This is a genomic window from Maribacter aurantiacus, assembly GCF_005780245.1.
In the GTDB taxonomy this organism is placed as follows: domain Bacteria; phylum Bacteroidota; class Bacteroidia; order Flavobacteriales; family Flavobacteriaceae; genus Maribacter; species Maribacter flavus.
This window is the reverse complement of sequence record NZ_VBUK01000012.1, coordinates 1-115,343: the sequence shown is the minus strand read 5'-3', so window position 1 is coordinate 115,343 and position 115,343 is coordinate 1. Positions and strand designations below refer to the sequence as shown.

General features: G+C 42.7%; 77 protein-coding genes and 1 tRNA gene (1 of these 78 running past the window's edge). 46 read left to right on the top strand and 32 right to left on the bottom strand.

The genetic code is table 11. The features are described from left to right. From FEK29_RS16105 to FEK29_RS16095, 3 genes are all read left to right on the top strand, one after another. Positions 1-1,872, top strand: the final stretch of a protein-coding gene (locus tag FEK29_RS16105; protein WP_138259467.1) for a polyketide synthase. Its footprint begins 4,887 nt before the window's first position; 1,872 of the gene's 6,759 nt are visible here — the last part of the coding sequence; its start codon lies beyond the left edge, outside the window; it ends in the stop codon at positions 1,870-1,872. 62 nt (positions 1,873-1,934) lie between these two features. Further along, positions 1,935-5,903 (top strand): non-ribosomal peptide synthetase, encoded by a 3,969-nt coding sequence (locus FEK29_RS16100; RefSeq protein WP_138259466.1) that lies wholly within the window; start codon positions 1,935-1,937, stop codon positions 5,901-5,903. Then, positions 5,896-6,648 carry a 4'-phosphopantetheinyl transferase family protein gene (locus tag FEK29_RS16095; RefSeq protein WP_138259465.1) on the top strand — a complete coding sequence of 251 codons (753 nt, stop codon included), beginning with the start codon at positions 5,896-5,898 and terminating at the stop codon, positions 6,646-6,648. Before FEK29_RS16100 ends, FEK29_RS16095 begins: the two co-directional genes overlap by 8 nt. A gap of 51 nt (positions 6,649-6,699) precedes the next feature. On the opposite strand, the gene FEK29_RS16090 is transcribed toward FEK29_RS16095, so the two are convergent. Next, positions 6,700-7,506: a glycosyltransferase family 32 protein gene (locus FEK29_RS16090; RefSeq protein WP_317129190.1), complete on the bottom strand. Its 807-nt coding sequence runs from the start codon at positions 7,504-7,506 to the stop codon at positions 6,700-6,702. A gap of 212 nt (positions 7,507-7,718) precedes the next feature. Next, positions 7,719-13,958, bottom strand: coding sequence for a PKD domain-containing protein (locus FEK29_RS16085; protein WP_138259463.1), 6,240 nt, complete (start codon positions 13,956-13,958; stop codon positions 7,719-7,721). A gap of 210 nt (positions 13,959-14,168) precedes the next feature. Here FEK29_RS16085 and FEK29_RS17835 point away from each other — a divergent pair. From FEK29_RS17835 to FEK29_RS16070, 4 genes are all read left to right on the top strand, one after another. Further along, positions 14,169-14,259, top strand: a tRNA-Lys gene (locus FEK29_RS17835). A 151-nt stretch (positions 14,260-14,410) separates the two neighbouring features. After that, a complete protein-coding gene (locus tag FEK29_RS16080) occupies positions 14,411-15,967 on the top strand; it encodes an FAD/NAD(P)-binding protein (RefSeq protein WP_138259462.1) in 1,557 nt (518 codons plus the stop codon). Positions 15,968-16,061: 94 nt separating this feature from the next. Beyond that, complete coding sequence (locus FEK29_RS16075) at positions 16,062-19,166, top strand: PQQ-dependent sugar dehydrogenase (protein WP_138259461.1); 3,105 nt, start codon at positions 16,062-16,064, stop codon at positions 19,164-19,166. Beyond that, positions 19,163-19,849: a hypothetical protein gene (locus FEK29_RS16070; RefSeq protein ID WP_138259460.1), complete on the top strand. Its 687-nt coding sequence runs from the start codon at positions 19,163-19,165 to the stop codon at positions 19,847-19,849. The genes FEK29_RS16075 and FEK29_RS16070 overlap by 4 nt, the downstream gene beginning before the upstream one ends. Before the next feature lie 215 nt (positions 19,850-20,064). On the opposite strand, the gene FEK29_RS16065 is transcribed toward FEK29_RS16070, so the two are convergent. The 9 genes from FEK29_RS16065 to FEK29_RS16025 form a co-directional block, all read right to left on the bottom strand. Then, positions 20,065-21,249 carry an OmpA family protein gene (locus tag FEK29_RS16065; RefSeq protein ID WP_138259459.1) on the bottom strand — a complete coding sequence of 395 codons (1,185 nt, stop codon included), beginning with the start codon at positions 21,247-21,249 and terminating at the stop codon, positions 20,065-20,067. Between the two features lie 122 nt (positions 21,250-21,371). Continuing rightward, entirely contained in the window at positions 21,372-21,743 is a 372-nt protein-coding gene (locus FEK29_RS16060) for a hypothetical protein (protein WP_138259458.1), read from the bottom strand. 61 nt (positions 21,744-21,804) lie between these two features. Then, positions 21,805-22,944: an N-acetyl-alpha-D-glucosaminyl L-malate synthase BshA gene (bshA, locus tag FEK29_RS16055; RefSeq protein WP_138259457.1), complete on the bottom strand. Its 1,140-nt coding sequence runs from the start codon at positions 22,942-22,944 to the stop codon at positions 21,805-21,807. Between the two features lie 196 nt (positions 22,945-23,140). Beyond that, the gene (locus tag FEK29_RS16050; protein ID WP_138259456.1) at positions 23,141-26,050 is read right to left on the bottom strand and encodes a glycoside hydrolase family 3 N-terminal domain-containing protein; all 2,910 of its coding nucleotides are present in this window, start codon (positions 26,048-26,050) and stop codon (positions 23,141-23,143) included. Positions 26,051-26,145: 95 nt separating this feature from the next. Next, complete coding sequence (locus tag FEK29_RS16045) at positions 26,146-26,628, bottom strand: ABC transporter ATPase (RefSeq protein WP_138259455.1); 483 nt, start codon at positions 26,626-26,628, stop codon at positions 26,146-26,148. A gap of 32 nt (positions 26,629-26,660) precedes the next feature. After that, a complete protein-coding gene (locus tag FEK29_RS16040) occupies positions 26,661-27,452 on the bottom strand; it encodes a (Fe-S)-binding protein (protein ID WP_138259454.1) in 792 nt (263 codons plus the stop codon). A 10-nt stretch (positions 27,453-27,462) separates the two neighbouring features. Beyond that, positions 27,463-28,788 carry a 4Fe-4S dicluster domain-containing protein gene (locus tag FEK29_RS16035; RefSeq protein ID WP_138259453.1) on the bottom strand — a complete coding sequence of 442 codons (1,326 nt, stop codon included), beginning with the start codon at positions 28,786-28,788 and terminating at the stop codon, positions 27,463-27,465. A 4-nt stretch (positions 28,789-28,792) separates the two neighbouring features. Then, positions 28,793-29,755: an MlaD family protein gene (locus tag FEK29_RS16030; protein ID WP_138259452.1), complete on the bottom strand. Its 963-nt coding sequence runs from the start codon at positions 29,753-29,755 to the stop codon at positions 28,793-28,795. A gap of 55 nt (positions 29,756-29,810) precedes the next feature. Then, positions 29,811-31,070, bottom strand: a complete 1,260-nt coding sequence (locus FEK29_RS16025; protein WP_138259451.1) for an N-acetylmuramoyl-L-alanine amidase family protein — start codon at positions 31,068-31,070, stop codon at positions 29,811-29,813. Positions 31,071-31,214: 144 nt separating this feature from the next. Between FEK29_RS16025 and FEK29_RS16020 the strand changes: the two genes are divergently transcribed. Both FEK29_RS16020 and FEK29_RS16015 read left to right on the top strand, forming a co-directional pair. Continuing rightward, complete coding sequence (locus FEK29_RS16020; RefSeq protein ID WP_138259450.1) at positions 31,215-33,947, top strand: putative LPS assembly protein LptD; 2,733 nt, start codon at positions 31,215-31,217, stop codon at positions 33,945-33,947. 15 nt (positions 33,948-33,962) lie between these two features. Next, positions 33,963-34,346: a RidA family protein gene (locus tag FEK29_RS16015; protein ID WP_138259449.1), complete on the top strand. Its 384-nt coding sequence runs from the start codon at positions 33,963-33,965 to the stop codon at positions 34,344-34,346. Between the two features lies 1 nt (position 34,347). Here FEK29_RS16015 and FEK29_RS16010 read toward each other — a convergent pair whose 3' ends face one another. The 4 genes from FEK29_RS16010 to FEK29_RS15995 all read right to left on the bottom strand — a co-directional run bounded on the left by FEK29_RS16010 (position 34,348) and on the right by FEK29_RS15995 (position 41,895). Further along, the gene (locus tag FEK29_RS16010) at positions 34,348-35,199 is read right to left on the bottom strand and encodes an N-acetylglucosamine kinase (RefSeq protein ID WP_138259448.1); all 852 of its coding nucleotides are present in this window, start codon (positions 35,197-35,199) and stop codon (positions 34,348-34,350) included. A gap of 82 nt (positions 35,200-35,281) precedes the next feature. After that, positions 35,282-36,283, bottom strand: coding sequence for a type I glyceraldehyde-3-phosphate dehydrogenase (gap, locus tag FEK29_RS16005; RefSeq protein WP_138259447.1), 1,002 nt, complete (start codon positions 36,281-36,283; stop codon positions 35,282-35,284). Between the two features lie 27 nt (positions 36,284-36,310). Next, positions 36,311-37,297: a 6-phosphofructokinase gene (gene pfkA, locus FEK29_RS16000; protein WP_138259446.1), complete on the bottom strand. Its 987-nt coding sequence runs from the start codon at positions 37,295-37,297 to the stop codon at positions 36,311-36,313. 173 nt (positions 37,298-37,470) lie between these two features. After that, entirely contained in the window at positions 37,471-41,895 is a 4,425-nt protein-coding gene (locus FEK29_RS15995) for a translocation/assembly module TamB domain-containing protein (RefSeq protein WP_317129189.1), read from the bottom strand. A 93-nt stretch (positions 41,896-41,988) separates the two neighbouring features. On the opposite strand from FEK29_RS15995, the gene tsaD reads away from it, so the two are divergent. From tsaD to FEK29_RS15950, 9 genes are all read left to right on the top strand, one after another. Further along, positions 41,989-43,017: a tRNA (adenosine(37)-N6)-threonylcarbamoyltransferase complex transferase subunit TsaD gene (gene tsaD, locus FEK29_RS15990; protein ID WP_138259445.1), complete on the top strand. Its 1,029-nt coding sequence runs from the start codon at positions 41,989-41,991 to the stop codon at positions 43,015-43,017. Positions 43,018-43,020: 3 nt separating this feature from the next. Next, positions 43,021-43,728, top strand: coding sequence for a 16S rRNA (uracil(1498)-N(3))-methyltransferase (locus tag FEK29_RS15985; RefSeq protein ID WP_138259444.1), 708 nt, complete (start codon positions 43,021-43,023; stop codon positions 43,726-43,728). Between the two features lie 64 nt (positions 43,729-43,792). After that, positions 43,793-44,440 carry a DUF4159 domain-containing protein gene (locus FEK29_RS15980; RefSeq protein ID WP_138259443.1) on the top strand — a complete coding sequence of 216 codons (648 nt, stop codon included), beginning with the start codon at positions 43,793-43,795 and terminating at the stop codon, positions 44,438-44,440. A 3-nt stretch (positions 44,441-44,443) separates the two neighbouring features. Then, positions 44,444-45,544 carry an AI-2E family transporter gene (locus FEK29_RS15975; RefSeq protein WP_138259442.1) on the top strand — a complete coding sequence of 367 codons (1,101 nt, stop codon included), beginning with the start codon at positions 44,444-44,446 and terminating at the stop codon, positions 45,542-45,544. Between the two features lie 401 nt (positions 45,545-45,945). Then, positions 45,946-46,746 (top strand): THUMP-like domain-containing protein, encoded by an 801-nt coding sequence (locus FEK29_RS15970; protein ID WP_317129188.1) that lies wholly within the window; start codon positions 45,946-45,948, stop codon positions 46,744-46,746. A gap of 377 nt (positions 46,747-47,123) precedes the next feature. Then, positions 47,124-50,432 (top strand): SusC/RagA family TonB-linked outer membrane protein, encoded by a 3,309-nt coding sequence (locus FEK29_RS15965; RefSeq protein WP_138259441.1) that lies wholly within the window; start codon positions 47,124-47,126, stop codon positions 50,430-50,432. Between the two features lie 74 nt (positions 50,433-50,506). Further along, entirely contained in the window at positions 50,507-52,252 is a 1,746-nt protein-coding gene (locus FEK29_RS15960; protein ID WP_205123424.1) for a RagB/SusD family nutrient uptake outer membrane protein, read from the top strand. A gap of 211 nt (positions 52,253-52,463) precedes the next feature. Then, the gene (locus tag FEK29_RS15955; protein WP_138259439.1) at positions 52,464-55,781 is read left to right on the top strand and encodes a VCBS repeat-containing protein; all 3,318 of its coding nucleotides are present in this window, start codon (positions 52,464-52,466) and stop codon (positions 55,779-55,781) included. Positions 55,782-55,909: 128 nt separating this feature from the next. Next, positions 55,910-57,406 carry an FG-GAP repeat domain-containing protein gene (locus FEK29_RS15950; RefSeq protein WP_161595368.1) on the top strand — a complete coding sequence of 499 codons (1,497 nt, stop codon included), beginning with the start codon at positions 55,910-55,912 and terminating at the stop codon, positions 57,404-57,406. 31 nt (positions 57,407-57,437) lie between these two features. Here the strand turns inward: FEK29_RS15950 and FEK29_RS15945 are convergent, their stop codons facing one another. The 3 genes from FEK29_RS15945 to FEK29_RS15935 all read right to left on the bottom strand — a co-directional run bounded on the left by FEK29_RS15945 (position 57,438) and on the right by FEK29_RS15935 (position 68,431). After that, positions 57,438-58,910 carry a sulfatase family protein gene (locus FEK29_RS15945; RefSeq protein ID WP_138259437.1) on the bottom strand — a complete coding sequence of 491 codons (1,473 nt, stop codon included), beginning with the start codon at positions 58,908-58,910 and terminating at the stop codon, positions 57,438-57,440. 28 nt (positions 58,911-58,938) lie between these two features. After that, complete coding sequence (locus tag FEK29_RS15940) at positions 58,939-59,658, bottom strand: carboxylesterase family protein (RefSeq protein ID WP_138259436.1); 720 nt, start codon at positions 59,656-59,658, stop codon at positions 58,939-58,941. A 175-nt stretch (positions 59,659-59,833) separates the two neighbouring features. Next, positions 59,834-68,431: a T9SS type B sorting domain-containing protein gene (locus FEK29_RS15935; protein WP_138259435.1), complete on the bottom strand. Its 8,598-nt coding sequence runs from the start codon at positions 68,429-68,431 to the stop codon at positions 59,834-59,836. Positions 68,432-68,569: 138 nt separating this feature from the next. Between FEK29_RS15935 and FEK29_RS15930 the strand changes: the two genes are divergently transcribed. Then, positions 68,570-69,691, top strand: coding sequence for a PQQ-dependent sugar dehydrogenase (locus tag FEK29_RS15930; RefSeq protein ID WP_138259434.1), 1,122 nt, complete (start codon positions 68,570-68,572; stop codon positions 69,689-69,691). Between the two features lie 107 nt (positions 69,692-69,798). On the opposite strand, the gene murQ is transcribed toward FEK29_RS15930, so the two are convergent. Beyond that, complete coding sequence (gene murQ, locus FEK29_RS15925; RefSeq protein ID WP_138259433.1) at positions 69,799-70,608, bottom strand: N-acetylmuramic acid 6-phosphate etherase; 810 nt, start codon at positions 70,606-70,608, stop codon at positions 69,799-69,801. Positions 70,609-70,615: 7 nt separating this feature from the next. Next, positions 70,616-71,365 (bottom strand): DeoR/GlpR family DNA-binding transcription regulator, encoded by a 750-nt coding sequence (locus FEK29_RS15920; RefSeq protein WP_138259432.1) that lies wholly within the window; start codon positions 71,363-71,365, stop codon positions 70,616-70,618. A gap of 196 nt (positions 71,366-71,561) precedes the next feature. Here FEK29_RS15920 and nagB point away from each other — a divergent pair, with 196 nt between their 5' ends. The 8 genes from nagB (at position 71,562) to acs (ending at position 83,024) form a co-directional block, all read left to right on the top strand. Continuing rightward, positions 71,562-73,487 (top strand): glucosamine-6-phosphate deaminase, encoded by a 1,926-nt coding sequence (gene nagB, locus FEK29_RS15915; RefSeq protein WP_138259431.1) that lies wholly within the window; start codon positions 71,562-71,564, stop codon positions 73,485-73,487. Between the two features lie 48 nt (positions 73,488-73,535). Next, positions 73,536-75,068 carry a glycoside hydrolase family 10 protein gene (locus FEK29_RS15910; RefSeq protein WP_138259430.1) on the top strand — a complete coding sequence of 511 codons (1,533 nt, stop codon included), beginning with the start codon at positions 73,536-73,538 and terminating at the stop codon, positions 75,066-75,068. Next, positions 75,052-76,317: an MFS transporter gene (locus FEK29_RS15905; RefSeq protein ID WP_138259429.1), complete on the top strand. Its 1,266-nt coding sequence runs from the start codon at positions 75,052-75,054 to the stop codon at positions 76,315-76,317. Before FEK29_RS15910 ends, FEK29_RS15905 begins: the two co-directional genes overlap by 17 nt. A 1-nt stretch (position 76,318) precedes the next feature. After that, positions 76,319-77,881: a glycoside hydrolase family 3 protein gene (locus FEK29_RS15900; RefSeq protein ID WP_138259428.1), complete on the top strand. Its 1,563-nt coding sequence runs from the start codon at positions 76,319-76,321 to the stop codon at positions 77,879-77,881. A gap of 7 nt (positions 77,882-77,888) precedes the next feature. Further along, the gene (locus tag FEK29_RS15895) at positions 77,889-78,965 is read left to right on the top strand and encodes an anhydro-N-acetylmuramic acid kinase (RefSeq protein ID WP_138259427.1); all 1,077 of its coding nucleotides are present in this window, start codon (positions 77,889-77,891) and stop codon (positions 78,963-78,965) included. Positions 78,966-79,009: 44 nt separating this feature from the next. Continuing rightward, positions 79,010-79,270, top strand: coding sequence for a DUF4212 domain-containing protein (locus FEK29_RS15890; protein WP_138259426.1), 261 nt, complete (start codon positions 79,010-79,012; stop codon positions 79,268-79,270). 67 nt (positions 79,271-79,337) lie between these two features. Continuing rightward, positions 79,338-81,032 (top strand): sodium:solute symporter family protein, encoded by a 1,695-nt coding sequence (locus FEK29_RS15885; RefSeq protein WP_138259425.1) that lies wholly within the window; start codon positions 79,338-79,340, stop codon positions 81,030-81,032. Between the two features lie 84 nt (positions 81,033-81,116). Further along, positions 81,117-83,024 (top strand): acetate--CoA ligase, encoded by a 1,908-nt coding sequence (gene acs, locus FEK29_RS15880; protein ID WP_138259424.1) that lies wholly within the window; start codon positions 81,117-81,119, stop codon positions 83,022-83,024. A 173-nt stretch (positions 83,025-83,197) separates the two neighbouring features. Here the strand turns inward: acs and FEK29_RS15875 are convergent, their stop codons facing one another. Beyond that, positions 83,198-84,418: a multidrug effflux MFS transporter gene (locus tag FEK29_RS15875; protein ID WP_138259423.1), complete on the bottom strand. Its 1,221-nt coding sequence runs from the start codon at positions 84,416-84,418 to the stop codon at positions 83,198-83,200. 262 nt (positions 84,419-84,680) lie between these two features. On the opposite strand from FEK29_RS15875, the gene udk reads away from it, so the two are divergent. The 9 genes from udk to FEK29_RS15830 all read left to right on the top strand — a co-directional run bounded on the left by udk (position 84,681) and on the right by FEK29_RS15830 (position 91,558). Then, complete coding sequence (gene udk / locus FEK29_RS15870) at positions 84,681-85,295, top strand: uridine kinase (protein ID WP_138259422.1); 615 nt, start codon at positions 84,681-84,683, stop codon at positions 85,293-85,295. Beyond that, positions 85,295-85,630: an FtsB family cell division protein gene (locus FEK29_RS15865; RefSeq protein ID WP_138259421.1), complete on the top strand. Its 336-nt coding sequence runs from the start codon at positions 85,295-85,297 to the stop codon at positions 85,628-85,630. The genes udk and FEK29_RS15865 overlap by 1 nt, the downstream gene beginning before the upstream one ends. 172 nt (positions 85,631-85,802) lie before the next feature. Then, positions 85,803-86,576 carry a ParA family protein gene (locus tag FEK29_RS15860; protein ID WP_138259420.1) on the top strand — a complete coding sequence of 258 codons (774 nt, stop codon included), beginning with the start codon at positions 85,803-85,805 and terminating at the stop codon, positions 86,574-86,576. A gap of 1 nt (position 86,577) precedes the next feature. Continuing rightward, the gene (locus FEK29_RS15855; RefSeq protein ID WP_138259419.1) at positions 86,578-87,477 is read left to right on the top strand and encodes a ParB/RepB/Spo0J family partition protein; all 900 of its coding nucleotides are present in this window, start codon (positions 86,578-86,580) and stop codon (positions 87,475-87,477) included. Further along, complete coding sequence (locus tag FEK29_RS15850) at positions 87,470-88,105, top strand: DUF5683 domain-containing protein (RefSeq protein ID WP_240042769.1); 636 nt, start codon at positions 87,470-87,472, stop codon at positions 88,103-88,105. The genes FEK29_RS15855 and FEK29_RS15850 overlap by 8 nt, the downstream gene beginning before the upstream one ends. A 2-nt stretch (positions 88,106-88,107) precedes the next feature. Continuing rightward, positions 88,108-88,809 (top strand): 4-hydroxy-tetrahydrodipicolinate reductase, encoded by a 702-nt coding sequence (dapB, locus tag FEK29_RS15845; protein WP_138259418.1) that lies wholly within the window; start codon positions 88,108-88,110, stop codon positions 88,807-88,809. A 96-nt stretch (positions 88,810-88,905) separates the two neighbouring features. Then, a complete protein-coding gene (lepB, locus tag FEK29_RS15840) occupies positions 88,906-90,606 on the top strand; it encodes a signal peptidase I (RefSeq protein ID WP_138259417.1) in 1,701 nt (566 codons plus the stop codon). Positions 90,607-90,618: 12 nt separating this feature from the next. Next, positions 90,619-91,245, top strand: coding sequence for a WbqC family protein (locus FEK29_RS15835; protein ID WP_138259416.1), 627 nt, complete (start codon positions 90,619-90,621; stop codon positions 91,243-91,245). Continuing rightward, positions 91,238-91,558 carry a DUF6122 family protein gene (locus FEK29_RS15830; RefSeq protein ID WP_138259415.1) on the top strand — a complete coding sequence of 107 codons (321 nt, stop codon included), beginning with the start codon at positions 91,238-91,240 and terminating at the stop codon, positions 91,556-91,558. Before FEK29_RS15835 ends, FEK29_RS15830 begins: the two co-directional genes overlap by 8 nt. Here FEK29_RS15830 and FEK29_RS15825 read toward each other — a convergent pair. From FEK29_RS15825 to FEK29_RS15795, 7 genes are all read right to left on the bottom strand, one after another. Then, positions 91,535-92,551 (bottom strand): endonuclease/exonuclease/phosphatase family protein, encoded by a 1,017-nt coding sequence (locus FEK29_RS15825; RefSeq protein WP_138259414.1) that lies wholly within the window; start codon positions 92,549-92,551, stop codon positions 91,535-91,537. The genes FEK29_RS15830 and FEK29_RS15825 overlap by 24 nt on opposite strands. A gap of 14 nt (positions 92,552-92,565) precedes the next feature. Continuing rightward, the gene (locus FEK29_RS15820) at positions 92,566-93,441 is read right to left on the bottom strand and encodes a rhomboid family intramembrane serine protease (RefSeq protein ID WP_138259413.1); all 876 of its coding nucleotides are present in this window, start codon (positions 93,439-93,441) and stop codon (positions 92,566-92,568) included. Beyond that, positions 93,441-94,187: a rhomboid family intramembrane serine protease gene (locus FEK29_RS15815; protein WP_138259412.1), complete on the bottom strand. Its 747-nt coding sequence runs from the start codon at positions 94,185-94,187 to the stop codon at positions 93,441-93,443. Before FEK29_RS15815 ends, FEK29_RS15820 begins: the two co-directional genes overlap by 1 nt. Beyond that, on the bottom strand, positions 94,188-96,032 hold the full coding sequence (gene mutL / locus FEK29_RS15810) for a DNA mismatch repair endonuclease MutL (RefSeq protein WP_138259411.1): 1,845 nt from the start codon (positions 96,030-96,032) through the stop codon (positions 94,188-94,190). Continuing rightward, on the bottom strand, positions 96,032-96,331 hold the full coding sequence (locus FEK29_RS15805; RefSeq protein ID WP_138259410.1) for a riboflavin synthase subunit beta: 300 nt from the start codon (positions 96,329-96,331) through the stop codon (positions 96,032-96,034). The genes mutL and FEK29_RS15805 overlap by 1 nt, the downstream gene beginning before the upstream one ends. A 276-nt stretch (positions 96,332-96,607) precedes the next feature. Next, a complete protein-coding gene (ribH, locus tag FEK29_RS15800; RefSeq protein WP_138259409.1) occupies positions 96,608-97,090 on the bottom strand; it encodes a 6,7-dimethyl-8-ribityllumazine synthase in 483 nt (160 codons plus the stop codon). Then, complete coding sequence (locus tag FEK29_RS15795; protein ID WP_138259408.1) at positions 97,090-97,857, bottom strand: tetratricopeptide repeat protein; 768 nt, start codon at positions 97,855-97,857, stop codon at positions 97,090-97,092. Before FEK29_RS15795 ends, ribH begins: the two co-directional genes overlap by 1 nt. A gap of 122 nt (positions 97,858-97,979) precedes the next feature. Here FEK29_RS15795 and recF point away from each other — a divergent pair, with 122 nt between their 5' ends. Genes recF through FEK29_RS15780 form a run of 3 tightly spaced genes read left to right on the top strand, consistent with a single transcriptional unit; the run spans position 97,980 to position 99,775 of the window. Next, the gene (recF, locus tag FEK29_RS15790; RefSeq protein WP_138259407.1) at positions 97,980-99,059 is read left to right on the top strand and encodes a DNA replication/repair protein RecF; all 1,080 of its coding nucleotides are present in this window, start codon (positions 97,980-97,982) and stop codon (positions 99,057-99,059) included. Between the two features lie 3 nt (positions 99,060-99,062). After that, entirely contained in the window at positions 99,063-99,476 is a 414-nt protein-coding gene (locus FEK29_RS15785; RefSeq protein ID WP_138259406.1) for a lipocalin-like domain-containing protein, read from the top strand. Positions 99,477-99,478: 2 nt separating this feature from the next. Continuing rightward, positions 99,479-99,775 (top strand): DUF721 domain-containing protein, encoded by a 297-nt coding sequence (locus FEK29_RS15780; protein ID WP_138259405.1) that lies wholly within the window; start codon positions 99,479-99,481, stop codon positions 99,773-99,775. Positions 99,776-100,046: 271 nt separating this feature from the next. Here FEK29_RS15780 and FEK29_RS15775 read toward each other — a convergent pair whose 3' ends face one another. Then, positions 100,047-100,466 carry a nucleoside-diphosphate kinase gene (locus FEK29_RS15775; RefSeq protein ID WP_138259404.1) on the bottom strand — a complete coding sequence of 140 codons (420 nt, stop codon included), beginning with the start codon at positions 100,464-100,466 and terminating at the stop codon, positions 100,047-100,049. Between the two features lie 136 nt (positions 100,467-100,602). On the opposite strand from FEK29_RS15775, the gene FEK29_RS15770 reads away from it, so the two are divergent. The 3 genes from FEK29_RS15770 to FEK29_RS15760 are packed head-to-tail and all read left to right on the top strand — an operon-like array spanning position 100,603 to position 103,315. Further along, positions 100,603-101,619: a DHH family phosphoesterase gene (locus tag FEK29_RS15770; RefSeq protein ID WP_138259470.1), complete on the top strand. Its 1,017-nt coding sequence runs from the start codon at positions 100,603-100,605 to the stop codon at positions 101,617-101,619. Then, positions 101,616-102,167, top strand: a complete 552-nt coding sequence (gldI, locus tag FEK29_RS15765; RefSeq protein ID WP_138259403.1) for a gliding motility-associated peptidyl-prolyl isomerase GldI — start codon at positions 101,616-101,618, stop codon at positions 102,165-102,167. The genes FEK29_RS15770 and gldI overlap by 4 nt, the downstream gene beginning before the upstream one ends. Before the next feature lie 8 nt (positions 102,168-102,175). Then, positions 102,176-103,315 (top strand): peptidylprolyl isomerase, encoded by a 1,140-nt coding sequence (locus tag FEK29_RS15760; RefSeq protein ID WP_394347775.1) that lies wholly within the window; start codon positions 102,176-102,178, stop codon positions 103,313-103,315. A gap of 58 nt (positions 103,316-103,373) precedes the next feature. Here the strand turns inward: FEK29_RS15760 and FEK29_RS15755 are convergent, their stop codons facing one another. Then, a complete protein-coding gene (locus tag FEK29_RS15755; RefSeq protein WP_138259401.1) occupies positions 103,374-104,837 on the bottom strand; it encodes an aminoacyl-histidine dipeptidase in 1,464 nt (487 codons plus the stop codon). A 66-nt stretch (positions 104,838-104,903) separates the two neighbouring features. On the opposite strand from FEK29_RS15755, the gene FEK29_RS15750 reads away from it, so the two are divergent. The 4 genes from FEK29_RS15750 to FEK29_RS15735 all read left to right on the top strand — a co-directional run bounded on the left by FEK29_RS15750 (position 104,904) and on the right by FEK29_RS15735 (position 113,327). Beyond that, complete coding sequence (locus FEK29_RS15750; protein ID WP_317129186.1) at positions 104,904-105,965, top strand: DUF3810 domain-containing protein; 1,062 nt, start codon at positions 104,904-104,906, stop codon at positions 105,963-105,965. A gap of 213 nt (positions 105,966-106,178) precedes the next feature. Continuing rightward, a complete protein-coding gene (locus FEK29_RS15745) occupies positions 106,179-109,133 on the top strand; it encodes an amidohydrolase family protein (RefSeq protein WP_138259399.1) in 2,955 nt (984 codons plus the stop codon). A 176-nt stretch (positions 109,134-109,309) separates the two neighbouring features. Continuing rightward, positions 109,310-110,602 carry an amidohydrolase family protein gene (locus tag FEK29_RS15740; RefSeq protein WP_138259398.1) on the top strand — a complete coding sequence of 431 codons (1,293 nt, stop codon included), beginning with the start codon at positions 109,310-109,312 and terminating at the stop codon, positions 110,600-110,602. A 328-nt stretch (positions 110,603-110,930) separates the two neighbouring features. Beyond that, positions 110,931-113,327 carry a penicillin acylase family protein gene (locus FEK29_RS15735; RefSeq protein WP_138259397.1) on the top strand — a complete coding sequence of 799 codons (2,397 nt, stop codon included), beginning with the start codon at positions 110,931-110,933 and terminating at the stop codon, positions 113,325-113,327. A 108-nt stretch (positions 113,328-113,435) separates the two neighbouring features. Here the strand turns inward: FEK29_RS15735 and FEK29_RS15730 are convergent, their stop codons facing one another. Next, entirely contained in the window at positions 113,436-113,843 is a 408-nt protein-coding gene (locus FEK29_RS15730) for a hypothetical protein (protein WP_138259396.1), read from the bottom strand. A gap of 124 nt (positions 113,844-113,967) precedes the next feature. Further along, the gene (locus FEK29_RS15725) at positions 113,968-115,158 is read right to left on the bottom strand and encodes a molybdopterin molybdotransferase MoeA (RefSeq protein WP_138259395.1); all 1,191 of its coding nucleotides are present in this window, start codon (positions 115,156-115,158) and stop codon (positions 113,968-113,970) included. Positions 115,159-115,343: the final 185 nt, after the last annotated feature.

The following is a 115,343-nucleotide window of genomic DNA, read 5'->3' as shown; positions in this document are numbered from 1 at the left end:
TCAAATGTTCCAACATATACACCGCCTGCCATTAATCAAAATTACTCGACTGGAAACACCAACAATTCGGCCCTTGGATTAATTGCACAACAACTTCAATTATTAGGCCAGCAAATTGACCTTATCCAAAATAACGGGCAAGTACCAATTTCCAATGTGACGGATTCACATAAAATGCAGGCACCAATGGCTGCCAAATCTACTAGTTCCAATAAAAAAGAGAATATTTCCGCTCCTGGGAATACTAATAGTAATGAAGACGACCTTACAGAAGAGGAAAAAAAGGAATTGAAGAAACCTTTTGGAGCATCCCCCCGTATAGAAAAGCAATCTGCGGGAGTGAACATGGAGCAGGAAATTTATTTAAAGAAATTAACCGAACGCTATAATAAAAAAACGGCTTCCAGTAAGGCATATGCCCAACAACATCGACCCTATATGTCCGATCCAAGGGTAGTTACTGGATTTAAACCAACTACCAAGGAGATGGTATATCCATTAGTAGTTGAAAAGTCATCCGGTAATAGATTATGGGACATAGATGGCAACCAATATATAGATGCCCTAAATGGTTTTGGATCTTGTATGTTTGGACACCAACCAGACTTCATTAAAAAGGTACTACATGAACAAATTGAATTGGGATATGAGGTGGGTCCACAACATCCACTAGCAGGTGAGGTTTGCGAACTTCTCTGTGAATTTACTGGTCAGGATAGGGCCGCCCTCTGTAATACTGGGTCGGAAGCAGTTCTTGGCGCAATTAGAATCGCTAGAACGGTAACTGGACGATCATTGATTGTATCGTTTAGCGGGGCCTACCATGGTATTAATGATGAGGCCTTGGTTAGAGGTTCCAAAAAACTGAAAACGTTTCCGGCAGCTGCAGGTATACTAGCTGATTCCGTACAAAATGTATTGGTTTTGGAATACGGTACTCCCGAAAGCCTTCAAATCATCAAAGAAAGGGCTCACGAATTGGCAGCCGTAGTAGTGGAACCCGTGCAAAGTAGAAGACCGGAATTCAGACCTGTTGAATTTCTTAAGGAAGTTAGAAAGATTACTGAGCAATCTGAATCCGTACTTATTTTTGACGAAGTGATCACGGGATTCAGAATGCACCCAGGAGGTGCCCAAGCCCTGTTCGGAATAAAGGCGGATCTTGGAACCTATGGAAAAGTTATAGGGGGTGGTATTTCTATTGGAGCTATCATAGGGAAAAGAAAATACATGGATGCCCTTGACGGAGGTCATTGGCAATATGGGGACAACTCCTATCCGGAGATTGGGGTAACATACTTCGCTGGTACATTTGTTCGACATCCTTTAGCACTTGCTGCTGCTAAGGCCTCCCTACTTCATATGAAAGAAAAAGGCAATACACTTCAAGAAGGGCTCAATAAAATGACCGAAAGTTTTGTCAAAGAAGTTAACCAAGAATTCGAAAAACGGTCCCTACCTATTGAAATTATGTATTTCGGGTCTTTATGGCGACTTAAGTTTTTGGAAGACATACCCTACTCCGACCTTCTATTTGTTTTAATGAGGGAAAAAGGTATTCATATTTGGGATGGCTTTCCTTGTTTTATGACCAGTGCCTTTGTAAAGGAAGATATCCAAAAAATTAAGGATGCCTTTGTTGAAAGTGTGGACGAATTAATCTCTATTGGAATATTTAGAGGTATTGAGCCTAAAGAAAAGAACGTTATGCAAGAGAATGTAAATTCGGTGAACATCGATAAAACAGACATTCAATCCCTTAATACTCCACCCGTACAGGGAGCTAAACTAGGTCTTGATGATTCTGGGAATCCGGCTTGGTTTGTACCTGATGCAAAAAAGGAAGGGGCCTTTGTTAAAATTGATTTTTAAGAATTGAAAAATTACAAAAACAACTATTGAATTCCCTTTAATTTCTCATTAACCAATCAGGAATGCAAAATACCGTTGATTACAATCCTTTTAAGGGTCCTGCTATACAAAGAGTAATTCCAATGATTCAGGCCCAAGCAGAGATTTGGATTGCTTGCAAGCTTGGCGGTGACGATGCCAATAGGGCCTATAATGAATCAGTTTCATTATTAATCGAAGGGTCACTCGACACAAATGCCCTGCATCAGGCCATTGAAAAAATGACCGAAAGGCACGAGGCACTTAGAGCCACTTTTAGTCCGGACGGTCGTTTTATGACGGTTTTCGAATCGATTAAAATAGAGATTACCGAAAAGGATTTTTCCAATCTTGACCCCGAAGAAAGACAAAAGAGAATTAAGGATTACCTGACCGCCGATGCCCAACATGTATTTGATTTAATTAAAGGTCCATTACTAAAAATTGGTTTGTTAAAACTCTCCGATAATCAACATCAATTAGTTATAACGGGTCATCATATTGTATGTGATGGATGGTCCATGGGAATTATTTTAGAAGAGTTGAGCGCCCAATACAATGCCATTAAAAATGGAACTTTAGCGCAAATATCCGAACCTGCAACCTTTAGTTCTTATGCGGAAGAGGAACAAAAGTTCTTGAGGAGTGGAAAATTCGAGGAAACGGAAAGATATTGGCTTGAGCAATATAAAGGTAATGTCCCCACGGTTACTATGCCAACGGATTATCCTAGACCTCAAATAAGAACCTATACAAGTAATCGATTAGATTTCCCTATACCAAGTGATTTGGTAAGCAAACTGAAACAAGTTGGGATTAAGTCAGGGGCCAGTTTAGTGGTTACCTTAATGGCAAGTTTCGAGGTTTTTCTTAATCGACTTACGGGACAGAATGACTTGGTATTGGGATTACCAGCCGCTGGTCAATCACTTCACAATAATACCCATCTCATTGGCCACTGCGTGAATTTGTTGCCTTTGCGCACGAACATTGATAAGAATACACCTTTCAATGAATATCTAAAAGCTAGAAAAAATAAGATTTTTGATGCCTACGAACATCAACAGTTCAGTTTTGGACAGCTACTTCAAAAACTGGCTATTGCCCGGGACCCATCAAGGGTTCCATTGGTACCTGTTGCCTTTAACATCGATATGGGAATGGACAGTGCGGTTAAATTTGATGGTTTAACCCATGAATTGAAAAGTAATCCTAGAGCTTTTGAGGCATTTGAACTTTTTTTAAATGCTACGGGGTCCGAAGGTGCCCTTATCCTGGAATGGTCCTACAATAATTCGCTTTTCAGTGCATCTAGTATTGAAGAAATGATGATTTCGTTTACGGAAGTCCTAGAGAGTATTGTTGATAACCCAACAAATCCCATAGGTGATATTATCAAGACTGATGTTTCTGCCTATGCGGAATTGAACAATACCCAAGCAACTTATCCCAAAATAGCCTTACCGGATCTTTTTTCAATAAAGGCCGAAAAAGTTGCTTTAAAAACCGCCGTTACCTTTCAAGGTGAGCATATCACATATGGTGAATTAAACAATCAAATTCATCAAATGGCAAATTACCTTAAGGACCAAGGTGTTAAAAAAGGAGATTTTGTAGGGGTGGCGCTACAAAGATCCATAGAAATGGTTTCATTTCTTTTTGCCATTATGAAATGTGGAGCAGCTTATGTACCCTTAGACCCAAACTACCCTTCCAAGAGATTGGAATATATGCTGGAAGACTCCGAAGCTACATTTCTCATTACCTCAAAAAGTTTTACAGCATCCCCTTCGTCCAATTCAAAAATTCTTTATAGCGAGGACATTTTACCTAAATTACCTTCGATGGAGGTATCTTGGTCAGGCGAGCCTATAGATGTTAATGGTTTGGCCTATTTATTATATACTTCTGGCTCTACGGGAAAACCTAAAGGAGTTCAGGTTACCCATAAAAACTTGGTCAATCTATTACAAAGTGTTTTAAATGAACCTGGTATTCAAGAATCGGACATATTTCTATCCATAACAACTATTTCCTTTGATATTGCCGGTGCGGAACTGTATGCCCCCTTACTTGCAGGAGCACAATTGTTATTGGCCGATGATGCTGCTGTAAAGGATACTCGATTATTGTTAGACATTCTCAAAAAAGAAAAGGTGAGCATGATGCAGGCAACACCGGCAACCTGGCAAATGTTGCTGGATGCTGGATGGAAAGAACCTTTACCTATTAGAGCTATTTCCACGGGTGAAGCCCTGCCAATTTCATTGTTCAAGAAAATAATCGATAAAGTTGACGAACTTTGGAATTTATACGGTCCAACGGAGACCACCATCTGGTCGACGGTGAAAAAACTGAACCAGACGGACGAATTTGTTACTATTGGCCGTCCATTGGCCAATACACAGTGCTATTTAATCGATGAACGTGGTTCTTTGGTAGAACCTGGTAAGGTAGGGGAACTATGTATTGCAGGAGATGGTGTTTCTAATGGATATTTAAAACGTCCTGAGCTCACTGCTGAAAAATTTAATGAAAATCCCTTTAATCACCATTTAGGTCCAATTCTTTACAAAACTGGGGATTTGGCAAAAATTACAGTAGATGGGGATTTACAATGTTTGGGTCGGATAGACCAACAAGTAAAAATAAGAGGACATCGCATAGAACTAGGTGAAATTGAAGACGCTTTGGATTCTATAGATGGAATTGATGCCTCGGTGGTACTTCTCAACTACGATAGATTAATTGCCTATATTATAAGCCCTGAAACCCTAAAAAATCAAACTTCTCAATGGAAAGATATTCTTAGGACCCAATTGCCCCTCTACATGGTCCCTCAGGAATATATCTTTCTAAATGAATTTCCTAAAACCCTTAATGGCAAAATTGATAGAAAGGCCCTACAGGGATTGGAAAATAAAATAGAAAATGATTTTACCCATACACGACCAAACACGAAATCCGAAGAAATCATTGCTAAAATATGGGAAGAATGCCTAAATATAGACAACCTTGACGTTAATAGTGATTTTTTTGAATTGGGCGGTCACTCACTTGTGGCAGTTCGCGTAATGACAAAAATAGAGGATTCCACTGGAAACAGATTGCCTCTTGTAGCCCTCTTAAAACATCCGACGGTTAAAAAATTGGCAGCTTACATGGACAAAGAGTTCATAACGTGGGATTGCTTGGTGCCCCTTAAACCTGAAGGTACCAAACCACCTTTGTATATAGTTCATGGCGCTCATCATAATGTATTGATATTCAATGAACTTGCCCAGGCATTGGGGAAAGACCAACCCGTTTATGGACTTCAAGCCCGAGGATTGGACGGTGTTGAGGAGCCTCATGATTCCATGCATGATATGGCAAGAGACTATCTTAAGGAAATCATGGTAACGAATCCAAATGGTCCTTTTTGCTTGGCAGGTTTTTCGCTAGGTGGAACGATAGCCTTTGAAATGGCGAGACAGTTAAGGGAACAGGGTAAACAGGTTAAAATCGTTGCAGAATTTGATACCTATGTATTTCCTGATTATTATTTTGAAAGTCCTATAAAGAAAAAAATGGTAAGAACAGGATATACTTTGCTCAAGATTGGTCATGTTCTCATTAATATGGTGAGAAGCAAAAAGAATTTTAAATGGCGAATAGGATTGTTTAAGCAACATTTCAAGGGAATCTTTCTAAGGCTGAAATATGGCAAGGAAAAACAACATGAAATGCAGCACCACCGTTCCTTGAAAATGGAAAAAAATCACATCAATGCGACAGATACCTATACAATTAAACCTCAGGACATCGTAATTGATCTATTCAAAGCTGAAGAAGAAATTAACCTAGTACACGATAAAAAGTACTTGGGATGGAAGAACATTGCTACAAAAGGAGTAAGAAGGCATATGGTTCTTGGAAACCACATCGATATGTTCGATAAGGAAAAAGTACACATATTTGCTGAAAAATTGCAACATGCCTTGGATAACTATAATGTAGATAGTTTTGAATAATCTGTACTGTGGTAGCATTAAGATAAATTCAACTATAGTTGAACCTAAAAACTCCAATCTGAATTATACATTGGGTTTTAAGATTTTTAAAATCCCTATAGCGGACTATGTAGATGTTATTACACATCTTATTGACAACTTGAATACTGATGAAAAACTTCGATCTGAACAATATCATTTTGAAGCTGACCGAAATAGGTTCATTATTTCCAGGTCTTTTCTAAGAATACTACTGGCAGAAGAAATCGGTGTAAATGCACTAGAGATCAAAATTGAAAAAGATTCTTTTGAAAAACCCTTTCTACCCTCCCATCCTAACACCTATTTTAATGTTTCACATTCAGGGGATTTCGCATTAATTATCCTAGGGAGTAAAATGGTTGGAATCGATGTTGAAAAAATGGTCCTTAACCAAGACTTTTCAGATATCATTCCTAGCGTTTTTTGTACAAAGGAAATAAACGAATTACAAGACAGTTTAGATAAAACAAGAACATTTTACAAATTTTGGACACGGAAAGAAGCTATTTTAAAGGCCATTGGCAAAGGGATAAGCGAGGAATTAATAAGGCTCTGCGTTACGGATGCTTACCATAATATTCAGGAGGATATCCTGCCCAAAACTACAAAGCTCTTTACGCTTAGTTTTGAAGTTGACGAAAAACACATTGGTGCATTGTGCTGTGAAGGCGATTACCATAAATCAGCTGGTCCAATATATTTTAGTCCATTGCCTGAATTTTAATTTCGGGTATTCTTCAGATTTTCTGAATTTGAATTCCCGTGAAGTTTAAAATCATTTCGTGTCCAATTTTGACTCGACTTTCTTAAAAAATTTCAACATACCCCCTATCAGAGGATTTGAAATAATTCTAGAAGTTGTTTTTGAACCTATAAGAAGCTTCAATTTTCTTCTAAATTTTGAAAATCCAGGAAGCCATGAACTGTTAAAGTGATGTATGGCGTAGGTATTCTTAGAACTATGAATGGTACCAGTTTCAACATCCTTCGGACTAAAATATTCACAGGGAAATAAGAAAAACTTGCTTTCATCTTTTATAAGCTCTTCCACCCCTTTAATTTGGACAGGGCTCATTTCCACCAATTCCTTTTCCTTTTGTAGTTGTTTTTTTAGGATTGACGGTAATATGGTAATATCATATTTTCCATCTTCTTTCACAAAAGACCTACCATCATAATGCTTCAAACATAATTTCAACCAATCCGAATTTCTTTCAGCACCGAAAACGGCTGCTTCAATGATATTAGCGTGTTCCAATCCTGCAAAATAAGGTAGATGCAAAAGATCGTCAAACTTTTTTAATACCTGTACATCCGTATCCAAATAAATACCACCATATTTTTGAACGGCATAAAGTCTCACAATATCTGAGGCAAAGGCATATTTCTTCTTTTCAAATGCTTCTTTGGCAAAAGGCCATTGGTTCAAATCAAAACGGTTGGTGTCCCATAACATGAATTCATAATCTGGTAACATGGCTTTCCATGATGCTAAATTCCTTTTTATGTCTTGAGGAAACTCTTCTCCACTTAACCAACAGTAATGTATAATTTTAGGTATCATTCTGGATGTAAAATTGATGCTATTAAATAATATCGAAAATACCTCTTATTAGGTTTAAAAGGTAATTAAAACGTTCAAAATTGGATTAATCAAGATGAGCATCTTTAATTAAGTCATTTACTCCTAATATCCTATACGTGTCATAATAAACAAACTGAGGACTACATTGTAAAAAAATAAAAAGGCCACATTATTAAAATGTGGCCTTCTAATCCAAGATACTTACAATCTTAGTTAATAATCAATCTTTTGGAAACAGGTTCATTATTTGCGAACATTACGGTTACCACATAAACTTCGTTCCTATAAGTATTTGTAGGTAGGCGTAACACAGTCCCCTCCAACACTTCATCTACCATGAATTGCCTAATCAACCTACCTGACATATCATGTATCATAACACCCAGAATTTGATCCTGATCAAAATTCTCGCTCATTACTACATCTACGAAATCCGTAGTTGGGTTTGGTGTGAGTACAAATTCGAAATCTGGCTCTGCCTGGGTCTCGTTTTCATCGTTAACGATAATCGTGATTTCGTCTGTTGATTGCAGACCATCGCCATCCGTTACGGTGAGTGTTACAACATACTCCCCTATATCAGTGAAAATGTGAACTGGATTGGGCTCTGCCGAAGTATTTCCATCACCAAAATCCCAGTTGTAAGATACAATACCAACATCATCCGTACTTTGGTCTCCTGTAAAGGTAACTTCTAATGGTACAGGACCTTCTTCCAAGTCAGCACCAATAACTGCAACAGGTGTTCCTAAGCCATTGACCGTAATATTAATGGAAGCCGAATCTGTAAGCCCTTCTGCATCAGTAACTAAAAGCATCGCCGTATAGATACCTTCATTAGAATAGGTATGCGTAGGATTCACTTCTGTAGAAGAAGTACCATCCCCAAAATCCCAGCTATAGGTTTCAATACCCGTATCATCCGTACTTTGGTCACCTGTGAAGGAAACTTCCAATGGCGCTTCCCCGTTACTTATATTTGACGTAGCTACTGCAACCGGAGCCATGTTGGCCGTCGTGTTAACCGTTATTGTTATTGAATCTGTATCTTCTTGCCCATTGGCATCTGCTACTGTCAAGATAACTACGTACGTTCCTTCACTAGCAAATATATGTGTAGGGTTCATTTCTGAGGCGGTTGAACCATCTCCAAAATCCCAGGAATAGAGAACTATACCTTGATCATCCGCGCTTTGTTCCCCATTAAAGGTAACTTCCAATGGTGCTGGCCCTTCTGAAATATCAGAAGTAGCTATAGCTATGGGAGCACCATTAGGATCACTCACGATTATGGTGATAGTATCTGTGTCCTCTAAACCTCCATCATCAGTAACTGTCAAGGTTACAGTATAAACATCAGCGGTGGAAAAAGTATGCTCTGGATTTGGAAGATTGGAAAAGGTACCATCACCAAAGTCCCAACTATAGGTAACAATACCAATATCATCTGTACTTTGGTCTCCTGTAAAGGTTACGTCCAAAGGAGTCGTTCCTTCCGTAATGTTAGCGGAAGCAACGGCAACGGGAGCACCATTTTCATTTACGACGATTTCTAGAGTCGTTGTATCCTGTAATCCTGCATCATCAGTGACTGTCAAGGTCACAGTATAGGTTCCTGGTGAACCGAAAGTTTGAACAGGGTTTGCCACTGTTGAAGCTCCACTGTTACCAAAATCCCAATCATAAGAAATAACAGCTACATCGTCCGTAGATTGATCACCGGTAAAAGTAACTTCCAAGGGAGCATTTCCTTCTAAAACATCTGCAGAAGCAACTGCCGTTGGGCCAGCATTCACGTTTATGGTGATAATCTCACTGTCATCCGTATAACCATCTCCATCTGTAACTGTCAAGATTACCTCAAACGTGCCACCATCTTCAAAGGTATAAGAAGGGTTTTGTTCCGTGGAGGTATCACCATTTCCAAAATTCCATAGATAATCTACGATATCAATTTTGTCATCCGTGGAAGCACTACCATTAAATTGAACAGTTAAAGGTTCGTTACCTGCTATGATATCCGAACTTGCAATAGCTTCCGGAGGGTAACCAGTTGGAAGAAATTCCCACTTAAAATAATCACTGCCATCATCTTCATTTACAGTTATATTACTGTCAGTAGGACCGGCCGTCATATAATAATCGTTACCTGGGTTAATGACACTCTTTATACGGAAAGTTCCATTACCTGCTCCTTCTATATCCCACTCTTGTGAAACATTGTTAGTACCCGTATAAGTATACATCCAAATATTTGCTCCGGCATCTGGATTTCCGTTTTGGACATCCATAACAAAGTTACCGTCAATGGCCTTTATACTAAAATACCCCGTTTCCTCCAAGATCAGCTCAAAATGCTGATAGCTTTCGTTCCCATAGGCACCCGTTACCGCATTGGTAGTACTGGCCACAGTTCCATTCGCAGGCATTGCACTTTCTGTATTTCCGACGTTACGAAGTCTATAAATACCTGGTGCTGGAGGTCCATTTTCTCCTCCATCATTATCATAACTAATACCGGAAACCGTATCCCCGATACCAGAATCATACTTAGGGTCAATAAATGGCGCAACCACAACCACTTCCACAACAAAATCCTGAGCTCCGTCTTGATCCATATCGTCAATACTTGTAACGGTTACCGTTTGAGGTACATTCCAAGTATTGGCATCAAAAATTAGCTGGTCCAAATCCAAACTTATTTCACCAATCCCTTCTATAACTTGCAGGCCAATATTGACCGGTGCTGTAGGTGCTTCTTTAAGAACTATGGTAAAGGTATCCGTGTCACCATCCTCTTCTGTAAGTAGTATGTCTTCACTTACGGTAATACCTGGACCTATTTCATCAAAAACCCACTTGAAATTATCGCTTCCATTGTCTACATCTACTAGGATGTTTCCATTCGCGTCTATGGTTAAATAGTGTCCGCCTAACTCACTAATAATTTGGTACGTGCCATTACCGCCATCCTGTATGGTCCAAAGTTGGGGTGTAGAACCATCGTAAGTATACTGCCATACATTTGTCCCGGGGTTTGAATTACCCAACTCAACATCCATTACTTTTCCGCTATGTACTGCCTCAAGTGAATAAAGGCCATTTTCACGATAAACCAAGTCAAATTGTTGGTGCTCATCACCTTGGTACAGGCCTTGTTCTATATTTACGCTATTAGCAGTACCTGCATTAAGAACTTGGGCGGAAAGGCCACTAGCTACATTTACAATTCTATAAATGCCGGGGGTTGGAGGAGCACCTGCCCCACCATCATTATCTTCATTAATACCCGCTATAGTCTCAACAAAGCCAGCGTAGTCAACATCGCTAAGGGAAACATCCACCGATATTTGCACACTATACTCTTGATCCCCATCTACAAATGTGTCATTTACCCCGGTTACCGTTACGGTTTGTGGAGTATTCCAATTAATAGCGGTAAAAGTAAGTTCTGTTACAGAGACTGTAACCTCATCCGCAGCACCAGTAACCGAAACTTGCAAGGTTACGTCACTTGTCGGTGCAGACTTAAGCGTAACCTCAATATCTTCTGTCGTTTCATCTTCAGAAGTAACCACTGTATTGGTTTGAACAGCAATTCCTCTAATAACAGGTACACTTGTGGGTAAAAATTCCCACCTAAAAATATCACTGTTTTGGTCATTGGTTCCTACAACCACATTCCCATTTGGCTCAACACCAAGATAATTTCCATATGCCTTAGAGATTATATTAAACGTATCATCCCCTGCATCTATGACTTCCCATTTTTGCGCATCTGATGCGTTTCCTGTATATTGCCAGACATTCACCCCAATATTTGGACCAAAGCCCGCTACATCCAGGAATTTACCGCTACTCTCTGCCTGAAAATAGTAATATCCCAATTCTGGGGAACCCTCAAAAGCCCAGTGTTGGTAATCTAGACCTTCATAGCCTTCTTGTTGCACATTTACACCATCATCGGTACTAGCATCAGCTAACTGCAATGTTGCCTTGGTGGCATAGTTTACCAAACGATAGGTACCATCTGCTGGTGGAGTTGCAAGCGGCTGTAACTGATTAATCCATGCTTCCAATAATGCTACACCTTCCGTGTCTACAATCCCTTTTGCCAAAGGTGGCATTTTTATCCCCGGGTCAAGACTATTTGCTCTATGGTACAATTGAGATTTTGATGCATCTCCGGGATATACAATTTGTTGATCCGGCCCTAACGCTGGAATATTTTGATTTATTCCGGCAGTTAAAAGTCCCGTTTGGGAAAGAGTATTGAAAAGTCTTAAATCGAAATCCGCCCTATTTCCTGTTGCTGGCTGATGGCAATATGCACAGTTATTATCCAAATAAGACCTTGCTTTTTCATCCAAGGAAGCATTTGGATCATTAATTGACTTATGGGTCAAATATCCAGGAGTATCGAAATCCGAAATAGGTTGATTCAAAATCCCCAATTCACTTAATGTAACCAATTGATTACCCACTGTACCTCCCTTATCCGCATAATCGAATTCTTTATTCAAGAATCGGGTTCTGGGGCCCAAAGTCCCCCCTAGAGCTGGACTGTGACAAGTCACACATTGTGTATTGGAGGGATAAAGCCAATTGACATTTCTTGTTCCTCCCCCCACTGTAGTTACTGGTATGGTTGCCGTATCTCCAACCGTCATATCCACTAAATCAGCATCACTTTCATCAGGTCTCCACTTATAGGTGAGAAAATAAAAATTTCCATCTGTTGATTTAATAGAAAAACGAGTCTCTATCTTACGCGTAACCGTAGGATCATTATCATCAATCGGATAATCAAAATGCTTTATAATTACTGAACCTATGGGGAAACCCCAATCACCATTTTCCGACCATTGAATTTGTTCCGCCGCGGTATTATGGGAGCCATCGTTAGGAATCGCCATCCACCTTGTCTTATAAGCTCCATCAGACCAGAAGGGATCAATCATTTCATATGGAATAAATCCATCTGCGACATCTAAGTTTTGAAGATTTGTAAAGGCACCGGTTGCGGACAGTGTCGCTGGTGCTGATGCTTGGGTAATAGAAGATCGCATCCTATATAAAGGAACATTATTTCCTAATCTTAAGAAATAGAGTTCCCCTTGTATATCCTGCCCAAATGAAATAACTTGAGTAGGGCCAAAGTTGCCCAATAGTTCCTTTTGACCATTACCTGTATCTATCTGCCATATGGTGTTCTGTGCATAATCAGCGGCGATATATTTACCGACCAATTCAGGCATATTTGCACCCCTATATACGTATCCCCCAATAATGGAACTAGCTTCACTCCTAACAAATTGGGTCAATGGAGGGGTATGTACATTGCTTAAGGGATTTAGTGCTGTTCCGCAAAAGTCACGTAAAGCATTTGCCTCATATTTTGGCCAACCGTAATTATTTCCAGCACCCACCACGTTGATTTCCTCATGGGTGTTTTCACCTACTTCACCTATATAAAAAGTACCTGTACCTCTATCCTTCGTCATACGGTGAGGGTTTCTGTGTCCAATCGAATAATACTCTTCAAATGTGGCACCTCCCGGGCTTGGGAAAGGATTGTCATTTGGAATGAAATATTCAATTCCAGAAAACTCATCTGCATCTCCGGCACCAGGAGAAGATAAGGTCCGTATAGGGGCATGACTTGTACCCCCCCCAATCATATCCACATCCAAACGAAGTACACCTCCGTCTAAATTTTCGTCTAATTCCTGTGCGTTGACATAGGCAGCTTGATCACCTGTGGATAAATATAAAAACCCATCATCGCCAAATTCCATCCCGCCACCCCTATGGGTAGTATTATACATTCTTCTATTGATCATGGTGACCCTTGAATTGGTTACAAAACCCATTGTAACCGGATCTACCTCAAAACGCTCCAATTTTAAGTAGTTTCCTGAAAAAGTCTCTACATTACATGAAAAACCCTGAGGTCCTCCAAGGGTAGGATTCGCCGAAGCGGTCGTGTAATAAATAAAGAAATAGTTCTTCCCTGGAGTGGTCCCAAATTCAGGGTGAATGGCCAAACCTAAGAATCCGCCATCCCAAACCTGACCTTCATTACGATCTCCAACTTCTGCGGAAAGATCAATGATTTGCTGCTTAACCGTAGTATTATCGGCAGATCCCATCCAAAATACCTTGCCATCCAATTGACCTACAACAATCTTAGCTTGGTTTGGCACCGGACTAAAAGTTATGGGAGAGTCAAAAGTTAGATTGGGAAAGGCAACCTCGTAAGGATCTGTAGAAGTTCCTGTTGGCGTGAATGCCGTATCCGTCCATGGATCAAAAGGTTCCGGATTTGTTAAACCAGGCCCAAAAAACATGGGCCCAAATCCAGTTAATATGGCCGCAAATCCAATAATACCTGATAAATAAAGGGAATTTTTTATTTTTTTTGAATTGTTACTGTAATTGTTTTTCATAGCGTTAAGTCAATAGTAAGTATATGAGACCACAAAAAAAGACATTGTTAAACCGTTTTAAGATAAATATCGTTAAATGACCCCATAAAAACGTTTAATTTCAACCGTGCAAATTTACGCCAAGAAGCGAATAAAAGGAAACCTTTAAGCTTATAAAAGAAGTAGTTATCAACAATATAATTAAAAGAATGACGTTATATAAAACCTAAAGGAGGAATGGCAGAGCGGTCTATTGCAAATAATAGCTTTTTGTTGTTATTGAGGTTTATGCCTCCGAGGGTTCGAATCCCTACTTCCTCCGCAGAAAAAGCCCGTCTTTAACGGGCTTTTTTTTATCAAGATTAAAACAAAAAGAAGGTTACCGAACAAATAATGGACTTCATCAAATTAGTCGTTCCAAACTTTGTCTCAAGTTTTTAATTGAATTACTTTACACCAAATTTCAAAAGAAAATGTCTACAAAAATTGCTTTTATTGGAGCAGGAATTGCAACCAGTTACACACTCATTCCGTTCCTAGATAGTCTTACCAAACAAAAAAATAAACCCGTAGAATTATACATTATTGATAAAAGTGCTGACTTTTTCAAAGGCATGCCGTATGGTGATCGTTCTGGAAAATCCGTTTTATTAATTCAGGATTTAAAGAATTTTATCTCAGAACCACATCGGACGCATTTTAAAAGTTGGTTAAATGAAAATATAGATACGTTACAGGAGGAGTTTATCCAGAATGGAGGTCATTTAGCCAAAAAATGGGTTGAAAATAACAAACCTATATACTCTAAGGGTGATTGGGATGACTTATATATACCAAGATTCTTTTTTGGGAAATACATAAGCCGGGAAGTCTTAAATCGTATTGAAAAATTATCTAAAGAACGGCTACTTGAGGTGCACTATATCCAAAAAGAAACCACTGGTATTTCCAAAATAAAAGACCGTTTTATCATATCATTTAAGGATGGCTCAACACTAGATGTGGATAAAACTATTTTATCGATCGGATCTCTACCTTATAAGAGGTTATATGAAAAGGAAATTAAAAACCCTTTAAATGCACTTTATATCAAGGAACCCTATGGCATAGGAATGGAGGAGAATATGAATCGGATAGTTGATTTCGTAAAAGCTAGAAAGGAAAGGAACTTAAAGACAAAAGTCGCCATATTGGGTGCCAATGCAAGTGGATTGGAAATGATCTATAAAATATGTGACAAATTGCCAAAGGATGAGTTTCAAACTTCATTTACAACATTATCCTCACACGGTGTAATGCCCGACGGCACTATTGATTTAGAAAAGGCAAAATCGTTCAGACCGGTCCATTTGGAGGCTCTTTCCCGCATTTCAAGCCTTAGTGCGGAAATGATTTCAGAGGCGGCACATAAGGATATTGATGAGGCGGAAAATTTAGGTATTGGTGCAGCAACATCAGTAGGAATTATATCAAGGGGTTTTGGCTCTTTACTACCAAAATTGAACAGGGACGAACTACTTAATTTCGCCTGTTTTCATGGGAATCAAATTGGACGGCGCCAGCGCTGTGCCGGGAATCACTACCTTTCAGTTGTAGAAGAACTTTCCAGAATAAATAGGTTTACACATCTAAAGGGTCGTTTTTCTTCTTTAGAGGAAAATAATGAAGGGCTAAACCTCATCTATAAGGTCCATGATAGCAAAAATAGCAATAACGATGGTCATGAAACTTTCAACTTGGTAGTCAACTGTCTGGGCAGTGTTAATCTCTCCTCAAATGATCTCAGCCCTTTCCTTCAAAATCTAATTGACAATGGCTTATGCAAACCAAACCCCTCCAATATTGGATTTCATGTTGATGAAAGCATGCAGGCATCGAAGAATCTATTCATTGCAGGACCTCTTTTAGCCGGTAATCAAATAGAGGATAAAATATTTTGGCATTTGGAACATTGTATTCGTATTATCTGGTCCAGCAATGTGCTGTCCAAAAATCTTTGGGCCAGTTTGACGGAAAAGGTGGCCGTGTAGACCATTCTTCCTTTTTGAGTCCATATTTCATGGATTTGAAGTAGTCAAATGTTTGTGACTTTGTATTTTTGGGGTTGTGAAAATAACATATTTCATGACCCCAACATCTGTTCCCAAATTCCGACTTGTCATTCTACTGCTATTTGTAAGCACCTCATTTTTTGCCCAGGTTTCTTATGAAAATGCCTTTCCTAACCTTTCCTTTAATTTCCCCGTGGAAATGCAGGCACCACCTGATGGTAGTAACCGATTGTGCGTTTTAGAACAGCCCGGAATTATAAAAGTATTTCCGAATAGTCCATCCATCTCAGGAAATGAAGTGGCTACATTTTTAGATATATCCAACAAAGTGGCCTATAGTTCAGGTCAGGAAATAGGCCTTTTGGGCCTTGCCTTTCATCCACAGTTTATATCAAATGGTTATGTCTTTGTTTACTTTATAGATAGACCGAATAATTACAGGATCAATATCGTTAGATACACCGTATCCCAAGAGAATCCAAATCTTTTAGATGAAACCTCCGAGTTTGTTATTGCACAATTCCAAAAAAACCAGAGCGACTCCAATCACAACGGAGGAAAAATCGCCTTTGGTCCGGACGGATATCTGTACATTTCCATAGGGGATGGCGGAGGGGGCGGAGATCCCCAAAAAAATGGACAAAACTTAAATACGGTATTTGGAAGTATTTTAAGAATCGATGTAGATATTGATGGCAATAATCCCTTGGAAACCAATCCTGAACTACCCAATGGAAATTATGAGATTCCGAGTGATAATCCTAGGGTAGGACAAGAAGGATTGGACGAACTCTTTGCTTGGGGCATACGAAATACTTGGAAGTTTTCCTTCGACGAACAAGGTAGACTATGGGGAGCGGATGTTGGTCAAAATGCCTTCGAGGAAATCAACCTCATAGAAAAAGGCGGAAATTATGGGTGGAACAGATTTGAAGCTGAAAGCCAACCCAGTTATGGCTCAGGAACTTCCTTGGTCACCACGCCAGATAGTAAGCCGCTATTTTATTACGATCACAATTCTGGGGATGTTTCCATTACCGGTGGTTATTGGTATAAGGGCGGCCTTCTGGATTCCCGCTTGCAGAACGCCTATGTTTATGGGGATTATGTTTCTGGAAGGGTCTGGGCGTTGCGTTACGATGAAGCCTCCAAAACCGTGTCCAATGAACTTCTATTCAAAACAAACGGCACGTATATTTCATCTTTTAGTGAAGACGAATCCGGAGAGCTGTACTTTCTTGGGTATTCCAATTCGGCAAAAATATATCGATTATCCGGAAATTCATCGGGGCCAGAAACCATCCAAGTCAATGGTGTAGGTAATTGGTCTCCTTTGAATGCAGGAACCAATGGCACCGTAGAGTGTTTGATAACCGACAGTAATGGAAATTTGATAATTGGCGGTAATTTTAGCAATGGTGGAGGTGTAAGCGTTGGAAATTTGGCCATCTACGATTCCAATGGTAACTGGAGTGCCTATACATCAGGCTCCAATGGTCCCATATTGGATATGGCCCTATCTGATAATGGCAATCTTTTTGTAGCTGGTGATTTCAGTGAAATTGGTGGAATACCCGCAAATAACATTGCATATTACGATGGGGAAAATTGGAATTCATTGGGGAACGGAACAAACGGACCTATTTCCAAAATTTCCTTTGACAAAAGCGGCTCCGTTCTATACGCCGGTGGTGTGTTTAGCAATGCGGGAGAATTGACGGTAAATAATATCGCAAAGTGGGAAAACGGAAATTGGCTAGGTCTAACCGATAGTAGCACAAGTATAACAGGAACCAACAATGAGATTAGGGCCATTGCCTTTGATGAAGAAAACAACTTGTACATTGGCGGAAACTTTGATTTGGCAGGTGGCCGAAATGCCAATAGAATTGCGAGATGGGATGGCACCAATTGGGATGCGCTGGGAACTGGCACCAGTGGTTTCGTTCAGGCTATTGTTATAAGCAATGGTTTCGTCTATGCTGGCGGAAACTTTGTGAATGCAGGTAACAGTACCGTACGTAGAATAGCCAGGTTTCACCTTCAAAACCAGACATGGGAGGGTCTGGGTGCTGGAATCAGCGGTAATGTTAATGATTTGAATTGGCATAATGGAAATCTCTACGTCACGGGAACTTTTGAAACGGCAAGCGATATTTCTACAGAAAACAAAGTAATGAACAATGTTGCCAGGTGGAACCCTACTCTTGGCTGGCAAGCATTGGGGCCTGGAATGGACGTTGGAATCGACAATAGAGGTAATTCACTTTGTTTTATTGAGGAGATCAAGGAATTATTTTTGGGTGGGAATTTTGGCCGTGCCGGTAATAGTTCCAATACAAACAACATAGCAATTTGGTCGCTTATGGATACGGATGGGGACGGTGTTCCTGATACCGAAGATGAATGCCCTGAAACTCCTGAAAACACCATTGTCTCATCAAATGGATGTCCATTGGCAGCTTTTCCATCTGATCAGTTCACACTAAGTACTTTTAAGGTATCCTGTCTGGGGACAGCAACAGGAATATTAACGATAACAAGTAAGTCCAGCGGTAATTATCAGGCCGTTTTATCCGATGAAGAAGGTTACGAGAGCTTGAATTTTAATGAAAGTATTTCCTTTACAGACCTTGCATCGGGAACCTATAATGTTTGTCTAAAATCAATTAATGGGCAGTTCCTTGAAAGTTGCTACAACATAACTATTGGAGAACCTGAACCCCTATCGGTATCCACTTCCATGAACTTTATTGAAAATACGGTTTCTGTTTCTGTGACAGGCACATCACGATTTAGGGTTCAACTAAATCAGGAATTTTGGGAAGATGTAGAAAATGAAATTACCCTTCCCCTAACACAAGAGGTAAATAATCTTACCATCATATCGGAAGAAGGTTGTCATGGTTCATATTCGGAGACCTTACTAATGGAAAGTGCCATAACCGCTTATCCTAGTCCATTTACCGAGCAATTGGAGCTATTTCTTAACAATTTCGAAGGTGAAAAAGAGGAAATTTTGGTTTATAATACTTTAGGACAAATAGTATTCAGTGAAACACTACCTGTTTACAACAAAACCATTAAATTAGACACCTCACAATGGACGGATGGGCTTTATGTCGTTCAAATTGGGAATGGTAAGAAAAAAAGGATAATCAAAGTATTAAAATCATGAGGAAAGTCGCATCTTTAATGATGATTGCCCTCTTTCTTGGAAATTGTTCAGCGGATAGCGACCTAGCCGAAATTTTAGGGCCCTCGATTTCCATTAACCTGACGTTTCCTGAAAATCTTTCGGAATGTACGGAAGGAACTTTGGTTTCTGAAACAGAAAGTGAATTGACATTCCTTTGGGAGGGTATTGATCGCGTACAAACCTATAAAATGACGCTCACAAATCTCAACACCTCCAATATCCAAGAATTTGAAAGTGACGAACCGCAACTTAACGTGATTTTAAAGAGGGCAACCCCATATTCTTGGAGTATTTCATCAGCATCCAGTCCAAATAAAATCCGAAGTGAAACTTGGTCTTTTTACAACGAGGGTCCTGGATCTGAATCTTTTGTTCCTTCGCCTGCTACGGCGATTTCGCCTGCCAACGGAGCTTCCATCTCAGCGACCGCAACTACAGTAAACTTACGATGGAATGCTGAAGATCGAGATGACGACATTGTAGGGTATGATCTTTATTTTGGAGAGGACAATGACCCTGCGTTATTTGAATCCGATTTGGAAAATGACCAATTCCTTGGTATTCCTGTGGTAGCGGGTATAACCTATTATTGGAAAGTAGTTACTAAGGACAGTCAGGGGAATGAATCCGTCTCCCCTATTTTTTCATTTACCGTTGGATAATACCACTTATAAGTAAGATTTTAGTAACATAAAATTTATTCTTGATTATAAAATAATTCTACCGGACATAATCAGCAAATAAGAAAAAACAAGGCGCCTTTTATCTTTAGGTTTTAGATAATTCTATGGATAAAGTTTCAATTATATTTATTTCAAAAAAAAAGAGCCGTATCATTTTAAATAATGATCCGGCTCAAAGTTTTATACCAACTAGGTTAGAACTCTATAATACTAAACTGTGACCTTCGGTTCTCCTGATGTTTGACCTCTGGACATTTTACCCCATTCCCACATTCGTTGGTCAGCTGGGATTCACCCTGGGCCTTTCCAACCAAACGATCGGATGTAATTCCCAATTCATTTAAGTAGTTGACCGTTCTTTCCAATCGTCTTTCAGATAGCCATTGATTAAAATCCTCAGGACCCCTAGCATCCGTATGGGCTGAAATCTCCAATTTGACAGTTTCATGTTCTTTGAGTATGGCTGCAAGTTTATCCAACAATGACTTATCCTCATTTGTCAAATACGAGGAATTAAACCTAAAATAAACCCGCCCTAAGCCGTCTATTTGATCTTGAATCGCTTTTTGTTCTGCCTCTTTTTTATCCCTAGCGGCTTTTTCTGCGGCGGCCAGCTCGGCAGCCTCTTTCTCCTTTTGAAGTCGCTCTGCCAACAAAGCTTCCTCTTTTAATCGATTGACTTCGGCAATGGAATCTGCCTGTCGTTGTTTTTCCTTTTCAATGGCAGCCAACAATTCCTTCTTCTCCTCGCCCCTTTTTGATAGCCCCTTTTCGATACCAAATTGGTAAACTACCCCAGCGGCATGTTGGATATGGTTAGTTGCACCTTCCGACTGACTCATCGCCCACTTACCGGACGAGTTGAAATCCAAGCCCCATCTATCCGAAAACCATGTTCTAAATCCTACCACGGCATTGTACGTTCCCCTTCCCAAATTATTGGCCTCGGTATAACCCGCTCCTACACCAACGTATGGATCGAACCAACCGGTTTCCCCTATAATTTTGTTCAAATCATAGGTAATCCTAGCATCAATGGCATAATAGTCAATATCTTCAGGATTCACTTGCCCGTCAATAATTTTGCCCTCTTTATACTTGTTCAAAGTCCCTATGGCCTCCACACCTAGTCCACTTTTGAAATATCTTCCTAAACTTAACCTGGAAGGATACGGCAAGATATTCCATTCATCCCCAACATCGAAAAGTCCGTCAAAAACGTTTCCGGAATCGTCTACGGCATTGAAACCGAGGCCTACCATCCATGAACTTATGACGATACTATCCTTTGAGGTGATTTGAAGTTCTTCTTCCTGACCAAAAGAGATATTGGAAAAGGCAAGAGTTGCTATTGCTGAAAATAAAATTTTGGTTCTCATGTCCATTGAATTTGGGTATTAAAGTGTAAAACTAGTATAATAACTGATAGTTTTCAAAAAAGTCCTTTGTAAGGTATTTTTTATCGTTTGATAGATGTATTCCTATAATTATCCGATGTAATCTATTGGATTATTACGTCCTTATTTGCTTTGGGAACACTGTAAATGAAAAAAGGTGTCAACACGGCCGTGGTTTCTTTTCTTGAGTTTGTCCGGATCTTCTTTAAGAGTAAGCTTTCCTCGGATGACTTTTGCAGGGTTATATCGGGTTCATTATTGGTAGTAGTGCCTTTCAAGCGAACAATGACCGAATTTCTTTTAAAATCGATTTCCGGAACAGGAAGGCCTGGTTTTCTGGTTCTATTGATTTTTCCGAAAAACTTCTCAAATTCCAACCGACTATCAATTATTAACAATTGTTCCTGCTCAAAGCCACTATGATCGCCTCTCATAATCAGGTCCATTGCAACTGTATCGGTATTTTCAAGTTTCATTTTTTCTTGACTCTTGCAAGAACCCAAGGAAACTGCGAGAATAAATAGGAGGATAAAGGACCTAAACATTTTTTAGTCGGCTATTATAAGCTCGTTCATATACTTTCTCGTACAGTGGCAATACCTTTAAAATATCGAACTTTTCGGCTTCCTTTACTGCGTTCAATTTAAACCGCTCCAAGGTGTCATCATCCTCCAAAATGGATATCGCATTTTCGGCCATTTCCTCAATGTTCCCAATATCACTTAAATATCCTGTTACGCCATGGACGTTCACCTCCGGAATTCCTCCGGTATTACTAGAAATCACGGGAACTTTATTTATCATGGCCTCCAACGCCGCCAAACCAAAACTTTCGGTTTGGGACGGCAGCAAAAAAAGATCGGAAAAGCATAGGATTTTGTCTATTTCATTACTATTTCCCAAAAAGATGACTTTATTGCCAATGCCCAAATCCTCACATAATCGTTCCGCACCTTCTTTTTCAGGCCCCTCTCCTACCATAATCAATTTAGAAGGTATCCTTTCCTGAATCTTTTGGAATACCTTGATTACGTCGGGTATGCGCTTCACTTTCCTAAAGTTACTTATATGCGTAATTATACGCTCGCCATCCTTGGCCATAGCCGATCGTTGGCAATCCGTAAACGTGTGCTTGTATTTGTTTTTGTCTATAAAGTTGGGGATAACCTCTATATCTTTTTTTATATCGAATATCTCCAAAGTACCTTGTTTTAGGCTTTCGGAAACAGAGGTTACCACATCGGATTGATTGATGCTAAAATTCACCGCAGGCTTATAAAACGGATGCTTGCCTACAAGGGTAATATCGGTTCCATGCAAGGTCGTCACCATCGGAACATAAATTCCCTGTTCCTCCAACATTTTCTGGGCCATATAACCGGCATAAGCGTGGGGTATTGCATAATGGACATGTAACAAATCTATATTGTACAATTTTATGGTGTCCACCAATTTACTGGACAATGCCAACTCATAAGGCTGATAATGGAACAAAGGATATTCCGGCACATGTACCTCGTGAAAATAAATACTATTGTTTAAAAGTTCCAATCGCACGGGTTGACGATAGGTTACAAAATGTACCTCGTGCCCCCTATTCGCGAGAGCGATTCCCAATTCCGTGGCAACAACACCGCTACCACCAAACGTTGGGTAGCAAACAATAGCAATTTTCATGCGTATAAAATTAGTTCAATAGCTTGATTCTTAAACATTTCCTTTTGTATTGGAATTTAGCTTACCATAATAAATCCCTCTCTGAGGGTTTCATTCTGTCTAAATCCATTTTGTAATCGGTCAGTTATGAAATCCCAAAGGCATACAGGCTTTAAAGGAATCTTCCAACGGATGCCCTTGACTACAAAACTACTCTTTAATTTAGTATGGAGTCGTAAATGGCCTGCTGAATCCTAGTTCTTAACCCAGATTTAACTAAAAGGGTGTTGGAGGCCGATGGATAGGTACGGTTGGATAAAAACACATACACGATCTCCTCTTCCGGATCTGCCCAGGTGTACGTTCCCGTAAAACCACTATGTCCAAAGCTTTTTCTGGAAACACACCCGCAGGTGGGCCCACTGTGTTCCAGTTGGGGCTTGTCAAAGCCAACGCCCCTTCGTACGTTTTTATCACAAAAATAGCAGGTGTTGAATTTCTTTACGGTCCGGGAATCAAAGAACTTCGTCCCACCGTAGTATCCGTTCTGTAAATACATCTGCATAATCTTGGCCACGTCGTTCGCATTGCTGAACAGGCCCGCGTGACCTCCCACCCCACCTTGCATGGCCGCCCCCATGTCATGGACATATCCCTGTACGGTCTGGTATCTATAATAATTATCCTCTTCTGAAGGCACGATCTTGTTCTTTGGAATCTTTTCCAAAGGATTGTACGTAGTGTAGTTCGCCCCTATTCTACTATATAGAAAATCGTTTGCGAGTACATCCAATTTTTCACCAAAAGTATCCTCTACGTACTTTTTCATGACGTAATATGGCACGTCGCTATAGCGATATCTGTTGGATTTTAAATCCTGTCTTCCAATCCTATTATAAATGGAATCGTTATAGGCATCCGTGAGATATAGGTTTTCTGCAACCTTGACCGAAAAGCCATCCGTTGGTTGGGTACGATAAAATTCCTTTGAAGGCCTTCTATTTTCGTCCAAGGTGCGAACATAAAAGGGAATCCAAGCAGGCAACCGTCCATAATGCGACAAGGCCTTTAAGACCGTTACGTTCTTGATTTCCGTATTGGAATATTCGGGTACCAGTTCCTCAAAAGTATCGTTCAAGGCAATCTTTCCTTCTTCCTCCATTTTCATAACCATGGGTAAGGTCGCTAAAATCTTTGTCAGCGAAGCTAGGTCGTAAATATCATCATCGGCGACGGCAACTTCGGACTCGTACGTGGGTTTCCCAAAACTTTTGTTGTACACCACTTTCCCATGTCTCGCCACCAAAACCTGGGCCCCAGGAAACATGAGACTATCCAGTCCGTCCTGAACCAATTCATCTACCTTGGAAAGGCCCTTTGAACTAAGACCTACCCTTTCCGGAAGACTATATCCCAACCTATTTAGCGATGACAATTGAATTCCCGTTCCGGCCCGAAATTCAAAACTTCCACTTACGGGCAACTTTCCCGAGGCGTGAATTGCACCAAACAGAAGTTCCGCGGTTTTCCTCTGGGCAATGGCGCTATTTTGATAGGAGACCACCACGGCATCAATATTCTGAAACGTGGAGATATCCGAAAGTGCATACGGTTTTGCAAATACGGTCAGGATTAGGTTTGAAGACCTTAAATTGGAAATTTCTTGCAGCCAAGCGAGTTCCCTGTCAGTAAACTTATAGGGTTTCCAGGGACTCTCATTGCTCTTATGGTGTCCGATGATTACCAAGTTATAATCCTCCAACTGCTTTTTGAGCGATTCAATGGTGTTGGCATTTACTTGGGTCACCGTAGTATATTTGTTCAGTTCCGTTATGAAGTCATCATTGGGAGCATCCCCAAATTTTACATAGGCGATTTTCTTGTTTTCCAAATTTTTAATGCCAAGCAAGTCAAACCGATTCTTAACAACTGTTAGGGCGTTCTCAATGGCTTCCTCATAGAGGATATCATCCTCAACGGTATTTAAATCCTCGTACAGATTGTCCAAGGCAATGGGTCTATAATTATGGAGTCCTACCTTGAATTTTGCCATTAATATCTTCTTCACGGATTGGGCAAGCCTTGCCTCACTGATCCGGCCCCTGTTGTAGTTTTTGATCAATAGGTCTTTGGCATCCTCCACGTTCTGGGGCATTAAAAGAATATCGTTGCCTGCGTTGAAAGCGGCCAACGCTACGGCACCATCGGTACCGAATATGGCAACTCCCTGCATATTCAAGGCATCGGTAAAAACCAAACCTTCAAATCCCAGTTCCTCCTTGAGAATTCCAGAAATGATCTGTTCCGATAAAGAGGATGGCAGACCTTCCTTGATTTCCATGGATGGCACCTCCAAATGGGCGACCATGACACTACTCAGACCTTCGTTGATCAACTTTTTAAAGGGATACAGCTCCAGACTGTCCAATCGCTCCCTGGAAAAAGGAATTACGGGCAGATCATGGTGGGAATCCACATCGGTGTCGCCATGGCCCGGGAAATGCTTTCCGCTGGATAGCACACCCGCACTTTCCATACCTTTCATAAAGGCGATGCCCTTATCAGCAACCACATCCCTAGTTTCCCCAAAGGAACGGTTGCCAATGATCGGATTATTAGGATTGGTGTTGATGTCGATATCCGGTGCAAAATTAATGTGCACCCCCAAGCGTTTTGCGTGCTGTCCCACCCTGTAGCCAACCTTTTCTATGATCTTATTGTCCTGAATGGCACCTAAGGTCATGTTCCAAGGAAAAGCATAGGTGGAGTCCAAACGCATGGCCAATCCCCATTCCGCATCCATTCCCACCAATAACGGTATCTTTGATAGGGATTGAAACTCGTTGCAAAGTTTGGCCTGGCGTACGGGCCCACCCTTTGAAAAAATGATTCCCCCTATTTTTTGCTCAAGAATGAGCTGCCTTATCTTCTCCTTTTCCCCATCGGGTTGGTTAGAGGTAACCATGACCATAAACAATTGCCCTACCTTTTCTTCCAAGGTCATTTTTTGGTATTGTTCGGTTACCCAAATGGCCTGGGCCAGACTATCCGAACTGACCAAAGGGTTTTGTCCAAAAAGAAAAAAAGAGCCAAAAAGAAAAAAGAAAAATTTGAGAAAAAGCTTCATGTGTTTTTACTGTATGGAAATAACATCAAACCATGAAATTTATTGCATTTCATCGATAAAACCTAATAAAAATAGATGTTAACGACCGCTAGCACCTAGACAAAACGCGCGTGCCAACTTTCGGAAGCGGGAACTTCCCAATGTTCCATATATTCACCCTTGGTCGCCACAAGGTTGTTGAAAACGATGGTATTCCGTGATATGGCCTTCTGTTTGGCCATGGCCTTAAAGTCCAATAAGTTCTTATAGGCTATAAAACCACCTTGCTTGAACGATACGTTCATTTTATCAAGCAGTTCCACTTGGTACTTTTTTTCCAAATGTTGTATAAAATGAACCGATGCATCAATGGAGCATCCTGTGGCCGCCTGCCCACTTTGGTCCAAGGCAATTACCAAAAACCTGTTGTACTTTATCTCAAAACCGGCCTTCAGGTCCTTACCGTGGGCCGTCCAGTTTTCCAAAAAAAGTGTAAGGTCGTCCTGTATTTCGTTTAATTCCCGTTCCGTAAAACTTCTGTTCGCCTGGTAAATCCATACCCTGGAACTATCGGGTAGTGTATTAAAATCTGCTAGCATGAATCCTTCTTTATAGTTTTAAAATCAATGCCTTATAAATCTTCGGCCTTGGCAATAAGTTCCGCAATGTCCATAACGGCAATTTCACCCTCTTTTTCCTTGTTCTTAACACCATCAGTCATCATGGTATTACAAAAAGGACATCCGGCGGCAATAATATGGGGGGTTGTCTCCAAAGCTTGCTCGGTACGTTCAATATTCACATCCTTGTTCCCTTTTTCGGGTTCCTTGAACATTTGGGCACCTCCCGCACCACAGCACAGACCTCTTTGCTTGCAGCTTTTCATCTCCACCAACTCGGCATCCAATTTCCGTATCAGCTCCCTTGGCGCTTCATACACGCCATTGGCCCTACCTAGGTAACAGGGGTCGTGAAAGGTGATGCGCTTTCCTTTGAAGGTTCCTCCCTCCATGGTTATACGTCCCTCCTGCAACAACTGCTTCAAAAACTGCGTATGGTGCACCACCTCATAGGTACCTCCAAGACCGGGGTATTCGTTCTTGATGGTATTGAAACAATGCGGACATGTGGTCACAATTTTCTTTATTTCATAGGCGTTCATCACCTCTATATTGGTGACGGCCTGCATCTGGAACAAAAACTCGTTTCCTGCCCTTTTGGCCGGATCCCCTGTACAGCTTTCCTCCGTTCCCAAAACGGCAAAGGTAATATTGGCCTTGTTCAGAATTTTCACAAAGGCCTTTGTAATTTTTTTGGCCCGATCGTCAAAACTACCGGCACAACCTACCCAAAACAATACTTCGGGTTTTTCACCGGCAGCGAACATCTCTGCCATTGTAGGAACTTTAAGGGTGTCAGCCATTTCTAGTCTTTTATGATTCGGTACTCCAATTCAAACGGTCCATTTGGTTAAAAGGCCACGGAGCTCCATTATTTTCGATATTTCCCATCATATTATTCAAATCCGATGGTGCGGCCGATTGTTCCATTACCAAGTACTGGCGCATGTCCATTATTATGGATAATGGATCTATACTTACCGGACAGGCTTCCACACAGGCGTTGCACGAAGTACAGGCCCACAACTCCTCCCTGGTAATGTAATCGTCCAACAACTGTTTCCCGTCCTCCTTGAATTCCCCCTTATTGGCATCCAGAATTTTTCCCACTTCCTCCAATCGGTCCCGCGTGTCCATCATGATCTTTCTTGGGGACAATTTTTTACCTGTCTGATTGGCTGGACATTCGCTCGTACATCTACCACATTCCGTGCAGGTATAGGCATTCAGCAATTGCACCCAACTTAAATCCATCACATCCGATGCCCCGAATTTTGATGGCACATCCCCAGTATCTGCGGGAGCGGCAAACGGGTCGGCATTAGGGTCCAACATCAATTTTACCTCCTTGGTTACAGCCTCCAAATTCTGAAATTTTCCCTTGGGCCCCAATTTTCCGTAAAAGGTATTGGGAAATGCCAATAGGATGTGCAGGTGCTTTGAAAAATATAGATAATTCAAAAAGAACAGTATCCCCACAATGTGCAACCACCATGCGGTTCGCTCCAAAAGAATCAGGCTGGAAATGTCCATACCAGTGAACCAATCTGATATATACTGACTTACGGGAAAACTACCGGCCTGCACGTAATGCTCCGCACCCAATTGCTGCAAACGGAAATCCGCCGCGTTCATAGTGAGAAACAAAAGCATCAGCACCAACTCAATGTAAAGGATAAGATTGCCGTCTTTCTTGGGCCAACCCTTCATTTCCGGCTTTAAAAATCGCTGGAGTTTTAGTATGTTCCTTCTTATCCAAAAAGCGATTACCGAAATAATGACCAAGAGCGCCAAAATCTCAAAAGATGCAATCAGGAAATCATACACAGGACCCAGACCTGCAAAAATTCTATGTGTACCAAAAATACCATCGATGACGATTTCCAAAACTTCAATATTGATAATGATAAAACCAACATAGACAATTACATGGAGCAATCCCGCTACAGGGCGTACGACCATTTTGGATTGACCAAAGGCGATCCGGAGCATATTGCGCCATCTTGTGGGTTTGTCATCGGAAACATCGGTATCTTTTCCCAATAAAATATTGCGCCTAAGTTTACCAACGTTTTTGGCGAAATATCCGATTCCCATAATAAGAATCGCTACAAAAAGGATATTGGGTATATACTGCATTGATTTATTCTATTTTAGCGGCCGGATCATCTTCCGGAACCTCATATTCCTTTTGTTTTTTACCGAAGACCGAAACGTTCACGTAGCGTTTTGGATTTAATCTAAAGTCCTGTAGCAACAGATCCAACTCCCTGGAAGCAGCGGTTAAATTGGAATATAGCTCCTTATCGTTCATTAACTTGCCCAAGGTACCATCACCCTGTTCGATTTTAGAAATCACCTTGTCCAAATTAGACATGGTGGTTTCCAAACTGGCCAAAGTCCTGCCCAGACCTGCGTTGTTCAAAGTATCCGAAAGCTTGGCAAAATTATAGGTAAGGGTCTCAAAATTGGTAAGCGAACTATCCAACTTTTGTTCGTTGTTGGCCAAAATATCGTTTAATACCTTGGCACTTCCATTGAGGCTCGCCATAAGTTCACTGAGTCCGTTAATTGCGGTCTGTAAATCCTTTTTGGTCTTGGTATCAAGGACCTGGTTCACGTTGATCAGGACAGAGTCCGCATCGGAAACGGCCGATTCAAATTTTTTGAACAAAGGGGTCAGTTTTTCCTGGGCCAGCTCCGTCAAGCCGGGTCTTGTTTCGGTGGAAAGCGTATCACCGGATCGAACGGTCTCTGCACCGTCGAAAACGGGTGTAATCTGCAATCCTTTCCCGCCAATTATTCCCGTATCGTACAATTCTACGGTGCTATTTTTGGAAAATTGAAAATCGCTGCTTACCGTAAAGGTGACCACCAAATTTCCTTTTGTATCCTTAAACTTTATATCGTTTACCTTCCCTACGCCAAAACCATTAATGGACACAACGGTCCCGGCCTGTAGTCCGCCCACATCTGGATAAACCGCGTACAGGGTTTTACTATTGTCAAAAAGTGGTGTCGATTTTAAATAACTAAACCCCAAAATAAATAGGAGTATTCCTCCAATTACAATAATTCCCGTCTTAATTTCCCTGGATAGTTTCAAGCAATCAATTTTATGTTTCTAACAAAATTAGGAATAAATAACATACCAATGGCCGTTATTGGGATTCCTCCTCCACCTCCTTGGGCACGGAAACCCTTACGCCCTTTTTGTAGGCTACGATATATGCCGATGGGTACCCCGTCCTGGCCGCTTTAGACTGCAACATCTTCGCCTCCCTGTAGGATTGGGTAGACCCGTACATATACCGAAATAAATTATTATAGGCTTCCTTGGTAATTTGGGGCAGTCCTTTAAAATTTTCCGGCGACAAAGCCAAATCCTTACTACTCGCCATTAACTGGACCTTATAGATAATGGCATTTTCATCCGGTTTTTCCTCTACGGTTTCTTTTGGTTCCGATACGGCCAATACTTCCTGTTTCTTTTCTGCCGATTCCGGTTTTTTGATTTCTTTGATTTCTTTGGATTCCAAAGTTTCCTCTTTGGAAACTACCACCGCAGCAACGGAGGAACTTTCGTCCTTCAACGATTTTTCCGGTGTAGTGGGGTTCGAAACTTGGGTCGCTTGGGATACCCCTTGTACCTCAGTCTTATATTTTAAAATGGCATCCGCAATGGCGGTGCCCATTTCGGCCTGTCCTTTTGATGAATTTAAATAGGCCCCTTCATCCTTATTGGTCAAAAAGCCCGTTTCCACCAAAACACTGGGCATAAAGGTTTGATGCAACACTATAAAACCGGCCTGTTTCACCTTTCTGTCCACCCGCTTTAGCCTACCGGACATGTTATCTTGAATGTTTTTCGCCAAGGCGATGCTTTGGTCCAAAAACTCTTCCTGCATAATGGTGAGCCCGATTACGGATTCCGGCGAATTGATGTCATAATCCGCATATCGGGTTTCGTAATTGTCCTCCAGGTAGATTACCGAGTTTTCCTTTTTGGCGATTTCAAAATTCTGCTTGTTGGCATGTAGTCCCAAAACGAAGGTTCCGGCCCCGTGGGCATCGGAATTATGGGAATCGCAATGGACAGAAACAAACAAATCGGCATTCGCCTTATTGGCGATTTCACCTCTCACAAAAAGATCCACAAAGGTATCGTCCTTTCTGGTGTAAATGATTTTGATGTCCTTATTGGCAGAAAGCAGTTCGCCAACCTTCAGCACAATCTTTAGGGCTATGTCCTTTTCCAAATAACCGTTCCCTAGGTTTCCCGGGTCATGGCCACCATGGCCGGCGTCCAATACCACAATGAATGGATCTACCGTAGGTCCTTTTCCCGTTTCCGAGGCACTGGCCATCATCGGTAGTAATAACAAGGAAACAAGGAAGATAATTTGGGGTTTTATTTTCATATTCTTAATAGGTTTCTCCACCTCCTTATATGGTTAAATTTATGGTAACACCCTATAAAGAGAACAAAAAATATATGTAAGTTTGGCATCTGAACCAAATGGCTTACCGATTGCCAAACCTTTACAAAAATAGGATTTATAGCCTTGCAATCAAATAAACAGAACGTACTTTTCCTATTCCTACTTTTTGTTGGTCTATTTTTGGGAACGGCACAAGAGGGCAAGGTCGTCCCCCTTGAAATTAAGGCTGAAAGAGATTCCATTGTTGCCCCGCTTTTCCCAAAACCTGTAGAAAGAGATAGTATTCAGCGAGATTCCCTGCAAAGAGACTCCCTAAATCAAAAGCCTCCCCTACTGTTGGACAACATTACCTACAAGGCCAAGGACTACGTGAAATTGAGTCAACGTGAGAACAAAATCTATCTGTACAATGAAGCTGAAATATATTATCAGGATACGGAGCTAAAGGCCGGTATCATCATAATGGATTATATCAAAAACGAGGTGTACGCGGGTAGGATAAAGGATTCGGTAGGCAATTACACCCAACTTCCCTACTTCAAACAGGGCTCCAATGTGGTGATTCCGGATTCCATTCGGTTCAATTTCGATACCCAAAAGGCGATTATCTGGAATTCCAGGACCGAACAGCAAGCCGCCGCGGGTCAATTGGGTAGTGACGCCATGAAGGTATATGCCGAAATCACAAAAAAAGAGAACGACTCCGTCTATTTTCTGAGCGAAGCGAAAATTACTACCGCCGAGGATACCATTAATCCAGACTATTACATTAGGGTCCGAAAGGCGAAATTCGTGCCCAAGAAAAAAGTGATCGCCGGCTATAGCAATCTCTATATCGCCGATGTTCCTACGCCTATCGCTATGCCATTCGCGTATTTTCCGTTATCCGTTGGAAGTGCGCCAGGTGTCTTAATGCCCACTTTTGGAAACGACCCGGACAGGGGCTATTTTTTACAGGATTTTGGATATTACGCTCCGCTGGGAGATTATGCCAATGTGGAGTTTTCGGGTGATTTTTATACCAACGGAAGTTGGGGTTTTCGAACAGCCTCCATATACACCAAAAGGTACAAATACCGGGGCAATGTCAATTTCAGGTACGAAAACCTGGTGACGAGCCAAAAGGGTTTCAGCGACTATAGTTTATCAAAAAACTGGAACTTGCAGTTTTCACACTCGCAGGATCAAAAGGCAAGTCCCAATTCCCGGTTTTCGGCATCCGTGAATTTGGGGAGTAGCGAATATTACCGAAACTCCCTCCAACAACGTAATCTGCCCAATACGCAGAACAATACGCTTTCTTCTTCCATTTCATATTCCAAAACATTTCCCGCATATCCATCCGTAAATATGAGCGTTACGGCGACACATTCGCAATTAACCTCACCAACGGCTACAACGACCAATCCAGACAATATCAACATGACATTACCTACGTTCCAAGCGAGTATGGAGCGTATTTTTCCCTTTGCTAAAAGGGACGGGATTAAAAAAGGGGCCATACAGAACATTAACTTTCAATATGATGTTAACGCCCAAAACCGACTCACCACCAACGACGAGGATTTTTTGACCGGCCGTATGTTCGACAACGCCAGGATCGGGGCTAGACACCGTATCCCAATAAGTACCAACTTTAAAATTGCCAAATACTTTAGCGTGACCATGGGTGGAAACTATGAAGATGTTTGGACCATGCAAACATTCGAACGAAGTTTTGACCCTGAGGCCAATCGGGTAGTAGTGGATACCATTTCTGGATTTGACCGATATAACCAGTATAATTTGAATGCCAGCATAGGTACCACACTTTATGGAACATTCAATTTTGGTGAGGACAAAAAAATCCAGGCTATTAGACATGTGTTACGCCCCACCATTAGTTATGGTTATGCACCATCCTTTGAGCAATATTATGATGAATATGTGGAAGGAATAGACGGAGATGGCCGCGTTGTGCAATATAGCAGGTTTGACGGAACATTGAACGGAGCACCTAGGCTGGGCCGATCCAATAGCCTAAGCTTGGCCCTGAACAACGTTTTGGAGGCGAAGGTGAGGGACAAGGACTCTACAAAAACGGAACCCAAAAAGATTCCCTTGTTGAGCAATTTTAATATATCAACAGCTTATAATCTGGAGGCCGATTCCCTTCGGCTAAGTCCATTGAACATTAATGGGGGAACGAATATACTGAACAATAAAATGTCCATAAACTTCGCGGCAGGCCTGGACCCCTATGCCATAGACAACAATGGAAGACGTATCGACACTTGGAATATAGATAATGGAGGAAGTCTTTTTAGGCTGACACGTGCCAATATGAACATTTCCTACTCCATTGACAGTAAAATGTTTGAAAAGAAAAAGGACGACGAAGCCGAAGAAGACGAAGATCCTTTTGACTATGTGGCCCAAAGTGGCGGTAGAACGGACGATCTCTTTGGCCGCGCCGATAGCTTTAGGGACAATCCAAGGGAAGAACGGGAAAAGGGCACCAATGTGGAAAATCCGGCCTATGCGACCAAAATACCCTGGAATTTCAGGTTGGCCTATTCGGCAAGTTACTTGAACAGTGCCAGACAAAACGAGTTTAGCGCACATTCCTTAATGTTTTCCGGGGATATAGAACTATCTCCGCGATGGAAAGTGGGCGGATCCTCAGGGTATGATTTTAAAAACAAAGGTTTCACCTTGACGCAGTTACGCTTTCAGAGGGACTTGAAGAGTTTTTCCATGCGCTTCAATTGGACCCCTTTTGGAGAATTTAGGAGATGGTACTTCTTTATAGGAATCGATGCCTCCATCTTAAGTGACCTGAAATGGGAAAATAGAAGTCAGCCCTTTAGAAATTAATAAACCCAACGCCCTATGAAGAAAATAATAAACACATCCAAAGCACCTGCCCCTATTGGGCCTTACAACCAAGCTATTTTAATTGGCGACACCCTTTATATTTCCGGTCAGATTCCCTTGGACCCAGAAACGGGAGAACTAGTTTCCGGCGATATAAAAAAAGAGACCAGGCAATCCATGGAAAATTTAAAGGCCATTCTGCACGAAGCGGGAATGACCTTTGAAAATGTTGTGAAGTCGGCAATATTTTTGAGCGATATGAATCAATTTGCCCAAGTAAACGAAGTCTACGGCTCTTATTTTAATTCAGATACGGCTCCTGCAAGGGAAACCGTGGAAGTAGCCAACCTACCGAAATTCGTGAATGTGGAAATCTCCATGATAGCCGTACAATTCTAGGCTACATGTTCTCCCTGTGGAATTCTACCAAACCTTCAATAGGTTTTTGTCGAATCACCCCCACGATCAAGTCGTTTCTTTGCAGTACGGTAGTAAGTTCATCCCGCAAATAATGGGCGATACTTCCCACAAAATTGATGGGGACCTTGGTGGCCAAATCAAATTGCATGATATAGTTATTGATAAACTGTTGAAAGCCTTTGTCGATGACTCCCTTTGAATACGGGTGGCTTTTGTTCTCGATCAGGAATCGGGCAAAGGTCGCCAAATAGGTATTGGGGTTTGGTTGTTTGTACAGGTTATCCTTAATCACATCCGCATCCAAATTGTATTGGCTGGCAAATTTATCGGCGAGGTCCTTGGGTATCTTGTTGAAATAGTAATCCCGTATCAATTTCCGACCGAAAAAATTACCGCTACCATCATCCATTGGAATGTAGCCCAAGGAAGTCACCTTCTGATGTAGTTTTTCCCCATCATAATAACTGCAATTGGAACCCGTACCCAAAATACAGACAATTCCTTGATGCCCTACCTTGGTTGTAGCAAAAATGGCCGCATAGGTATCCTCCTTCACTTCCGCAACAGCATTTGGAAAAAAGTCTTTGAAAATATCCTTCAAGAAATTCTTCATTCGATCCGTACCGCAACCTGCCCCGTAAAAAAATAAATGGCTTACCTCCTCTCTATTCTTGGACAACTCAAAGTTATTCGCCAATCTATCTTCGATAACGTCCTTTGTCAAAACCTCTGGACTCAAACCCAAAGTCTGAGTCAAAAAGAGCTGCTCACCTTTTTCATCCAATGCGATCCAATCAGATTTGGTCGCCCCACTATCAACAATTAAAATCATACCTTGGTATTTAAAAAATAATCCTGAAAATAAGGAAAAAATACCTTATTCACAGGATTATTATATGAAATCTAAATGCCTGTTATAGGCTATTCACATGTTGTATCAAGTCTACCATTTTGTTGGAGAACCCAGATTCATTATCGTACCAGGAAACCAACTTAAAGAATTTGGAGTTCAATTCAATACCAGCTTCGGCATCAAAAACACTGGTATTCGTTTCACCAATGAAATCTTGTGAAACAACTGCCTCTTCGGTATAGCCCAACACACCGTTCAATTCACCTTCGGAAGCGGTTTTGAACGCTTTTTTAATCTCTTCATAGGAAGTTTCCTTCTGCAACCTAACAGTCAAATCCACTACGGATACATCCGCTGTAGGAACCCTAAATGCCATCCCTGTAAGTTTGCCTTTTAATTCTGGAATTACTTTGGTAACCGCAACGGCTGCTCCCGTAGAAGCAGGAATAATATTCAACATGGCACTTCTACCTCCTCTCCAATCTTTTTTAGAAGGACCATCCACGGTCATTTGAGTAGCAGTAGTGGCATGTACGGTAGTCATTAACGCTTCTTCAATTCCAAAAGCATCATTTAAAACCTTGGCCATAGGTGCCAAACAGTTTGTAGTACAAGAAGCATTGGATACGATAGTATCAGAAGCTTTTACTTCTTTATGGTTTACGCCCATTACAAACATAGGTGCATCTTTGGAAGGAGCGGAAATTACCACTTTTTTAGCCCCTCCGTCAATATGGTATTGAGCCGTCTCCAATGTGGTAAAAATACCGGTACATTCCGCTACTATAGTTGCCCCTACCGCGTCCCACTTACAGTTTTTAGGGTCTCTTTCTGCGGTTATCCTTACAGTTTTTCCGTTTACTATCAAGTTTCCATCCTTCACATCTACGGTACCATCGAATTTTCCATGAACGGAATCATATTTTAACAAATACGCCAAGTGCTCAACATCCAATAAATCGTTAATGGCAACTACATCAACATCGCCTCTTTTTACGGTAGTTCTAAACACTAACCTACCAATTCTACCAAAACCGTTAATTCCTATTTTTAAATTTGACATTTTCTATTGTTTTTAATCGATTATACTTTATGTTGTCATTATTTCTGAGACGCGGATAAGTTCCTTGTCTATTTTTGTGTGTCCTTTTATGGCCTTATTAATTGGCGTGAGGGTAATTTTGTTATCCTGAACCCCAACCATAAGGTTCGTTCTTCCTTCCAATAAGGATTCCACGGCCTTAACGCCCATTCTACTTGCCAGTACACGGTCATAACATGAAGGCGCACCACCACGTTGCATGTGTCCCAAAACGGAAACACGTACATCGTAAATTGGCAGGTGTTTTTCCACATACTCCTTTAGCTCAAAGACATTTTTACCGGTCTTATCCCCTTCGGCAACGATTACGATACTGGAAGACTTACCTGATTCTTTGCTTCTTTTTAAGGATTCCAATAAACGATCCAGTCCAAGATTTTCCTCTGGAATCAAAATTTCCTCGGCGCCCGCACCAACTCCGGCATTCAATGCAATATGCCCAACATCCCGACCCATAACTTCTACGAAGAACAATCGGTTATGGGAACTTGCCGTATCACGAATTTTATCGATACAATCGACTACGGTATTTAAGGCGGTATCAAAACCAAGTGTAAAACTGGTTCCAAAAATATCATTATCTATGGTTCCGGGAATCCCCATAATTGGGAACTGGTATTCTTGGTTAAAGATCATGGCCCCTGTAAAACTACCATCTCCGCCAATGACCACAAAGGCATCGATGCCAGCAGAAACCAATTGTTCATGGGCCTTTTTCCTACCTTCGGGAGTTCTAAAATCCTCGCATCGTGCGGACTTTAAAATAGTACCACCCTTGTTGATGATATTGTTGACGCTTCTGGCATCCATCGGCTTAAAATCACCTTCTATCATGCCTTGATAGCCTCTATATATTCCAACACATTCAACCTTCATATACGCACAGGTCCTAACTACCGAACGTATGGCCGCATTCATCCCAGGAGAATCTCCCCCAGAAGTTAGCACTGCTATTTTTTTTATGTTTGAAGACATTCGAAAAATTAAGCCAACGAAATTAGTAAATCTTCTTTCAATTACGAAATATGCCCAGCATGCATTTGGAAAGAATTGAAGAAAAAAAGCAAGGCTGTTACATTTTAACCAAAAAATAACAAAAACCTATGATTACTTAACAATGGATTCGCCCACAAAATTGAAAAAATAAGTCAAAACGATTTAGGCTTTGCATAAAAGTTAAGCAAACTATCCTGGCCCATTACCGAAATGGGCGGTTCTTGAGGTTTAAGTTTCTGGGTATTGATAGGTTTCTGCTTAACTTCCTTATTAAGGATTTTCCTGAATAGTTCTTTAAAACTGTCAAAATCAACTTCGTAGGAAAGTCCGGCCCCTTGGGTAGAGCCTTGTTGATCGGGCAGGAATGCCTGGATTTCGCTTTGCCTACTGAAAAACTTTGCACTTAAACTTCCCTCCTCGTTTAATAGGAGCTGAATCTCAAAGTCCCCTGCGACCAAGGTTTCGCTTGTTCCACCAACCGGCACCCCTACTTTACCGTTGAACAATACCCTATCAGAAATTTGCGTAGAGACCGTTACCCCTATTCTATCGTCCGTTTCCAATTGGGCTCCTTGATATCCTTGTTCGTAGGACAAACCAAAATTCAACTTATCATTTCCACCCCCTAAAAGGGAATTCAAAATACCCGATGCACTCTGAACCAAGTTTCCGGTAATCGCCTGCTGGTTGATACCACTTTGGTCGTTCACAAAATTTCCTTGAGCCAATAGGAATATGGCATTTTTCTCCGCAACCGTTGGATCTTGCAAAGCGTATTCCAGTTCTGACTGTACAATGGAATTGGTTCCCGGGAAGTCAATGCCGAATTCTATATCGGGATTTTGAAGTTCCCCGGTCAAGCGAATGATCACATCCGTTGGTATTCTTTGGGCATACGCCTGATTTTGGAGCAATGGTGCAGGATTTGCCGTCAGCGAATACACCGCTTCCATATTCAACAAGGCCTCCAGGGGTTTTTGGTCCCAGTTAATTTGCCCTCCAGGCTCCACGGTAAAGGTCTTATCTATTATGCCACCAAACTTGTATCGAAACTGTCCGGTAACCACCACAAAATCCCCATACATTTCAAACTTGCCGTTCGTATTAATTTGTATCAGTAGGATACCTTCCCCCGTTCCTTTTAAGGAACTACCCGTTCTGGTATCCGTAACTATTTCTACCTCGGCCTCTGGGGTCACATCCAGGTTAAACTCCAACTCCAGACCTTGATAATCCTTCAAATCCCGCTGCTCGCCTTGGGATTGGACCGTATCCTTTTCCAAGAAATTGATAAAGGAATAGTCCCCTACACTGGCCACATCGCTCAAAGGTATTTTCAGGGAAGTACCCCTTGCCGTTTCCCCATCCACAGTTATGTTCAGTGCGGTGGTTGGACCGTAAATTCGACCCGTACCATTCAGATAGCCCGTGCCATAGTACAAATCCCCTTCCTTGAATTCCGTATTTAGAATCAGGAACCTATTATTGTTGGTGTCGACATTGAAGTTGAGCACCCAATTATCAAAATAACTATGGGTTATGGTCCCGTCCAGATTCGCCCGTGTACCCATGGCAACGTCCGAAAGGGCTATGTTGTCAAAATCAAAGGTCTGATTTTCCAAACGCACCCTTGACCTTGGGGCAAAGGCGTAATCCACATTTAAATAGGGTATGGCGATGCCCGCGTTTTCCAAAGTCACCAATCCGTTAAAATTAGGATTGTCCACAGGACCCGTAATATTGACCCTTCCGTCCAATTCACCCCTAATATGGTCAATAATGCCCTCGCCCAACGGATTGAATGGATCAATTGGAAACTTATTGAAATTGGCCACCAAATTCGCCGTGGGCATTTCCTCCTTGTTCTCGATTTTTCCAACTACCCCAAATTTCTCGATACCGTTTTCAGACAATTGTGAATTGACCTGAAACTCAGTCAAATCCCTGTTGCCCACTATGCTAATGGCCAGATCTCCCATGGGCATGTCATTCACGGCAAATCGGTCAATGTTCAAATTGGACGATGGTAGATAGATTCCGTCCTTTTGTAAAATGTTCAGATTTCCGTTTACCTCGCCCTGTAATTTTAGGCTATCGATCACCGGTGTAATTTTATTCAGGGAAACGATCTTGAATTGTAGCTGAAGATCTTTATAGGTGGAATCCGCCAATTGGCCCCGTAATCGAATCTGCTCCTGTTCATCATTGTTCATTACGATTTCCTCTATCGAGATACTGTCCAGTGCCCTATTCAGGATGACTTTGTTCTTACTGTTCCCATCTTTGTTCAGGATCCATTTATTGCCCTTAAAACTGACATCAGAGGTTTTAAGACCTATGACCGACTTGTTGTCCGCATTGAAGGTATGATAGAAGTTAAGGTTGTAGCTGTCGTTATATTCACTACCTCCCTTAAATTCCGACCTAAAAAACAGTGTGTCCTTTAAGGTAGTGTTGATCAGGTTGAAATCCTTTACATCGTAGTAGGGCGTCTTTAAATCGCCCACGGAAACATAGGTATTGAACAAGGGGTTCTTATTGTCTATTTGCACCTCTATATTATCGGCCTCGTTACCAAAGGCCACAATACTGGGCGATTCAAAGTTCAATTTAAAATCACCTTCGTCCGATACTATTTTCCCTCGGATGAACGTATTGGGGTCGAACCTCACTTCGGGAAAGAACACATCCACAATCTTATTGTATATCTTAAAATTGAAGCTCAGGTTCTGTCCGCCGGAAATCTTAAAGGGCCTATAATTGGTGTAGATACTACCAATGGAATTCTGCACCAATTTGCCCAATTCCCTAACGCGGAAGTTTCCTTTCATAAAACCCGTGATGATGTCCGGGGAATTGATGTCGATTACGCGTACCGAATCGCTTTCAAAGGAAGAGGTAACCGTAAAATCCTCAAAGTAGTAGGTATCGTTTTTGTTCTGAAAATTGGTTTTTGTGAAGTTTACATCTCCCACGATATTATCCAAGGTATTTCCCCGGATGTTCATGCTCACATCGCCCTTGAAAATGGATACACTGTCGTTAATAAAGTTGAGACGCTTCAGGTCCGCATAATCAACGGAAGCCTTAAAATTGAAGTTGTTGCTTTCTTCCCCAAAATCCGCAAGACCCTTAAAGTTGAACTTTAAATTTTCGTCATTGCTGGTCAAGGATCCATCGAACAATTGTTCTTTCAAAATACCGGACACCTTGATATCCTGATAGTTATAATTATTGAACTCGATGGAATATATCTGTCCGATGACTTCCGTATTCAACTTTTCGGTCACGAATCCCTGCCCTTCCACATTAAAGTCCAGATTGGTCTTCCCCAGACTTTTACTGTTCACAAATTCGCCCAAATCAAAATCGATAAGGGAAATAAAGCCCGTGTAGGTGGCATTGTCAATATTGTTGAAGTTGGACAACACGATATCCGAATAACTGCTGCCCACGGCGGTATTGAGGTTTACTTTGGCGTCTATGGAAGAATCCGTGATCAGCGCCTCTCCCCGGATAGTGAACTGTCCCAGTTTACTGAAAGTGGACGGTAAGGAATTTCCGATAAGGTTGGGCAAAAGGGCGTTCAATTGATAATAACTACTGGTCACATTGCGCATGTTGGCATCCAGCACGAAGGACTTTTGCTTGTTGAAAAGGTGTTTAAAGTTGAAGTCGCCCCTGATTCCCGTGTTGTCCGAAACCAGAAAAAGATTTTCAATGTTTAGGTCGTTGAGGACGCCGCTCAAGGTTGTGCTGAGGGTAGCGGTCTTTCCTTGGCCGAATTCATTATATATTAAATTAATTTCATCAAAGGAGACCGTGGACTCCTCAAAATTGGCCTCGATGTTTACCTTGTTCAGAAAATCCTGAAAATCTTCCCTATTATAGTTGAAAACAATATTTCCATCTAGATTGGACAATGGCGTCTTGATCTGCAACGAATCAAAACGCATCTGCTCCTTGGTATATTTGAAATTGGTTTTCAGGTTTTCAACAAGGATCCCACGTTCACTTAAAAAGGACATTTCTTCGATACCTGCCGTTACTTCAGGACCTAGAATCTGAAATTCGTTCGCCTCAATTTTAAGGTTCTTAAAGTGGAGCGCCTCCTCGTTTTCAAGATTTTCGTCAATGTATTGAAACCTGCTATTCTGAATATCCACATAGGAGGAAGAAAAAAAGAAGGGCGGGGTTCCAGGGGCCCTAGGCTTTCCATCATCCAATTTGTCCACAAAAACATTGATATTGGTTTCCTGCTCGCCATAATAGGTTTTCAGTTTAAAATGAAGTTCATCGATATCGATATCTCCAAACTCCAATCGGCCCTTGGCCAAATTCCCGATGCTTACGATAGATGTTTTTAATTCGTTGATATAAAACAAGGTATCCCGTTTGTAATCCTCCACAAAAACACCCTTCAACGAAGTGTCCCAAGAAATCAGTGACACCCTCAGGCGTTCTACATGGATGTTCGTTCCAAATTCCTCGTTTATGGAATCCGTGGCATAGGTTGCCAATGTGGTCTGCACGGGCGGCAATGAGAGCACAATAGTCCCCAAAACACAGGTCAGCAAAAGAACCAGAAGTGTTCTAACCAGTATTTTTCTAAGTTTTTTGATAGGGCTATTATGTTTTACCTTTGTCTTTCAATTTTTATTCCAAAACCGTTGGAAAACGAAACTATTTACATCTTGGCCATTGAATCTTCCTGTGACGACACCTCGGTAGCGGTCCTAAAAAATGATATCATGCTGAGTAATGTAGTCGCTTCCCAAAAAATTCACGAAGAATATGGCGGGGTCGTACCGGAGCTTGCATCACGTGCACATCAACAAAATATTGTCCCGGTTACCTACCAAGCATTAGCCAAAGCAAATATCGATAAAAAACAATTATCCGCCATAGCATTTACACGCGGACCCGGTCTGTTGGGTTCCCTACTGGTAGGTACTTCGTTTGCTAAATCCTTATCCTTGGCTTTAGAGATCCCCTTGATCGAAGTGAACCATATGCAGGCCCATATTTTGGCCCATTTCATTAAGGACGAAAACATGAATGCTCCGGAATTTCCCTTTTTAGCCCTCACTATTAGTGGCGGACATACCCAGATCGTAAAGGTGAAAGACTATTTTGACATGGAGATCTTGGGCCAAACCTTGGACGATGCCGTTGGCGAAGCTTTTGATAAGAGTGCCAAAATTCTGGGTTTGCCTTATCCCGGTGGACCGTTGATCGACCAATACGCGGCAATGGGTAATCCTCATGCCTTTGAATTTCCAAAACCCAACGTCAAGGACCTCAATTTTAGCTTTAGCGGTCTTAAGACCAGCATCCTCTACTTTATCCAAAAAGAGACCTCCCAAAACCCGGATTTTATTACTGAAAACCTTGCGGATATTTGCGCTTCCATCCAGTTCACCATTGTACATATCTTAATGGGAAAACTAAAGAAGGTGGTCAAAAAAACGGGAATAAAAAATATTGCCATTGGGGGTGGTGTTTCGGCAAACTCAGGTATTAGAAAAGCACTGAAGGATGCCGAAAAAGAAATGGGATGGAACACTTATGTGCCTAATTTTGAATTCTGTACGGATAATGCCGGCATGATAGGGATCGTGGGCTATTTCAAATACAAGTCGGGCCAATTCGCGAAACAAGATACTTCCGCCAAAGCCCGTTATAACCTAACATCCTAAATCATGCAATTGTTCTACAATCCCAACTTGGACGAGACCTCTTCCCAATTTTTCTTTGATGCGGAAGAGAGCAAGCACATGGTTCGTGTCCTTCGAAAAAAAGTGAACGATGAAGTACTGATTACCAACGGAAAGGGGTTGATGCTAAGTGCCAAAATTACCGACAGTAACCCCAAAAAATGCGCGGTAGAAATTACCGGGGTAAAGAGGGTGCATCCTCAAAATTATTGGCTCCATATGATTGTTGCCCCTACGAAGATGAACGATCGTTTTGAATGGTTTTTGGAAAAGGCCACAGAGATAGGCGTTAATGAAATTACACCCGTTCTATGCGAACATTCGGAACGAAAAACAATAAAGCTGGATCGCTATATGAAAGTCATACAGTCGGCCATGAAACAGTCCAATCAGGCCTTTTTGCCCAAATTGAATGAATTGACCAATTTTAATGACATCCTGGAAGAACCAAGGGAAGGCGGCCTGTTCATCGCCCATTGTGAAGAATCGGAAAAATACGAACTAAAAAGAAGGGTCATCCCGGACAAACCGATTACCATATTGATAGGTCCGGAAGGTGACTTTTCGGCCAGGGAAATAAAGGCTGCAAAACAGAAAGGCTTCCTTCCCGTTTCCATGGGCAGAAATCGATTACGAACGGAAACCGCCGCAATTGTAGCCTGTACCACGGTGACCATTATCAATAATGGCTAATTAATGGATTGGAATATCTTTGTTTGGACTTAATGTGTATTTTTGATTTTATAGCCTTTCGAAGATGCAAAAACTAATCGTCACGTTACTTTTGGCCGCAGGTCTTAGTCTATCGGCCAAAGCGCAGCAAATAGCCATTTTAAAATATCAGGGCGGCGGGGATTGGTATGCGAACCCTACAGCGCTGCCTAACTTGATTAATTTTTGCAATTCCAACATCGGGACCCGTTTAATTACAAAACCAGAAACCGTAGAAGTAGGCAGTAATACCATTTACCAGTATCCCTTTCTCCATATGACCGGCCATGGCAATGTGGTCTTCTCTTCGGAAGAAAAGGAAAACCTAAGGAACTACCTATTATCCGGTGGTTTTTTACATATTGATGATAATTATGGCATGCGTGAATACATCGTTGGTGAGCTGGAGGAGTTATTCCCAAACAGCAATTTGGAGGAAATTGGTTTGGACCATCCTATTTTTTCGCAGGAGTATACATTTCCGCAGGGCTTGCCCAAAATCCACGAACACGATGGAAAAAGACCCCAGGCACTGGGCATATTTGAAAACAATAGATTAGTTTTATTATTGACCTTGGAATCCGATCTTGGGGATGGTTGGGAAGATGCCGCCGTACACAACGATCCGGAGGAAATAAGAATAAAAGCGCTACAAATGGGTGCGAATATCGTCTCATATGTGTTTAAAAACTAAAAAATGACCTCCAAAACCATTGCCAACGGAATTTTAAGGGCCCTGGGTATCGTAACAGGAATCCTGCTGACCCTGTATTTCTTCTATATGATACGTTCTGTTTTGGCGTATTTGGCAGCTGCAGCGGTCATCGCCCTTATTGGAAGACCTGTTGTTCTTTTTTTAAGACGAAAATTGAATTTTCCCAATACGCTGGCAGTAATTTTGACCATGATCTTTATGGTAGGAGTTTTAGCGGGCATTTTTGCACTTTTCATTCCGCTGATTACGGAACAGAGCAAAAACCTTTCCTTGCTGAATATTGAGGAACTACAGCGAAGTATAAATACCTTATACCTCAAGACCACCCAATATTTTGGCCTTTCTTCGAATATGGTGGAAGATGTCATCCATGATTCAGAGATCGAAAGGAACATCATTCAAGGATTGAATATTGGCTTTGTTCCTAATTTTCTCAATTCCCTATTGAACATTCTAAGCTCAGCAAGTATTGGTCTTTTTTCCGTTTTGTTCATCTCCTTTTTCTTTCTAAAGGATAGCAAGCTATTCCAGAACGGCCTTCTCATCTTTGTTCCCAAAACAAAGGAAAAAGGCACGGTCAACTCCATAGAAAAAATAAACAATTTACTATCCAGGTACTTTGTTGGCCTGCTGCTTCAGATTTTTATACTCTTCGTCATCTACACCATAGTGCTTTTGATCGTGGGTATCGAAAATGCAATCGTGATCGCTTTTCTTTGCGCCCTGTTCAATATAATTCCCTATGTGGGACCTTTGATCGGTGGCGCCCTGATGATAACGCTTACCATGACCAGTAATTTGGGAGCGGATTTTAGCGAGGTAATCCTTCCAAAAACTGGCTATGTTTTAATCGGACTGGTGATCGGTCAGTTGGTGGACAATTTTTTCTCACAGCCCTTCATATTTTCGAGCAGTGTAAAATCGCACCCCTTGGAAATATTTCTGGTGATCATCATTGCCGGGCTTTTGTTCGGCGTCGTGGGGATGATCGTAGCCGTACCGGGATATACGGCCATTAAAGTAATTCTCAAGGAATTCCTTTCCGAAAATAAAATCGTCAAATCCCTGACCGAAAACCTTTAGTATCCTTTGAACAAAAACCTACTACATAAGGAGGTACAGGATTTTATTGACATCAATCTTAGGTCTGATATCCATACAATCCTTTTAGGAAAGAAACTGTTCTCAGCTGTTGAAAACAGGGAAGTTGTGGAACAACTGGAATCCAAAAAAAAGCCCAAAAGAAATTACCTACTTGGTTTGAAACCAAAAATATCTATTACGCGAACAAGCTGAATTTATCGCAAACGTCGTCCGAGATTTGTGCCCAGTATAAGGCAGATTTAGTTTCAGGAGATTCGCTGGCAGACTTAACAGGAGGGTTTGGTGTTGACAGTTATTATTTTTCCAAGAAAATTGATAAGGTCTTCCACATTGAAAAGAACAGGAAAGTATCCAAGATTGCAAAACACAATTTTGCCCAAATGGGCGTATCCAACATAGTAGTACTGTATGGGGACGGAATTACCTTTCTTGAAAAAAATAAGCAAATTTTGGATTGGATCTATCTTGATCCTTCCCGAAGGGACCAAAGCAACAAAAAAGTGTTTTTCTTGGAGGACTGTGAGCCGAATGTTACCAAACATTTGGAATTACTGCGCTCAAAATCACAAAATATATTGATAAAAACCGGACCTATGTTGGACCTTTCCATGGGGCTGGAACAATTAGATCAGGTATACGAAATACATATTGTAAGTCTTGAAAATGAAGTCAAGGAAGTGTTGTGGCATTTAAAACCTGATTTTGGCAAAGCCCCCCTTGTAAGGACAATCAATTTTAACAAGGGCAATACGGAAACATTTCAATATGGCCTTTATGAAAAAGAAAATGCGCAGGCGGAGTTCTCAAAACCCTTAAAATATCTCTATGAGCCTAATGCCGCAATAATGAAATCTGGGGCATTCAATCTAGTGAGCGAAAGATACGGCCTAAAAAAATTACAGGAACATACTCATCTATATACCTCAGAAGCTTTATTACCTTTTCCAGGAAGGGTTTTTGAAATTGTTAAAACCATTCCCTATAATAATAATAAACGCTTCAAACAACTAGGGATAAAAAAAGCCAATATTACAACACGAAATTTTCCCGAAACCGTTGTCCAAATTCGAAAGAAATTCAATTTAAAGGACGGAGGACAAAACTATCTTTTTTTTACTAAGGATACCAAAAATTCTTTGATAGTCATTTCCGCTATCGCAGCAGCTCGAATCAAAAGTTAAAAACCGATTGAAAAGTGTGAATTTGAACTCAAATTTCAAACGGACTACAACGTTTGAAATCAGCTAAAACTGGCAATTATTGACACAACATGAGACAATACTGTTAAATTTAGCAAATTTCCAATTTATTAAAATTTTACGAACCAAAATTTCTACAAAGCCAATAAAAACGGTGAATTATACCATATACGCAAGATTTTAAGTAATTTTTTGACACTTAATTTTAAAAAATAATGAATTGGTCATTATTTATATTTCATAATATTTTGTTATCATTACGCTGAATTTGGTTTTTTTTAACATTTCCATCACTCACGGAAGAGCCCTTTAAAAACCAGTTCAAGGAGATTAATTTAAACTAACAAACAACAAGGATTATGAATCAAAAACATGATTTCAAATCGGTTAAATCCAAAAGAGGTATTACCTTTTTTAAAGCTGGGATTTTATCGATGGTCATTTGTTTAGGAGTGCAACTCGCTTCTGCAAATGCGACAACTGCCAACTACAAAATTGTGTTGGACGAAACTTTACAGTCTACTGTTACCGGTACGGTAACGGATGAAAATGGCGCGCCGCTACCTGGTGCCAACGTCGTCGAAAAAGGTACCACCAATGGTACCCAAACAGATTTTGACGGAAACTTTACTATTAATGTAGAGTCTGGAGCAACATTGGTTTTCAGCTACATTGGTTTTCAAAGGAAAGAAGTAGCCGTAAATGGCCAATCCAATGTCGATGTATTTTTATCCGAAGATGCAGCCGCATTAGACGAGGTCGTTGTAACGGGTTACTCTACTACAAGTAGAAGAGAGGCCACGGCTGCAGTTTCCATAGTAAAGGCTGAGGAGTTAGCTGCAATTCCCTCTGGTAACGTAGAGCAGCAACTACAGGGTAGAGTTGCCGGTGTAACAGTATTGACCAATGGACAGCCAGGAACCTCATCACAAATCCGTGTACGTGGTTTTGGTGCTTTTGGAGGTAACGAACCATTATATATAGTAGACGGTGTGCCAGTTCAAAACACGGAGTTTCTTAATCCGGACGACATTGAAACAACAACTGTTTTAAAGGATGCTGCTGCAGCATCGATTTACGGAGCAAGAGCGGCTAATGGTGTTGTGGTATACACCACGAAACAAGGATCCAGAAGCCGTCAAAAAACTAGAATTTCACTAAATATTCAGAGTGGAGTGAGCGACCCTAATGTTGGTGGAGCACCAAAAAACCTTAGTCCACAGGAAATGGCCGAATTCACCCATTTGGCCTATGAAAATAATGCAAGGGCGAATGGTACTGCACCTCAGTATACCCATCCACAATATGGAACCAATCCTACTCCAAGATTTCCTGATTATTTGCATGCAGATGGGCAAAATGGTGTGTTTGAATCGGATATTAATTTAGCACAAATACGTGCAAATTATGAGGCTAATCCTGATAATGTGTTCTTGATACGTCCAAACCTTCAAGGAACCAATTGGTACAAGGAGTTGACCAGAATTGCACCCCTTAGTCGTGTTACTTTAGGTTTTGATGGAGGCAATGAAAACGGTCGCTTCTACATGGGAATCTCCGCACAGAATCAGGCGGGTATTCTTATTGAAAACAATTTTTCTAGATATACCGCGCGATTTAACTCAGAGTGGGATGTAGCCCCATGGTTAAGCATAGGTGAGAATTTTCAAGTTACCTATCGTTCTGTAGTAGGTGGATTTGGAGGTGAAGGAGGTATTGGTGGCGCTGACGACGAATCAGTTATTTTATCCGCCTATCGTATGCCAACGATTATACCGGTACGAGACGAATTTGGTAGTTTTGCCAGTACGAGGGCCACAGGTTTTAACAACCCAAGAAACCCTGTAAGACAGCAAGTACTTAACGCTGGCGATGATAAAAATTACTCCATTGGTGGATTTGGTAACCTGTATGCTGATATCAAACCTTTGGATGGATTAGTGGTCCGTACCAGTATAGGGGGAGGATACAGCAACAATTATTTTGTGAATTACGGTTTCAGGTATTTAGGTGATTCCGAACCAGAAGCCAGCAATACCTTCTCAGAAGGTAGTGGTTACGGTTTCCAATGGACTTTCACCAATACGGCCACCTATGAAAAATTATTCGGCAAACATAAAGTTAAGCTTCTTGGTGGTTTAGAAGCCTTGAATACCGGTAGAGGAAGGTCAATTTCTGGATCTGGTATCAATCCTTTCTCTACAGATTTGGACTTTCAAAATTTAAGTGTGGTTCAAAGTCCTGTAGTTAATAGTAGCTTAGGCAACGGGGTTAACTTCTTCTCTACATTTGGATCTCTAGAATATAACTTTGATGAGAGATATTATCTATCCGGGGTTATACGAAGGGATGGTGCCTCTCGTTTTGGTGGCAATAACCGTTATGGTACATTCCCTGCATTTTCAGCTGCTTGGAGGGTTATTTCAGAACCATTTATGCAAAATCAAGAAGTTGTGTCCGACCTAAAAATAAGGGGTGGTTGGGGCCAAATGGGTAACTCGAACAACGTTGACCCTAATAACCAGTACTCCCTTTTTGCCTCCAATAGAGGAAACACATGGTATCCAATTCAAGGTCAGAACAGTGGGGCCGATGAAGGCTTCGCCCAAAGTCGAATAGGTAACCCAGATGCAAAATGGGAGACAAGTACCACACTGAATGTAGGTTTTGATGCAAGTTTCTTCAACAATAAATTAGAATTGGTTTTAGATTGGTGGAAAAAGGATACGGATGACCTATTGTACCAATTGCCTTTAGCTGGGGTTACCGGTAATTTTGCACAAGCACCATCCGTTAACATTGCAAGTATGAGCAACTCTGGACTCGATTTCCAAATTATTGGAAGGGGTAATTTTACAGAGGACCTTTCCTTCACGGTCACCCTAAACAATTCCTTTCTTAAAAATGAGATTACAGCATTGGCTCCGGGACTTGACTTTTTTGACGGTCAAACATACAGAGGAATTCAAGCTACCAGAAATGCTGTTGGACAGCCTTTGTCCTCCTTCTTTGGTTATGAGGTAATTGGTTATTTCAACAGTGCTGAAGAAGTAGCTAACTCTCCTGCTCAGGATGGAAAGGGTCTAGGTCGATTCCGATATGCCGACATTAACGGGGATGGCGCAATTACCCCAGATGATAGAACTTTTATAGGAAGTCCTGTACCAGATTATACTGGTGGTGCGACCATCAATTTACGCTATAAAAATTTGGAATTTGAAACTTATTGGTTTGCTTCTGTTGGAAACGACATATTTAATCAGTCCAAATGGTTCACTGATTTCTTTGGTACTTTTGAAGGCTCTGCAAAAGGTCAGGCCGCCAAGCGTTCTTGGACTCCTGAATTAGGAAACAATGCTGCTGCCCCCATTTGGGAGAGTGCTACTAATTTAAGTACCAGTGGTGTCGGTAACTCTTGGTATGTTGAGGATGGATCCTATCTTCGACTACAAAGACTGGCGTTTGCCTATAACTTCGCTGATATAACAGATAGACTTGGATTGAGCAGGTTAAAATTAGGACTTTCAGCAAACAACATTTGGACTATAACAAATTATAGTGGTCTTGACCCAGGCATTGGTGGTGGAGCTGATACCAACTTTGGTATCGATGTAGGAAACTATCCAGTCGCACCACAATATTTGATAACACTTGAGGTGGGAATCTAATTCAATGTTATAAAACTGTGATAGTTATGTTCAAAATATATTATATCTTTAAGTAAAAATAAACTATGAAAACTATGATTAATTTTAAAAAGACAGTCGTTGCTGCGATGTCCTTTCTTATGATAGGGGTGTCATGTAACGATGAATTCTTGGAAGTACTTCCTACCGGCTCCTTAGCGGATGCTCAGGTGGGTACGAAAGATGGAATTGAGGGTCTACTTATCGGCACCTATGCCGCATTAAATGGCGTATTTGGCAATCGTTTTGAGGGACCCAACCATTGGGTGACCGGCTCCATCATGGGCGGTGAGGCCAACAAAGGAACGGATGCTGGTGACTATTCGACCATTAATCCAATTCAAAGATACGAGGCTGATCCAACCATTGGAGATTTTAACAGTTTATGGAATGGTCGCTTTGAAGGAGTTAGTCGAGCGAATAAAGTGTTAGCAGCATTGGCAGTGGCCACTGATGTATCAGCCGCCGATGCCGCACGTATTGCTGGGGAAGCACGTTTGTTAAGAGGTCATTTCTACTTTGACTTAAAGAAGCACTTCAATAGTATTCCATTGTTTGATGAAACTGTGCTCCCTGCCGATATACCGAGTATTCCAAACACACCGGATGTTTGGGGTTTTATCGAGGCTGATTTTCAGTTTGCATATGACAATCTACCTGCAGAAAATGGCCCCGGAAGAGTTAATAAATGGGCAGCTGGAGCTTACTTGGCAAAGGCCTACCTGTATCAGCAAAAATTTGGTCCCGCCAAAGATTTGTTCACTACAGTCATAGAACAAGGTGTTACTTCAAACGGATTGCCCTATGACCTTTTGGATGACTATGCCCAAATTTACAATGCTGAAAATGACAACCATGCAGAAGCCGTAATGGATGTGGAATCTGCCAATAATACTGGTAGTACAGCAAATGCCAATTACTTTGATGATTTGAACTACCCTTACAATACAGGCCCTGACGGTCCTGGGAACTGTTGTGGGTTCTTCCAACCGAGTATGGAATTGGCCAACTCCTTTAGGACCGGAGCAGATGGCTTACCACTTTTGGATGGCTCATACAATGACCCTGCCAATGAAGTGGACAATATCTACAGACATGTATTCACAAATGACAATGATGAATCGACCTTCGTAGAAGATCCAGACCCATTAGATCCAAGAATTGACCATTCCATTGGTAGAAAAGGAATTCCATATTTGGATTGGATCGAGCATCCAGGTTCCGCTTGGATTCGTAGCTTCCCCTATGCGGGTCCCTACTCTCCTAAAAAGTATATTTACTATAGGAGTCAGGAGAATAGCTTTACGGATGGAAGCTCTTGGACCAGAGGTTATGCAACTATGAACTATACCATAATTCGTTTTGCCGATGTGCTTTTAATGGCAGCCGAAGCGGAAGTAGAAGCAGGTTCCTTGGATAAAGCCTTGGAATATGTAAACAGGGTACGTGCAAGAGCTGCAAATTCTGAGTTCTGGGTACAAGAATATGATGGAAGTGGCCCAGCAGCAAACTATGTGATTTCTGAATATACTTCTTTCCCAAATCAGGATTTCGCGAGAAGAGCTGTCCGTTTCGAGCGTAAATTGGAACTTTCCGGAGAAGGTCATCGTTTCTTCGATTTGGTTCGTTGGGGCGTAGCCGCGGAGGAATTGAACGCGTACTTGGATTATGAATCCCAATATTTGGTGACAAAGTTTGGTGGAGCAAGTTTTACCGCTGGTAAAAACGAGTATTACCCAATACCGCAAACGCAAATAGACATTCAAGGTTCGGATGTATTATCCCAAAACCCAGGTTATTAATTAATCAACCTATATTTATAGAAAAGGGCGTGTTACACACGCCCTTTTTTATTATTCAAAAACTAAAATTGATTAATGAAAGTTTAATCCAACAAGCTTTTCTACTCCTAAATTTTTATAACATTACCGTTTAATTAACTTTGTTTATAGCCATTTAAAATCATCGCTTTTTTGATATCCTAATATCATTATTAAAACTATTGCACTAAAAATGAAAAAAATAATTTGCATTTCAGTTCTTATTGCCCTTGTCTTTACATCTTGCCAAGAGGAAAAAGAAAAGCTCTTTACCCAAATACCAGCTAAAAGTTCTGGCGTAGATTTTAACAATAGGATTATAGAAACGGACAGCTTTAATATTCTAACAAGTGAATACATTTTTAATGGAGGCGGTGTTGCCATTGGAGATTTCAATAATGATGACAGGCCCGACATTTTTTTCTCGGGAAACCAAGTTTCAAATAAACTCTACCTAAATGAAGGCGACTTTAAATTCAAGGATATTTCCGCAGAGGCACAGATTGAAGGAATTGACAAATGGAGTACCGGAATTGCCCTGGTAGATATAAATAACGACAAATACCTTGATATTTATGTATGTGCGGCCATGTTGGATTCCGATAAAGAAAAGGCCAATATGTTATTCGTAAATCAAGGACACAATGCCAATGGTGTTCCTACTTTCAAAGAGATGGCTAAAGAATATGGCATTGCAGATAGCAGTAACAGTATGGGAGCCACCTTCTTCGATTATGATAAAGATGGAGATTTAGATCTTTATGTTCTCAACAACGTGGATATTCATGTGCTTCCTTCCAACTACAGGGAAAAGATAACGGACGGCTCTGCGCTGAGCACGGACCATCTGTATCGTAACAATGGGGATGGTACCTTTACCGATGTTTCCCTTGAAGCCGGCATCACTTTAGAAGGCTACGGACTTGGTTTGGCCATTGCGGATATCAATTACGATAACTGGCCAGATATATATGTAAGCAACGACTACCTCACCAATGACCTGCTGTATATCAATAATCAGGACGGTACTTTTACCAATAGAATATCGGAATTTGTGAAGCACCAAAGTAAATTCTCCATGGGCAATGATATATCGGATTTTAACAATGATGGTTATTTGGATATCATCACTCTGGATATGTTGGGTGAAACCAACCAAAGGTTGAAGACGACCATAGCAAGTAATAATTACACCAACTATGTCCTTAATGAACGTTACAATTATGAATATCAATATTCCAGGAACATGTTGCAGAAAGGAAACGGAAATGGTGTACCCTTTAGTGAAATCGGTTTAATGTCTGGTGTCTCTAAAACCGACTGGAGCTGGTCGCCATTATTTGCGGATATGAACAATGATGGCCATAAAGACCTATTGATAACGAATGGTTTTCCTAGGGATATCACCGACCTTGATTTTGGGGACTTCAATTTTAATGTAAGTAGGTATTTGAAACCAGGTCAAATTTTGGATTCCATACCTACTATCAAGATTCCAAACTATGTTTACGTAAATAACGGTAAGGATACATTTGAGGATAAAGGTGAGGAATGGGGTCTCAATATACCTTCCTTCTCAAATGGAGCGGCATTTGCAGACTTGGATAATGATGGTGACTTGGACTATGTTGTTAACAATATCAACGACCCTGCTTTCATCTTTAGAAACAACTTAGGGGCAGAAAACAACTATGTAAGAATCAACCTTAAAAACTCGGACACCTACGGCATAGGTGCAAAAGTAGTGGTACGCTTTGACGATGGCACTTTTCAATACCATGAAAACTACTTGTATAGAGGCTATATGTCCTCCTTGGATGGTATAGTGCATTTTGGTCTGGGCGATAAGGCAAAAATTAATTCTTTAGAGATATTATGGCCTAATGGCAACTATCAAAAATTGGAAGGCGTTCAGCCTAATCAAACCTTGGTACTGAAACAAAATGAAGCCTCCCCAATAGATGTAAAATCCCTGGAATTTCCGTTCAATCCCAAAAAGGACCAAAAGTTATTTACCGAAGTTTCAAAAGAATATGGAATGGATTATGAACATAAGGAGTTGGATGTAATCGACTTCAATATTCAAAGAATATTACCGCATAAATTGACCCAAAATGGTCCTTGCTTGGCATCGGGAGATCTCAATGGCGATGGTCTGGAGGATTTCATTGTGGGTAGTTCCGCCAGGTATTCACCGGTTTTATTTTTGCAAGAATCGAATGGACAATTTTTGCAACGAGAGTTATTCAAGGAAGAAGAAGACAAAAAATACGAGGAAGAAGGAATAGCCCTTTTTGATTTGGATAACGATGGGGATCTTGATATTTACTTCGTGTCCGGAAGCAATGAATTTACACCGGATGACAGCTATTATCTGGATAGGATTCTTGTTAACGATGGAAAGGGTAATTTTTCCCTTGCCTTGGATAAATTGCCTGAAATCAAAAAGAGTGGCTCCGTAGTTGCCGCAAATGATTTTAACAAAGATGGTTTTATAGATTTATTTGTAGGGGGCAGAACACCATTTGCGAAATACCCCATTCCGGAAAGCAGCTATCTTTTAAAAAATGAAAATGGTACATTGGTGGATGTAACCGATTCAATGTGTCCCGAATTACGTGATATAGGTATGGTCACCGATGCTACTTGGGCAGACGTGGATTCCGATGGAATTAACGACCTGATAGTTATTGGGGAATTTATGCCAATTACCGTTTTCAAAAACAATGGGGAAAAACTAACAAAAATGGAGGGGACCGGTATGGATGATTTATACGGTTTCTGGGAAAGCATCGTTGCCCATGATTTTGACAAGGATGGGGATTTGGATTTTATCGTTGGGAATTTAGGGGCCAACAATTTTTACCAACCTTCCCCTGAAAGACCTACCAAGCTCGTCTCCAAAGACTTCGACAATAATGGCACCGTTGACCCTGTGATGTTCAGCTATCTTAAGTATAGCTTTGACAATCCGGAATACAGATCGTTTCCCTTGAAGTTTTGGGGCGATCTAAATGGTCAGAGTCCTTTGTTCCGTTCTAAATACAATACATATAAAAGCTTTGCAAATGCGGATATCAACACCTTGTTCACGGAAGAGGAAATGGACGGTGCCCTTACATTGACAGGAAATTTTGATAGAAGCATATACGTGGAAAATTTAGGTAATGGCACGTTCAGTTATAAGGAACTACCTTGGGAAACACAAATGGCACCGATCAACAGTATCGCGGTAACAGACTACAACAACGATGGCAATGACGATGTTCTATTGGTTGGAAACGACTATGGCAACGAGGTATTTATTGGAAAATATGATGCCTCCAACGGATTTTTGTTGGAAGGGGATGGAAAGGGTAATTTTTCTGTTGTCGATATCCAAAAAAGTGGGTTTGTAGCTCAAGGTGATACCAAGGATATTACCATTGTAAATAATGCCAACGAGAGTAATCCATTCATTGTGGTCTCACAGAACAGGGGCCCGCTAAGAGTTTTTCTTAAAAATGAGTAGTATTTTATTTATCCGCCTTTATCGAAAATATGTATGGATAGCACTTCCCCTTAATTAGGATTGAACCAAAGGAAAGATTTCTTCTTTTAAATAGCATGACAATGTCTTCCAACATGAAACTCCTTTTTTTGCTTGCTGTAATAACATCCTTGATTTCATGTGAGCCGAAGGAGAAAAAAGCTGTAGCACTTTATGAGTCTTATTGCGCGAGTTGCCATCTGCTTCCGGATATCGATAACTTACCTAAACATATTTGGAAAGATGGCATTTTACCGGATATGGGCGCGCGTATGGGAATCAAGGACACGGCATACGATCCCTATGAGGGCATTTCACGCATGGAACAATTTGCCATTGTTCAGTCCGGGGTGTATCCTGAAAAACCTAGTATATCCATAGAGGATTGGAATTTACTCAAAGACTATATTCTTAAAATGGCCGGTGATTCCCTTGATCTGGGCATTGTGAAGACACCAACCAATGGAATATCCCAATTTAAGGTGCAACCAATAGTTCTGGATAGTATCAAGGGAGCGTTATTTACATTTTTGAAATTTGATTCTGTTCAGAAAAAAATAATAACCGGCAACCTAAATAGCAGATTAATTCATTATGATCCTATTTTAAAAAAAGTCACCAAAACAGAACGTACGAAGCAAGCACTTACCTCCTACTCCCAAAAGGACACCTTAAAATATTTCACCTATGTTGGTTATCTTGACCCTTCTGAGCTCTCTCAGGGCAGTTTAAGTGTTATCGAGCCCAGCAAGAGAAAAATAAACCGAGCCAATATTCAGTTACATAGACCTGTTCATAGCCTTGTCCATGATTTTGACAAGGATGGCATTGACGAAGTTGTAGTCTGTGAATTTGGGGATTTGACAGGGAAACTTACCCTTCTAAGCCATAATGGGGATTTTAATTATAAAGACCAGATATTATTGAACCAACCAGGAAGTACAAGGGCTATGGCCAAGGACATGAACAAAGATGGCCTAGATGATTTGGTGGTGCTAACTTCACAAGGTAGGGAGGGCATTACCATTTTTTATCAGGAGGCCGATTTAAAATTTAGAATGGAAACCCCCATACAGTTCAGTCCGGTGTACGGATCTAGTTGGTTTGAGATTATTGATTATAATAATGATGGATATAACGACATAGTAACAGTTCAGGGCGATAATGCCGATAAAAGCAATGTTCACAAGCCGTATCACGGATTACGAATCCATATCAACGATGGCCACAATAATTTTACCGAAGCTTATTTTTATCCTATGAACGGTGCCACTAGGGTCGTTTCCAATGATTATGACCAAGACGGGGACATCGACTTTGGAATTCTATCCACTTTTCCGGATTATGAACGAACCCCTGCGTACTCCTTTGTTTATTTGGAAAACAAAAATGCCAATTCATTCCAATTTGAACCCTATCGTATGGACACTGGCAATCTGGGCCGATGGATGTTAATGGATGCGGGAGATGTAGATCAGGACGGAGATACGGATATTATTCTTAGCGCCTTTAGTTACTCCTTCACTCCCGTTCCGGATAATCTCAACGAGGCCTGGAGAAAATCTGAAGTGGATCTCTTGATTCTTGAAAACAATTTAAACCCGTGATTTTCTAAAGGGTGTTGCGAATCCCTAGAAGTCAATGCTCATTCTGATGCTTAAAATCGCCCCACCTATACTTTACAGTCCGCTTTAAGGGAATCTGCATGCCTCCTGTTTCTTCCAACCAATCATATATGGCGGCGGACATGGATTTGGCTATCTCCTGTTTGTCAGGATCTGCAATTAGGTTATACATTTCATCGGGATCGTTTTCCAGGTCATACAATTCATTTCGGTCCCAAATGCCATGGTACTTCATGTATTTGTATTTATCCGTCCTCATCCCAAAAACCGTGGGTGTCATTGGAAAATCATATTCCCAGTAATACTCATAAAACACCTCTTTTCGGGTATTTACATTGGCCACTCCCTTAAGAATTGGAATAAACGAAGTACCCGGCATATGCTCGGGCTGCTTAATTCCCGCTTCGGCCAAAATGGTGGGTCCAATGTCAATATTCTGGACCATTTGCTTCGGACGGATTCCACCCTTAAACAATTCCGGACAACGCACCAATAAAGGTACTTTTACGGACTCCTCATAAAAATGACGTTTATCTATCAATCCGTGTTCCCCCCAACTAAAACCATTGTCCCCCATATAAATAACCAAGGTCGATTCGTCCAATCCTTCCTTTTTTAAGTAATCCATCACGGTACCTATACTCTCATCGACACCCAAAAGGGTTTCGCAATAATCCACCACCATCTCATGGATATCCCTATTTTCATGGTACATATAATCCACACCGTGCCAGCTTACCCGTTGGTCAGCTACCCATTGAGGCCATTTTAGGTCACGATAGGCACCTGTTTTTGTCTGCTCATAAGTTGTTGGGAGGTCGATCCGTTTTCCTTTGTACTTTCCCTTGTGTCTTTTGGCCGGCTGAAATCCGGCATGAACCGCTTTATGGGATAGATACATAAAAAAGGGTTTTTTCCTATCCCTGCTATCAAGCCAATCAATGGCATGTTCTGTCAATAGGTCGGTAATATACGTGGAGTCCTTATAGGATATTCTTTCTCCGTTTATGTTCAAGGTGGGATTGTAATACACACCCTGGCCAGGAAAACTCTCCCAATGCGTAAATCCAGGTTGTGGTTCATCTCCATGGTCGCCCATATGCCACTTTCCAAAAAAACTGGTTTGATATCCGGCCTTCTCCAAATACTGGGGAAAATAAGTAAGGTTGCCCGGATCTGGCGCTTGATTGTCCACTATGGTGTGGCTATGGGAAAACATACCCGTCAAAATAGAAGCCCTGCTGGGGGAGCACAGGGAAGTCGTTACAAAGGCATTGGGCAAATAAGCTCCTTCCCTGGCAAGCTTATCCATATTTGGAGTTTCCAACCAGGGAACTTTTCCTGTAAAACCCATGTAATCATACCGATGATCATCGGTAAGAATGAAAATTACGTTCCTAGGCTGCTTTTTGTTGGGCATGGAATTTCCTCTCCCAAGAAAAAACAAAGAGAAAGTCAAAAAAACTAGTGCATGTGCTATTTTCATAATATGTATTTTTTAGTTTGAGGTACCATCAATTCTGTAATTGTTGCCTTAAAAACCACGCATAGAGTTCATCCGTAGCATATGCTTTTGACCATGCCTCATGGCCCACATTTTCATATTTGGTGAACCGGACATCGTACCCAAACTCCTTGAGTTTATTCACCATGGACTCGGATTCTTCGACCGGAATCACGTCATCGTCTTCGCCATGGAAGACCCAAATGGGCATTTTCTTATTGATCCATGAAGCATAGGGCAACGGTGTCATCCCACAGACAACGGCCATGGCAGCAAAAGTTTCTGGATATTGGACCGCCATCTCCCAGGCGGCACCCCCGCCACGACTTATCCCGGATAAGTAAATCCTATTCCTATCGATACGGTTTTTTGAAACCACGGAATCCAAGAGCTGTTTTACGGCACGGGTGTTCCACCAACTTTTCGCATATGAATTTTCAGGGGCTAAAATCAGAAATGGAAATTTTCTACCTTGTAAAATGAGGCTTGGTGGCGGAATTTTTTCATTGGGACCTAAATCTTCGGCCACCTCTCCCCCTCCATGCAAGAACAATAAAACAGGAAATTTTTTTTCAGGTTTCAATTCGTATTCCGGTGGATAGTACAGGTAATACTTTAAGGTTTCCGTTACCGATGTCTCCAACTCTCCATCTACCAAGGTATAACTAGGTTGCGAGGCACAACTGCTTACCAAGAGTATCAGGAAAATAAATAAGATGTTTTTATACAAATCAGGCGAATTATATCCTTTGAAGATACATAATTCGTTTTACAAATCTATTGAAATACTCATGGCAAAAACCTTGATATACAACAAAACGAAAAAGTGAACTTTATATATGAATACATGAAAAAAGAGTATCATATAAAAAAAGGGAAGCTGGGAAAGCTTCCCTTACTAAATGTTATCTGTACAATGTAAAGTGTCCCACATAGCGGGATTTTCGTTCACCCAGGGCATTGACCACATACCAGTAGTCGCCTGTAGGCACTTCTTTGCCTTCATAGGTTCCATCCCATCCGGTCACCTTGTCCAATACGGCCACTACCCTACCGTAACGATCATAAATTTTTACCTCCAAATCGTCAAAGAATTCCGTATTTCGTATTTGCCATACATCATTTTGTCTGTCTCCGTCCGGCGTAAAGAAATTGGGAATTTCCAACATTCCTGTAAATTCAAAAGGAAGGTCGACTTCGGCCACACAACCATTGGCATCTACTACCCGAATGTTTACCATTCCACTTCGATTTGTGGTGAAGGTAGTTTCACTTCCATAGGAAGCGCCGTTAAAGAAATATTCATAACCGCCATAACCGCCTTGTGCCATGGCCACAAGTTCATTGGGACCTGTTTTTTCTGCCGATAAGGTCAATGGATCATACGCATCGACCGTGAATTCCACAAAATTGGTACACCCGTTCTGATGGTAGATGTAAACGTTGTGGTCACCCGGAGCAAGATCTCCCCATTGATAGTCCATTCCAGCATTGGAAGTTATGGCGTCAGTAGCATCTATGGGATCTAAGGCGAACATCAAATCATCCATATTTATATTGCCCAACATGTCAATGGTTACCGTACTATTTGGAAAGATTCCCTCACATCCATACACAACCAACGGTTCAGCAGTTAAATCGACACCAATGCCGATATTAAACAATTCCAATCCCGTACATAAATTGGCATCCCTAATATGAATGGCGTAGGAGGCACCGCCCTGTAAATTCTCGATCAATTGACCAGGCACATATGGAGCAAAAGTTCCAGTACCCGATTCGTCGATGGGGTCGATCATTTCTACCTTATACTCATAATAAGGCGTAGCACTTACCATGGGGTCATTAAAGGGTGTTCCGCCGGTTATCTCAAAAGTCATAGTGCCATCATTTGCACCTATACACAATTCCGGCGTAGTTTGAATGTTGACGGCCTGGAGCACCTCGGGTTCGTCCACAGTGATGAAATCACGTTCAAAACAGCCGTTTTCATCCTGAATCAATATTTCATAGGTACCCTGTGCCAAATCCTCGAAGGTATAAGTTCCCGGGGTTGCCGGATCACTAAAGAACTCATTGAAATTTGGGCCTATGGCGAACTGAATCAAACCGATACCTCCTGATAACACCTCAACGGTGATGGTTCCATCCTGCTCCCCGTTACAACTTACCGTTGTAGGTGCTGCATCGAATACGATAGGATCTGGCCTCACAATTTGGAAAGGCCCTGCAATGTCCATACATGTGGCGCCGCTGGTTACGGCAATATAGTAGTCCGTACCTTCTGGCAAGCCTTCGAAAGTTCCATTATCCTGTGGTCCCCTGAACAAGGTTGCCGATGCGGACGGATTAAACGCGTCTACCGGGTCTCCGTTATAGAGGTAAAAGGTATCGTCACCCACACCACCATTTACAAAAGATTCTATCCTACCGTCCAGCTCCGAAGCACAGGAAATATCGTCCGGCAGATTGGGCAATAACGTAATGCCCGTGGCATTGGTCATGGTTATACCATTAGATCGTATAGCCAAACAAGTGCTGGCCGCATTGGTCTTCCTTACATCAAATTGATAGGTGATTCCCTGTACGCCTGGTACCAAAACGGAACTTCCCACCATGGTTTGATAAGGCCCTACCACAACCCCATTCTCCACAGGCGCATATTCATACGTAAAAGAAGGGTCTGGATTCTGTATGGACAATCGCATTTCACCATCACCGCCGCAACCGGGTACCCGTGTCTGAACCAGTAACGGGGCCACTGGTGGTGGCGGATCCACAAAATAAGGCTCCGTAACGAACAAACATCCAAAGCTAGAGGAAACCTCTATGGCATACCATCCGGCACTGATAAAACCACCGCTGGCACCAATGAAGGTTGGTGTGTTCTGCAATCCGCTCGTAGATGCGATATCCGTATTGTCGTTGCCGTTCAAATACAGTAATCGATAATTATATCCAGCACCTGAAAACCCTCCAGAGGCCCCAGCTGTGGCCGTAGTGGCATCACCCGTTGTGGGGTCAAAAGCTTCCAATACGGCGTTGTTTCCATTGGGACAATCCAGACCTTGTGGCTGTCTGATACCGGCATCGATTTGTGGTACTTCATCCAATTCAATATCAAAAATGTTCGTGCAAAGCTCCGTGTCCTGAATCTCCACTCGGTAGAAACCATATTCCAATCCGGTAAACGTGTTATTGTTGGAGAAAGGCGCTACTTCAGTGGTGTAACTTGTACCACCATCGGTGCTGAACAATAATCGGTATTCATACGGCGTACCGTCCCAACCACCGGTTCCGGTCACCTGAATCTCGCCACTGTCATTACCACAGCCCACATTACCCACAGAATTGGCGGTTACCTGTAAAGGCCCGTTAGGGGTACGAATATTGGCAACATTGCTGTCATTACTACAGAATGGAACGTCCGTGGAAACCACCTCAACTATTAGATTACCTCCTGGCAGGCCGGTTATCCTGGCTTCCTCACCATTCACATCCGGGAAATTAGTTGTTTCAAAACTACCTGTCGCAATGGGTGTACTTCTGGTTGTATCATCCGCCATATAGACCGTATAGTTATAAGTTCCTACATAATCCGAAACCGTTATGAACAACTCGCCATCATTAGTTCCAAAACAGCTAACCGGTTTGGCCTCCGTAATAAAAACCGTTGGTAATTGCGGGTCGTTTACGGTATGGATCGGAAGTGGATAGGTACATCCGCCCGTATTGTCTACAATCTCCATGATATAATCGCCCGATGCTGGCAAATCCACAAACCCAAAGGAAGCGCCACTAATAGTTACATTGGCGACCGGAACAACGGAATTGGTTACTATGGTAAAATTAGTAGTGCCCACCACATCGATGCGAACGCGTTCATCGTTGGCACAATCCAATGCACTCACTACGCTCAATGTTGGAACAACATCCGTAGGCGGATTTATAGTTGGCAGGTCAAAGGTAGTCTGACACCCATTCCCGTCGATGGCATATACGGTTATATCCTGCGGAGAACCATTGTCCACAATCTCAAAGGTGTTACCCGATTGATAGTTGGAAAAACCGGTGATACTATACTGATATCCGGAGCCGATTGTTCCAGGATCTGTAACATTCACGGTAATTATTGTTGAACTATAGCGATTTGCCCCGGGCTCGCAGGCAAAATCAGGAGCCGAAGCCGTTATGCTAAAGTCGGCCGGATTTGTTATCGTATGCACCGCGGATAATACCTCGCAACCCCGTTGTGTCACCACCTGAACCTGATAATCCCCTTGTGGTAAATTGGAGAAGGTTCCCGTATTGTTTCGGTCGTGTTCCGAGGAAGTGGTAAGATTGTTCAAAATATATGTAATGGGCATATCCTGCGAAGTAAATGGCACCAAAGCATTTGCAGGTCCTACCACCACTTCAATCGTTCCGTCGTTGTTGTCACGGCAGGTGATATCGGTAGCCAATTCTGAAGTGATAACTGGTTGCGCGGCCTGATTCAGATTGATTCCGGCCACATTATATTCGCAGAAATTGGTTCCGTCGAACATAATTCGGTCCACCACCAAAACATCATAGGTACCTGGAGCCAATCCGGCGAAAACGGGGTCGTCCTCTTGGGTAATGGGTCCCACCGAAGCACCTGTGTAATCCGTTCCCGAAAGGATGTATCCAAAATCACCGCTGCCGCCAAAAGTCGCAATCGTAATCTCGCCATCAGCATCGTTACATGTTGAATCTGTAGAAAAAGTTCCCGTAGCCGAAAGGAAATTATATACCGTCGCGGTACCCTGACTGGTACATCCATTTGCATCGACCACATCGACCACATAATCCCCCGGACTGGCAACCGTAAAGGTATATACCCAGTTGGTTCCATTATCCGTTGGAATCTGTTCATCTCCCGCCAAAGTAAAACGTGGCGTGTTGACCGAGTTTGGCATGGCCACGGTAATATCAAAGGAAGTTGAACTGGGATTACATTGGTTCACCACCGTAAACGTTGGTACGGGAAGGTCCGGGTCCAGTTGGATCACCGTGGCGATATCAAAGGAGATACAACCACCACTATCGCGCACATAAATATCGTAGTCTCCGGCAGGGCCCACAAAAGTCGTGGTGCTCACATAATCTGCCGGATAAGCGGGTTCCGGGGAACCATCGGGCACAAAGGCATATTCATACGGACCTCCCGATCCGCCACGGCCTTGCACCGTTATCTGTCCGAATGCATTACAATTCGCAGGAACATCGGAGATTACATCTATGGCCGGTAAGTTTTGATCTATGATGACACCGGCAGCATTCCTACAGGTATCCGTTTCGTTCACCACGATTATTTGATAATCCCCGGGCAACTCTGGATACGTGTTGGTATATGGTGGCGCAGGGGCCGAAAATGATGGGACGATCACTGTTGTGGTGTTTGTATCATTGTTCAGCAACTCAATTCTTAAAACGTCCCCAGGATTATAGCCAATGACCTCATAGGCAATCTCCCCGTTTCTGTTCACATCACAAGCTCCAGGTGTTGAAGATGCCGTAATTTCGAGTGTTGAAGGCGCATCAACTGGCGGAATTTCCTGCTCGTACAAACAACCTGTTACCACATCCCTCACCTGTACGGTATAGGCAATACCATATTGGATACCGTCCGCAGCATTACTAAAGGTATGGTCATTAATGCCCGGCGTATTGTTCAAGGGATAAAACGAAGGCTGTTGCGCCAACTTGATTTCATAAGAACCGGAACCGCCGCTCACACTAACGGCATATGTAAAACTACTATCGTCACAGGATGGTGGCAATGGTGGAAAAATAGGTGTAATCACAACTTCATTTGAAGTGATAGTTACCGTATCTATGTCCGTACAACCATTGGCATCCAAGGTAATCACTGTATAGTTCCCTGGAATCAAGTTGGTATCGCTAATGGTAATTGGAAAGGCCGACTGATTTTCCAAACGTGTGATTTCCGTTCCCGTACTGTCCTCGATCCTAAAGTCGAAATTTGGGGTTCCATCGGTAACGCCATTAATGGTGATTCCTCCGCTCACGACACCACTACCGTCACAAATAGCCGCATCTTGGGTAACCGATGCATCCGGTGGCAAGGTGGTATCGGTACCTATGACGGCATTTGCCGGTACGGTTTCACAGCCTCTAGAATCCCTAACTAAAAAAGGATATGTACCTGCAGGTAAATCTGAGTATACTGTTTGCGAACTCCATCCCATACCGTTGAAGTTGACTTCGTACGGCGGTACGCCACTGGTTCCGTCGGGTATAATGGTTACGACCCCATTATTTGGAGCACCACAACTTACAGGCCTTGTTATTACAGAAGCAGCGGCAATGTTCGCTGGTGGATTCAATATGAGCGGTGCCGATGTGGCCTCGCAACCTGCATTGGTAGTATTGTTATCGGTTATTCTAAATACATAGGTGCCATCAATGGCAGTATCGTAGAAGAAGGTACTGGAGGTATAGGGTGCAGGCGCACTAAACGTTGCCCCATTATCGGAACTTACCTCAAAGAGACCGGTAGCCGAAGCATATCCTCCTGATACATCCACCCGAATCTGGCCAGGCAATCCCCCACAAGGGATTTCCGTGACTACCGCAGTATTGACCCTTAGTTGTGGAGCAACAGTGATTACTATGGAATCGCTACAATTGTTACCGTCTACCACCTCTATGGTATAATTACCGGGAGTCAAGCCATTAAAGGTACCCGTTGGTTGCAAAGCTCCACCATTGATGCGGAATTCATGTGTTCCCAATGCCGCTGTGCCCGCCGTGGAAGTTACCACTGCGGTTGCTCCGGTACCGGGAACATAACAAAAATCGGATGCCGCATTGTCCAAACTTACAGTAGGTGCGTCAATTTGGGTAAGAACAAAAACAAAAGTATCGGTACAACCCTCCGCATCTTCAGCGGTCAAGGTATAGGTTCCTGGAATCGTTAGGTTGCTAAACGTCCTCCCCGATCTGGGTCCTATTGCTGGCCCTGAAGGTGGCGTCAAGGTATACCTGTTTCCGCCCCAACCTCCGGTAAAATTGGCACGAACGCTACCTATATTTCCATTGGCACAGCTCATTGGGGTGACGGTGCTTCCACTTATATCCAAGGGGGGAGCGTCCACAATGTCGAAAGTAGCGGTATCCGTACAACCGGTATCGGCATCTGTTACGGTGATGGTATAGGTTCCTATTCCCGATAGCGGCAAATCGACCTCGGCATTGTTTTGCGGGGCACTTTCAGGACCTCCATTGATATTATAGGTGTAGTTGTTCGCAAATCCGTCGATGATAAAAGTGCCTGTACCATCCGTAGCGCCATTACAGACCCGTAAGTCCCCGCCGGATTTTACACGGGCCCGAATGGAACTTATTACGGCCGGACTAAAGCCTTCCGTATAGGTACAGTTATTTGCATCGGTTATTTGAAAGATATAGGACGTGGAAGTGCTTAACCCAACAAAGGTTGGGTTGCTTCCATTATTGATGGTCACGGGGCTAACGACCGAGTAGTTAACGATGGCCGCATTGGATGTTGGTGTAAGGGTAACATCCGATGTACCGGCGGCACAACTAATATTGCTTTGTGCGAAATCCAGGTTTGTGGGCGGATCTACATCCAAAATATCGATCGGAGTTAGTTCCAATCGACAACCACCACCATCCCTGATAATGGGTATATACGTTCCCGCGGCTAAGTTGGTGTACGAAGTGATGCCCGTAAAATTCACCCCGTCAATACTGAATTGATATCCGCTACCCGAACCACCGGTAAAAGGTCCTACAAAGTCAATCCTACCACCATTGGTACCTCCACTACCATCACAGGTAACATCGGAAATTTTGGTCGCGGAGCCATTTATGTTCCCAACCGTGGTCACCGTTACCGAAGGTAGGGTAATTGTACATTCAAAACCACCTTGCTGATATCGGACTTCAATATTGTTATAAGTTCCTGCGGGGACAGAAATCTGTGGTGCCGTCACCCAAGGATCTCCAGAATTCACCCGATAGGAAAGGTTATATCCCCGGGCATCGTTAACGGTGAAAATAATACGGGCACCCCCATTACTGCACGTTCCGTCAATTCCGGATGCTGTTACATCTGGCGGCAGCAAGTCTTCCACGTTGGAAGAGGCCGTGATAATACAACCGTTACTATCGGTAATAACGAAGTCATAAGTTCCTGGGGAGTTTACGGTGTAGATTGTGGTCCCTGTGTCCGTTGTAGCATTTCCATACGAGGGCTGTACAGGCCCACCATTAACCGTAAATGTATACGGCGCGGAACCACCCGATGTATTCACCGTAATATCCACACTGGAAATAGTGGCACATCCAAAACTGGAATTTACCTCCGTGGAAGCATCCAACGGACTTATTCCGGACCCAATGGTTATTGGGTTTCCAAAGGTATCGACTGCAATTCTTGGCGGATTGATTCCGTTCAATGGGTCTCCCGTACATTGTTGCGTTTCTACCTGTGCGATATAGGTACCGGAACCCACAGCGGAAAAGGTATAGGTCTCGTCCGGTATAAAGGCGGTAAATTCCTGCGCCACACCCATGCTGTTCAAAAGGGTGTATTTATAGGGTCCAAGGCCGGGTGTGGGCGTTACGGTGATGGCGCCCGTTTCCCCGGGACAATTGATATCCGTAAAGTTTACGGACAAATCCAAGGTTCTTTCCAATATTTCAATAGGCTCGTAAGGATACTCACAGGTATTTGGGATATTTCTCAACCTGGCCTTTACAATATAGGTACCTGGAGTCAAATTTGAGAATATGGCGCCTTGCCATGGCCCAAAACCGCTTCCACTATCAATACTAAATTCGTAGGCGCTGGACAAGTTGGTTATTTGTATCCGTCCAGGTACATCACAGATATAATCCTCCTTAACGAAGGTTTGGTTGATGGTACTTTTTTTAACCTTAAAATAAAAAATCTGTCCGTCCGCGACCACCCTATATTCTGCACCTATGGTCGATGGGATGGAACTCGCATCCAAACTGAAGGTTTGTCCTGTAGCCACTTGTGTGTAGCAGGAACCCGTATTGGGACAGTCATTGTTGATATCCGGAGAACAGGAACCGCCCAACATCTGCCAGGAGACAGAACCGTATGGTCCACCGGATAGACTAATAATCCGATCATCGCTGTTCCCACAAAGGTTAAAACGGGCTACCGTGAATCCGTTACTGCTACAACCTACCTCCTCGTCCGCGCCTTGGATGATGGTCATGAACATTGGGGCCATGGCAGTGGCCGACTTAGTGTTGGAGTCTTTGGTCTTTGAAATATCAAAATCCGAAGAGGTTTCGACTTTCTTCTTGGAAACCGTATTTTCGACCACCCTTTCCACTGCAAGGGTTACCTCACTAAAAATCTTGGTAATGCTTGAATCCGCAAGTGCCGTAGAGCCAACCACCGATAGAAGTATCAGCAGGAGTACATACAGCGATCTTCGCTGTTGTGATGGGTGCATAGGTTAAGTAGTGTTTGGTAAGAAGGACAATGATTTGGGGGTCAATATCCCTCCTTGGTGTAAAATTTTTTGCTTATATTCTCGGTATTAGTATAAAAAATCTATCTTCACTCATTAATATTCTTCTAACGTTCCAAGATGAAAAAAAGTGTATTATTTTTCTGTTTTTTCGTTGTATTGCTCAATTTTTCTTGCGCACAAAACCCTGAAAACAAGGTTTCTACGCCACAAACCGTTCCGTTCGATGCGGAGCTGTTCGTCGATGACCTACAGGTTCCATGGGGCTTCACGTTCCTTCCGGATGGAAGTATGCTGATTACCGAAAAAAACGGTGATTTAATCCGATTTTTTAATGGAAAAAAGACAAAAATCGCTAATGGACCCAAAATTTATCAGCGGGGACAAGGTGGTCTTTTGGATATTGAACTGCATCCCGATTATGAAAAAAATGGATGGATTTATATGTCCTATGCCTCCCCAGAAGGAGATAGCAAAGGTGGAAATACGGCTATCATGAGGGCCAAACTGGAGGGTGACAAACTGGTCCAAAACCAAGTGCTCTACAAAGCAGTTCCCAACACCACAAAAGGGCAACATTTTGGGTCAAGAATTGTTTTTGACGATAAAGGGTTTCTTTATTTTTCAATAGGGGAACGCGGGGAACGGGACGTCAATCCTCAGGATATTACTAGGGACGGTGGCAAAATTTACAGGTTAAACGATGATGGCAGTATACCCAAGGACAACCCATTTGTAGCGAAAAAAGGTGCAAAAACCGCCATTTACAGCTACGGACATAGAAATCCGCAAGGGCTTGCCGTACACCCTAAAACCGGTGAAATCTGGGACAACGAACATGGTCCTCGAGGCGGTGATGAAATCAACATCGTCAAAAAAGGAGCCAATTACGGGTGGCCGGTGATAACCTATGGAATCAACTATAGCGGCACGCCCATTACGGATAAGACCAACATGGAAGGCATGGAACAGCCCATTCATTACTGGGTACCTTCCATCGCTCCAAGTGGTATGGTCTTTATAACCACGGACAAATACAACGGATGGAAAGGCAGTGTCCTTGTAGGTTCCCTGGCATTTCAGTATTTGGAGCGCTTGGAACTGAATGGAACCAAGGTTACGAGAAGGGAAAAATTAATGGACGGCATAGGACGTGTTCGTTCCATTGAAGAAGGACCTGACGGACTAATTTACGTGGGAGTGGAAGGAAAAGGGATTTATCGGCTAAACCCCAAAAAATAAAAACCTTTAGGGTAAGCCATTTATTCACTGGGATTTTGACATTGGGCATTTTGGTTTTAGTGTTTTGAATTTTTTAATTCTCAAATCCAGGAAAGCAAACACTTTTACTATTTACCGGCCTCCAAGGCCTCTTTAACGGAGCCGTGTTTTTTTAACAAAGCTTCGGCCTCGTCATAACTTACACCAAGACCCTCTACAATATATCTCGTTCCTCGATCCACCAATTTGTTATTGGTGAGTTGCATATTGACCATTTTGTTTCCCTTTACACGTCCGATCTTTATCATCAGGGCCGTGGAAATCATATTGAGCACCAGCTTTTGGGAGGTACCACTTTTCATGCGCGTGCTTCCCGTAACGAATTCCGGACCCACGTTCACAGCAATAGGAATATCGGAAACCTTTGTAATTGGAGAACCCGGATTGTTGGTGATACAAGCCGTGAGGATATTATTTTTTTGTGCCGATTCAAGACCACCGATAACGTAAGGTGTAGTGCCCGAAGCTGCAATACCAACTACAACATCGGTTTCATTTATTGTATGTTCATTTAGGTCCAGCCAAGCTTGTTGGGTATCATCCTCTGCATTCTCAACTGCCTTTCGAATAGCCGTATCACCTCCTGCAATAAGTCCAATAACACGTTCATGGGGCATACCAAAAGTGGGAGGAATTTCGGAAGCATCCAAAATCCCCAAGCGGCCACTGGTTCCCGCACCAATATAAAATAAACGTCCCCCCTGTATGAAACGTTCGGCAAGGGCATCCACCAACTGGGTAATCTGGGGGATTACCAGGGCGACGGCATCGGCAACCTTCTTATCCTCTTCGTTCATTTTTTGGAGGATGGAAACAGTATCCAATTGTTCCAAATAATCATGATTGGAGGGTGACTCCGTAATTTTTTTGTATTCCATAAGGTATTTATAAGATGCGTATGTCACAGTTGCGGAAGACCTCCAACATTCGGTCGGACGGTTCCAACTCCGTTATCATGGTATTAATGGTATTGATATCACAGGTTTTATACCGATGCTGCGAATTTAGCTTTTCCGAAATGGACAATAAAACCGTTTTTTTTGCCGCCTTTATGACCGCCTTTTTTACTTGTACGATATCCCAATCAAACTCCGTAAGCCCATACACGGCATCCACATATCCAGTACCTATAAAGCTATAGTCGACCCTAATTTCAGAAAGATTATGAATGGCGTTCGCACCGATGGATATTTGGGCCTCCTTGGAAATCTGTCCCCCAATGGAAATGACCGTTACATTTGGTTTGTGGGACAGTTCCATGGCTACCGGTAGACTGATGGTGAAACAGGTCAAATTCAAATTATCCGGAATGAGCCGTACCAGCTCCATACAGGTGGTACCCCCATCGATAAAAATGACCGCACCGTCCTTTAACAAAGTAACGGCTTTTTGGGCGATAATAACTTTTTCCTCCAGGGCATAGATGTTTGTATTCCTGCTATTGCTATTGGTAAAACCCAAGGAAATGGCACCACCATGAACCTTCTTCAATTTGTTTTCGGCATCCAGTTCTTTAACGTCCCTACGGATGGTATCAATGGAAACATCCAAGCTTTCTGCAATATCCGTCAATAGAATCCTATTATGCAATTCTACTTCGTTCAAGAGGATTTGTTGGCGTTCTTCCTTTAACATAGGTATTCAAATAAATAGAAATTGGGACAAAGATAACTAAAATTTAAACATGCCGTTTTATTCCGTTATTGTGTCCTGACAATTAATTTAATATTTAATATTGCAAAAAACAGCAATTTAAAATTGCAAAAAACAGCAAAATATATTTTTATTGCCTATATTTGCATGAATTTAAAAAGTATAATTCCAATTTTCTATGAAAACCACCATGGTCAAAAAAAAGAGGGACATAAGCCACCAACCCATTGGACAATTTGAGGAAACCCGATTTGAAAAAATCCACAACGTCATTTTTTCGGATTCCAATGAAGCGTCCATTCGCGTAGCGGAAGAGATTGCGGAACTCATCCGAAAAAAACAAAATCAGGGAAGAACATGTGTTTTGGGGCTGGCCACTGGCTCCTCTCCTATTCGTGTGTATTCTGAACTGGTACGAATGCACAAAGAGGAAGGTCTTAGCTTCCAAAATGTAGTCACCTTCAATTTGGACGAATATTTGCCCATGGAAAAAAGCAATATTCAGAGCTATCACTACTTCATGCACGAACATCTCTTCAACCATATCGACATTGACCCAGAAAACGTGCACATTCCGGACGGTACCGTAGCCCCTGAGAATACGGTAGCCTATTGTTTGGGTTACGAACGGAAAATAAAGGACTACGGCGGACTCGATTTTCAGTTATTGGGTATCGGTAGAACGGGACACATTGGTTTCAACGAACCCGGTTCCCATTATAATTCCGGGACAAGGGTGATCACCTTGGACCACATCACGCGTGTGGACGCCGCACCAGCGTTTCTTGGAATAACCAACGTTCCCAGGAAGGCCATCACCATGGGTATCGCCACAGTTCGCAAGGCCAAACGGATCGTGCTTTTGGGCTGGGGCGAAAACAAGGCTGAAATCATCAAAAAAACCATTGAAGGGGAAATTTCCTCGCAGGTGCCGGCAACCTACCTACAAAACCATCCCAACTGCACCTTTATCCTGGATACCGGTGCAGCCTCGGAATTGACAAAAAACAAAACCCCGTGGCTGGTAGATGCCTGCGAGTGGACGGAAGAACTCAAGGCCAAGGCTATCATCTGGCTTTGCGAAGAAACCGGTAAGACCGTTCTGAGCCTCACCGATAAGGATTACAACGACAACGGCATGGCCGATCTACTCGCCATCGAGGATTCCTACGACCTCAACATTCAGATCTTCAACAAACTACAGCACACCATCACGGGATGGCCCGGTGGAAAACCGAATGCGGATGACACTTACAGACCGGAACGGGCGGAACCTGCCAAAAAAAGGGTCATTATTTTTAGCCCGCATCCAGACGATGACGTCATTTCCATGGGGGGAACTTTCGATAGATTGGTAGAACAGGGCCACGAAGTGCATGTAGTCTACCAAACATCCGGAAATATTGCCGTATCCGATACCGATGCCCGCAAATTCGCGGAAATCGCCATGAACTTGAACCCCTCTGAAAAAGTTCAGAAAATCATCAATTCGATCAACAACAAACGGGATAGCCAAATCGATTCCCCGGAATTACGTAGGTTGAAAGGAGATATCAGGCGGTCCGAATCCTATGCCGCCACCCGATACATGGGCCTAAAGGATGCCAACGTCCATTTCTTGGACCTGCCTTTCTACGAAACCGGAACGATTAAAAAGAACAATCTTTCTAAAGAGGATATAGACTTAATGGTAGATATCATAAGCCAGATTAAACCGCATCAAATATATGCTGCCGGGGACTTGGCAGACCCTCATGGCACCCACAAAGTCTGTCTGGACGCCGTTCTAGAAGCCTTAAAACGACTAAAACCGGAACCTTTCATACAAGACTGTTGGTTGTGGCTGTATAGGGGCGCTTGGCACGAATGGGACATCAACGAAATAGAAATGTGCGTTCCTATGAGTCCGGGACAGGTCCTAAAAAAGAGAAATGCCATATTCTGCCATCAGTCCCAAAAGGATGGGGTTATGTTCCAAGGGGACGACTCCCGCGAATTCTGGATGCGAGCCGAGGAGCGAAATAGGGATACCGCAAACAAATACAAGGCTTTGGGCATGTCTTCCTATGCGGCCATGGAAGCTTTTGTAAGACATAAATTTTAATACTCTTAAAAAAGGGCCTATTTTCGATAGGCCCTTTTTATTTTTCCCATGCCCAAAAAGCTAATTGTTGTTTTCCTTTTGACACTTGCCAGTTCCTGCGGTGTCCTTACCTCCACTATCCCACAACCAAAAAAGGAATTTCGAGGGGTTTGGGTAGCCACGGTGGTGAACATTGACTGGCCTAAAAATGGCTTGGATACGGTCGAAAAACAAAAGGAGGATTTTCTAAAAATTCTGGATTTTTATCAAAACCTCAACTACAATGCCGTGATTGTGCAAGTCCGTGCCACCGGGGATGCTTTCTACGCTTCGGAATATGCTCCGTGGTCCCGATTTCTGACCGGAACGGAAGGGGAAAACCCCAAGTGGAAAGAAGACCCTTTGGCATGGATGATCGAACAGGCGCATAGCCGTGGTTTGGAATTCCACGCTTGGTTAAATCCGTACAGGGCCACATTCGATTTGAATACCGATATCCTAAGCCCTGAACACGACTATAATACGAATCCTGATTGGATGGTCAAATACGGAACCAAATACTACTACAATCCCGGATTGCCCCAAGTACAGGAAAAATTTACCTCTATAATAAAAGAATTGACCAGTTCGTATGCTATTGACGGGGTACATTTTGACGACTATTTTTACCCCTACACCATCAAGGACGAAGTGTTCAACGATAGCACTACCTATTACAACTGCTCCTTACCCAATCAGTCCTTGGAAGACTGGCGAAGAAGTAATGTGGACAGCCTTATAAAAAAAAGCTACGCAACGATCAAGGAAATAAAACCATGGGTTTCCTTTGGGGTGAGTCCGTTCGGGGTGTGGAAAAATAAGTCTACAGACCCACGGGGTTCCGAAACCCAAGCGGGCCAGACCACCTATGAAAACCTCTATGCCGACCCGCTCCTATGGATGGAAAATGGCTGGCTGGATTACATAGCCCCGCAAATCTATTGGAGCCTGGAGCTTCCTGTGGCCTCCCATAAAACCCTGGTGAATTGGTGGGCCAAGAACAGTGCGAATACCCAAGTATATATTGGCAATGGTGCCTATAAAGTCCGAAATAATAGCGATCTAGCCTGGGAGAAAAAAAAGGAATTGCCCAACCAGTTCAAATTGGCGAGGCAGACCCCAGAGATATCAGGCAATATTTTGTTCAGCGCAAAATCCCTAATGGAAAATAACCCGGACGTGGTTTCCTATTTGAAAAAAAAGTATTACAAATGGCCGGCCCTTACACCTGAAATTAATGGCGGACAAAAACAACCTTCGGAAAACATTGACATTATCGGCAAGGTACAATCAGATGATTTTTTGACATTGACCATAGCGCACAATGATGCAATTCAATATGCACTTGTATATAAATCGGGAAAAAGAACGGCATCGGAATTAAAAGCCAAGAAACTTCTTGACAAGATTTTTATTGAGGCGGAATCAAATCAGGTCCAAATACCAAAGTCGGTTCTCAAAGGAAAGCGAATTGCGGTTACTTTTTTGGACCGATATGGGCGGGAATCCCAACCAACAATTTTACATTTAAATCAAATATCAGGGTATGGCAGAAAAAGATAAGGGCGCATGGGGCTGGGTGCCCATTTTATATTTCACGCAAGGCCTGCCCTATGTGTTGGTCGTAACCGTTTCGGTCATCATGTACAAGCAGTTGGGCGTCAGCAACTCGGACATTGGACTGTATACCAGTTGGTTGTACCTCCCTTGGGTATTGAAACCCCTTTGGAGTCCCTTGGTAGACCTTAAAAGTACCAAGCGAAAGTGGTTTTTGGGCATGCAGTTGCTCATCGCGATTGCCTTATTGGGCGTAGGATTGAGCATCCCCACCAATATGTTTTTTATAACTACCCTCGCCTGTTTTTGGATGGCGGCCTTTGCATCGGCCACGAACGACATCGCTTCGGATGGGTATTATATGCTGGGACTAACGGAAAAAAAGCAATCCTTTTTCGTGGGCATGCGAAGTACCTTTTACCGTTTGGCGATGGTCACAGGAGAAGGGCTTATCGTTATCATGGCCGGATTCCTTGAAAACAAATACGGGGACAATTCCAAGGCCTGGAGCATGACCATGATCGCTGCGGCGGTTCTAATGCTGTTGCTCACCATTTCCAATTTCTTTGTGACCCCAAAATATGAATCAGAAGCATCGAATGTTACCGAAAAACCCAAAAGCTTCCTGGAAGTGTTCAAGTCCTTTTTTCAGAAGAAAAACATTGGAATCGCGTTGGCGTTCATTTTAACGTACCGACTAGGGGAATCACAATTGGTAAAAATGGCGGCTCCTTTCATGCTGGACAGTCCGGAAAAAGGAGGGCTGGGCTATTCCACGGAACTTATAGGGACCATTTTTGGTACGGCAGGTGTTATTATGCTTTCTATTGGGGGTATTCTGGGCGGTATCCTGATTTCCCGCGACGGACTCAAAAAATGGATGCTTCCCATGGTGCTTTCCCTAAACTTGCCGAATATTTTGTACGCCCTTTTGGCGATTACCAAAACCACGCATGTCATACCAGTAACCGCCACCGTTATGTTCGAGAAATTTGGGTATGGTTTCGGCTTTGCGGCTTTTCTCATGTATCTTATTTATATAGCCGAAGGCAGGTCCAAGACAAGCCACTATGCCATTGCCACAGGATTTATGGCACTCGGCATGATGCTTCCTGGCATGATCAGCGGATATATGCAACAATGGTTGGGGTACGACGGATTCTTTATTTGGGTCGTTATCGCGGCCTTACCCGCCTTGATATTATTGAAATACATCACCTACCCACCGGAATTCGGAAAGAAAACCGATAACTAACATGAAGTCGTTACCTAACTATACCGAAGCCAAAAACACCTTAAGTACTGCCGAAAAAATTGGTCAATTTTTCATGCCCGCAGCGTTTATCAACGATACGGAAGAAGAAATCCATGCCTTGGAAGATTTGATCAGGAATTACGGTATTGGGGGCATTTGCTTTTTTCATTCGAGGGCGAGTGCGGCTACCAATTTTGAGGGTAAAAAGGAGGTCTTACGAAACGAGCAAAGTTTTGATACCTTAAAATCCCTCATAAAAAGATATCAGTCAGCATCAAAATATCCCCTTTTTATTGCAATCGATGCGGAATGGGGCTTGGCGATGCGCGTTGAAAATACCCCTCAATATCCCTACGCCATCACTTTGGGGGCGTTTACCGGAAAAGAGGAACTTATTTATGAAGTAGGGAAAAAGATTGCCCAGGACTGTTTGGCGGCCGGAATCCATTGGAACCTTTCCCCGGTAGTGGATATCAATAACAACCCCAACAACCCTGTGATCGGGTATCGGTCTTTTGGAGATGACCGGGAACAAGTAACGCAAAAAGCATTGGCCTACATAAAAGGAACGGAAAGTGTTGGCATATTGACAAGCATCAAACATTTTCCGGGACATGGGGATACCTCCGTAGATTCACATTTGGGGATTCCGGTCATTGATAAATCGAAGAAGGAGCTTTTGGAAAATGAACTATATCCGTTTCAAAAAATAATATCAGAAGGCGTGGATGCCGTAATGGTGGGCCATTTGTCCGTGCCGGCTTTGGCAAATGGCTCGGATACTCCCGCAAGTATTTCGAGGGAAATCTGTACCGATTTTTTACGGGGCGAACTACATTTTAAGGGCGTTGTCATCTCCGATGCCCTGAACATGCATGCCGTTTCAAAAATCTATCCCGTGCCCGGTGAGCTGGAATGGCTCGCCTTCAATGCAGGAAACGATATCCTTTGCTTTGCCGAACACGTAAAGGAAGGCATTGAGACCATCGCAATAAATAGTACTGCAAAACAGCTTGAAGAAACCTTTGAACGCGTATGGAAGCTCAAGGTAAAGGCGATGGGAAATCCATTTTGGAAGGGATTCGGCGAACTTTCGGATAGCAGTAAGTTAAACAAGGAAATCGCAACGGAAAGCATCACGGTATACCATGGCACCGAAACCGATATCAAATCTTTCAGAAAAAAAGACTTTTGTACCCTTACCCTAAAACGTTCCCAAGAAAACGCTTTAAAGGAAGATATCCTATCCTTTTTGGAGGAAGCCAAACAGGAAACCAAACAAGAGAAAAATATTCTTTTACTGGTAACCCCGCCCAAAGTGAAGCCCGCGAACCAATTTGGTTTCTTTCAAGAAGAAATTGATTTCATCAATGCAATGCTAGAGGAAAAGAAGGTGGTACTTTACTATTTTGGAAATCCATATTCCCTAAACCTTTTTGATGTAAAAAAATCCGTTGCAACCGTATTGGTCTATCAAGATTTTACCGAGTTTCAGGATGTGGCCACGGAACATTTCTTGGGAAAAATAAAGGCGCATGGAAAATTACCTGTTTCATTAACGTAACGTAACTATGAATAAATACAAAGTCATCGGTATTATGTCCGGCACCTCATTGGACGGTCTGGACCTGGCCTTTTGCCATTTTTGGAAACATAAGGACCGATGGGAGTTCGAGATCAAGGCAACAAAAAGTATATCCTATACCCAAGAAATGCAGAACGAGCTCAAGGATGCCATACACCTATCGGCCGAAAAATTGCTGCAACTGCACAACGAGTACGGAAGTTGGCTTGGGGCAAGGGCCAAGGAATTCATCGCTGAAAATAATCTGGAGACCGATTTTATTGCGAGCCACGGCCATACCTCGCATCATAGGCCGGAACTAGGACTCACCTTTCAGTTGGGATCGGGGCAGCATTTGGCCAATGCTTGCGGACATCAAGTAATCTGCGACTTTAGAAGTAACGACCTCTCCTTGGGCGGACAGGGTGCGCCCCTGGTTCCCATCGGTGACCGATTGCTTTTCAGTGCATATGATTTTTGCCTCAACCTTGGGGGTATCAGCAACATCTCCTTTGAATCCAAAGGTAGCAGGATTGCCTATGATATCGGCCTGGCGAATATGATCTTGAATTACATCACCAGAAAAATCGGACTGGATTATGATGAAAACGGGACCATGGCAAAATCGGGCAACATCAATCCTGAGATGTTGAAAAAGCTCAATGACCTTAATTACTATTTATTGCCACACCCCAAATCGATCGGATATGAGTGGTTTTTGGAGGAGGTCGTTCCTATTGTAGAAACTACAAAAGACAGTACAGAGAACCTTTTACACACCGCCGTTCATCACATTTGCGAAAAAATTGCCCATCAAGTGACCTTGAATTCCGGAAAGCAAGCCCAAAAATTATTCATCACCGGTGGAGGTGCCCTGAACACCTTTCTCATTGAAACATTGAAGCAAAAACTAAATAAAAATATAGAAGTCGTTGTGCCGGAAAAAAAAATAATTGAATTCAAGGAAGCGCTGGTTTTCGCCTTCATGGGGGTATTGAGGTCGGAAAAGGAAATTAATGTACTCAAAACAGTTACGGGTGCCAAAAGGGATTCCTCAAGCGGGGTTATTTTTTTACCCAATTGAAGTATTTTCATTAATTTTCTATCTTAATTAGATAATTCCTAAAAATGTCCGACAAACAAAAACGAGCCTCCGCATACTGGAAGGAAAACGTAAAATATCTCTTCATTCTCTTAACAATTTGGTTCTTGGTGTCCTATGGAGCGGGTATCCTCTTTAAAGATGCCTTGGACACGATAAAAATTGGCGGTTTTAAACTCGGGTTCTGGTTCGCGCAACAAGGATCTATCTACGTTTTCGTAATCCTTATTTTCGTGTATGTCCGACTCATGAACAAACTGGACAAAAAATATGGCTATAATGAATAGTCTCTAAAAATGCTTTCAAACAACACCAAGACTGCCTAAAACCAAAGACCACACAAACTAAAAAATTATGAGCGTTCAAATCTGGACCTACCTTCTCGTCGGAATTACTTTTGCCCTGTATATCGGTATTGCCATTTGGTCGCGCGCCGGCTCCACCAAGGATTTTTACGTGGCCGGGGGCGGGGTTTCCCCGTTGGCAAACGGTATGGCCACTGCAGCCGATTGGATGTCCGCCGCATCATTTATTTCCATGGCAGGCATCATCGCCTTTGCGGGCTATGACGGTTCCGTCTACCTTATGGGCTGGACAGGGGGCTATGTGCTTTTAGCGCTTTTATTGGCGCCATACCTTCGGAAATTTGGAAAGTTTACCGTGCCGGATTTCATAGGGGACCGTTACTATTCCAAAACCGCCCGAATCGTAGCCGTTATCTGTGCCCTTATCGTTTCCTTTACGTATGTAGCTGGGCAAATGCGCGGGGTTGGCGTAGTTTTTTCCCGATTTTTAGAGGTCGACATCAACACCGGTGTCATCATCGGAATGATCATCGTTCTTTTTTATGCCGTGCTTGGCGGAATGAAAGGAATCACCTATACGCAGGTAGCCCAATACTGTGTTTTGATTTTCGCCTTTATGGTGCCAGCCATTTTCATTTCCATCCAGATGACCGGAAATCCCGTTCCGCAACTGGGAATGGGTTCCAAATTGGCCGATGGTTCGGGAACCTACCTTTTGGACAAGTTGGACGGATTATCCACGGAATTGGGTTTTAACGCCTATACCAACGGCTCAAAATCCATGATAGATGTGTTGGCCATTACCTTGGCGTTGATGGTAGGCACCGCCGGACTACCCCATGTTATTGTGCGCTTCTTCACAGTAAAAAGAGTCAAAGATGCAAGAAAATCGGCCGGATTGGCACTACTTCTTATTGCTATCCTCTATACCACAGCACCCGCCGTGGCCGTATTCGCCAGAACGAATATGATAAATACGGTTAACAACAAGGAATACGGTTCCATGCCAGAATGGTTTACAAAATGGGAAACTACGGGGCTCTTTCAATTTGACGATAAGAACAAAGATGGTAAAATACAGTATGTAGCGGATAAAAATCGAAACGAACTTTACGTAGATCCAGATAGCATGGTACTGGCAAATCCGGAAATAGCCAACCTTCCTGCATGGGTAATTGCCCTGGTGGCGGCCGGTGGCCTTGCGGCCGCGTTATCTACCGCGGCAGGCCTACTATTGGTGATTTCGGCTTCAGTATCTCACGACCTCATAAAAAAAGTATTCAAACCCACTATTTCAGATAAAGGGGAACTTTGGGCGGCACGTTTATCGGCAACGGTTGCCGTTGTAATCGCTGGTTATTTTGGAATCAACCCGCCCGGTTTTGTTGCCGCCGTGGTCGCCCTCGCCTTTGGATTAGCCGCAGCTTCTTTTTTTCCGGCCATTGTGCTTGGAATTTTTTACAAAAAGATGAACAAGGAAGGGGCCATTGCCGGCATGGTCACGGGAACCCTTTTGATGCTGTTCTATATGACCAAGTTCAAGTTCGACTGGTTTGGCGGTGGAACATCAGAAGATTGGTGGTTTGGCATATCCCCAGAAGGTTTTGGAAGCATTGCCATGCTCGCCAATTTTTTGGTATCCATTAGTGTCATGAAACTCACCCCGCCCCCTCCCTATAATGTTCAGGAGATTGTGGAGGATATTCGGATTCCAAGCGGTGCAGGAGAGGCCATAGACCATTAAATAAATTCGTATTTTTAAAAACCGGGACGGACCAGTTTTGGAATATTTTCAATTTAGATTATCGCGTAAAATCAGCATACAAAAATGAGTAACTATCACATTAAACATCTAGAGGAATATTATCAAGTTTATAGAAAATCCGTTCGTAATCCAGAGGCCTTTTGGGAAGAAATCGCAGAGGAGCACTTTGTTTGGCGCAAGCGATGGAACAATGTCCTGAGCTGGGACTTTAGAAAACCTGAAGTAAAGTGGTTCGAAGGTGCACAGTTGAACATTACCGAGAATTGTATTGACCGACACCTTCCTACCCGTGGCGATAAAACGGCCATTCTTTTTGAGCCCAACGACCCCAAGGAAGAAGCGGAACATATTACCTACAGACAATTGCACCAGCGCGTATGCAAAATGGCCAATGTGCTGTTGGAAAAAGGCATCAAAAAAGGGGACCGGGTGTGTATCTACTTACCCATGATACCTGAATTGGCGGTTTCAGTATTGGCATGCGCCAGAATTGGCGCCATACATTCGGTCGTTTTTGCCGGATTTTCCTCCAATGCCCTTGCTACACGGATTAATGATTCCGATTGTAAGTTGGTTATAACTTCGGATGGTTCCTATAGAGGTGCCAAGACCATCGATTTAAAGGGAATTGTGGACAAAGCCTTGGAAGGCTGCCCCGGCGTAGAAACGGTTTTGGTGGCGAAACGCATCCATAGCGATATCGATATGATGCCCCAAAGGGACCATTGGTTGCAACCTTTATTGGACGATGCCTATGGCGATAACGTTGCCGAAATCATGAATGCCGAAGACCCACTTTTCATTTTATACACTTCGGGATCCACAGGAAGGCCAAAAGGAATGGTCCATACCACCGCCGGATACATGGTCTATACCGCATACACCTTCAAAAATGTCTTTCAATACAGGGAAGAGGACGTGTATTGGTGTACTGCCGATATCGGTTGGATTACCGGACACTCCTATATCGTCTATGGGCCTTTGGCCAACGGTGCCACCACCGTGATGTTCGAAGGAATCCCCTCCTACCCCGATTTTGGTCGGTTTTGGGAAGTGGTCCAAAAACACAAAGTCACTCAGTTCTATACGGCTCCCACCGCAATACGCGCCTTGGCAAAGGAAAATCTCGATTATGTTGAAAAATACGACCTATCCAGCCTAAAGGTTTTGGGCTCCGTTGGAGAACCTATAAATGAGGAAGCATGGCATTGGTACAATAACAACGTGGGCAAAAAGAATAGTCCGATCGTAGATACTTGGTGGCAAACGGAAACAGGAGGCATTATGATCAGCCCAATTCCTTATGTAACACCAACAACCCCAACCTATGCTACTTTACCGTTTATTGGAATACAACCAGCCCTAATGGACGAAAATGGAACTGAAATCAAAGGAAATCAGGTGGATGGCAGACTTTGTATAAAGTTCCCGTGGCCTTCCATGGCAAGAACCATATGGGGCAACCACGAACGTTATCGGGATACGTATTTTTCGGCCTATGAAAACATGTATTTTACCGGTGACGGTGCCTTACGCGATGCTGTGGGATATTATCGAATTACAGGCCGTGTGGACGATGTAATCATCGTTTCCGGTCATAATCTGGGTACGGCACCTATTGAGGATTCCATCAACGAACATCCTGCCGTGGCAGAATCTGCGATTGTTGGTTTCCCGCACGATGTAAAGGGCAATGCTCTCTATGGATATATCATCTTAAAGGAAACCGGGGAAAGCAGGGACAAAAACAATCTCAGAAAGGAAATCAACCAACAGATTACGGAGCAAATTGGCCCTATTGCCAAACTGGATAAAATCCAATTCGTTTCCGGATTGCCCAAGACCCGAAGTGGTAAGATCATGCGACGGATACTGCGCAAGATCGCCAGTGGTGACACCTCAAATCTAGGCGACACGAGTACGCTGTTGAATCCTGAAATCGTTCAGGAAATCATGGATGAGGCGCTTTAACCCGGAATATGCATTAGGGGAGCGTCGCGAAGGTAAAAAGCGCAATAAAGTAAAGTGGTTTGGAAATTTCGGTATAGCACCGCTATGGCGAAATTGAAAATACAGCGTAGCGTTTTATTATAAAGCGATTTTTAGTTGTAACAGCTTTTCTAATGCATAATCTGGGTTTTATTCTACTGATACGCCTGATTACTTGCAAACAGTGGTCTTGTCTTAAACGCGACGAACAGGACCACTGAAAATAATCCACATATACCAAGCCCTGCGAACAAGGCCCATACGGAGTCGGTTATATATTTCCCGATGTAAATTGAAATAGGGATGGAAAGCACGGTGGACACAAAACCAGTAATCGCGGCCCCAATGCCAGCTATGTGACCTATAGGTTCCATGGCGATGGACCGTAAATTTCCCCAGATAAAACCCAAACACAAAAATAATATCGAAAGAAAGCCGATCAATACGGGCACGCTTGGGTCGGGCTTGTTCCAAAATAGAACACTATAGAGAAGGGCGATGGCCGTGAAGGCGGACAAGGCCACGAAAGATAGGTTTCGCATGCCAAAACGTAACACTAGCGTACCGTTCGTCAACGTTGAAAAACCGATGGAAATGGCGAGTCCGGCGAAGATTAGCGGAAAGCTATCTGCCATGCCATATAATTCCTCAAAAACATGTTGGGCGGAGCTTAGATACACTAAAAAAGAACCTGTAATCAATCCGGAGATAATCGTACAGGAAACCGTCTCCCGATACTTGAAAATTTCCTTGGTTCCGTTTGTAAATACCGATGTTTTAAAAGGTACCTTATATTCAGGTTTCAGGGTTTCTTCCTGTCTTTTATAAAACCAAAAACATACCACCAAACCAAAAAACAGCTGTGCATAAAAAATGCCTTCCCAGCTTGAAAAACTCATGATAAATTTCCCAAAAGCGGGAGCGATGACCGGCACCAATATAAAGAAAGCGGTCACGAAGGACATAATCTTGGCCATATAATCCCCCCTGTAGGTATCCCGGATAATGGAAATACTGATGGTCCTTGGCGCCGAAAGCCCGACACCCTGTAAAATCCTACCAACAATCATGATTTCTAGGTTTGGTGCCAAAAGACAGATAATACTGGCGATGGCGAAAACCCCGAAACCAATGTATACCACGGGCTTTCTGCCCAAACTATCGGAAATGGGTCCAAAAAAGAGCTGCCCCACGCCCAGTCCCAAAAATATCATGATGATCAATAGCTGATTTTGGGTCGGGTCCAAGCTATGAATGGCCATGCCAATATCGGAAATTGCAGGAATCAAGGCATCGATCGTTAAGGCTACGATGGACATCAATGAGGCCATTAACGCTACAAATTCAAAATTAGGTTTTACCTGTTCGTTTTGCATGGCGCAAAAGTAACCCTTAATAACAGAATGACCGTTACCCGATCGTCAATTTTAAGTTTTCCAAAAATTTACGCTACGAACGGAGAATTTTAAGAAATAGACTCGATAATTGTTACAGGATATAAACAAATGGTTATCCAGACTCCAGAGGTTTTAAAAACCTTTGGGGTCTGTGCTCCAAATAAGGGGTTAAAATACATTTTATAAGTAAGTGCGCATTTTTTTCTTGTACTTTGGTATTTTTGGGCCAAATACTAGATGGATGCTCATTATAGGAATAGCGGGAGGAACGGGATGCGGAAAAACCACCGTGGTAAATCAGATCATCAATGAACTGCCTAAAAACGAGGTGGGTGTCATTTCGCAGGATTCCTATTACAACGACCTTTCACATCTTACTTTGGAAGAACGCCGAAAGACCAATTTTGACCATCCCAGTGCCATCGATTTCAAATTATTGGAAAAACATCTGAAGGCGCTAAAAGCGGGGGAATCCGTAGAACAACCGGTGTATTCGTTTTTGGAGTGTAATAGGACAGAAAAATCCATACCTACCCATCCAAGAAAGGTAATGATAGTAGAAGGTATCCTCATCTTGACCAATGCCGAAATCAGAAATATGTGCGACATAAAGATTTTTGTGCACGCCGATACCGATGAGCGCCTCATCCGTAGATTGAAAAGGGACGTGAACGAACGTGGATGGAACTTGAACGAAACCCTGGACAATTATCAGAATGTCATAAAACCGATGCATGACCAGTTTATAGAGCCTACCAAGGAATATGCTGATATCATCATTCCCAATAATAAATACAATACGGTTGCCGTTGAAATTGTAAGGAGCATCATTAACGAAAAATTAGCCGAAGCCTAGTGGGACTAAAGGAATTAAGGGAGAAAAAATGGTTCAAGGTCATGACCAATATCTATGTTTTGGTACTAACCGTATTCGTTATATGGATGGTCTTCTTTGACACCAACTCCCTGCTCATTCACATGGAGCTAAAACGTGAAATAAACAAGTTGGAAAAGACCCAGGAATTCTTAAAAAAGGAAATCGCCAAGGATAAAAAAGTCATCGAAAAACTGTCCAATGAGGACGAGTTGGAAAAATTTGCCAGAGAGGAATACTACCTGAAGAAAAAAAACGAGGAAATCTATTTGATTGAGTACGAGGACAGCCTCAAGCTCAAGGAAAAAAAGGAATAAGGCCCATCCGGCTAAGCGGTATGTACATTGCAAGTTTCACATCTAAAGTTTTGATATCTAAAACTTTAACGCTTTTTTAATCAAAAGGGTTTGGTTATTCACCTTGTGTTAACAAAATCCTTTTATCAGCCCCACAAATAATCGTATTTTTACACCCTAACTTACTTAGTATATGGGCAAGATAATTGCTATAGCGAATCAGAAAGGCGGCGTTGGTAAAACGACTACGACCGTAAACCTCGCCGCCTCCCTAGGTGTTCTGGAAAAGAAGGTACTGTTGATCGATGCCGACCCCCAGGCCAATGCCACCTCTGGATTGGGTATTGACGTGGATAGTATCGAGTTGGGCACCTATCAGCTTTTGGAACATACAAAAACTGCCAAAGAGGCCGTCATCCCAACCACCTCACCCAATGTGGATTTGATTCCCGCCCATATAGACTTGGTGGCGATCGAAATAGAATTGGTGGACAAGGACGAACGGGAATACATGATGAAAAAGGCCGTCATGGACATCAAGGATGCGTATGATTATATCCTTATCGATTGCGCCCCTTCCTTGGGGCTCTTGACCTTAAATGCACTGACAGCCGCAGACTCCGTCATCATCCCTATTCAATGTGAATACTTTGCCTTGGAAGGTTTGGGTAAGTTATTGAACACGATAAAGAGCGTACAACGAATCCACAATCCGCAATTGGACATTGAAGGAATGTTATTGACCATGTACGATTCCAGATTACGGCTCTCAAACCAAGTGGTGGAAGAGGTCAAAAAACATTTTGGCGATATGGTCTTTGAGACCATCATCCAACGGAACGTTCGATTGAGCGAAGCGCCCAGCTACGGCGAAAGTATCATAAAGTATGATGCGGCCAGCAAAGGGGCAACGAACTACCTGAACCTGGCGGACGAGGTGGTGAAGAAAAACAAGCAGACAGCATAACATGGCAAAAGCAGTAAAGAAACAGGCTTTGGGAAGAGGATTATCGGCATTGTTGAAGGACCCTGATAATGACATACAATCTGCATCGGATAAAAACGCCGACAAGGTCGTTGGTAATATCATTGAACTGGATTTAGAGCATATTGAGGTCAATCCTTTTCAGCCCCGGTCCAATTTTAACGATGAAACTTTACAAGAATTGGCTTCTTCCATACGGGAATTGGGTGTTATCCAGCCCATTACGGTAAGAAAGCTTGGTTTCAACAAATACCAACTCGTTTCTGGGGAAAGAAGGTATCGCGCCTCCAAATTGGTAGGACTGGATACCATCCCGGCCTATATTCGCATCGCTAACGACCAAGAATCCTTGGAGATGGCGTTGGTGGAGAACATCCAGCGACAAGATTTGGACCCCATTGAAATTGCGCTCTCCTACCAACGGCTTATCGATGAAATTAATCTTACCCAGGAAAAATTAAGTGATCGGGTGGGAAAAAAACGCTCTACGATCGCGAATTACCTAAGGTTATTAAAGCTAGACCCCATTATACAGACCGGGATGCGCGACGGCTTTTTGAGCATGGGACACGGGAGGGCCTTGGTAAATATCGAGAACAGGCAGGACCAGATAGCCCTCTACGAGAAAATCGTAGGGCAAAATTTATCGGTACGGGATACGGAGAATGCCGTAAAGAACTATCACAAAAAAGAGGAGCCAAAACCGGTAAAACCAAAGGGGGAGACCCCAACCTATGTGGCATCGGGAATCGAGGAAATCTCCAAACATCTATCCGCGGGAATCAAAGTGAAGACCAGCGGAAATTCCAAAGGAAGCATTACCATCCCCTTTCATTCCAAAGAGGAATTCGAGCGAATAAAAAAGTTGATTACGGGTGCATAAACACTTCTCAATACTCTCCCTGTTATTTTTTTTGACCGTAACGTCCTACTCCCAAGTGGAAGAGCAACCGGAGGAAAAAGCAACGGATTCCATTTCCAACGCACTTAGTACGGATGTCCTGATCATGGACGACTCCCTAACTATCAAGAAATCAAGGAATATAAATCCATTGGCTCCCAGCAAGGCCGCATTTTATTCTGCGGTGCTGCCCGGTCTGGGCCAAATCTACAACAAGCGCTATTGGAAGGTTCCGCTTGTTTGGGGTGCTATTGGTGGAAGCGTTTATGCCTATACTTGGAACAACGATAACTACAAACGTTTCAGGACAGCCTTTAAAAGAAGGCAGGCCGGGTTTACGGACGATGAATTCAACGGAGAAGGTATTTTTCCCCTTTTGGACGATGGTGACTTGGAAAACCAACAGGAACGGTTTCAGCGCGACCGGGACCTTTGGTTGGTTTTATCCATCGTGGCCTATAGTTTGAACATTATCGATGCCAATGTGGATGCGCACTTAAAGCAATTCAATATCGATAACAATCTGGCCCTGGATTTTGAACCGTATCTTGACCTGAACGCCGTTACCAACAACCCCACCTACGGAATGGCCCTAACCATAAAATTTTAAGTATGAAGATTGCACTTTTCGGCTACGGAAAAATGGGAAAAATGATCGAGCGGTTGGCCGTTGAGAGAGGACATGAAATCGTTGCCAAAATCGATGTGGGAACCACAGAGGTAGATTTCTCAAAGATCGATGTAGCCATCGATTTTAGTACTCCGGATGCCGCTTACGAAAACATACTAAATTGTATTGACAATAAGATTCCCGTCATCTCTGGAACCACAGGTTGGCTTGACAAATTCGGGTCGGTTGTCCAACATTGTAAGGAGCAAAAAGGAGCCTTTATCTATGCCTCCAACTTCAGTTTAGGGGTAAACATCTTTTTTGAACTAAACGAATATTTGGCCAAAATGATGAAAAACCTTTCCCAGTATTCCGTTTCGTTGGAGGAAATTCACCATACCCAAAAATTGGACGCACCCAGTGGCACGGCCATTACCTTGGCGGAAGGAATCATTGCCCATACCGATTACAAAAAATGGAAGCTGAACGAACCGGGGAATCATCAAATTGCGATTTCGGCCAAGAGAATCGGGGATACGCCGGGTACCCATACCGTGGAATACGCTAGCGCTGTAGATTGTATTGAGATAAAACATACCGCACACAACCGCGAGGGATTTGCTTTGGGAGCCGTCATTGCTGCGGAATGGATTCTTGGAAAGACAGGGGTTTTCACAATGAAGGATGTGTTAAACCTGGGTTAAAATAAGTAACAAACGAATATTCAATAGACAGATACAATCAAATTACGTTCCTAGCGGGAGCATTAAATATCGATTATCGCGTAAAAAGTATACATCATGAATGGCACACAGTGGATCATATTCATCTTAGCAATACAGGTAATTCATTTTCTAGGAACTTGGAAATTATACGTTATGGCCGGTCGCAAGCCCTGGGAGGCCTTTGTCCCCATTTACAATGCCATCGTATTGATGCAGATTATCAACAGGCCCAAATGGTGGGTCATTCTATTGTTCATTCCCATAATCAATCTATTGATGTTCCCTGTAATCTGGGTGGAGACCATACGGAGCTATGGCAGGAATAGCCTCTTGGAATCCTGGTTGGTCGTTTTGACCCTAGGCTTTTATATCTTCTATGTGAACTATGCATTGGACGTAAAATATATCGAAAATAGGAGCCTCCATCCAGGCACGGCCTTGGGCGAATGGGTAAGTTCCATTGTTTTTGCCGTAGTGGCGGCCACTTTGGTGCACACGTATTTTATTCAACCGTATGTAATACCCACCGGATCACTGGAAAGAACCTTGCGTGTGGGCGACTTTTTATTCGTGAGCAAATTCCATTATGGGGCCCGGACACCCATGACTACGGTGGCGGCTCCTATGGTGCATGACACCCTTCCCCTCATAGGAACAAAGTCCTATTTGAACAAACCGCAGCTTCCCTATTTTCGATTGCCCGGATTTACAAAGGTTGAACGGAACGATATTGTAGTTTTTAGTTGGCCGGCGGATACCGTTCGCCAATTCTTCAGGGCCGAAGCCGGGGTGAAAAAACCCATCGACAAAAAATCCAACTACGTAAAACGTTGCGTGGGCATTCCTGGGGATTCCCTGGAAGTGCGCGATGGATATGTATTCATAAACGGCAAGCAGCTGGAACTGCCCGGAAGTGCCAAACCTCAGTATGATTATATCATTTACGCCCAAAAAGGAGTATCCTCAAGACTGTTGGACCAATTAGGAATTACGGATTTCACCAGAAAATACATTTCAGGACCCGTCAACCAACAACAGGCCCAAGCTATAAATCCCTATTTAAAAGGATTTAACCAACTGGCCGATGGCGGTTTGGAACTCTATACGGGCAGTTCAGGCTTCCCAACCGATGTCATTAGAAATAATCGGCTTTCTCTTAAAGAGGTAACGGATCGGGAGCGCTTGGTTCCCCTTACGGATGAAATGGTAGCTACGCTACGCAAGGACTCGGGTATCGATTCCGTAGTTCGGCAAATAGTCCCCAAAGGCAGAAGGGGCATCAACCTTTTCCCCCAAAGTCCGGATTACCCTTGGAACTATAGTCAAATGGGTCCCATCTATATACCCAAGGAAGGGGCGACAGTTTCGCTGAATCTAAAAACACTGCCGCTATACAAAAAGATTATCCGCGAGTACGAAGGCAACACCCTGGACGTGAACGGCAACCAAATAGTGATCAATGGCGAAGTTGCTGACACGTATACCTTTCAACAGGACTATTATTGGATGATGGGGGATAACCGGGACCATTCAGAAGACAGCAGGGCGTGGGGCTATGTACCAGAGAACCATATCGTAGGAACGCCTATTTTCATATGGATGAGTTTTGACAACTTTACGGAACCCATGTCCAAATGGCGCCCCAGATGGGACCGCATCTTTACGACCGTAAACGGGGATGGCGAACCACAATCCTATTTTAAGTACTTCCTGATTCTCTTGGCGGCCTATTTTGTGGGCAACTGGTTTTGGAAACGCAAAAAGGCCCAAAAATAACCACAGGCACCCATGACCGTACTACATCCTGCTTATTTTCCCAATGTGGCTTTTTTCAGTGTGTATTTAAACGCTAGGGATGTGGTGTTGGAAAAACAGGACAACTATCAAAAACAGACCTACAGGAACCGGGCGTATATCTGTACGGACCGTGGCAGACATCTTTTAAGTATTCCCATCGTGCACACCAAAGGTGCCACAGGCAGGCAGTACTACAAGGATGTGAAACTGGACAATTCCTATCCATGGCAACGCCAGCATTGGAGAACCTTGGAAACTGCTTACAGAACTTCGCCGTTTTTCGAGTTTTACGAAGATGAAATCAAACCTTTGTACGAAAAGGAATTCGAGCTCCTCTTGGATTTCAATTTGGCTTCCATCCAAACCATCTGTGATTGCCTACAATTGGACTTTGTGGATGAATTCACGGATATCTATTCCCTTGAGTATGAAAAAGATTATCGGTATTTGGTAAATGCAAAAAAAGAGTTGCCGTACGAATTTCCCGAATATGTGCAGGTTTTTGGAGACCGACATGGGTTTATCCCCAACCTGAGCATTCTAGACGTACTTTTCAATTTAGGTCCCAACACCGCCGGGTATATTTCCGATATAGAAATATCCATGCCCGATGCTTAGGTTCTTGGTACACTACGGGATTCATTTTATAGTCCCCATACTTGTTGCCTTATTTTTTTTTAAGGAACATCGGTTGAAAGTGGCTTTGATACTTTTAGCGGGAATTGTTCTGGATGTAGATCATCTTTTGGCTTCGCCCATTTTTGATGCCGATAGATGTAGTATCAACTTCCACCCATTGCACACTTATTGGGCGATCGGTATGTATTGTTTGATGCTTTTTTGGAAAACCACCCGAATCTGGGGTATCGCCTTTTTAATCCATATGGTGGCGGATTTGGCCGACTGTCTATTTATCCGAAACAACCTGTAGGACGGCCATGATGGGCTCGTGATCGGACAGACTTACCTTATAATTTTTATGTGCCAACACCTCGATATTTGGGTCGGTCAAGATAAAATCGATTCGCAATGGGAATTTCCAAAAGTTGATGGTCCTACCATAGCCGTTTCCCTTTTCCACGAAGGTATCGGCCATATCCTGTTTAAGCTCCTGATAGGCATAGGAATATTGGGTATTGTTCATATCGGCACAAACGATTTTGCTATGCCCCACCCCGTTCATGTGTTGCCTGATCAAATCTGCCTGTTCCTGTTGTTTCGCAAAGGAATTTCGCAATCTTCCCAATAATCTATCCGATCGCTCCCGTTTCAGGCTTCTGGGACGCACCTTTAAGGATTCCAAATGAAGATTGTATACGCGAAGGGTATCCTTTTGGTACAGTACATCCACAAAACTGGCCCCGTTCAAGGAGTTCTGAAACTCAATATCACCTTTATTGATAATCGGGTATTTGGAGTAGATGGCCATTAAGACCCCCTTTTCATGTGAACCGACCTCGTAATTCGTAAAGCTGTACGGATACTTGGTAAAAACCTCATTCCGCAAACCGTAATACCCAAACTCCTGCAAACATAGAATGTCCGGATTTTCCTTTTGGATGAACTCGGCAATTTCGGGAACAATGGGTCGGTCATAATTCCGCGGAAACCCTTCAAACCCCTGTATATTGAAACTCATGACTTTTAGGGCATTATCGTCATACGCCTCCCCGGTATTGAACTGAACAAAAGAGCCCAAGCTAAAATAGCCAACCACCAAAATGATAAAGGAGAGCCACAAACGTTTTGGCTGGACCATGAGCCAATATAAAAGAAATAGAAAGTTTGAAATCACCAACACGGGAACAGGGAGGCTTAAGAAGGAAAGGGTGGCCGATTTCATGTATTGTGCAACACAGGCCAATAGCAATGCCAACGAAAAAACAATATTTAACCCGTAAACGGTTTTACCCCAGAGAGTCATACGCCAATTTGAATCTATTCCTTACCTGCCTTAAAAAGAAAGTCCTTTTCCGCTTTGGAAAGACTTTCATAACCGGACTTGCTGATTTTGTCCAAAATGGCATCAATTTTTTTCTGCTTGCTCTGGGCATCATAATCGGTTGTACTTCTATTGGAAGGGGCACTTTGGTTCCTGTATACCGTTTTTAAGGGAGCCTTTTTTTCGGTGCGCTTGAATAGATTGGCAATACTGTCAAAAAAATTTGAAAACCCGGCCCCTATATCATTGCCCTTGAACAATTGACTCGCGTACAGATATCCCAGCAAAGCACCTCCCAAATGGGCCAAATGCCCCCCTGCATTCCCGCTGGTGGGCAGTTGGATCAAATCCATCAAAATAACGAATACCCCAATATACCAGAGCTTTACATTGAAGAAAATGACCCGTACTTCCTGGTTGGGAATATAGGTGCAAATAAAGATAAGAATGGCACTCGCACCGGCCGAGGCGCCAATCAATGCGGCGTTCACATTAAAGAATGCCGGAAATATGTTATAGCCCAGCATAAAAAACAAGCCCCCAAGGATAACGCCCAAAAAGTACACGTTCAAAAACCGCCTGCCATCAAAAAGGTTCAAAAAAATTCGGCCTACAAAAAAAATAAGCAGCATGTTCCAGAACAAATGTCCAAGTCCGCCATGAAAAAAGGAATACGTAATAATGGACCAGGGCTGCATCAAAAACCCGAAGAAATCATTGGGCAGCTCAAACCATTGGACAATCGCGTTTTTGGAGAAGCCAAATAGAAATGGAATAAGTGCGTTGACAATATATACCACCACGTTGATCGCGATAAGCTTCTCGGCCACACTTAAGCGTGCATATTGATATTTTAAATCGAATCCTGCCATTATCTGTCCCAGCGATTATTGTTAAACTGATTCTTTTTCCAATACCACATCATTATAAAACCTACAAGCGCACCTCCAACATGGGCAAAATGTGCAATTCCCTGTCCGAAAATTCCATAGCCCGTAATCCCCGAAAACAAATCCAAACCGATCAATACAGGAATGAAATACTTTGCCTTGATGGGAACCGGAAGAAAAATTAGGAAAAGTTCACTGTTGGGGTAGGACATCCCAAAGGCCACCAATACACCATAAATGGCCCCGGAAGCACCAACGGCCGGTGTGTGATAGGCGCTTAAAAAATTGTCGACAGTTGATTTTCCAGCTATGTTATACCACTCCGTATTGTACTGCCCCCTAGTAACAATGTCCATAACAGAACTTTCCGATACTCCGGAACTAACGATGGCATTGAGTCCTTCCTGAAAGTAATAATAGTTGACCCCGGTATGGAGCAAGGCTGCCCCTAATCCCGCGGAAAAATAAAAGAACAGAAACTTATTTCGACCCCACATACGCTCCAAGGGTGTTCCAAATGCGTAAAGGGCGTACATATTGAAGAGGATATGCATAAACCCACCATGCATGAACATATGGGTCAAAATTTGCCAGATTGCGAAATTCTCGTTTTTTGGAAACCAAAGCGAGAACCATTGATACATTTGGTCCCCATAAATCTGTGTGGCAACAAAAAATAAAATATTGATGATCAATAAGTGCTTTATCGCCTCGGTTAGTCTGCTCATTTATATAAATTTTCTATCAATATCGGTTTCTGTAATCGTGGTATAGGTACGTTTGTTAAATGGGCTCAGGGCACTTTCCTTGCAGGCAAAGAGGTCGTTTACCAAACCTACCTGCGAACGTTCGTCCAACACCTCCCCGGTCTTAACGGATAGGGTCTTGGCCAAGGTCTTTGCCAACATATCCACCTGTGAAAAACTATCTTCGGCAACTTCCATTTGAAAATCGGAGATGAGCTGTTCCATAACCATTTGCACCTCACTTTCCGTAACCACTACTGGCACGCCTTTCACTTCCACCGTTTCGGGGGTAATATCGCCAAAGACAAATCCCACCGCACAAAGACTTTCTTTTATTTCCTTCAGTATGGATATTTCGCCCCGGGTAAAATTTAGATTCAGCGGGAACAATAATTGTTGGCTCACCGCCTCCTTGATGGTTATATTCTTTAAAAACCTTTCGTAAAGCACCCTTTGGTGTGCCCTGCTCTGGTTGATGATCAACATCCCGGACTTTATGGTGGAAACAATGTATTTCTTTCGTAGCTGAAAGGTAGTCGTTACAGATTCCTGGGTTTCCACCGAAGTATCAAAAATAGTGTTATTGATACCTTCGGATTCCATTTCCAGGATACCTATGTCCCGCTGGGGCAATTTTCGTTCCAAGCCATGGTACATGCTTTCCCATCCCTTGGCACTCGGTTGTCTGGAATACCCGGATGCGTTATTGGTTCCCGATTTCTCAAAGGGATTAAAACTGGAGTCGACCGTTATACTGGGCAGCGATACCGCTTTGTCCCTAAAATCGTATGGGGTCTCCAAATTCTGGTCCTTTTCAAAATCCAGGGACGGGGCCACATTGAACTGGCCCAAACTATGCTTTATGGTCGATTTTAGATACGCGTACAGGGTATGCTCGTCGTCGAACTTCACTTCGGTCTTTGTGGGGTGTATATTGATGTCTATAGTTGCCGGATCCACTTCAAGACAAATAAAATAACCCGGATGCATTCCAGGTTTTATCAATCCCTCAAAGGCGCCCAAAACGGCGTGGTGCAAATACGGACTCTTGATGAATCTATCATTGGCAAAAAAGAACTGCTCCCCCCTACTCTTTTTGGCAAATTCCGGCTTTTGGACGTATCCTGTAATTTTCACCACCTGGGTTTCCTCGTTTAAAGGTACTAATTTCTCGTTGGTCTTTCGCCCAAAAATCTGAACGATGCGCTTTCTAAAATCATTGGCAGGAAGATTAATGACCTCACTGCCATTATTATAAAAACTGAACGAAACCTGCGGATGCGCCAGAGCCACCCTGTGAAATTCATCCGTAATATGCCTGAATTCCACTTGATCCGACTTCAAAAAATTACGCCGTGCCGGAATATTGAAAAAGAGATTTTTCACCATCATGGAAGTCCCTTTGGGCACTACGGCAACTTCCTGACTTATAACCTTACTACCCTCAATTTTTATATGGGTACCTACCTCATCCTCAGCGGTACGCGTCATCATTTCTACGTGTGCAATGGCCGCTATGGAGGCGAGGGCCTCGCCCCTAAAACCTTTGGTATGCAAGTTAAAAAGGTCTTCGGCCTTTTGGATTTTGGAGGTAGCGTGCCGTTCAAAACTCAAACGGGCATCCGTATCGCTCATACCAATGCCATTGTCCACCACCTGAATCAAGGTTTTCCCCCCATCCTTTACGATCAATTTTATGTCGGTCGATTGGGCATCAATGGCGTTTTCCAGCAACTCCTTTACCACGGAGGCCGGTCGTTGCACTACTTCTCCCGCTGCGATTTGGTTGGCAACGTGATCGGGTAAAAGTCTAATAATATCCGCCATTATCGGGAAAAAAATATGGAGAGATCGAAATCAATTATATATAGGAAAATCAAAATGAGAATGGCCAAGATAATCACGAATCGGATTTTTACGTTTCTATCGCCCTCTCTTCGGGAATCTTCCAGGGCATTGCTGATCTTGTTCTTCAAACCCCGTTGATTATTGAGGGTACTTCGAAACTGATCAAACTTGGGCTCTATCCGGTAGGGGCTTCCTTTGCCCTTATCGTCATAAAATCTAGGATTGTACTCGAACCTTCTGTTTTTTCGTAAACGCGTTATTTTACTCAGAAATCCCATAGCTTCAAAGTTACTCAAAATAGCAAAAAGCCCCTTACAAGGATCCCCAAAATTTGTTAACACGCCACATTGCCTGGCAATCTCAATTATTTAGGAAATGAGCCATAATAAGTCTTGATACCCACCTTGATTGTTATTGGCGAAATCAAAGATTCATGAACACCTTTTGAAAATACAATAAACAGCGATGTGAATAATTGCATCTGACCTTTTAAAAATTTTAAATATGAACAGATGAAAATATGGAGCAAGTAAGATGGAATGAAAAGGAAACGGCTAATTGCCCAACACGGCCATTTTAATTGCAGCGATGGCAGCTTCGGCACCTTTATTACCGTGTTTTCCACCACTTCGGTCAATGGCCTGTTGCATGGTATTGTCCGTTAGGACACAAAAAATGACGGGAACATTAAATTGTACGTTGAGGTCCTTGATACCCTGCGCGGTAGCGCTACAGACAAAATCAAAATGTTTGGTCTCACCCTGTATGACACTCCCTATGGCAATGACCGCGTCCGGTTTTTCCTGTTGTATCAGTTTTTTACAGCCATAGGTAAGCTCGAAACTTCCTGGTACGTTCCACCGTATGATATTGGACGCCTGGGCACCGCAATCCAACAAGGTCATTTCGGCCCCTTGGTACAGCCCTTCCGTGATGTTGGAATTCCACTCAGAAACAACGATCCCAAACCGAAGGTGCTTCGCGTTTGGGATGGTGTCCTTATCGTATTCCGATAGATTTTTGTTCTCCGTGGCCATTATGCGCCAGTTTTGGCTATACCGATAAAAGCATCGATGGAAGTGGCCGCTTGGGAACCCGAAAATTCGTCCTTGATTCTTTGGAAGTACTCCAAAGCTTTTGTCTTATTTCCCATTTCCAAGGCAGTGACCCCGGCCTTGTACAGGAATTTGGGCGTTGTATATTCGTTATTGCTGTGCTGGAAAGCGGCCTCGTAATAGCCCAAAGCATCGGAGGGTTGGTCCAATTGCATAAAGGCATCTCCAAGACCACCTTTTGCCAGAGCCCCTAAAATGGCATCATCGGATTTAAAATCCTCCAAATAATCAATGGCTTCCTGGTACTTATTCATGTTCAAATAGGACATGCCTGCGGAATAATTGGCCAAATTGGCTGCCTTGGTACCACTGTATTCCTCAATAATATCCAAGAAACCATATTTACCTTCTGCACCTTCCAAGGCAAGCGTGAACAGGGAATCCTTTGCCGTGGTGCTGTTCAAGGCCTGGTCAAAATACTGCTGCGGATAATACATTTCGTTGGCGGCGTTCGCCTCCTTTGGCTTCAATACAAATTGATTATAGGCCAAATACCCCAATACGGCTACGGCGACCACACCAATGATTCCTAAGATGTAATTCTGATTCTTAGAAACCCATTCTTCGGTCCTGGAAGCACCTTCATCCAAGGAACTAAAAACTTCCGCGGTAGTACTTTCCTGCTCTTCAAACTCCTGAGCCTCAACCTTTGTTTTGGGCTTAAATCCTCTTTTCTTGTATGTTGCCATCTCTATTTTTATTGGTCGCGCAAAAATAAAGTTTTTATTGAAATCCAATAGTGTATTTATTCGTTATTTTTGGAAGTCCAAGCAATGGATGCACTTTGCGCAATAAAAACTCGAATCTTTTAATGTATTTAAAGAGCCTTTCCCTTCTTAACTACAAAAACTTTGAATCCAAAAATCTGGAGTTTGACTCCAAGATCAACTGTTTTGTGGGGGATAATGGTGTTGGAAAAACCAATATCCTGGATTCCATTTACCATCTATCCTTTGGCAAGAGCTACTTTAACCCCGTTTCCTCCCAAAACATAAAGCATGATGCCGATTTCTTTGTAATAGAAGGGCACTTTCAAAAGGAGGACAAAGAGGAAAAAATAGTATGTAGCTTAAAAAAAGGAAATAAAAAAATCATCAAACGAAACGGAAAACCGTACGAGAAATTTGCGGACCATATTGGGGTATTGCCACTGGTAATAATTTCCCCGGCCGACAGGGACCTGATTTTGGAAGGGAGCGATGTCCGCCGAAAATTTATGGATGGGGTCATTGCCCAGTCGGACAAGGAGTACTTGCAACACCTGATAAATTACAACAAAGTCCTCTCGCAAAGAAACGCGCTTTTAAAGTACTTTGCCGCCAACCATACTTTTGACAAGGCCACATTATCCGTTTACAACGGGCAATTGGAAAATTACGGTACGGAAATATTCAAAAATCGGGTGAAGTTTCTGGAGGACTTCATACCCATTTTCAAGGAGCAGTACAAGGCTATCACCAACAATACTGAAGATGTAAACCTCACGTATGAAAGCAAACTGCTCTCCGAAAGCCTGGGTTCCCTCTTACAGAAAAACTTGGAAAAGGACAGGGCCCTTCAATACACGAGCGTGGGTATTCACAAGGACGATTTAAATTTCTCCATTAGGGAGTATCCCATCAAGAAATTTGGTAGCCAAGGACAGCAAAAGTCCTTTTTGATCTCCTTAAAATTCGCACAGTTCCATTTTATGCGCAATTTGTCACAGACCAATCCCATTTTGCTATTGGATGATATTTTTGACAAACTGGATGAAAACAGGGTTTCCCATATCATTTCCTTGGTGAACAAGGAAAACTTCGGCCAGATTTTTGTGAGTGACACCCATGCCGACCGGACTGAAGCCGTTGTAAAAAAAATACATCAGTCGTATAAGATTTTTAAACTTTGAACCATGAACAGGTTACTGTTTTTGTTACTGATATTCGGGGTTTCCTGCACTGACAAGGTCGCTCAGGAGGATTTACTTCATTTAAACGGATACTGGGAAATTCAGGAAGTGGAATTCCCTAATGGAAACAAAAAGGAATACCCGATGAATACCGTGGTCGATTATATCGAGTTTAAGGAAAATAACGGATTCCGAAAAAAAATGGTGCCCCGGTTCGATGGTACGTTTGAAACTTCGGACGATGCGGAACCCTTTAACATTGTTCAAGAAAACGGTGTTTTTTATTTGCGCTATGAAAATCCATTGAGCGAATGGCAGGAAAGGTTGTTATCTTTAACAGAAGATTCATTTTCCGTTGAAAATCCGGAAGGAATCCTATATCGTTTCAAACGCTTTGAACCTATAAAACTGGATTGACCATGTCCCGAAGAGAGAACGACCATTTGAGCATGCAGGATGCCCTATCTGCCTTCATAAAAAAGAACGACCTGCAGGAAGGAATTGACAAGGTGGATGTTCGTACGGCGTGGGCCAATCTTATGGGCAATGGGGTATTAAATTATACGACGGATGTGGAACTTAAAAGGGACACGCTGTTCGTTTCCCTATCTTCTTCCGTGTTACGGGAAGAACTCAGCCATGGAAAGACCAAGATTATCACCATGCTGAACGAGGAGTTGGGCAAAGAGCTCATAAAAAAATTGGTGCTGCGTTGAACAGAAATCAGTGGCAGTATGCAGTAGCAGTTTATAGTAAAAAGTTTACAATGTACAATTTTGTGCAAAAGCTACTAGCCTTAAGCGAAAAGCGCTCAGCGTAAAGCGTTCATCACAAGGCGTCTAGCTACTATCTACAACGAGCAACAAATAATAAATAACGAACAACCAAAAAGCCAATACGGTCTCCCGGAGCAAAGCGAAGGCCACAAAAAAAGGCCGTCCAAATCATTATTTGAACAGCCTTACTTTCTTAAATTAAATTTTCCTATCAATATATTTCCCTACCGGAAAAATGAAACGCTCCCTCGATAGCGGCATTGGCATCACTATCAGAACCATGTATGGCGTTTTCCGCAATATCCGTAGCGAACATCTTTCGGATGGTACCTTCCGCAGCTTCGGCAGGATTGGTAGCACCGATCAAGGCCCTAAAATCCTCCACGGCGTTCTCCTTCTCCAATATGGCTGAAACGATGGGGCCACGTGTCATAAATTCCACCAACTCCCCAAAGAAAGGCCTTTCTTTGTGTATGGCATAAAATTCCTGTGCGTCCCGTACGCTTAACTGGGTATATTTCATGGCGATGATCTTAAATCCGGCCGCCGTGATTTTTTCCAAAATAGCTCCAATGTGTCCATTTTCAACAGCATCGGGCTTAATCATGGTAAATGTTCTATTTGTAGTCATTTATTCTAAAATTTTGCGCAAAAATACGCTTTTCCCAAAGAACCACAACTTTATAGTGGTATACTCAAAGAATATGCCTTTTGAAAAGAACGAGGGTCCTGTATTCGCTTTCCTTTTAAATTGTATCTTTGCGCCCATGAATTTTGAGCAAGTAACGGCGTTGAAGAAATTGCTTTCCTCTTCAAAAAGGATTGCCATTGTACCGCATAAAAATCCGGATGGGGACGCCATTGGTTCCACCCTGGCACTTTCCCATTATCTGTCAAAAAAAGGTCATGAAACCCAAGTTCTCGCTCCAAATGATTTTCCAAAGTTCCTGAAATGGATGCCCGGGGCCACTGAAATCTTGAACTTTGAAAGGCATAATACGGAAGTAAAAAAGTATATCGAAAATGCCGATTTGATTTTCACGTTGGATTTTAACGACTTTGGACGTGTAGGCCAAATGGCGGAATGTTTGGAAAATGCATCGGCACAATTCATCATGGTGGACCATCACCAGCAACCTTCGGACTATGCGGTCATCACGTATTCCGATGTAACCATGAGCTCTACTTGCGAAATGGTCTACACCCTCATCGATGCCATGGGGGACCGTGATCTCATCGACAGCGATATAGCAAACTGCCTATATACGGGTATTATGACGGATACCGGCTCCTTCAAGTTTAAGGCTACTACCAGTAAGACACATCGCATCGTTGCGGAACTTATGGACAAAGGGGCCGATAATACGGCCATCCACGAGAAAGTCTACGATACCAACTCGCCTAGCCGATTGCACCTTTTGGGCTGTGCCCTAAAGAACATGGTCATTCTTGAAGAATTCAACACGGCCTATATTACGTTGACCCAGGAAGAACTTGATAGGTACGACTATGAAAAAGGCGATACGGAGGGCTTCGTGAATTATGGCCTTACCTTGAACAATATTCGTTTTGCGGTTATTTTTATCGAGAATAAGGATGAAGGGATCTTTAAAATTTCCTTTAGGTCCGTAGGCGATTTTTCAGTGAACGAATTTGCACGGAACCACTTCGAGGGAGGCGGACATACCAATGCCGCTGGCGGCAAAAGCGAAAAATCCTTGCAAGAGACCATCGATTACTTTATATCCCTATTACCCAACTATAAAAAAGAGTTGACAGCATGAGAACCCTTGGCGTACTTCTCGTTTTCATTTTACTTTATGGATGTCAGGGTCCTGAACCTCGCAAACCGGTCCAGCGAAAAAGCGGCAGTTATTTCAAGGAATCCATTGAAAGGAGTAGAAAATTGTTGGAGGCCGAAGAAAAAAAAATCCAGGAAATCATAAAGATCGATTCTTTAAAGCATTACACCCATAGTGCTTCCGGTTCCTGGTATCATTACCTTAGGGTGAACGACTCAACGGAGTATACCCCCCAAACGGATGATATTGTTACCATGAAATATAATCTTCTGACCTTGGATAACGACACCTTGTATTCCGAAGATGAGATAGGAACATTTACTTATAAGGTGGACAAACAGGAATTGTTTCTGGGCCTTAGAGCGGCGGTAAAGTTGTTAAAGGAAAACGAAAAGGCCACTTTCCTTTTCCCCTCGTCCATAGCTTACGGATATCATGGCGACAATAATAAAATAGGCACCAATGTGCCCCTTAAATCGACGATTACAATTTTAAACATAGAAAAACAACAGGATAATTTAGAAGAATAAATATTATGATAAAGAAAACATACCTATGGGCGGCCCTTGTCTTGCTTATGGCAAGCTGTAAAACCAGTCAGAGAGCGGATTTGGGCGATGGCCTTTTCGCCGATATCAAAACCACCCATGGCGATATTATCGTGAAACTGGAGCATGAAAAAACACCAGTTACGGTGGCCAATTTTGTATCCTTGGCCGAAGGCAACAACCCTTTTGTTAGTGAACAGTTCAAAGGGAAAAAGTATTATGACGGACTTACCTTCCACCGTGTGATGAAGGATTTTATGATACAGGGTGGAGATCCATTGGCTACGGGTACCGGGAATCCGGGCTATAAATTTATGGACGAGTTCAACGACTCTCTCATCCATGATAAAAAAGGGATACTTTCCATGGCCAATTCAGGGCCTGCGACCAACGGAAGCCAGTTCTTTATCACCCATGCTCCTACCCCATGGTTGGATAACAGGCACAGTGTTTTTGGTGAAGTTGTAGAGGGTCTGGAAGTGGTGGATTCCATCGCAGGCGTACAGGTATCCCCCGGAAATAATAAGCCTTTGGAACCCGTAAAAATGAATACCATTGAAATCATTCGTAATGGAAAGGAAGCGAAAAAATTCGATGCCGTAAAAATAATGACAGAGTATTTTGACGGGGAGGAAGAACGTCTTGCTGCCATTGAAAAGGAAAAAGCCGCAAAAAGGGCCGAAATCGAAAAAATGAAATCGGAGTTCTCATCCACTTTGGAAACTCAAAAGCAAGAGGCAAAAACCTTGGAATCCGGTCTAAAAATTCTTGTTTTGAACGAAGGCGCTGGCGAAAAACCCACAGTAGGCCAAAAAGTTGGCGTAATGTATGCCGGTTATCTGGAGGATGGTACTTTGTTTGACAGTAATTATGAAGAAGTTGCCAGAAAATATGACATGTTCGATGAGCGACGTTTACAGGGAGGCGGCTACATGCCGATACCTATGGACTACAGTCCAGAATCACCTTTAATCGCCGGTTTCAGGGAAGGTCTTTTAAGCATGAACGTTGGGGACAAGGTACGTATATTCATACCTCCACATCTTGGATATGGAGCGCAGGGGTCTGGACCCATTCCTCCCAATTCAGATTTGGTATTTGATTTGGAGATTACGGGAATACAGGAATAGTACATTTAAAGACCTGACAGGTTTTGGAAACCTGTCAGGTCTAAAAAAACCAAACCCGTCACGTCCTTAAAGGTATCTGACTTAGTACCTCCAGTAAAAACTTCCAGAATTTCTGTACGGAGGAGATGCTTACGCGTTCATCGGGAGAATGGGCTCCTTTGATGGTCGGACCAAAACTGACCATATCCATCCCCGGATAATTTTGTCCTAAAATTCCACATTCCAGTCCGGCGTGACAAGCAACCACATTGGGTTTGGCATCAAAAAGTGTTGTATACACCGATGTGACAGTCTTGAGTATTTCAGAATCCATATTGGGATTCCATCCGGGATAGGACCCAGAAAATGTAACCGAAAAGCCTCCAAGTTCAAATACCGATTTTATTGCATTGGCCAAATCCATTTTTCCGGATTCAACCGAAGACCGGGTCAAACAACCAATCTCTATCGTGCCATTGGCAACGGTCACATTTGCCACATTGTTGGACGTCTCCACCAAATCTTCCATGTTGGCACTCATTCGGTAAACCCCGTTATGCAGCCCATAAATAGTTTTTAATAGCTGCTCCTGCTGTTCCAATTCCATCAATTTTTCAAAAGGATGAATGACTGTATCAAAGCAAATATCGAGTTTCGGTTCCACCACCGCCAATTCGGTTTTGATAGCTTGTGCTTCGGTCTTCAATTTTTCCAAAAATGCGGGCAGCTGGTTTTCGTCCACATTTAACAGACATTCGCTTTCCCTGGGTATGGCATTTCTAAGGCCCCCACCATGTATTTCAGAAATCCTAAAATCGTATTCATTTCCTTGGAACAACAACCGATTCATTATTTTATTGGCATTGCCCAGACCCTTGTGGATATCCATACCGCTATGGCCCCCGGCAAGTCCTTTTACGGTAATTTTCAGGCCGACTTCCCCCGATATTCTAGGAGTCTGATTATAAGATTTGGTTGCTGTGACATCAATGCCCCCCGCACACCCAATATCGATTTCATCGTCCTCTTCGGTATCCAAATTCAACAGAATTTCTCCTTGTAACAGACCATCCTTTAACCCAAAAGCTCCCGTCATCCCGGTTTCCTCGTCTATGGTGAACAAGGCTTCCAAAGGTGGATGCGCAATTTCCGTGGATTCCAACAAGCTCATAATGGCAGCGACCCCCATACCATTGTCGGCTCCCAAAGTGGTACCCTTCGCTTTCACCCAATCACCGGCAACAAACATTTGAATCCCGGTATTCTCAAAATCGAAGTCGGTTTCCGAATTTTTCTGGTGCACCATATCCAAATGGGACTGAAGGGTGACGGTTTTTCTTTGTTCCATACCAGCTGTTGCAGGCTTCCGGATAATGACATTTCCAACGGCATCGGTCAAGGTTTCCAGCCCCAATGAGTTTCCAAAATCGACCATAAATTGAATCACCTTTTCCTCCTTTTTGGAAGGTCTGGGAACCGCATTCAATCTTGAAAAGTTCTTCCAAACGTTTTTGGGCTCTAATTCGAGTATCTGGTTTTTCATAAGATTGAAATTTTTCAGTAAAAATACATACCATAAAATCAAATCCCTATTTTTGAAATCATGAAGATGTCCTTAAAAACCGTAATCGCGGTTTCCTTGATTCCCCAAATTATGCTTGTAAAATGGTTGGGCCAAAACACAGATTTCATAGAATCCTATTACAGCATGGAGCTGTATCCCCATATATCCGGATTTTTCAGATGGCTCTTTGGTTGGATTCCTTTTTCCGTGGGCGACCTACTCTATTTCCTTCTAATATGTACAGTCATTTTTTACTTATACCGACGATGGACCTTTATCAAAACACAAAAACTGAAGTTTCTAAGGGATGTGCTGATGGTGCTGTCCATTGCCTACCTGACATTCCATCTGGTATGGGGATTTAATTATTATCGCAGACCGCTATCGGAGAAATTGGGTTTGACCGAAACCAAGGATTATCATGAATTATTGGACTTTACGGAAAGGCTTATCCAAAAAACAAATTCCATACAAGAATATGTGGTTGGCGATACCCTTGAAAAAGTGAACATTCCCTATTCCCAAAATGAAATGTTTCAAATGAGCATTGAAGGTTATCATGAGCTTGCCAAGGAATTCGGTTTTTTGGGGTACGAACATCCAAGCGTGAAAACCTCACTTTTTAGCACCGGACTCACCTATATGGGCTACGCGGGTTACTTGAACCCATTTACCAATGAAGCCCAGGTAAACGGCATCCTGCCCAATTTTAGGTTTCCCATTGTCACCGGACACGAAATTGGACATCAATTGGGTTATTCAGCCGAAAATGAGACCAATTTCATTGGATACTTGGTAACATCAAAAAACAAGGACCCTTATTTTCAATATGCAGCATATGCTTATGTCATGGGATATTGTCTCAGCGATGTACGGCGTGGAAATAGAGAAACTTTCGACCGTATGTTCCAAAAACTCAATCCAGGTGTCCGGGCCAATTTTGAGGAAATGGCCCTGTTTTGGGAACAATATGAAAACCCCTTGGAACCCGTATTCAAATCGATCTTCAATTCCTTTTTAAAGGCGAATAATCAAGAACAGGGTATTAGAAGTTACAACGGGGTGGTTTCCCTTGTGATAGCCTATCACAAAAAATATCCGCTTTAGAATACAGGCAATTTTAAAATTAGCTTACCAAAACGAGTAAAACCTTTAGCAATTTGATACTATTTATATCAATTTGTTATAAAATTTTCCAAATTTTAATAGCTGTGTTCAAAGTCACACAATTTGGCCGTTTTAAGTGTTAAAAAAAACTAAAATCATCGGATAGCAGGGATTAAACCTTAATTTTAAAAAGACTAATCAAACGAACTCAAAATGAAAAAACTTATTTTTTCACTATGCCTATTTTGGTGTGGTGCCCTCCTCTTTTCTCAGGATTACTTCCCTGAAAGCGAAGGCGTGAAAGCGAACAACAATAATTTTACGGCCTTTACGAACGCCAAGATTTTTGTGACCCCTACTGAAGTCATTCAAAAAGGAACGCTGCTCATCCAAAACGGCAAAGTGGTCAATGTTGGCGCATCCGTAACACTACCACAAAATACAATCGTGGTGGATTTAAACGGAAAATCAATATACCCTTCCTTTATAGACATTTATTCCAAGTTTGGGATAGAACAACCAAAGCGGAGCAGTGGTGGAAGACGTTCCCCGCAATTTGAGCCCACGCGGGAAGGGTTTTACTGGAACGACCATATCATGCCCGAAAATGATGCCATTGGCAGTTTCAAGTATGACGAAAAAGAAGCGAAGGAATTGATTGAAGCGGGTTTTGGTGCGGTGAATTCGCATATCCACGATGGAATCGCTCGGGGTACGGGTGTACTCATCGCCCTGAACAATGCGGGTACAGATGCCAACAGGGTACTGGATGATAGATCCGCCCAATATTTTTCGTTGGAAAAGAGTGTTACCAAACAACAGTCCTACCCCACCTCCCTAATGGGTGCGCTAGCCTTGTTGCGCCAGATGTATAGTGACGCAAATTGGTATGCAAACGGAAATGCATCCACAACGGATCGATCCTTGGAGGCATTAATAAAAAACAAGGGACTGGTCCAAATCTTTGAGGCCAAGGATAAGGGCAACGACCTACGTGCCGATAAAATTGGGGACGCCTATGGTATTCAATATACCATTCTAGGCGGTGGAAATGAGTTTGAGCGCATTGATGAAATAAAGGCCACCAACGCCAAGTTCATAATCCCCTTGAATTTTCCGGATGCCTATGATGTTTCCGACCCTTATCAGGCAGGGTATGTATCCTTGGAGGATATGCGCTACTGGAACCAGGCCCCCACCAATCCGAAAGTGCTGGCCGAAAATGGGGTCACTTTTTCCCTGACACCCTACGAACTAAAATCCATGTCAAAATTCAAGGATAACCTGATGAAGGCTATAGAATATGGCCTACCCAAAACAAAGGCCCTAGAGGCGCTAACTACGGTTCCTGCCGAAATATTGGGAAAATCAAATGTAGTTGGAACCCTAAAAAAAGGGGCGCATGCAAACTTCCTGATTACATCGGGCGATATTTTTGACAAGTCCACGACCCTTTATGAAAACTGGGTACAAGGGAATAAAAATAGCATCAACAATAAGGACATCACGGACATACGGGGTGACTATACCCTGACTACCGAAGGTAAAACCTATGATATTTCCATAACTGGGGAACTCGCAAAGCCCAAAATGGAGGTAAAGCTGGATACCGTAAAACTGGATTCAAAAATATCCTATGAAAATGATTGGCTGACCTTTTCTTTTTCCGCCGATAAAGGTGCCAAAACCTACCGGATGATAGGAGCGGTGCTTCCGGATACCGACAATCTTTCCGGCAGGTTGATATTGCCGGACGGAACGGAAACCTCCTTTATGGCCAACAAAAAATCAGGTTTTGAGGAAAAATCCAAAGATGACAGCGATGCTTCCGATGCTCCCAAGGTAATGCCGGTTACCTTTCCAAATGTTGGCTACGGCTATACCTCCAAACCCAAGCAGGAAAATTTGTTGTTCAAAAATGCCACGGTCTGGACCAGTGAGGAAGCGGGAATTTTGGAAAATACGGACGTGTTGGTCAAAAATGGAAAAATCGCTAAAATAGGCACCAATTTGGGAGCCAGCGGCGCCAAGGTCATCGATGCCACAGGCAAACACCTAACTGCCGGAATCATTGACGAACACAGCCATATTGCGGCACTTGCCGTCAATGAAGCAGGTCATAATAGCTCGGCAGAAGTGAAAATGGAAGATGTTGTAGATCCTGAACATATGGGAATTTACCATAGTCTGGCGGGTGGGGTTACTTCGATTCAGTTATTGCACGGTTCCGCAAACCCTATTGGGGGTCGTTCGGCCATCCTAAAATTAAAATGGGGTGAGGAAGCGGATGGTCTTATCTACGATAACTCCCCCAAGTTTATAAAATTTGCCTTGGGCGAAAACGTAAAACAGTCCAATTGGGATAGCTACTCCCGTTTCCCGCAGACGAGAATGGGCGTGGAGCAGGTGTTCATGAACTATTTTCAGCGGGCCAAAGAGTACGACGAAAAGAAAAAAAGCGGACAGCCTTATCGTTATGATGAAGAAATGGAGGTATTGGCAGAAATTATCAATGGTGAAAGGTTTATTTCATGCCATTCCTATGTACAGAGTGAAATCAATATGATGATGAAAGTTGCGGAGCATTTTGGGTTTAGGGTCAATACCTTTACACATATCTTGGAAGGATATAAGGTAGCCGACAAAATGGCCGAGCACGGTGTTGGGGCAGGAAGCTTTAGCGATTGGTGGGCCTACAAATACGAAGTAAAGGATGCCATTCCCTATAATGCCGCCATCATGCATTCACAAGGTGTCACGGTCGCCATAAATAGTGACGATCGCGAAATGATGAGGCGTTTGAATCAGGAAGCGGCCAAAACCATCAAATACGGAGGTATGACGGAACTCGAAGCTTGGAAAATGGTTACCATCAACCCGGCGAAGCTCCTTCATCTGGATGATCGTGTGGGTAGTATCAAGGAAGGAAAGGATGCTGACCTTGTTTTATGGTCCGGCAATCCATTATCAGTGTATACGAAAGCCGAAAAAACCATCATTGAAGGTACCACTTACTTTGATTTGGAAAAGGACAAAGCCCAGCGGGAAGCCATAAAAAAAGAACGCAACGAGTTGGTAAAAATGATGTTGGAGGAGAAAGCCGGAGGCAAAAAGACCCAAGGTCCAAAACAAAGTGTAAAACAAACGTTCACTTGTGAAACGCTTTAAAATTCTAAAATCGAAAATACCTAGTAAGATGAAACGAGCATTAAAAAATTTTAAAAATTTCTTCATAAATGGGAATGTTTAAAATTTTTAATGAGAGAACGAGTACAGCGAGTGGTTGCACACGTTCTTAATTTTATAATTTATTTATTATCAACTAATTACTAAAATTTAAACGTGTGAAAAATATATTAATACTACTACTGGCAATAGCAACATATTTGCCAGTATCGGCACAACAGACACCTGCCGCTAAGCAGACAGAAGCTATTACCATAGAGGGAGCTACGGCCCATTTGGGAAATGGCGAGGTCATTGAAAGTTCATTGATCATGTTCGAAGATGGCAAACTCACCTTTGTGGGGGATTCCAAAATGAAGATTGCCCGTAAAGGCAACATCATAGATGCCTCAGGAAAACATGTCTATCCTGGATTCATTGCCCCGGCAAAAACCTTGGGACTCATCGAAATCAATTCCGTTCGCGCTACGGACGACCAAGACGAGATTGGGGAACTAATTCCCCACGTGCGGAGTCTCATTGCCTACAATGCGGAATCCCAGGTGGTGGAAAGCATGCGGCCCAATGGTGTTCTGCTTGGACAAATTGCCCCATCTGGCGGAAGAATTTCCGGTACCTCCTCTATAGTGCAGTTCGATGCTTGGAATTGGGAGGACGCAGCCATCAAGGTAGATGATGGCGTACATTTAAACTGGCCAAGAAGTTTCCGCCAAGGACGTTGGTGGATGGGCGAGGAAAGAGGATACCAACCCAATAAGGACTATAGCAAAGATGTTGAAACGGTAGTTACGTTCCTCAAAAATTCCGTGGCCTATGGCAAAGGAAAACCTACGGAGATGAACCCCGCCTTTGCCGCAATGCAGGGTGTTCTGGATGGAACTCAAAAAATGTATGTATATGCCGATGGGGAAAAGGAAATCATTGATGCCGTAAACACATTAAAAACCAACGGAGTCAAGGAAGTTGTATTGGTAGGAGGATATGAAGCCTACAAAATAACCGACTTCCTTAAAAAGAACAATATTCCCGTTTTGGTTCAGTTTACCCACAATCTTCCCGTTTTTGATGACGACGATTATGACCTTCCTTACAAACTTCCCAAACTCTTGGTGGACAGTGGCCTGTTGGTTGGTCTACAAAACAACGAAGCGTCCAATTTCCAAACCAGGAACTTGCCTTTCTATGCTGGCCAAGTGGGGCAACAGGGATTGGATAAGGAAAAGGCCTTACAGTTGATTACCGGGAATTCCGCTAAGATTTTGGGCATTGATGATAGTTATGGTACTCTGGAAGTTGGTAAAAGTGCCACACTTTTTATTTCGGAGGGAGATGCCTTGGACATGCGCACCAACCAGTTGACCCATGCGTTTATTGATGGTAGGAATATTTCCCTTGAAACTCACCAAACCGAATTGTGGAAACGATACATGGGCAAATATGAGGGGGAATAAATCGTTTCCAAAAAGATAAAAGTGTACATTTAAGTCGGTAGGTATCGACTGAATTGGAAATGAACCAAATAATAACAAAGAGGCCGTCTAAAAAGACACGACTCTATTCATATGTCACATCGAGCGCAGTCGAGATGTTTCTGTCGACCTTTCTACTGCGCTCAAGAGGACAGAAACTATAATCAATCTAATTACTAGATTAGGAATCTGATTATAAAAGTGTACATTTAAGTCGGTAGGTATCGACTTTATTGTTAGCGAATTAAGTATCAACAAAAGCTCGGTATGCTATCGGGCTTTTTTGTTTGTGTAAATAACAACCTTCCGTATGAAAAAAATAATCTTCTTTGGTCTATTGGTTTTGTTTTCCTGTAAGAAAAACAAAACATCGGAAAATGGGTTAGAATTGGCGGGTCTTAAAGAACCCGTAGAGATAGTGCGGGACCAATGGGGCATCAACCATATTTACGCCAATAACCAACATGATCTTTTCTTCGCCCAAGGCTATGCGGCGGCGGCCGACCGACTTTTTCAGTTCGAAATTTGGCGTAGACAGGCAACGGGTACCGTGGCGGAAATTCTTGGAGAACGTGAATTGAAACGTGATATTGGTACCCGACTCTTCCAGTTTCGGGGAGATATGGAAACGGAAATGAACCACTATCACGAGGATGGCGTAGAAATCATAACTGCTTATACCGATGGAGTGAATGCCTATATTGACGAAGTGTTGCAAAATCCTGATAGCCTTCCCATAGAGTTCAGGATATTGGACATACTTCCCCAAAAATGGACGCCAGAGGTGGTGATATCAAGACATCAAGGCCTGTTGGGAAATATCAATGATGAGTTACAAATTGGTAGGGCGGTCGCAAAACTGGGACCTCAAATGACGAAGAAATTATTTTGGTTACATCCCAAAGATCCTGACCTGACCATCGATAAAAAAATAAATAAGGAACTCCTGTCCCAGGATATTTTGGAGCTTTACAATGCCTATAGAAAATCGGTAAAGTTTGCCCCTGAGGATATCCAACCCGAATACAGAGGCCAAGAAGTGGCCAACCTTCTTATCGAAAATAAGGAAAAAAACAGGGATTCCCTGTCTATTGGGAGTAATAATTGGGTAGTTAACGGTAGCCGCACCAAGGATGGCAACACCTTTATGGCCAATGACCCCCACAGAACCATTGCGGTACCTTCCCTGCGCTATATGGCCCACTTGGTCGCTCCGGGTTGGAATGTTATTGGCGGAGGGGAACCCGAAATCCCGGGTATATCAATCGGACATAATGAATATGGAGCCTGGGGGTTGACTGTTTTTGAAACGGACGGTGAAGACCTCTATGTGTACGAACTCAATCCTGAAAATCAGAATCAGTATAAATACCAAGGAGCATGGGTGGATATGAAAACCATTCATGAAACCATTAAGATAAAAGGGCAAAAAGACACCATTGTCAATCTACATTATACCCAGCACGGCCCTGTAACCCTAATCGATACAAAAAACCACGTTGCCTATGCCGTTCGTTGTGCTTGGTTGGAGCCTGGAGGCTCCCCGTACTTGGCATCCTTACGAATGGACCAGGCCAAAAACTGGGAAGAATTTCGGGAAGCATGCAACTACAGCCATATTCCCGGGGAAAATATGGTCTGGGCGGACAAAGAAGGGAATATTGGCTGGCAAGCCGTTGGCATTGCCCCTATCCGAAGAAATTTTAGCGGTTTGGTCCCCGTTCCCGGGGATGGAACCTATGAGTGGGACGGTTATCTGCCCATTGTTAAAAAACCGAACGACCATAACCCTGACAAAGGCTTTATTGCCACCGCCAACCAAAATGTTACCCCACCCGATTATGAACATTGGGATGCCATTGGCTTTTCATGGTCGGATCCTTACAGGGGTAACAGGATCGAAGATGTTTTAAGTAGTAAATCGGACTTTACCATGGAGGATTTTAAAGCCTTACAAACCGACTTTCTTTCCCTACCTGCAAAGGAACTTGTTCCCTTGCTAAATAAAATTACGTTGGACGGTACGTACCAAGAGGCCAAAACGAAATTGGAGGATTGGGATTTTACGTTGAACCCGAATTCCATTCCCGCGGCCATCTATGTAGCTTGGGAGGATTCGTTGGCAGAAATGATGGAAGATTTGGTCATTCCCAAACAAGCAAGACATATTGTGACCTCGTTGCAACTTAAAACAATCATTGAATATGTTTCACATCCTAAAATAGTTTTTGGGGGCGATACAGAGGGAAATAGAAACGAGTTATTAAAAAAGTCCTTTCAACAAGCCATCGATGACCTGGAAAACAGATTGGGCGCGGATATGGAAAAATGGCAGTACGGTCAGGCAAAAAACAAACACGTATATATCGAGCATGCCTTGGGAAAGGTTGTTAACCAAGCTATGCGTGACACCCTTTTCAATCTAGGCCCTTTGCCCAGGGGCGGCAGCGGCACCACACCGGGATCAACGGGAGGCAATATGAACCAGTCGAGCGGTGCCTCCTTCCGGATGATCGTAAATACCGGGGACTGGGATGCCGCACAAGCTACCAATGGACCGGGGCAATCCGGCAATCCAGAGAGTCCTTTTTATAGCAATCTGTTTGAACCTTGGGCCAAGGATCAGTATTTTCCTGTCTATTACACTAAGCAAAAGGTTGATTCCGTCGCTGTTGAACGTAGGAAGTTTCTACCCTTTGATAATTAGTCAGAAACGTTCACAAATTATTTAATGTCGTATTTGCACAACTTTCAATGAGGTAGGGGAAAATTCGCCTGAAAGAAAATAATTTTTTTTAAAAATAAATGGTTTCCATTATCTAGTTGCCCATCTTGTACCTAAATACGCCATTGGCAAATAGGCTGCAACCAAATCCAAAATGGTAAACCATACTGGCCCGTTCAACATTGTGATATTAATTATCCCTCCAATCAAAAAGAAAACCCCAATTATCAAACCTATGGATAAAGGACGTGCTGCTGCGATTTTGGCGGCTACAAATGCACCGACCAAAGTTCCTAATGCGTGAGCAAGAAAGGGAAATATAAAGTGTTTTGGTTGAAACAAGTGTATTGTCGCTTTCAGTCCTTCCATGGTTGTAATATCTCCTCCCTCCGGCGGCGGTATTATAGAACCGCTAATCATGACAATACCCATATTTACGATGCTTCCTACTAAAACTCCCGTAATTACTGCTAATATATTTTTAATAATGGGGTTCATATTTACTTTTATTTAGGAATGAATGATAATCGTTTACTTTATAGCAAAACCAAGATAACATTTTATGTTCATTCCAATAATAAGAGATTAAATAGTAATCTTTTGCAAACAGCAATTACAAAGTTTACCTTGTGGAAATAAAAGATACCAGCTCACCTTTTGTATATTTTAAATCTCTTGGTTCTAGGCAAATAAAGCCATCGGCACGGGACAAGCTAGTTAAATCACCGGAACCATTCTCCACCACCGGTGTAACCTGTAGGCAGCTGTCCTGCCAATGCGTACTTACCTGAATGAATCGGGTCAAGGGAGGTTTAATGTCCAGTTCAACGGTCAATTTGGCAAATTGATTTTCTATTTTGATTCCCCAGGAACGAAACAGCCAGGGCAAAAAATATAAATGATAATTGGCAAAGGTCGATACCGGATTCCCGGGGAAGGAGAATATAACGGTATTGAATTCCTTATGGATCCCGAACCAAAAGGGCTTTCCAGGGCGCTGCGCCACCCGGTGAAATAGCTGCTCCACACCTAGAGTTTCCATCACTTCCGGTATAAAGTCGAACTTACCTTTTGATACGCCACCACTCAACAGCAGGACATCATTTTCACGCAAGGCGGATGAAAGACCATCTTCAATACTTTTTTTATCGTCCAAAAGATGTAAGGAACTTCCCTCGATTCGCAAATCGGATAAGGCCGATACCATCGTAAGACTGTTTGATTTTCTAATCTGATGGGGTTCCGGTAGTACATCAACATCCACTAATTCATTCCCTGTAGCGATGCTGCATACGCGTGGGACCTTTTTCACCAAGACATTCGATTTTCCCACTGAGGCCATCACTCCAATTTCGGCAGGGGTTATTTTGGTTCCTTCCGACAATATTTGGGTTCCCTTGCTTTCGTCGCTCCCTTCACAGTGAATATTCTGACCCTTGGTAACCGTTTCATTGATGGTTACACGATTATTCTCAATGGTTAGATGCTCGTACATTATGACCGTGTCCGTGTGCTTGGGCAATACGGCACCCGTCATGACTTCGATACAGGCCGTTTCATCTTGAAGGGTACATTGTACCATACCAGCACTGGCAATGTTTTCAATACGCAGTGTTTCAACTTTGCCTATAACGGCATCAAATTGGATAGCAATTCCATCCTTGGTTACGCGGTCGAAAGGAGGGAAATTCCTGTCAGCATAAATGGGTTCGTCTAAATACCGACCCATACTATCCATCAACGGTACGTGTTCACTCCCTAAATTCAGGGGATGTTCCAATACCTTTTGCAATGCTTCCTTAAATGTAATCACTGTTGTTTATTTTTGGCTTTTGGTTGTTGGTTGTTGGTTGTTGGTCGTTGGTTGTTGGCTAATGAAATAATTTTTACCTCTTAACTCTGCATTCTTCGCTGTAGCCTTTAGCCTTTAGCCTTTAGCCTTTAGCCTTTAGCCTTTAGCCTTTAGCCTTTAGCCTTTAGCCTTTAGCCTTTAGCCTT

Bases quoted from the DNA above. Each gene is read 5' to 3' on its own strand.
- FEK29_RS15745 (WP_138259399.1), top strand. From the start codon at position 106,179: ATGAAAAAACTTATTTTTTCACTATGCCTATTTTGGTGTGGTGCCCTC.
- FEK29_RS15875 (WP_138259423.1), bottom strand. From the start codon at position 84,418: ATGCAAAACGAACAGGTAAAACCTAATTTTGAATTTGTAGCGTTAATG.
- FEK29_RS15730 (WP_138259396.1), bottom strand. From the start codon at position 113,843: ATGAACCCCATTATTAAAAATATATTAGCAGTAATTACGGGAGTTTTA.
- FEK29_RS16080 (WP_138259462.1), top strand. From the start codon at position 14,411: ATGTCTACAAAAATTGCTTTTATTGGAGCAGGAATTGCAACCAGTTAC.
- lepB (WP_138259417.1), top strand. From the start codon at position 88,906: ATGAATGGCACACAGTGGATCATATTCATCTTAGCAATACAGGTAATT.
- FEK29_RS15805 (WP_138259410.1), bottom strand. From the start codon at position 96,331: ATGGGATTTCTGAGTAAAATAACGCGTTTACGAAAAAACAGAAGGTTC.
- FEK29_RS15755 (WP_138259401.1), bottom strand. From the start codon at position 104,837: ATGAAAAACCAGATACTCGAATTAGAGCCCAAAAACGTTTGGAAGAAC.
- murQ (WP_138259433.1), bottom strand. From the start codon at position 70,608: ATGGAATACAAAAAAATTACGGAGTCACCCTCCAATCATGATTATTTG.
- FEK29_RS16065 (WP_138259459.1), bottom strand. From the start codon at position 21,249: ATGAGAACCAAAATTTTATTTTCAGCAATAGCAACTCTTGCCTTTTCC.
- FEK29_RS15935 (WP_138259435.1), bottom strand. From the start codon at position 68,431: ATGCACCCATCACAACAGCGAAGATCGCTGTATGTACTCCTGCTGATA.
- FEK29_RS16075 (WP_138259461.1), top strand. From the start codon at position 16,062: ATGACCCCAACATCTGTTCCCAAATTCCGACTTGTCATTCTACTGCTA.
- FEK29_RS16015 (WP_138259449.1), top strand. From the start codon at position 33,963: ATGAAGAAAATAATAAACACATCCAAAGCACCTGCCCCTATTGGGCCT.
- FEK29_RS15775 (WP_138259404.1), bottom strand. From the start codon at position 100,466: ATGACTACAAATAGAACATTTACCATGATTAAGCCCGATGCTGTTGAA.
- FEK29_RS15815 (WP_138259412.1), bottom strand. From the start codon at position 94,187: ATGAGCAGACTAACCGAGGCGATAAAGCACTTATTGATCATCAATATT.
- FEK29_RS15835 (WP_138259416.1), top strand. From the start codon at position 90,619: ATGACCGTACTACATCCTGCTTATTTTCCCAATGTGGCTTTTTTCAGT.
- FEK29_RS16010 (WP_138259448.1), bottom strand. From the start codon at position 35,199: ATGATTTTAATTGTTGATAGTGGGGCGACCAAATCTGATTGGATCGCA.
- ribH (WP_138259409.1), bottom strand. From the start codon at position 97,090: ATGGCCACGGAGAACAAAAATCTATCGGAATACGATAAGGACACCATC.
- FEK29_RS15975 (WP_138259442.1), top strand. From the start codon at position 44,444: ATGACCTCCAAAACCATTGCCAACGGAATTTTAAGGGCCCTGGGTATC.
- acs (WP_138259424.1), top strand. From the start codon at position 81,117: ATGAGTAACTATCACATTAAACATCTAGAGGAATATTATCAAGTTTAT.
- FEK29_RS15900 (WP_138259428.1), top strand. From the start codon at position 76,319: ATGAAGTCGTTACCTAACTATACCGAAGCCAAAAACACCTTAAGTACT.
- FEK29_RS15890 (WP_138259426.1), top strand. From the start codon at position 79,010: ATGTCCGACAAACAAAAACGAGCCTCCGCATACTGGAAGGAAAACGTA.
- FEK29_RS15770 (WP_138259470.1), top strand. From the start codon at position 100,603: ATGAATTTTGAGCAAGTAACGGCGTTGAAGAAATTGCTTTCCTCTTCA.
- FEK29_RS16050 (WP_138259456.1), bottom strand. From the start codon at position 26,050: ATGAAGCTTTTTCTCAAATTTTTCTTTTTTCTTTTTGGCTCTTTTTTT.
- FEK29_RS16100 (WP_138259466.1), top strand. From the start codon at position 1,935: ATGCAAAATACCGTTGATTACAATCCTTTTAAGGGTCCTGCTATACAA.
- FEK29_RS15945 (WP_138259437.1), bottom strand. From the start codon at position 58,910: ATGAAAATAGCACATGCACTAGTTTTTTTGACTTTCTCTTTGTTTTTT.
- FEK29_RS16085 (WP_138259463.1), bottom strand. From the start codon at position 13,958: ATGAAAAACAATTACAGTAACAATTCAAAAAAAATAAAAAATTCCCTT.
- FEK29_RS15965 (WP_138259441.1), top strand. From the start codon at position 47,124: ATGAATCAAAAACATGATTTCAAATCGGTTAAATCCAAAAGAGGTATT.
- FEK29_RS15980 (WP_138259443.1), top strand. From the start codon at position 43,793: ATGCAAAAACTAATCGTCACGTTACTTTTGGCCGCAGGTCTTAGTCTA.
- FEK29_RS15855 (WP_138259419.1), top strand. From the start codon at position 86,578: ATGGCAAAAGCAGTAAAGAAACAGGCTTTGGGAAGAGGATTATCGGCA.
- FEK29_RS15930 (WP_138259434.1), top strand. From the start codon at position 68,570: ATGAAAAAAAGTGTATTATTTTTCTGTTTTTTCGTTGTATTGCTCAAT.
- FEK29_RS15785 (WP_138259406.1), top strand. From the start codon at position 99,063: ATGAACAGGTTACTGTTTTTGTTACTGATATTCGGGGTTTCCTGCACT.
- bshA (WP_138259457.1), bottom strand. From the start codon at position 22,944: ATGAAAATTGCTATTGTTTGCTACCCAACGTTTGGTGGTAGCGGTGTT.
- nagB (WP_138259431.1), top strand. From the start codon at position 71,562: ATGAAAACCACCATGGTCAAAAAAAAGAGGGACATAAGCCACCAACCC.
- dapB (WP_138259418.1), top strand. From the start codon at position 88,108: ATGAAGATTGCACTTTTCGGCTACGGAAAAATGGGAAAAATGATCGAG.
- FEK29_RS15885 (WP_138259425.1), top strand. From the start codon at position 79,338: ATGAGCGTTCAAATCTGGACCTACCTTCTCGTCGGAATTACTTTTGCC.
- FEK29_RS15750 (WP_317129186.1), top strand. From the start codon at position 104,904: ATGTCCTTAAAAACCGTAATCGCGGTTTCCTTGATTCCCCAAATTATG.
- FEK29_RS15795 (WP_138259408.1), bottom strand. From the start codon at position 97,857: ATGGCAACATACAAGAAAAGAGGATTTAAGCCCAAAACAAAGGTTGAG.
- FEK29_RS15825 (WP_138259414.1), bottom strand. From the start codon at position 92,551: ATGACTCTCTGGGGTAAAACCGTTTACGGGTTAAATATTGTTTTTTCG.
- FEK29_RS15905 (WP_138259429.1), top strand. From the start codon at position 75,052: ATGGCAGAAAAAGATAAGGGCGCATGGGGCTGGGTGCCCATTTTATAT.
- pfkA (WP_138259446.1), bottom strand. From the start codon at position 37,297: ATGTCTTCAAACATAAAAAAAATAGCAGTGCTAACTTCTGGGGGAGAT.
- gldI (WP_138259403.1), top strand. From the start codon at position 101,616: ATGAGAACCCTTGGCGTACTTCTCGTTTTCATTTTACTTTATGGATGT.
- FEK29_RS15780 (WP_138259405.1), top strand. From the start codon at position 99,479: ATGTCCCGAAGAGAGAACGACCATTTGAGCATGCAGGATGCCCTATCT.
- FEK29_RS15970 (WP_317129188.1), top strand. From the start codon at position 45,946: ATGGGCGTATCCAACATAGTAGTACTGTATGGGGACGGAATTACCTTT.
- FEK29_RS15960 (WP_205123424.1), top strand. From the start codon at position 50,507: ATGATTAATTTTAAAAAGACAGTCGTTGCTGCGATGTCCTTTCTTATG.
- FEK29_RS15920 (WP_138259432.1), bottom strand. From the start codon at position 71,365: ATGTTAAAGGAAGAACGCCAACAAATCCTCTTGAACGAAGTAGAATTG.
- FEK29_RS16070 (WP_138259460.1), top strand. From the start codon at position 19,163: ATGAGGAAAGTCGCATCTTTAATGATGATTGCCCTCTTTCTTGGAAAT.
- FEK29_RS15820 (WP_138259413.1), bottom strand. From the start codon at position 93,441: ATGGCAGGATTCGATTTAAAATATCAATATGCACGCTTAAGTGTGGCC.
- FEK29_RS15895 (WP_138259427.1), top strand. From the start codon at position 77,889: ATGAATAAATACAAAGTCATCGGTATTATGTCCGGCACCTCATTGGAC.
- FEK29_RS15910 (WP_138259430.1), top strand. From the start codon at position 73,536: ATGCCCAAAAAGCTAATTGTTGTTTTCCTTTTGACACTTGCCAGTTCC.
- FEK29_RS15830 (WP_138259415.1), top strand. From the start codon at position 91,238: ATGCTTAGGTTCTTGGTACACTACGGGATTCATTTTATAGTCCCCATA.
- FEK29_RS16045 (WP_138259455.1), bottom strand. From the start codon at position 26,628: ATGCTAGCAGATTTTAATACACTACCCGATAGTTCCAGGGTATGGATT.
- gap (WP_138259447.1), bottom strand. From the start codon at position 36,283: ATGTCAAATTTAAAAATAGGAATTAACGGTTTTGGTAGAATTGGTAGG.
- FEK29_RS16060 (WP_138259458.1), bottom strand. From the start codon at position 21,743: ATGAAACTTGAAAATACCGATACAGTTGCAATGGACCTGATTATGAGA.
- FEK29_RS15735 (WP_138259397.1), top strand. From the start codon at position 110,931: ATGAAAAAAATAATCTTCTTTGGTCTATTGGTTTTGTTTTCCTGTAAG.
- mutL (WP_138259411.1), bottom strand. From the start codon at position 96,032: ATGGCGGATATTATTAGACTTTTACCCGATCACGTTGCCAACCAAATC.
- FEK29_RS15955 (WP_138259439.1), top strand. From the start codon at position 52,464: ATGAAAAAAATAATTTGCATTTCAGTTCTTATTGCCCTTGTCTTTACA.
- FEK29_RS15860 (WP_138259420.1), top strand. From the start codon at position 85,803: ATGGGCAAGATAATTGCTATAGCGAATCAGAAAGGCGGCGTTGGTAAA.
- recF (WP_138259407.1), top strand. From the start codon at position 97,980: ATGTATTTAAAGAGCCTTTCCCTTCTTAACTACAAAAACTTTGAATCC.
- FEK29_RS15985 (WP_138259444.1), top strand. From the start codon at position 43,021: ATGCAATTGTTCTACAATCCCAACTTGGACGAGACCTCTTCCCAATTT.
- FEK29_RS16040 (WP_138259454.1), bottom strand. From the start codon at position 27,452: ATGGCTGACACCCTTAAAGTTCCTACAATGGCAGAGATGTTCGCTGCC.
- udk (WP_138259422.1), top strand. From the start codon at position 84,681: ATGCTCATTATAGGAATAGCGGGAGGAACGGGATGCGGAAAAACCACC.
- FEK29_RS16025 (WP_138259451.1), bottom strand. From the start codon at position 31,070: ATGAAAATAAAACCCCAAATTATCTTCCTTGTTTCCTTGTTATTACTA.
- FEK29_RS16035 (WP_138259453.1), bottom strand. From the start codon at position 28,788: ATGCAGTATATACCCAATATCCTTTTTGTAGCGATTCTTATTATGGGA.